101 protein-coding genes and 3 tRNA genes (1 of these 104 running past the window's edge) are annotated in these 115,343 nt (G+C 49.6%); 20 read left to right on the forward strand and 84 right to left on the reverse strand.

Features of this window, described 5'->3' with window-relative positions; genetic code table 11:
• Positions 1–247: transposase domain-containing protein (locus BLW59_RS03640; RefSeq protein ID WP_139283530.1), on the forward strand; the 247-nt coding region annotated here is incomplete at its 5' end.
• Between the two features lie 56 nt (positions 248–303).
• Here BLW59_RS03640 and BLW59_RS03645 read toward each other — a convergent pair.
• The 5 genes from BLW59_RS03645 to BLW59_RS03665 all read right to left on the reverse strand — a co-directional run bounded on the left by BLW59_RS03645 (position 304) and on the right by BLW59_RS03665 (position 6,422).
• Entirely contained in the window at positions 304–1,005 is a 702-nt protein-coding gene (locus tag BLW59_RS03645; protein ID WP_074696296.1) for a toll/interleukin-1 receptor domain-containing protein, read from the reverse strand.
• 60 nt (positions 1,006–1,065) lie between these two features.
• On the reverse strand, positions 1,066–2,517 hold the full coding sequence (locus BLW59_RS03650) for an SEFIR domain-containing protein (protein ID WP_074696298.1): 1,452 nt from the start codon (positions 2,515–2,517) through the stop codon (positions 1,066–1,068).
• A gap of 183 nt (positions 2,518–2,700) precedes the next feature.
• The gene (locus BLW59_RS03655) at positions 2,701–4,158 is read right to left on the reverse strand and encodes a hypothetical protein (protein ID WP_074696300.1); all 1,458 of its coding nucleotides are present in this window, start codon (positions 4,156–4,158) and stop codon (positions 2,701–2,703) included.
• Positions 4,159–4,170: 12 nt separating this feature from the next.
• Positions 4,171–4,815, reverse strand: coding sequence for a hypothetical protein (locus BLW59_RS03660; protein ID WP_074696302.1), 645 nt, complete (start codon positions 4,813–4,815; stop codon positions 4,171–4,173).
• A 20-nt stretch (positions 4,816–4,835) separates the two neighbouring features.
• Positions 4,836–6,422, reverse strand: coding sequence for a VPA1262 family N-terminal domain-containing protein (locus BLW59_RS03665; RefSeq protein WP_074696304.1), 1,587 nt, complete (start codon positions 6,420–6,422; stop codon positions 4,836–4,838).
• Between the two features lie 188 nt (positions 6,423–6,610).
• On the opposite strand from BLW59_RS03665, the gene BLW59_RS03670 reads away from it, so the two are divergent.
• Entirely contained in the window at positions 6,611–6,850 is a 240-nt protein-coding gene (locus BLW59_RS03670; RefSeq protein ID WP_074696305.1) for a hypothetical protein, read from the forward strand.
• A complete protein-coding gene (locus BLW59_RS18300) occupies positions 6,816–7,061 on the forward strand; it encodes a hypothetical protein (protein WP_074696307.1) in 246 nt (81 codons plus the stop codon). Before BLW59_RS03670 ends, BLW59_RS18300 begins: the two co-directional genes overlap by 35 nt.
• Here BLW59_RS18300 and BLW59_RS03680 read toward each other — a convergent pair.
• The 7 genes from BLW59_RS03680 to BLW59_RS03715 form a co-directional block, all read right to left on the reverse strand.
• Complete coding sequence (locus tag BLW59_RS03680) at positions 7,029–8,405, reverse strand: CatB-related O-acetyltransferase (RefSeq protein WP_074696309.1); 1,377 nt, start codon at positions 8,403–8,405, stop codon at positions 7,029–7,031. The two genes, BLW59_RS18300 and BLW59_RS03680, sit on opposite strands and share 33 nt — an antisense overlap.
• A 17-nt stretch (positions 8,406–8,422) precedes the next feature.
• Positions 8,423–8,974 carry an HAD family hydrolase gene (locus tag BLW59_RS03685; RefSeq protein ID WP_217634603.1) on the reverse strand — a complete coding sequence of 184 codons (552 nt, stop codon included), beginning with the start codon at positions 8,972–8,974 and terminating at the stop codon, positions 8,423–8,425.
• 12 nt (positions 8,975–8,986) lie between these two features.
• The gene (locus BLW59_RS03690) at positions 8,987–9,973 is read right to left on the reverse strand and encodes a hypothetical protein (protein WP_074696311.1); all 987 of its coding nucleotides are present in this window, start codon (positions 9,971–9,973) and stop codon (positions 8,987–8,989) included.
• Positions 9,970–10,830, reverse strand: coding sequence for a phosphotransferase (locus tag BLW59_RS03695; protein ID WP_217634604.1), 861 nt, complete (start codon positions 10,828–10,830; stop codon positions 9,970–9,972). The genes BLW59_RS03690 and BLW59_RS03695 overlap by 4 nt, the downstream gene beginning before the upstream one ends.
• A gap of 86 nt (positions 10,831–10,916) precedes the next feature.
• Positions 10,917–11,654 carry an NTP transferase domain-containing protein gene (locus tag BLW59_RS03700; RefSeq protein ID WP_074696313.1) on the reverse strand — a complete coding sequence of 246 codons (738 nt, stop codon included), beginning with the start codon at positions 11,652–11,654 and terminating at the stop codon, positions 10,917–10,919.
• 57 nt (positions 11,655–11,711) lie between these two features.
• On the reverse strand, positions 11,712–14,303 hold the full coding sequence (locus BLW59_RS03705) for a hypothetical protein (protein WP_074696315.1): 2,592 nt from the start codon (positions 14,301–14,303) through the stop codon (positions 11,712–11,714).
• A gap of 731 nt (positions 14,304–15,034) precedes the next feature.
• Positions 15,035–15,505: a hypothetical protein gene (locus tag BLW59_RS03715; protein WP_074696319.1), complete on the reverse strand. Its 471-nt coding sequence runs from the start codon at positions 15,503–15,505 to the stop codon at positions 15,035–15,037.
• A gap of 209 nt (positions 15,506–15,714) precedes the next feature.
• Here BLW59_RS03715 and BLW59_RS03720 point away from each other — a divergent pair, with 209 nt between their 5' ends.
• Positions 15,715–16,485 (forward strand): Rpn family recombination-promoting nuclease/putative transposase, encoded by a 771-nt coding sequence (locus tag BLW59_RS03720; RefSeq protein WP_074696321.1) that lies wholly within the window; start codon positions 15,715–15,717, stop codon positions 16,483–16,485.
• A gap of 79 nt (positions 16,486–16,564) precedes the next feature.
• Here BLW59_RS03720 and BLW59_RS03725 read toward each other — a convergent pair whose 3' ends face one another.
• The 8 genes from BLW59_RS03725 to BLW59_RS03760 form a co-directional block, all read right to left on the reverse strand.
• Positions 16,565–18,790 (reverse strand): hypothetical protein, encoded by a 2,226-nt coding sequence (locus tag BLW59_RS03725; protein WP_074696323.1) that lies wholly within the window; start codon positions 18,788–18,790, stop codon positions 16,565–16,567.
• A 30-nt stretch (positions 18,791–18,820) separates the two neighbouring features.
• Complete coding sequence (locus BLW59_RS03730) at positions 18,821–21,061, reverse strand: glycosyltransferase family 2 protein (RefSeq protein WP_175463353.1); 2,241 nt, start codon at positions 21,059–21,061, stop codon at positions 18,821–18,823.
• Positions 21,062–21,084: 23 nt separating this feature from the next.
• Entirely contained in the window at positions 21,085–22,410 is a 1,326-nt protein-coding gene (locus tag BLW59_RS03735; RefSeq protein WP_074696327.1) for a glycosyltransferase family 2 protein, read from the reverse strand.
• 12 nt (positions 22,411–22,422) lie between these two features.
• A complete protein-coding gene (locus BLW59_RS03740) occupies positions 22,423–23,751 on the reverse strand; it encodes a glycosyltransferase (protein WP_139283534.1) in 1,329 nt (442 codons plus the stop codon).
• An 18-nt stretch (positions 23,752–23,769) separates the two neighbouring features.
• On the reverse strand, positions 23,770–25,143 hold the full coding sequence (locus BLW59_RS03745; RefSeq protein WP_074696332.1) for a glycosyltransferase: 1,374 nt from the start codon (positions 25,141–25,143) through the stop codon (positions 23,770–23,772).
• Between the two features lie 5 nt (positions 25,144–25,148).
• On the reverse strand, positions 25,149–26,459 hold the full coding sequence (locus BLW59_RS03750) for a UDP-glucose dehydrogenase family protein (RefSeq protein WP_074696334.1): 1,311 nt from the start codon (positions 26,457–26,459) through the stop codon (positions 25,149–25,151).
• A gap of 118 nt (positions 26,460–26,577) precedes the next feature.
• Positions 26,578–27,969 carry a glycosyltransferase family 2 protein gene (locus tag BLW59_RS03755; RefSeq protein ID WP_074696335.1) on the reverse strand — a complete coding sequence of 464 codons (1,392 nt, stop codon included), beginning with the start codon at positions 27,967–27,969 and terminating at the stop codon, positions 26,578–26,580.
• A gap of 12 nt (positions 27,970–27,981) precedes the next feature.
• The gene (locus tag BLW59_RS03760; protein WP_074696336.1) at positions 27,982–29,235 is read right to left on the reverse strand and encodes a DUF4422 domain-containing protein; all 1,254 of its coding nucleotides are present in this window, start codon (positions 29,233–29,235) and stop codon (positions 27,982–27,984) included.
• Between the two features lie 166 nt (positions 29,236–29,401).
• On the opposite strand from BLW59_RS03760, the gene BLW59_RS03765 reads away from it, so the two are divergent.
• Complete coding sequence (locus BLW59_RS03765; RefSeq protein WP_074696338.1) at positions 29,402–29,764, forward strand: helix-turn-helix domain-containing protein; 363 nt, start codon at positions 29,402–29,404, stop codon at positions 29,762–29,764.
• 49 nt (positions 29,765–29,813) lie between these two features.
• Here the strand turns inward: BLW59_RS03765 and BLW59_RS03770 are convergent, their stop codons facing one another.
• From BLW59_RS03770 to BLW59_RS03780, 3 genes are read right to left on the reverse strand one after another with little or no spacing between them, the layout of a single operon-like run.
• Entirely contained in the window at positions 29,814–31,142 is a 1,329-nt protein-coding gene (locus BLW59_RS03770; protein WP_029541014.1) for a hemolysin family protein, read from the reverse strand.
• A gap of 14 nt (positions 31,143–31,156) precedes the next feature.
• Positions 31,157–32,407, reverse strand: a complete 1,251-nt coding sequence (locus BLW59_RS03775) for a DEAD/DEAH box helicase (protein ID WP_074696340.1) — start codon at positions 32,405–32,407, stop codon at positions 31,157–31,159.
• Positions 32,408–32,426: 19 nt separating this feature from the next.
• The gene (locus tag BLW59_RS03780; protein ID WP_074696342.1) at positions 32,427–34,877 is read right to left on the reverse strand and encodes a DNA topoisomerase 3; all 2,451 of its coding nucleotides are present in this window, start codon (positions 34,875–34,877) and stop codon (positions 32,427–32,429) included.
• A 178-nt stretch (positions 34,878–35,055) separates the two neighbouring features.
• Between BLW59_RS03780 and BLW59_RS03785 the strand changes: the two genes are divergently transcribed.
• Complete coding sequence (locus BLW59_RS03785) at positions 35,056–36,312, forward strand: diaminopimelate decarboxylase family protein (protein ID WP_074696344.1); 1,257 nt, start codon at positions 35,056–35,058, stop codon at positions 36,310–36,312.
• A 93-nt stretch (positions 36,313–36,405) separates the two neighbouring features.
• Here BLW59_RS03785 and BLW59_RS03790 read toward each other — a convergent pair whose 3' ends face one another.
• From BLW59_RS03790 to BLW59_RS03810, 5 genes are all read right to left on the reverse strand, one after another.
• Positions 36,406–38,115 carry a methyl-accepting chemotaxis protein gene (locus tag BLW59_RS03790; protein WP_074696346.1) on the reverse strand — a complete coding sequence of 570 codons (1,710 nt, stop codon included), beginning with the start codon at positions 38,113–38,115 and terminating at the stop codon, positions 36,406–36,408.
• Positions 38,116–38,129: 14 nt separating this feature from the next.
• Positions 38,130–39,059 carry a sugar ABC transporter substrate-binding protein gene (locus tag BLW59_RS03795; RefSeq protein ID WP_074696348.1) on the reverse strand — a complete coding sequence of 310 codons (930 nt, stop codon included), beginning with the start codon at positions 39,057–39,059 and terminating at the stop codon, positions 38,130–38,132.
• Between the two features lie 137 nt (positions 39,060–39,196).
• Positions 39,197–40,606 carry an ATP-binding protein gene (locus BLW59_RS03800; protein ID WP_074696350.1) on the reverse strand — a complete coding sequence of 470 codons (1,410 nt, stop codon included), beginning with the start codon at positions 40,604–40,606 and terminating at the stop codon, positions 39,197–39,199.
• Between the two features lie 46 nt (positions 40,607–40,652).
• Complete coding sequence (locus tag BLW59_RS03805) at positions 40,653–41,345, reverse strand: response regulator transcription factor (RefSeq protein ID WP_074696352.1); 693 nt, start codon at positions 41,343–41,345, stop codon at positions 40,653–40,655.
• Positions 41,346–41,494: 149 nt separating this feature from the next.
• Positions 41,495–42,397, reverse strand: coding sequence for a LysR family transcriptional regulator (locus BLW59_RS03810; protein WP_074696354.1), 903 nt, complete (start codon positions 42,395–42,397; stop codon positions 41,495–41,497).
• A gap of 307 nt (positions 42,398–42,704) precedes the next feature.
• On the opposite strand from BLW59_RS03810, the gene dhaL reads away from it, so the two are divergent.
• The 5 genes from dhaL (at position 42,705) to BLW59_RS03835 (ending at position 45,372) form a co-directional block, all read left to right on the forward strand.
• The gene (gene dhaL / locus BLW59_RS03815) at positions 42,705–43,328 is read left to right on the forward strand and encodes a dihydroxyacetone kinase subunit DhaL (RefSeq protein WP_074696356.1); all 624 of its coding nucleotides are present in this window, start codon (positions 42,705–42,707) and stop codon (positions 43,326–43,328) included.
• 299 nt (positions 43,329–43,627) lie between these two features.
• Positions 43,628–45,088 carry a glutamate--tRNA ligase gene (gene gltX / locus BLW59_RS03820; protein WP_029541031.1) on the forward strand — a complete coding sequence of 487 codons (1,461 nt, stop codon included), beginning with the start codon at positions 43,628–43,630 and terminating at the stop codon, positions 45,086–45,088.
• 53 nt (positions 45,089–45,141) lie between these two features.
• A tRNA-Glu gene (locus tag BLW59_RS03825) sits at positions 45,142–45,216 on the forward strand.
• Between the two features lie 3 nt (positions 45,217–45,219).
• Positions 45,220–45,294 (forward strand) — tRNA-Glu (locus tag BLW59_RS03830).
• A 3-nt stretch (positions 45,295–45,297) separates the two neighbouring features.
• Positions 45,298–45,372 (forward strand) — tRNA-Glu (locus tag BLW59_RS03835).
• A gap of 123 nt (positions 45,373–45,495) precedes the next feature.
• Here BLW59_RS03835 and BLW59_RS03840 read toward each other — a convergent pair.
• The 15 genes from BLW59_RS03840 to BLW59_RS03910 form a co-directional block, all read right to left on the reverse strand.
• Positions 45,496–45,705 carry a hypothetical protein gene (locus tag BLW59_RS03840; protein WP_029541050.1) on the reverse strand — a complete coding sequence of 70 codons (210 nt, stop codon included), beginning with the start codon at positions 45,703–45,705 and terminating at the stop codon, positions 45,496–45,498.
• A gap of 297 nt (positions 45,706–46,002) precedes the next feature.
• Positions 46,003–46,851: a histidinol-phosphatase gene (locus tag BLW59_RS03845; protein ID WP_074696358.1), complete on the reverse strand. Its 849-nt coding sequence runs from the start codon at positions 46,849–46,851 to the stop codon at positions 46,003–46,005.
• A 192-nt stretch (positions 46,852–47,043) separates the two neighbouring features.
• Entirely contained in the window at positions 47,044–48,564 is a 1,521-nt protein-coding gene (locus BLW59_RS03850) for an RNA-binding domain-containing protein (protein WP_074696360.1), read from the reverse strand.
• 145 nt (positions 48,565–48,709) lie between these two features.
• Positions 48,710–49,528, reverse strand: coding sequence for an HAD family hydrolase (locus BLW59_RS03855; protein ID WP_074696362.1), 819 nt, complete (start codon positions 49,526–49,528; stop codon positions 48,710–48,712).
• A gap of 21 nt (positions 49,529–49,549) precedes the next feature.
• Positions 49,550–50,833, reverse strand: a complete 1,284-nt coding sequence (locus BLW59_RS03860) for an SGNH/GDSL hydrolase family protein (protein WP_074696364.1) — start codon at positions 50,831–50,833, stop codon at positions 49,550–49,552.
• A 115-nt stretch (positions 50,834–50,948) separates the two neighbouring features.
• Positions 50,949–52,616 carry a formate--tetrahydrofolate ligase gene (locus BLW59_RS03865; protein ID WP_074696366.1) on the reverse strand — a complete coding sequence of 556 codons (1,668 nt, stop codon included), beginning with the start codon at positions 52,614–52,616 and terminating at the stop codon, positions 50,949–50,951.
• 25 nt (positions 52,617–52,641) lie between these two features.
• Positions 52,642–53,520: a bifunctional methylenetetrahydrofolate dehydrogenase/methenyltetrahydrofolate cyclohydrolase FolD gene (folD, locus tag BLW59_RS03870; RefSeq protein ID WP_074696368.1), complete on the reverse strand. Its 879-nt coding sequence runs from the start codon at positions 53,518–53,520 to the stop codon at positions 52,642–52,644.
• Between the two features lie 68 nt (positions 53,521–53,588).
• Positions 53,589–54,437 carry a 4-hydroxybenzoate octaprenyltransferase gene (locus BLW59_RS03875; RefSeq protein WP_318258304.1) on the reverse strand — a complete coding sequence of 283 codons (849 nt, stop codon included), beginning with the start codon at positions 54,435–54,437 and terminating at the stop codon, positions 53,589–53,591.
• Positions 54,434–55,894: a menaquinone biosynthesis decarboxylase gene (locus BLW59_RS03880; RefSeq protein ID WP_074696372.1), complete on the reverse strand. Its 1,461-nt coding sequence runs from the start codon at positions 55,892–55,894 to the stop codon at positions 54,434–54,436. Before BLW59_RS03880 ends, BLW59_RS03875 begins: the two co-directional genes overlap by 4 nt.
• Before the next feature lie 33 nt (positions 55,895–55,927).
• On the reverse strand, positions 55,928–56,677 hold the full coding sequence (tatC, locus tag BLW59_RS03885; RefSeq protein WP_318253501.1) for a twin-arginine translocase subunit TatC: 750 nt from the start codon (positions 56,675–56,677) through the stop codon (positions 55,928–55,930).
• Positions 56,678–56,721: 44 nt separating this feature from the next.
• Positions 56,722–56,934: a twin-arginine translocase TatA/TatE family subunit gene (gene tatA / locus BLW59_RS03890; protein WP_029541070.1), complete on the reverse strand. Its 213-nt coding sequence runs from the start codon at positions 56,932–56,934 to the stop codon at positions 56,722–56,724.
• 213 nt (positions 56,935–57,147) lie between these two features.
• On the reverse strand, positions 57,148–57,360 hold the full coding sequence (locus BLW59_RS03895) for a hypothetical protein (protein WP_074696374.1): 213 nt from the start codon (positions 57,358–57,360) through the stop codon (positions 57,148–57,150).
• Entirely contained in the window at positions 57,350–57,787 is a 438-nt protein-coding gene (locus tag BLW59_RS03900; RefSeq protein ID WP_074696376.1) for a hypothetical protein, read from the reverse strand. The genes BLW59_RS03895 and BLW59_RS03900 overlap by 11 nt, the downstream gene beginning before the upstream one ends.
• A 68-nt stretch (positions 57,788–57,855) precedes the next feature.
• The gene (locus tag BLW59_RS03905; RefSeq protein WP_074696378.1) at positions 57,856–58,044 is read right to left on the reverse strand and encodes a ferredoxin; all 189 of its coding nucleotides are present in this window, start codon (positions 58,042–58,044) and stop codon (positions 57,856–57,858) included.
• Positions 58,041–58,946, reverse strand: coding sequence for a radical SAM protein (locus BLW59_RS03910; protein WP_139283537.1), 906 nt, complete (start codon positions 58,944–58,946; stop codon positions 58,041–58,043). Before BLW59_RS03910 ends, BLW59_RS03905 begins: the two co-directional genes overlap by 4 nt.
• Positions 58,947–59,341: 395 nt before the next feature.
• Here BLW59_RS03910 and BLW59_RS03915 point away from each other — a divergent pair, with 395 nt between their 5' ends.
• The 3 genes from BLW59_RS03915 to BLW59_RS03925 all read left to right on the forward strand — a co-directional run bounded on the left by BLW59_RS03915 (position 59,342) and on the right by BLW59_RS03925 (position 61,891).
• Complete coding sequence (locus BLW59_RS03915) at positions 59,342–59,926, forward strand: chromate transporter (RefSeq protein ID WP_029541078.1); 585 nt, start codon at positions 59,342–59,344, stop codon at positions 59,924–59,926.
• Between the two features lie 11 nt (positions 59,927–59,937).
• Positions 59,938–60,510 (forward strand): chromate transporter, encoded by a 573-nt coding sequence (locus BLW59_RS03920; protein ID WP_074696380.1) that lies wholly within the window; start codon positions 59,938–59,940, stop codon positions 60,508–60,510.
• A 124-nt stretch (positions 60,511–60,634) separates the two neighbouring features.
• Positions 60,635–61,891 (forward strand): ATP-binding protein, encoded by a 1,257-nt coding sequence (locus BLW59_RS03925; RefSeq protein WP_074696383.1) that lies wholly within the window; start codon positions 60,635–60,637, stop codon positions 61,889–61,891.
• 47 nt (positions 61,892–61,938) lie between these two features.
• On the opposite strand, the gene BLW59_RS03930 is transcribed toward BLW59_RS03925, so the two are convergent.
• The 11 genes from BLW59_RS03930 to BLW59_RS03980 form a co-directional block, all read right to left on the reverse strand.
• On the reverse strand, positions 61,939–62,289 hold the full coding sequence (locus BLW59_RS03930; RefSeq protein ID WP_074696385.1) for a helix-turn-helix domain-containing protein: 351 nt from the start codon (positions 62,287–62,289) through the stop codon (positions 61,939–61,941).
• A gap of 139 nt (positions 62,290–62,428) precedes the next feature.
• Entirely contained in the window at positions 62,429–64,675 is a 2,247-nt protein-coding gene (locus BLW59_RS03935) for a Mur ligase family protein (protein ID WP_139283538.1), read from the reverse strand.
• The gene (locus BLW59_RS03940) at positions 64,672–65,604 is read right to left on the reverse strand and encodes a D-alanine--D-alanine ligase family protein (protein ID WP_074696389.1); all 933 of its coding nucleotides are present in this window, start codon (positions 65,602–65,604) and stop codon (positions 64,672–64,674) included. The genes BLW59_RS03935 and BLW59_RS03940 overlap by 4 nt, the downstream gene beginning before the upstream one ends.
• Positions 65,605–65,617: 13 nt before the next feature.
• The gene (locus BLW59_RS03945; protein ID WP_139283539.1) at positions 65,618–67,444 is read right to left on the reverse strand and encodes a Mur ligase family protein; all 1,827 of its coding nucleotides are present in this window, start codon (positions 67,442–67,444) and stop codon (positions 65,618–65,620) included.
• Between the two features lie 57 nt (positions 67,445–67,501).
• Entirely contained in the window at positions 67,502–67,855 is a 354-nt protein-coding gene (locus tag BLW59_RS03950; protein WP_074696393.1) for a hypothetical protein, read from the reverse strand.
• Positions 67,856–68,181: 326 nt separating this feature from the next.
• Positions 68,182–68,808 carry a serine acetyltransferase gene (locus BLW59_RS03955; protein ID WP_074696395.1) on the reverse strand — a complete coding sequence of 209 codons (627 nt, stop codon included), beginning with the start codon at positions 68,806–68,808 and terminating at the stop codon, positions 68,182–68,184.
• A 21-nt stretch (positions 68,809–68,829) separates the two neighbouring features.
• Positions 68,830–71,997, reverse strand: coding sequence for a CapA family protein (locus tag BLW59_RS03960; protein WP_074696397.1), 3,168 nt, complete (start codon positions 71,995–71,997; stop codon positions 68,830–68,832).
• A 53-nt stretch (positions 71,998–72,050) separates the two neighbouring features.
• Positions 72,051–72,890: a C45 family autoproteolytic acyltransferase/hydolase gene (locus tag BLW59_RS03965; RefSeq protein WP_074696399.1), complete on the reverse strand. Its 840-nt coding sequence runs from the start codon at positions 72,888–72,890 to the stop codon at positions 72,051–72,053.
• Positions 72,887–76,816, reverse strand: a complete 3,930-nt coding sequence (locus tag BLW59_RS03970; protein WP_074696401.1) for a sugar-transfer associated ATP-grasp domain-containing protein — start codon at positions 76,814–76,816, stop codon at positions 72,887–72,889. Before BLW59_RS03970 ends, BLW59_RS03965 begins: the two co-directional genes overlap by 4 nt.
• 14 nt (positions 76,817–76,830) lie before the next feature.
• The gene (locus BLW59_RS03975; RefSeq protein ID WP_074696403.1) at positions 76,831–78,720 is read right to left on the reverse strand and encodes an AMP-binding protein; all 1,890 of its coding nucleotides are present in this window, start codon (positions 78,718–78,720) and stop codon (positions 76,831–76,833) included.
• On the reverse strand, positions 78,707–80,059 hold the full coding sequence (locus BLW59_RS03980; RefSeq protein ID WP_175463354.1) for a WcbI family polysaccharide biosynthesis putative acetyltransferase: 1,353 nt from the start codon (positions 80,057–80,059) through the stop codon (positions 78,707–78,709). Before BLW59_RS03980 ends, BLW59_RS03975 begins: the two co-directional genes overlap by 14 nt.
• A gap of 676 nt (positions 80,060–80,735) precedes the next feature.
• Between BLW59_RS03980 and BLW59_RS03985 the strand changes: the two genes are divergently transcribed.
• Positions 80,736–81,026 carry a hypothetical protein gene (locus tag BLW59_RS03985; protein ID WP_074696408.1) on the forward strand — a complete coding sequence of 97 codons (291 nt, stop codon included), beginning with the start codon at positions 80,736–80,738 and terminating at the stop codon, positions 81,024–81,026.
• Positions 81,027–81,089: 63 nt separating this feature from the next.
• Here the strand turns inward: BLW59_RS03985 and BLW59_RS03990 are convergent, their stop codons facing one another.
• From BLW59_RS03990 to BLW59_RS17680, 7 genes are all read right to left on the reverse strand, one after another.
• Positions 81,090–82,607, reverse strand: coding sequence for a Na+/H+ antiporter NhaC family protein (locus BLW59_RS03990; RefSeq protein WP_074696410.1), 1,518 nt, complete (start codon positions 82,605–82,607; stop codon positions 81,090–81,092).
• 119 nt (positions 82,608–82,726) lie between these two features.
• Entirely contained in the window at positions 82,727–83,596 is an 870-nt protein-coding gene (gene rsmA, locus BLW59_RS03995) for a 16S rRNA (adenine(1518)-N(6)/adenine(1519)-N(6))-dimethyltransferase RsmA (RefSeq protein WP_029541089.1), read from the reverse strand.
• 9 nt (positions 83,597–83,605) lie between these two features.
• On the reverse strand, positions 83,606–84,145 hold the full coding sequence (gene rnmV, locus BLW59_RS04000) for a ribonuclease M5 (protein ID WP_029541090.1): 540 nt from the start codon (positions 84,143–84,145) through the stop codon (positions 83,606–83,608).
• A gap of 16 nt (positions 84,146–84,161) precedes the next feature.
• The gene (locus tag BLW59_RS04005) at positions 84,162–84,833 is read right to left on the reverse strand and encodes a dTMP kinase (protein WP_074696412.1); all 672 of its coding nucleotides are present in this window, start codon (positions 84,831–84,833) and stop codon (positions 84,162–84,164) included.
• Entirely contained in the window at positions 84,830–86,311 is a 1,482-nt protein-coding gene (locus BLW59_RS04010; protein ID WP_081348371.1) for an aminotransferase class I/II-fold pyridoxal phosphate-dependent enzyme, read from the reverse strand. The genes BLW59_RS04005 and BLW59_RS04010 overlap by 4 nt, the downstream gene beginning before the upstream one ends.
• Entirely contained in the window at positions 86,311–87,570 is a 1,260-nt protein-coding gene (locus BLW59_RS04015; RefSeq protein WP_074696414.1) for a sensor histidine kinase, read from the reverse strand. The genes BLW59_RS04010 and BLW59_RS04015 overlap by 1 nt, the downstream gene beginning before the upstream one ends.
• A gap of 9 nt (positions 87,571–87,579) precedes the next feature.
• Positions 87,580–87,717, reverse strand: a complete 138-nt coding sequence (locus BLW59_RS17680) for a hypothetical protein (protein ID WP_175463355.1) — start codon at positions 87,715–87,717, stop codon at positions 87,580–87,582.
• Between the two features lie 236 nt (positions 87,718–87,953).
• Here BLW59_RS17680 and BLW59_RS04020 point away from each other — a divergent pair, with 236 nt between their 5' ends.
• Positions 87,954–88,394, forward strand: coding sequence for a nitrous oxide-stimulated promoter family protein (locus tag BLW59_RS04020; protein WP_029541100.1), 441 nt, complete (start codon positions 87,954–87,956; stop codon positions 88,392–88,394).
• A 131-nt stretch (positions 88,395–88,525) separates the two neighbouring features.
• Entirely contained in the window at positions 88,526–89,065 is a 540-nt protein-coding gene (locus BLW59_RS04025) for a flavodoxin family protein (protein ID WP_074696416.1), read from the forward strand.
• 144 nt (positions 89,066–89,209) lie between these two features.
• On the opposite strand, the gene BLW59_RS04030 is transcribed toward BLW59_RS04025, so the two are convergent.
• From BLW59_RS04030 to BLW59_RS04060, 6 genes are all read right to left on the reverse strand, one after another.
• On the reverse strand, positions 89,210–89,899 hold the full coding sequence (locus BLW59_RS04030) for a Crp/Fnr family transcriptional regulator (protein ID WP_074696418.1): 690 nt from the start codon (positions 89,897–89,899) through the stop codon (positions 89,210–89,212).
• Between the two features lie 42 nt (positions 89,900–89,941).
• The gene (locus tag BLW59_RS04035) at positions 89,942–90,244 is read right to left on the reverse strand and encodes a hypothetical protein (RefSeq protein WP_139283540.1); all 303 of its coding nucleotides are present in this window, start codon (positions 90,242–90,244) and stop codon (positions 89,942–89,944) included.
• 220 nt (positions 90,245–90,464) lie between these two features.
• Positions 90,465–91,367 carry a hypothetical protein gene (locus BLW59_RS04040; protein WP_074696422.1) on the reverse strand — a complete coding sequence of 301 codons (903 nt, stop codon included), beginning with the start codon at positions 91,365–91,367 and terminating at the stop codon, positions 90,465–90,467.
• A complete protein-coding gene (locus BLW59_RS04045; RefSeq protein ID WP_074696424.1) occupies positions 91,364–92,680 on the reverse strand; it encodes an MBL fold metallo-hydrolase in 1,317 nt (438 codons plus the stop codon). The genes BLW59_RS04040 and BLW59_RS04045 overlap by 4 nt, the downstream gene beginning before the upstream one ends.
• A gap of 57 nt (positions 92,681–92,737) precedes the next feature.
• Positions 92,738–93,897 (reverse strand): IS3 family transposase gene (locus tag BLW59_RS04050; RefSeq protein ID WP_318258309.1). Its coding sequence is split into 2 segments (ribosomal slippage): positions 92,738–93,642 and positions 93,642–93,897, totalling 1,161 coding nucleotides; the frame shifts between segments, so codons are not numbered across the junction.
• A gap of 30 nt (positions 93,898–93,927) precedes the next feature.
• Entirely contained in the window at positions 93,928–94,320 is a 393-nt protein-coding gene (locus BLW59_RS04060) for a hypothetical protein (protein ID WP_074696426.1), read from the reverse strand.
• A gap of 209 nt (positions 94,321–94,529) precedes the next feature.
• On the opposite strand from BLW59_RS04060, the gene BLW59_RS04065 reads away from it, so the two are divergent.
• Positions 94,530–95,480: an ADP-ribosylglycohydrolase family protein gene (locus tag BLW59_RS04065; RefSeq protein WP_074696428.1), complete on the forward strand. Its 951-nt coding sequence runs from the start codon at positions 94,530–94,532 to the stop codon at positions 95,478–95,480.
• A 67-nt stretch (positions 95,481–95,547) separates the two neighbouring features.
• On the opposite strand, the gene BLW59_RS04070 is transcribed toward BLW59_RS04065, so the two are convergent.
• The 3 genes from BLW59_RS04070 to BLW59_RS04080 are packed head-to-tail and all read right to left on the reverse strand — an operon-like array spanning position 95,548 to position 99,352.
• Positions 95,548–96,726, reverse strand: coding sequence for an FtsW/RodA/SpoVE family cell cycle protein (locus BLW59_RS04070; protein WP_074696430.1), 1,179 nt, complete (start codon positions 96,724–96,726; stop codon positions 95,548–95,550).
• Positions 96,727–96,762: 36 nt separating this feature from the next.
• The gene (gene trmB, locus BLW59_RS04075) at positions 96,763–97,413 is read right to left on the reverse strand and encodes a tRNA (guanosine(46)-N7)-methyltransferase TrmB (protein ID WP_074696432.1); all 651 of its coding nucleotides are present in this window, start codon (positions 97,411–97,413) and stop codon (positions 96,763–96,765) included.
• A gap of 13 nt (positions 97,414–97,426) precedes the next feature.
• Positions 97,427–99,352 (reverse strand): sigma 54-interacting transcriptional regulator, encoded by a 1,926-nt coding sequence (locus tag BLW59_RS04080; protein WP_029541120.1) that lies wholly within the window; start codon positions 99,350–99,352, stop codon positions 97,427–97,429.
• A 378-nt stretch (positions 99,353–99,730) separates the two neighbouring features.
• On the opposite strand from BLW59_RS04080, the gene BLW59_RS04085 reads away from it, so the two are divergent.
• Positions 99,731–100,252, forward strand: coding sequence for a hypothetical protein (locus BLW59_RS04085; protein WP_074696434.1), 522 nt, complete (start codon positions 99,731–99,733; stop codon positions 100,250–100,252).
• Here the strand turns inward: BLW59_RS04085 and alr are convergent.
• The 7 genes from alr to rpmE form a co-directional block, all read right to left on the reverse strand.
• Entirely contained in the window at positions 100,249–101,364 is a 1,116-nt protein-coding gene (alr, locus tag BLW59_RS04090; RefSeq protein WP_074696436.1) for an alanine racemase, read from the reverse strand. The genes BLW59_RS04085 and alr overlap by 4 nt on opposite strands.
• Before the next feature lie 116 nt (positions 101,365–101,480).
• A complete protein-coding gene (locus BLW59_RS04095) occupies positions 101,481–101,984 on the reverse strand; it encodes a Gx transporter family protein (protein WP_074696438.1) in 504 nt (167 codons plus the stop codon).
• 189 nt (positions 101,985–102,173) lie between these two features.
• Positions 102,174–103,229 (reverse strand): L-threonylcarbamoyladenylate synthase, encoded by a 1,056-nt coding sequence (locus BLW59_RS04100; RefSeq protein WP_074696440.1) that lies wholly within the window; start codon positions 103,227–103,229, stop codon positions 102,174–102,176.
• 129 nt (positions 103,230–103,358) lie between these two features.
• Positions 103,359–104,225, reverse strand: a complete 867-nt coding sequence (gene prmC, locus BLW59_RS04105) for a peptide chain release factor N(5)-glutamine methyltransferase (RefSeq protein WP_074696442.1) — start codon at positions 104,223–104,225, stop codon at positions 103,359–103,361.
• Position 104,226: 1 nt separating this feature from the next.
• Positions 104,227–105,294 carry a peptide chain release factor 1 gene (gene prfA, locus BLW59_RS04110; protein ID WP_074696576.1) on the reverse strand — a complete coding sequence of 356 codons (1,068 nt, stop codon included), beginning with the start codon at positions 105,292–105,294 and terminating at the stop codon, positions 104,227–104,229.
• A 17-nt stretch (positions 105,295–105,311) separates the two neighbouring features.
• Positions 105,312–106,268 carry a DUF1385 domain-containing protein gene (locus tag BLW59_RS04115; protein ID WP_074696444.1) on the reverse strand — a complete coding sequence of 319 codons (957 nt, stop codon included), beginning with the start codon at positions 106,266–106,268 and terminating at the stop codon, positions 105,312–105,314.
• A gap of 266 nt (positions 106,269–106,534) precedes the next feature.
• On the reverse strand, positions 106,535–106,735 hold the full coding sequence (rpmE, locus tag BLW59_RS04120; RefSeq protein ID WP_074696446.1) for a 50S ribosomal protein L31: 201 nt from the start codon (positions 106,733–106,735) through the stop codon (positions 106,535–106,537).
• Between the two features lie 263 nt (positions 106,736–106,998).
• Here rpmE and clpX point away from each other — a divergent pair, with 263 nt between their 5' ends.
• On the forward strand, positions 106,999–108,291 hold the full coding sequence (gene clpX / locus BLW59_RS04125; protein WP_074696448.1) for an ATP-dependent Clp protease ATP-binding subunit ClpX: 1,293 nt from the start codon (positions 106,999–107,001) through the stop codon (positions 108,289–108,291).
• 51 nt (positions 108,292–108,342) lie between these two features.
• Here the strand turns inward: clpX and BLW59_RS04130 are convergent, their stop codons facing one another.
• The 7 genes from BLW59_RS04130 to BLW59_RS04160 all read right to left on the reverse strand — a co-directional run.
• Positions 108,343–109,308 carry a chemotaxis protein gene (locus tag BLW59_RS04130; RefSeq protein WP_074696450.1) on the reverse strand — a complete coding sequence of 322 codons (966 nt, stop codon included), beginning with the start codon at positions 109,306–109,308 and terminating at the stop codon, positions 108,343–108,345.
• 175 nt (positions 109,309–109,483) lie between these two features.
• Positions 109,484–111,451, reverse strand: a complete 1,968-nt coding sequence (locus BLW59_RS04135) for a TRAP transporter permease (RefSeq protein ID WP_081348373.1) — start codon at positions 111,449–111,451, stop codon at positions 109,484–109,486.
• 33 nt (positions 111,452–111,484) lie between these two features.
• Positions 111,485–111,991, reverse strand: a complete 507-nt coding sequence (locus BLW59_RS04140) for a DUF1850 domain-containing protein (RefSeq protein ID WP_318258311.1) — start codon at positions 111,989–111,991, stop codon at positions 111,485–111,487.
• A 13-nt stretch (positions 111,992–112,004) separates the two neighbouring features.
• The gene (locus BLW59_RS04145; RefSeq protein WP_029541133.1) at positions 112,005–112,976 is read right to left on the reverse strand and encodes a TAXI family TRAP transporter solute-binding subunit; all 972 of its coding nucleotides are present in this window, start codon (positions 112,974–112,976) and stop codon (positions 112,005–112,007) included.
• Positions 112,977–113,240: 264 nt separating this feature from the next.
• Positions 113,241–113,885, reverse strand: a complete 645-nt coding sequence (locus tag BLW59_RS04150) for a CBS domain-containing protein (protein WP_074696452.1) — start codon at positions 113,883–113,885, stop codon at positions 113,241–113,243.
• Positions 113,886–113,960: 75 nt separating this feature from the next.
• Entirely contained in the window at positions 113,961–114,692 is a 732-nt protein-coding gene (locus BLW59_RS04155; RefSeq protein WP_074696454.1) for an ABC transporter ATP-binding protein, read from the reverse strand.
• A gap of 185 nt (positions 114,693–114,877) precedes the next feature.
• Positions 114,878–115,343, reverse strand: partial view of an ABC transporter ATP-binding protein gene (locus BLW59_RS04160; protein WP_074696456.1) — the 3' portion only. 323 nt of this gene lie beyond the right edge of the window; the window shows 466 of its 789 coding nt (coding positions 324–789); the start codon falls outside the window, past its right edge — the gene reads right to left on this strand; it ends in the stop codon at positions 114,878–114,880.

The raw sequence follows: 115,343 nt of genomic DNA on the forward strand, positions 1-115,343 counted from the left end.
CGAACGTGCCATAAGAAGCTTCACCATAGGACGTAAAAATTGGCTGTTTTCGGCCTCGCCGAAAGGCGCCGCAGCCAGTGCTGCCGTCTACAGCGTGGTTGAAACCTGCAAAGCCAATGACATAGATCCTTTTAAATATCTGGTCTATTTGTTTGAACGGATGCCCAACATGAATTTCAAAATCCATCCTGACGAGTTGGATGAGTTGCTTCCTTGGAATGAAGAAGTTCAGAAAAACTGTAAGTAAAAAAGCATGGCCATGAACGGTCATGCTTTTTTCATTTACGTGCTACACCAGATGGTTTACCGCTTACTTTCCATACTAGAGTTTGTATTAACACCTTTTCTTTCTCCCCAATTCTGCAACGCATCATCACATCTACCTTTATGAATTGGAACAACACGGAGTATATTGCCATATGGTTTTTGAAGTTTGACTAACAGTCCATCATCTTCTATCAATTCACCACAAACTGCACATTTATACGCCTTTGGTTCTTTGGGGTCTGTGACAAAAGCTGGCGGTTTACCAAGAGGCGGCTTATAGCCTTTAACTCCATAAATTGTTTTTAACAGTTCCGTCATTCCAAATGGAGTTGTCATATCTACATACAACCGAGACTTTAAGTATACTGGTAGACATGCATTTCCATTCTCATCTTTTACAAGCACCACAGGGATGAACTTACTTTGATTTGACTTCCCATATAACTCTGGCGTTATAATCATCGTTTCATCGCCAACACCGCCAGTTCGACTATCCGCTTTCCTTTTATATCCCTCATCACACAAAATTAAAACTTTATCTATAGATTCATCGCTTACTATCCTTTCCATGAAAACGTATTTATCGTCTCCAGGACTCATATCGTAGTCATCAATAATGGTATCTACGCCATTTTTTCTCAATGCACTAACCAAATTCAAAACATACTGCTTATATTCCTCAGATGTCCATGAATATGAAATAAAGACCCTTGGTGTATGGATATCATTATTAGACATTTAAACGCCCTCTCTTCTTAGAAAAACTCAGTTCATCATAATAAGCAATTGCACTATTGATTAAGGATATATCGCTACATCTTCAATCTTTATCCATGAAAGAATTGAAGGAGCACCTACCCAGGTATCTTCATAACGATACTTCCTATCACGGATACATCTATATAAACAAACCTTCAAATCATCCAGTGTTTCAACTCCAAATAATGGCATTATTTTTCTGCAGAATCTCCTAGAAGTCAATTTTTTCCATATAGAATCATACCGATCTGCGTAAACATATAGTGTAGGAAACCAAACTCCCCATTCAGATTTTATAACATCAGTCCCAAAACATTCATAAACCTGATACAAAAGTAAATCAGCATTTGCCAATGACTTTGAAGAATATATAGGCATATACTCTCTAGCAGAAACCATATAATGCCCTGTAAGTGTAAACTTATTCGCCAATTCACCTGATAAACCAGGTTTTATTCGCTCTTCTAACATTTTAGAATAAAATCGTAGTTTGACATAACTACACGGCTCAGTTTCACTTCCTAACGGTGACCTCCTTAGAAAGTATGTATGAACAAGAAGTTCATGAATATCGCGATACATATCAAAATGGAGCATATATGCCACTGTGCATATAAACAATTCCCATACATGTACTCTAAATAAATCAAAATCATCACTGCTACATGAACTTGCCCCTGGTTTAAAAGTATTAATGTCATAAAGAGCATTAAACAATCTCTCAAATTCTTCCGCCATTATGCTGCCAAAGTCATCTAACTTAGAAAAAGAATTCAAATGGTTAAGAAAAACATTTCTATACTCTTTTGTTTCGAAAAACAACTTTAGATATTCTTCTTCATTAATATGTTCTTTATAGAAAGGTTTTAATGCTTCAATATACGTATCCAAGAATTCACGTATTGTTACTTGTCTTATCTTATCTAATTCCGCTAAATCAATCTTTCTCCCAATATTTTTTATGTCATACAATGTATCAGAAGTATCCTCCGTCAACCATTTAGGCCTCTCTCCTATTTCAGGTTTTCTATGAATTGGTACTTCATATATATTGCGTAGCAATGCTTCATATTCCGCTTCATATTTGTCGCCAGATAAATCACGATAAAATAATGATTTAAGATATTTAGGTAAACACGCTTGTCCGTTTGCATTCCGTTCCATCACAACTGGAATAAATTTTTGCTGATCAGCGTTGTCATAAATTTCGGATGAAATAATCGTAGTTTCATTTCCTACTCCGCCCTTACGATTGTCAGCTTTCTCCGCATAAATCCTGTCTGATAATATTAGCACTCTATCAATAGACTCATCTGAAACGCATTGTTCCATATAAGCGTATTTATCCTGTCCCTCCTTTAAATCCCAAACATCAAGTTTCACATCCACACCATCATGACGCATCCTTTTGGCCAAAGAAATTACGGATTCTTGATATTCTTTCGATGTCCAAGAATATGATATAAAAACTTTTGGTGTTCGATCAAGCATTATATCATCTCCAATAAGAACCTTAAGTAAGCTTCAAGATGCTATCCCTCATACTTCTCTACCTTCAAGAACCCAGGGAGGGCATCATAGAGTTTAGGTACATGATTATCAAGCACTACCTGCACCTTCTTCCCAGTTCTCTTCTGCACAATTTACATAACCATACTGGATCTTCCGGTAAAATTATAAACTTAATAATTGTCTGCTCAATTCCCAATATCTATGCCAACCTATTTTTATCCTTTTTTCAAAGAACTCATTTTCATGCTCCCTGAACTTCAGTTCTTCCTCGATAATCTGCAAAATTTCGTCCGTAAATTCTCTATTAAAAAACGCCTTAACAAAAGTTGCATCCGCGTTAGCAATCATTTGCTCTGTAATTGTCAACATATCATCCGGCAAGTAAAGTTCCCTGAAACATTTCACCAGCATATCCTTAGCCTCATCATATTTTGAGGGCGGAATAAGCATTTTCGCACGAGCCCAATACTGCGCCCAGAAATTCGTTTCGTGCTCCGTGGTATCATTGTACGAACAAAGTGCCAGAATCCCTTCCTCACAAACCAATTTGTATAGTGGATATGCCTCATTGCGTTTATCGTCATTATTTAGCCACTCTGCCGCCATAGCACCGACGGTCAGCAGGAAATAACGCTGCTGACGCCTATGAAGATTCATAGAAATATCACTACGCCATCCATCCATGCGTACATCATAGCCACTAAGCAATTCCTTAAACTTTTTAGCAGGATTCAATTCCATATGCAGAAGATAGGCCGTAAACCAAAGCAGCATAAGATTGTCATTTTCTCTGGATTGCCCAAAGAAGATATAGGTATCTTCCTTTACCAGCCAGGAGTGCAGGCAATCCCATAGGTACGAATACTCCTCTCGCAAATCAAAACCCTTGTTGCATTCCCATTCTATAAGTAGTTTCAAGCGACCAAAGATTCCCGCTCTCCCCTCTGTCCACTCTTGCCTGTGCAATATCTCTCTGGCTTTTTCTGTTGTAGCGAACTTATCAACTACTTGCTTCGCTATTTGATTGCGACTCAGGAAAGCGCAGGGATACTTATCCTCATCCATAATCCATTCATTGCTTAGGATAGTCAAAGATACAATAAGGTAACTCTCCGCATCCAGTTGTGTCAGTCCCTGCAGTATGGTTCTTATACCTTCGTCTCGAATGTGTGCAAGCTGCTCTTCTGACTCACCATATGCAGCTGCCAATTGGCTCTCGATATCGCTAATATAGATACTGCAAGCACAAAGAATCACGAAAGTATTGGGTTTCTCCTGTCCAGCTGCATACTGCAAGAAGGCACCCAGTTGTTTCTGACGAGACAGTAATTCGACCATTTTATACTGCATACCCGGATAAGGAAGCTCCATTATCCAGGCGAACAGTATCTTTTTATTCTCCTTCAACTTGCCTAAAGCCGCATCGCGAACTTTTCTATCCAAATCTGATTCACAATAAAATGACCGCAAACGATGCATTTGCTCCCATATATTCCCGCTGCAATCAGAAAGTTCATGCTTCAGAGCCTCTGTGCGATTCTTCCTGTCTGATTCTTCTTCCCTATGCCAATCCCAACTGTGCAAACCGTCAAAGGCATCTTTCAACTTCGGTAATTCCATATATGAGCCTCCCTACTCAAGAGTGTAATTCAGCACATATTTGTCGTTTTTGTTCCATAATTCCAGAAATGCACTACGTAATATTCCCTTATTGATTTCGCTGGTAACTTTCATCACAGCTGTACTGGCTATTGACCATTTGCCTGAGCCAGTAAAATTATAGCTCAGAAGACCTTCTACGGAATGATACTGCAAAGAACACCCCACCAGGTAAACCTGGTCGTCCACAAATAGGTATCTATCATGAGGAGAATCTGTTCTATTCGTCCAGTAAAGCATATTTTTATTTAAAAATTTCAATGTTATGTCCAGATTTTTCCTAACTAGCAAAACTTTTAAGCCATCGGCGAATCCCTGCAGCTGTCTGCTGCATATATCGGTTTCATTTCTTTTATAGTCTGAGGTGAGAATCCGTATTGACACATCCTCATCAATACTGTCAAAGAGGCTTATGTCCGTATCCTTGAGATACGGATCCCAAATCCAGATTTCACGTTCCGCCGATGATAAAAGATAACGATATATGGTCGGTCCAGATTGATGCTTTTTCATCACATCATAGAACCAAAATGCTTCTCCCTTCAGGCAGTAATGGTCTTCAGCAACTGACGATATTGTTTCGGGTACGGCTACAGCTACCCCGGGCTTTGCTGTCATCCCCATCATCTCCCCATCTATTACAGGTCTATAATCTGAGTTGCCAACCAATCCTCAAAAGGTAGCGCAAGCCCGGAATCTTGCCGGAGCCATTCCTTGGCTGTCCTGATCATGCTAGAAGCCACTGGCAACCTATAAAGCACTGTCGGCGAAGCACCAAATTTATGCAGCGAACTTCCCAGAATGTACACCTGTCGGTCTATGACGATAAATCGGGCCTGCATGGCAAGATTAGACTGCAAAGCAACAAAGCATTTAACTGCAATCTGCTTGTTCTGGAAAGTACGCAAGACCTTCTTCAGTTCTATGTATCTTGCTACCACTTCCTGACCTGACTCATCCTCCGTGAGAGGCGGCACTTCTTCTAACAGAAAAGCTGCCGATGTCACTACACACAGAGATATATTCCGATTGTTCATGTAGGGGCCAAAAGCCTGACACTCCCACGCTCCGAAGCATGGGTCGCAAATGATGCAGCGCTCCCTAGCCGTCTGTAAAAGTTCCCTGACAATTTTAATAGCTTTCTTTTGACTTTCTTCATGTCCAATCTTGTCACCGGGAAAGAAAATGAATTCCCTGCTACGCTCCAGGCTTTCGAGCCTTCGCGCCTCTGCAAAAGATTGCAGACGACGCTCATATTCGTCATCATGCTGGTGTCCAACAGAGAAGTTAACGTATTCTGTTTCCGGGACATGGCCTTGACGGCCATTCTGCTCGATAACTCTGGTGCGTCTATGTATCCCCATGGAAAAATTGATTCTTTTCAAAAAAGAGAACACCATCTGCTCAATGAGCTCGCCACTATCATCAAAAATCCTGCAAAGCAGCCGCTCTGGCTCCGTCGGCAAATCTATAACTACTCTGGACGATTCAATGGGCTGTCGCGATATGTATACATCTCCCATATTACGCCTGTCCGTAAGTTCCACTTGACATTTATTTTGCGATTGCATACCTTCACGATAACGCAACTTCAACAACAAAGTCTTGCTTCCACGCCCAAGGCGAGCCTCTACATGTCTGAGGATGTTATCCGGGCAACATAAAAATATTCCCCCAAGATATTCTCTATAATGCAGCAAATCTATCCCCAAGCAGGTAACTATATGATGACACAATCCTGTCATACAGGGATCCGTGACTAGTTCCAGCATCCTACGGCTTCGATTGCGCTTCGCAAACAGCCTGATAGTCACTGATAATCTCGGCATAACTGAAACTACATCCGGCTTCTCATCAGAAACGGCATTGATCAGCAAGCCATCCTGTCCCACCGACTCTTCCTGCATTCTCTCGTCCTGATAAAGATAATCATAGAATATTTGGTTTTCCACAGAATGCGCCTTTTCACTACGGTAGTATTGTGCAGCCTTCAGTGTATCTTTGATAAAAAAACGATGTATGGTGGCTGTGAGTTGCTTCCCAGATGAATCTGTCATAGTAAATTTTTTCTTTTCCTGAGGAATTGTATTTGAGGGAATCTGCCCTACTGGACACAATTCCAATAAGGAGTACATGGTGTACTCTTTTCTGTCTCCAGGAACATTCAGAGATATTACAGTCAGCTCTGCGCGATCATATCTACGGCAACGCTCTTCCAGTTCCATGTAACAGACCTCCCTCTTTAGACTCATGTAAATTAGAAAACTCAAAGCCATTTATTTGCCAGACTCGAGCCATGGCACAATATTCAATGTGCCCCACAATTTGTAGCAAAACCTGTTGCGAATGAGTATCACCCATCTCATTTTGATGTTTCACATGTACAATAGTACTTGGAAAGAAGGTGAACATAATGCTCAGATTGCCTAAAGACGGCTCACACGCTGCTTATAAGCAGCTCCTCTCCCAACGCATTCACAACAGCCGCCTCAAGCGCTTCGACAAGAAGAAACTCAAGCTGGCAGTCAAACTCCTAGCTCTTGATCTTTCATTAGTTGACGAAATCATGCGCCCCTTTCTACTCAGAGGAAGGTCGTCCTGCATGGCTCCCTTCCTCGATGCTGCGTTCCTACTTGCTTTCCATCTGCCTTAAGTCTACTTCCCTCGTTGACTGGGCCGAGCGTCTGCGGTCCGATGAGTCTCTGGCCATACTTTCGGGCTTTTCACCCGACCATACACCGTCCTTCGCCTCTTTTTATGACTTCTTCCACCGCTTATGGCCAGGTTGCAACAATTTCTTGCCTCACCTGCGCTATCGCAGGAAAAACCGCCTAAAGGTAAAGGTTTTCCAGTGCTATAGTTAATTTATTACCAATATTACATAGTTCATCCAATGCCAAATTTACTGCACTGCGTATGTCACTTACATCCTTACACTGAAACAGTTTTGTTTTCAATCTTATAAGTGTTCTACTGCTTTTATCTTTCTCATAACCCACATTTTCAGCAAGTTCTCTAGCCTTAGTTGATTCTTTAGCAGCTAACTCGATTGAAATATAAATTCCATTTTCCTTTAAACTCATAAATGTGGCAAATGTAGATGTGTTTTTCCTATCCGCACTTGGCCATGTTTCACCTGACCCCTCTAATGGAACAGTCAATCCATGACTAACAACATTCTTATCATAAGGTTTATAATGGAACCACGTATCATCACCTTTCATCGCAAAAAAAACAATCCTTTTATCCGCTTCCAACCTTAAGAATATCTGCAATATCATTTGCTTCCAAGAATCATTGATAAGCATCTCATTAAGACTGTGTTCATTTTGTTTTACACCTCCCTTTAGATAAAGTGCTTCCATTAAAATAATCCAATTCTTTTTGTCAGCTACATCTGTCGCATTTACTATCAGATTTCCGTCCTTCATAAAAAGCTGCATTTTATTGCGAAAATCCACTCTGTTAGGATGCGTCAACGATTCGATAACATAATCCAATTTAACAGTTTCAAGTTTTGGCAATTTATCTTTATGTTCATTAAAATGCTTGATGAAATCATATACGTAAATATCCGATGGCACATCAAGGTAGTTCACATCATATTCATACCATCTTGATTCCAATAAACACCTAATTGTATGTGAATCAAATCTGTACTTTATCAGCTTGGCAGGCACCCCTCCCACCACTGCATAGGGAGGAACATCATGGGTAACAAGAGAATTTGCTCCAACCACGCATCCTGTATGCAGTGTTACCCCTTTCTTCAAAGTCACATTAGCTCCGATCCAAACATCATTCTCAATTATTACCTCATTATTCCACGGGGGGGGGGCAGACGTCTTATGGAGGCGGAAGTCACCTTTAAAGATAGGACTCCATGTATCATATGTAATAGAGGATGTGGTAAACCGCTCTATTGGATGCCTCGTTCCCAATATTCTCATCCCACCTGCTATACTGCAATAATTCCCAACCGAAAAAAACGTATCAAGCGGCGAGAATGAATATGTATATGAACCAAACACTTTTGGGAAATGCACACCACCGAGAAGCCCGCAGTTATGTCCTATTCGGCACTCATTTGTATAGAAAAATTCTCTATTAATACGTCCTTCAATACCTGCAGGAATCCTATCCGTCATAAATATTTTCTTTTCATGAAGTTTGTCCAGTATTTCTCTGGACATTATAAACTTTTGCATCAAGCTCCTACCTCCTATCAATTATTATCCACCACAAAAACCTGAGCCCCAGTTTTCCTTGCAGCTTCAATCCCCTCTGTAGAATCCTCGAAAATCATAGTTTCATCAGAATCAGCATCAAACATTTTCATAGCATATAGAAAGCCCTCTGGATCCGGCTTCTTCCCCTTGACATCTTCTTGCGTAATTATAATATCAAACTGATTATCAATATTAAAATACGACAGTAATGTTTCCACATTTTTTCTAGAAGCCGAAGTTACAAGAGCAGTTTTATACTGTTCTCTGATGGCTTCAAGAATACGCAGCAAATGTTTATTGGGAATAACTTCCCCAAAGAACTCCTGATAGCACTCCTTCTTCAATGCATGTATCTTCTGCAGGATTTCCTTATCTTCACCCACCAGCTGTGGCAGGAAATCCATATAGTATTTCCCGTTACAAAAATCGAAGTAATATTCCCTGCTCACATCAAAGCCAAACTCATTCAAAGCCTGCTTATAAGCCATATAGTTTGCCTGTCGTGTGTCAAATAGTGTCCCGTCCATATCAAAGATAGCCAGTTTCACCTAAAATCACCCTCAAAGTTTGTAATTCGATTCCCTCACCATAGTATCCGTAGAAATAATCCTTTTTATCTTGGACATGGAACAGCCGTAAACTACCTGAATGCAGTTGATTCCCCGTTTCAGGAACATATTCTTCATTCTCTTCTTCACACTCTCATCATTAGATGTAAAGCCTATGAAGGTAGCTCCTTTGGCGCTGAGTTTCGTCAAATCTTCTATTACATCCAAATGACTCTGGCAGTCAAGTTCCACGCCAAATATTGCATCAAGATCAAGGAAATAGTTGGCATATCTTGCCTGGATATCAAGCCAGCACTTTTCGGAAGACCAGTCCTCAAATTCTGTCACCGGCAGGTAATGGAAGACCTTGCCGTATACGCCTATCAAATATGAAATTATATGGCTTACGTAAAGGGAACGCAAGGGATGCACGGAATTGTTCAGCTTCTCATAAGCCTCACAGTAATCTTTGGCATCCTTGAAACCATACAGCCCCGCACCAATGATTTCGGACTTGACCTTCTTCTCGATAATATCCAACACCTTGGCCTGCTCGTTGACCTTGATGAAGCTCTTGCGTCTGATGTCATGTATATCCTCTGGCCAAGAGGATATATTTATGCCGGCTATGAAGTTCTTACCGTACATATCCTCTGAAATATCGATGTAGTTTGTCGAGTCCTTCAAAACCAGACTCCCCATCACATTTTCCTTGGCAATGGTCTGATAGACGGTTTCAGCCGGGCCGCTGGTTTCCTCGTCCAGAATAGTAACCTTTACTTTGTCATAATCCTGCAGTTCCTTGCAGATTTTCTCCCTGATGCCATAGGCCGCTTCCTCCTTTTGGTTTAGGGCGATGATTATGCTATCAAAGCGGCCCAGATCCATATTATAGAAGCATTGATGAACCACCAGTCTCCCCAATGGATGCCGCTTCACGCCCAATGGTTCCCCACCTATAATCCGGTTTATGGCACAGGGTACAATCAAAGTGTTCATGAAGCCACCTCCAAATTCTCTCCCTTAATGAAATCCATGACTTCTCTGGTCTTCTTATTCAGGAAGTTGTAGGTAAGCTCATCTTTTGTATATGGATAGATGCGGATAAGCTTTAACAACAGGGTGTAGTACACCTCTATGTAATCAGCCCCCATCAGCTCCTGCAGTTTGTTGAAAAGAAGATCCCGCATGATAATCAAGCGGATAACAGTGTTATTGTCTATCTTTTCATCCCTATAATGCCAGAGTACCTCCACATCCTGCAGAATAGTGCTGAGGTCAAAGACCCAACTGTCAAAGAAGGAATCCAAAAAGTCTATCAGGTAAAGCTCGTTGTTGCGTACAATGATGTTCTCAAGAGTCATATCGCCATGACAAGCAGATGATAGTATCTTGCTCCAGTCATGAGAAGCAAGAATCTCTATGGCCTCATTGATAATACCATTGTCCAGTTTTGATAGCTTACGCTTCAAATTCTTTATCTTATTCTGAAAAGCTTTTGGAGCAGCTGCGCCACTCTGGCAATCCTTCTCCGTCCTGGCTGAAGATATAAGTATATCTACTATGCCTTTAATCTCGCTCACTTCTACTTCCTTGATATACTCAGCCAGCGTAATGCCATGGACATATTCCATATCGAAGTAATACAGACCGTTACTGATGTATCCGTCTCTCAGGACTTGCGGTACCTTGATCAGCCCATCATGAAAACTTTCCTGCTTCTTCTTCTGTACAATCAGTCGTTCATTATAATCAATACTACTTGATATCTTGCGTACAAAAGTCTCGCCGGATTCATCTTCGCACAGTAAAATTTGGCAACCTGAGTGTCCGCCTAAATTTGTATTAGTAATCAAACTCTATACCCTTCCTATAATGTCAAGCCCTAAATCATTGATTTTAGGCCATTCCTCAAATAAATTCACGTCGAAACCAGAGCTTTCTACTTCAGATATTTGAAATATGATGATTCCTTTGCTGCTTCATACTCAGCCGGAGTTCCGTAATCAACATGGAAATCCAGCACATAATTCTTTACCTTCTTTTGCTGTTTGCAAATGATGTTGTACATGCCACTCATAAAGAATTCCTTGTAGGGGCAGTTCTGCTTATAAGCTTCAGCGGTTTCTAAAAAAATTTCCTTGTTCCTAAAAAGATATGCTCCGCAGATGGCGTGCGGGCTTACTACTTCTTTCTCTACAGTACCTATCACATTGCCTCGACTGTCCTCTCTGATATAACTGAAACGGGGGTCACTAGAAGTGAATGTCAGCAAGGCACCATCTTCCACTAATGCCGCATGCTTCATATCCCGATACAGCTTTTCGCACATAAACATGTGATCGCAATCATTAAATATAATCGGCGAGGAGTCATCAATCTCGGCAACCCCCTCCAGACAGGTGAACATAGGACCTGGCAAGATCCTAGGTAGCACCCGAAATTTTGCCTTTGGATAGTATTCTCGAATTTTTCCCGTGATATTGAACTTATCTACATGATCATGCAATACGACGAAGGTAATATCCGCATAATCCAAAAACTTTGTCAAAGACTGAGTTGCCCAAAAAAAGAAAGGGCGGCCATGAAGCATTATAAGTGGCTTAGGGATTTTATAGCCACACTCTTCAAAGCGGGAACCAGCCCCCCCCATAGGCATGATTAAATGTATTCCTTCCATATTAAATTTTCCTCCATAATATCTTATTTTTGACAGATTCAACAGTCAAAAACATATTCAGCATTTCAAACTTTTCATAAGTCTATCACCAACCGAACACATTTCATCTAGTGCCTTATCAATTGCTTGTGATAAGTCCTTATTATCTCTAAACTGAAATGATTTGGTTGTTAATCGAATAAGAGAATCATCATTGCGCTTATTCTCAAAGCCTACAGCTTCAGCCAACTTCCTAGATCTAGCGGTATCTTTAGCAGAAAACTCAATAGAAATATAAACGCTTTTACCCAGAAGCATCACAAAAGCAGCAAAAGACGAATCATTTTTTCTATCAGCTCCCGGCCATGTTTTACCATCCAACTGAGTCGGAACCTGAAAATGTTTCCTTTGTTCACTTTGTAAATATGGCACATAATAAATCCATATTTCATTTCCATTTTTCATAGAAAAAAAATCCAACCTACTGTCTTTTTCTAATCTCAGAAAAATATAATATAGCATTTTTCTTTCAATGTCGCCATTGCACATTTCAGTAAGAATATGCTTGTTTTGTTGCACTAATCTTTTGCTATAAAGCACCTCAATAAACATAACAAACCATCTCTTATCTGAAACATCATCTTTTGAAACAGACAATTTACCTGTAATAAAAAATAGATTTAATCGAAGTAAAAAGGATGCTTTGGAATAATTCCTTGAAAGTTTTTCTATAACCTTCTTTAAATCCAACTTCGTATCCAATATTCCATTTGCGTCAAATGCTTTCATCTGATTTTCTAACAAATATTGAAGTATTGCTTCACTAGATGCGCCTCCCCCCTTAACCATTTCTGTATAAGAAAGAACTCCACATAAATCATCTTTTCCAATCAACGTCTCAAGTTTATGAGGAATTACTAAATCCCCTTCTTGGAATACAGCAGGGTATGATTTTTCCAACTTTAACAACACATTATTTTGATGCTGCTTTTTTAAAGAATCTATAACATTAGAAGAAAGTGGCATTTTTAGAGGTGCCATTCTAACTAACACCTTGATTATTTCTAGTTCGTTAGCTTCAATGAATCCATGTACACTATTAAGCCTATCGTTCAAAACATTTAAAAATGTCACCTCATCTCTTATAATCATCCTATTCTCTGGCAACAATCTATGAAAGAGTCTATCTATAAGCGAATTCAACCTTACCTCAAATCCGTCAAAATTTATTTCAAATTTATCATATTCACGATAAATCTTAAGTAAATAATATGTTGTAATTATTGTATATTCATCAACATTACCCTGAAACACATTTGTTGTTACATATCTAAGTGCATTATTAATAATATCAGCATTAGCTACGCATGATTGTTTAACGACCATTTCCACATATTCAGCGATAGCACACCTATTAGAGTCAAATACTGATGCTATTAACATATCAAGGTATAATTCTTCACCTATTGAATTCTTAGTAAATTTACTGAATATATTTTGATAAAAGCTATTGTAACAATCATCTATACAATCTGCAATTCTATTTATAGTCTTTGTATCATCATACTTTCTAAGCAAAATATTCGCAGCTTGACTTTTATCAAGATCACCCATAAAACACTTTGTAGCAAATGGGTATTCACCTATAAGTTCTGGTTTTTTTAATTCTTCAATGGTGAATCGTTTCAGCTCCTCATATTCCTCATAAGTATACCCATGCACGCAAGGCGAGTTTATTGCTATTTTTCTCATTTCATCTTTAAACAAAGCAGATATTCTTGATTGAACCAAATCTCCTGTAACTATTTTTTCTATCAATATATCACTAAGATAATCTCCCTTTATAAAATTTCTAAGAGAATACGGCCCATTGTAGGTTTTCACCCCCCATCCCACTAAGGTGATATGTGTATACATATATACACATATCATTGCATAAAGTCTTAAAATCAATCTAGGTAAAACCAATTCCTTTTCCTGCTTATCAGCGCAGTATTTTTGCAGAACATTATAAAATTCAATAGATATAATATTCCACGAATCACATAACAGCGGAAAAAAATGATACGCATACCCATTCAGTAAAGCATTTTCATTAAAAACATGGTACTTTCTAGTTTTAAAATTGGAAATTGGATTACAAATTTTCTTTAAATCATTTCTCCACCCACCGAAAAACCTATCATTGCAAAACATCAAATGTCTAGTATCATATACTTCAAGAACCATTTTCTTTTCATACATAATAGGGAATGCTCCGAAGCGTTTTATCTCCGTTCTTTCTTCTATACTCTTTATCCCCTCAGCAAGGAAATCAAAAAACGGTCGCACTCCCTGGTTCAAATCAGTACGAAATTTTATAACGAAGCAATCCGACGGAATCACACTACAACTATTAAACAACGTTGACCGCTGATATTCATAACTTAATGGATTGAAGTTCCTCTCTAATTTCGCATCAGGCATAGGGGCTTCTACAACTATAATATGTAACAGCTTTAATTGTTCACGTAATCCCACATATTTATTAATTTCATCATCCCATGTGGAATATACAATTTCCTCAACAATTCCCTTAGCGCGTAAATCACATAACTTTATCAACATAACCTTAAAATACAATTCGCTTCTAATTTGGCCAGTAATAATTGCCCAAATTTTCCTTTTCATCTCAATTCCCACTTTCAAACTTAACGAACACAAATCAACTAAACATACCACCATCTAAAGACGCTGGGTTTTAAGGACTGAAGTCCTTAGCGACTGAAAGTCGCCAATTTCGGCTAAAGCCGAGTAAAACGTTCCGAGTAAAACTCGGCTGAAGCACCACTAAAAGTGCTTCACTCTGTTACTTGGAAAAAAAGTGGTACCGTCTAAAGGCGGTGGATTTTACCGCGGAATATATATTAATGTTTTTCTTTCTTTAGAATATGATAGCCAACGAGCAATACCATAAGCGCTGCTACCAATATAATCACAAAAGCAAAAAACAAATACCCAAGTATTTCCATATCTTCCTCTTCAACACCTTTACTATTTTCACCAAATTATATAGCATAGCAATATATATTACGCAAAGGGAACATACGTCCAACTTATTAACCTTCTTAATTTCATTGCCAAATTCAAAAGTTCTCAGACTTAAGCCCTTCTCCATCCCCACCTTACAAATGAAATACACAGAACATGACTTGCCTAGAATCTCTCTACAATCCTAGCCTGCAATTCCAAATCCAATCGTTTACAAGAACTCACGTATTTTAAACACTATTTCGAGGATATTTAAGTTAAATTTTACACCTATCAAAAACTCCTTAATCCATTAATTATTTAAATACATGGATTAGATAAACTAAATATAAAACCACCATTCAAGTCAACTAAAATACAGGAACTAGCCTTTATTCATTAGGTTTACCAACCATCAGTAGCTGGAATAGTTCTGTGCCCTTATACCCATGCAATGCCCAAGAGATCTCAACCCTAAGAGTCTCCCCATCGACCACCTTGCGAGTGTAAACATACGGCCTGTCATGCCACTGGGGCTTCAATTCCCAAAAAACAACTTCCTCATTCACTGCCAGCCTGGTGTAGTCTACCCACAGCGGCAAACGTTCCCCACCAGATGCCCGCCGGTCTATCCCCTGCAGTCTCACGAGCAGATTACCTGCTCCTTTACACTCCAGTTCCAATATCAGGTGCCGGTCTGAAGTCTCCATCACATATCCTGTTCCACCATGCGAAAACCATCCCGCCTGCCAGATATTGCAGTCCTCTCCTTCCACCACAGTCACCTTCACATCATTGCCCTCGCCCTGGTTCTTAATATCTATGCGGGCTAGGTCTAGCCATTTCAATACATCAGGCTCCACTGTCATCACTCCTTCAAATTTTCGTATTGACATCAATTTACAGTTTGTTAAAATAATAGTAAGAAAATTATCATATTATCCTTGCAGGAAGGAGTCTCCAGTTAAAAATCTCAAAGAAAGCACCTGCAGCCTCTCCAACGTATACTGTTAATGAGATCAACGCCAGCTATCTCAAGCCTTGGGAGGATCTGACCATTGCTGATGACAATATGTTCAAACTGGTCATGAGCTACAAGCACATATGCAAGCACCTGCTGGAACTGATACTGAAGGTCAAAATTCGCAAGCTCGTAGATCCTGAGACTGAGAAAGCCATGAAAACTGGCTATGAGAGCAAAGGCATACGACTAGATGTCTATGTGGAGGATGATAATAACACCGTCTACGACATCGAGATGCAAGTACGCCGCTACCCGGAAGCCTGGCTCGGACGGCGTACACGTTACTACCAATCGGTTATAGACTTTGGTGCTATGCAGGTAGGTGCAGAGTACCACCAACTGAAAAAATCCATCATTATCTTCATCTGCCCATTCAAGATTTTTGATGGCGAGCGGCATATCTACACCTTCAAGAACATATGTCAGCAGAATAAGAAAATACAGCTGGATGACGGCTCTCAGAAGATTTTCCTTAGCACTAAGGGCAAACTCAGAGACGTAAACTTGAAAATCTTGAACTTCCTGAAGTTTGTTGACGGCCTGCCAGTCAAAGATAAGTGGGTGGATGAACTTCAAGGACTTATTACTGAATTGAAAACTGATGAAAGAGAGAAGGCGAGCTATATGACTTATCAGATGAAGATTGCCGAGGAACGCGATGAAGCTAAAAATGAAGAGAGAGCTTCCACTGCCCTAGATATGCTACGGGAAAACGAACCTATAGAAAAAATCATCAAATACTCTCACCTGTCAAAAGAACGTATAGAGCAGTTGTCCATGCAATTGAGCAATGGCACTCCCCATGCCCCAGTCCTTTAACTCCCAGCCCCCACCCAACGGGATGCTTTTGTCAAGCAACATTGCAAAACTCTTTGCTCCCACCCTGATGGGAGCTTTTTCATTTTTCGCTACTTCTGCCCTGATGGGGCCTCCACTCTGTTTTCAAGGATATCTCTTCCCCGGCCTTGACCTGCAGCTTGTATTCAAAGGGCTGGTCGTGCCAAACAGGGTATTTTTCGGAGATTATTTCCTTGCCATTAATGAAAAGATTATTGAAGTCCAGCCAATAAGGAACCCTTTTATCTTTGTCCCCAGGCTCACGCACATCTACGCCACGCAGCCAAATATGCAACTCTCCTGATTTCGCAACTTTCATAGTAAGGGACAACTCTCCATTTGAGGAATGAAGCATTAATCCCCCCCCGGAGGACTTTTGTAACCACTGAGGCTTACTCCATTTGGCCATATCGTCACTACATGATATAATATCAATATCTTCCGGTTTTCCTGGGAATAGTTTCATATCAACTCTGGCAGCAATATTATTCCTGAAGCGGCTAAGAGGTTTGAACCTGTCATTTACCTGATAATCGCAGGACTTCAGGCTTGCTGTCAAAGCTGGCTCTCCCTTAAATCCATTTACCCTGCTGGCTATGACATACTTAATAGTCTCAGCCAGTCCCAGTACCGCACTGCAGTGACGCAGAGAGAAAAATTTTTCCCAGTGATAATGCAAATCAGCTTGTTCATAGAACTGTTCATCGAAGCATGAAGTAAACAAACCTCTCACCTCAGAGGAATCAAAGGTCTTTTTGAAAAGCTCATTGACTTCCTCAGGAAGATGTTCTCGGTTATTCTCCCGCATGCCATGAAGACTCACTACACGCTCATTTTTTTCCGCTAAAACAAATGCCTTAAAAGGATGAATTTTTTTGTTCCTAGGAAATTTTTCATTGAGCTTTATTGCAGCCTCTGCAGTTTCTGCCGTGATGGAGTACAGATGCCCTTCAAATGGGAACTCCATCAGATGGGGACAATAACGTGCATAAATAAGGGCCATTAGCAGATTATCACTATCACAGTCTTTACTGTGAAGTTTCAGTTTCCAGAGGATAGGATCTAGCAACGGCATCAGAGTAATGTTACCAGCAAAACGATTTACCACGGCCATCTTGCCAAAATGGCTTCTGGTCCAGCCATCACGATAGAGGCGCTGAGGGTATCCAGTTGACTTGTCTGGTTTGCCGTATTTTTCCTCTATCAGACGGTAGCCATCCTCTATAACCTTCCGAATTGACTGTTCTGCTTCTTTTTCAAGCTTAGTTGCAAATCTTCCCTCATCTGGAGAAACAGATTTAATGAATGCCTCAGCATCCATTGTATATCTTTCTCTTATAGCCTCTCCGGCGCTCCCCATAACCGTATAGAACTTATCCGCAGAAATATGATTCTTGATATAAGGTTCTTTGTGAAAACCCAATTTGGTATAGGCTTCAATATTAATACAGTCTATCTGGCTGTAGTTCAACCACTTTGTCTGAGGATATGGCCTGTTCAAAGAAAAACCATAATGTTCAGCAATAGACGAAGCAATCCGATAATCTTCTGCATGAGTATGCAGTTTATCAAGAGCAGAGTTCACCCGTAGAGCATTCAAATCAGAACCAGAGCAAAGCATCAGCAAGAAAGTTAAACGGCTATCATAACCACCAGAAAGATCTACGCGAAGATAATCCGTACGCTTGGATAGTTCCTTCAGAAGATCAGTCCAAAAGTCAAACCATTCATCAAGGAGTTCAATGCCTTCTGGCGTGTCAAGAGAGTATGACATCTCATTATACTCAAGCATTTCCACAGACAGGCTTCGATTATCCTTATCAATTGAGAGACGCGCCCACCTGTCTATGATAGAAATTTCCTTCACAGGTGTCTGCGTAGGTGACTGGCTGGCCAACCTATCTATCAGAAGGTGATGCCCATAATCTTTATTGACAGTGAGAGGGTACTTTCTGCTCACATGCTGCAGAAGCCGCAGGAACGAACTGCTAAGTGCAAAGTAATCCCCCTGCCTGAACAGGTATATCCCATAACACCCGCAGAAATCCTGACGAATACTGATATGTCTCTCATTTGCCTCCACATACACATAACAGCCTCTGCCATCCAGTCCTTCGACGGCTTCTTCTGTAAGATTATCTTCCTCATAGATGCCGGTTCTCTGAACGGAGTAGCCGTAGAACCTTGTTTGCACCTCATCCAGATGCTCTGAATCTATAAGGAAAAATTCTTTCTCCACATCAAAAAAATTCTTTTCTTTCTGCCCTGCCGTATCATGCGTTTCCATGCTCCGCTCCTTTTAGTCAATCAAAAGTAGTTACTCCTCTGCCACTAACTCCGGGCAGGCCCGACCGTAATCTATATCACAACAAATATTATTATCCCCAAGAATCTCCATCAATTCTTCCCCAGGCTCAGTAGGTTGCTTTAACTTAATCCTAACCTCAAAAGACAAATCTTTAAGCAATCCCAACACTTCCTTCTGTGGCTTGGTTGCAGATTCTGTATAAATGCTTATATGCTCAATCCTACTGTCATTCTTCAACGACATCAGAATTTCATATATATTCTTCAAAGCAAAAACATCTTTACCCTCAAGTCTGAAATCCATGCAAACAGCACAATCCTGCATGATATTTTCCACATCATCCTGTGTGCTTTCCTGAGTAAGATTCATGCTTAAGAAAGGAGCTACACTACCTTCACTCATTTGAGCCTGCTTGAGTATATCTCTCATCGTCTTTGTTTTGTCTTCCGTCAATTTCTTCCTTCTCTGTTCCAGATTCTTCTGCATTACATCCAACTGACGTTTCTGTTCCCGCCATAAGACAGATATCATATCTTGCTCCAGCAAATCGTCAAAGGTTTTCCCCATGCTGGAACCATTCCAAACAATCTTCTCAAAGGGTACACCAACAGAGAGAAGTCTCCAATATGAATTCTTTGCTTGTTTCTGATCATTGAATGCAATTACTGCATAATCATATTCCGTTTCTTCCAGTGTGAGCTCTGGCAAAACCTCCATATACTTGGACAGGTAATCATAGCGCTGCGAGTCTTCATCTATCCAGCTCACAATATCAGCATAGCCAGTTTGCCGGAGTTGCCGGAAATACACCTGACCCATTTTACCTGCCCCATACAGAACAATACGGCTTCCCTTTTTTACCATATCAAAGGGAAAAGTAAAATTCTTGGTCACCTTCTCCTCCCAGATTTTGCTATGCAAGCTCATTTCTGTGCCACGAATAAAGGCTGCATCTGGCCAAGATTTCACCTTTATAAATCCTTCCTGATATAAATTTTCCCGAATTTCTTTCTTGTAGAGAGGCTTTACCGTAATGAGTACTAAAGCATCCTTTTGCTCTGCAACATCTGCCATGGTAAAGATAGGCATACCTTTATATGGTTTATCAGCAGCGCTTTTCTTGCTTACAATGAACCCTTTTACCTTATGTGCCAGCCCCTCTCTTTCCAAAATGTCATAGCATAATTTCCCAAGTTCTCCAGCCCCATACAAGTAAATAGTAGATTCATGTTCCAGTCCTTTTATAACATCTTCTGACAAGCCATAGACCCGATCATACCAATGCTGGGGGTTGTGCAGAATTTCGTAAATGTCATATACCTGACGTTCACTGTGCTGGGCAATGACCTTATAATCCACCATACCTTTCTCAGCTAGGCCACGGAAGACTTTCTGCAATCTCTCATAAAAGACCGGTTTATTCTCATAATGGATACGTTCCAGAGTCCAAAGATAGTTTTCCAAGAGCTTCTGCGTATACTGGCCCTTAAACAGTTCAAAGAGATCAGGATATTTTTCCAAGACAGACAAGATATATTCATACTCATCGCAGATGACATAAATCTTGCTGGTATCATAGACCGACGAATTGGGATTATCCCTGCGGTTCATATAATATGGCTTGTCTACAAAATAAGCACGATGGGCATGCATAAAGGTCTGGAACCAGAAGCCATTATCCTGGAAAGATGCTCCCGGAGTTTCATTATGGCGGATATTGTTATCCACAATAAACGAACGCTTGTAGATACCGCTCCAAGTGTTGAGAACAAAATTGAAGCACTCAGGCTCCTGGGCTATATCTATGATACGGTTGTAATACCACTTGCTATCAGAAAGCTTGAACAAGGTCTTGTCCAACGTCCCATCGGCATTTTCCTTGAACCTGTAAAAATCAGCCTTTACAAAGTCCACATTATTCTTCTTTGCAATCTTATACAGATCCTCAAACATATTGCCGGGCACAAAGTCATCAGTTTCCACGATGCCCACATATTCGCCGGTGGCAGCCTCCATAGCCAGATTCATCTGATGGCCGTAGCTTTTCTTGGAGGAATTGATCAGCATGATGCGATCATCCTTGGCCATAAATTCCTTGATAGTCTCAAGAGTACCGTCCGTAGAACCAGCATCCACACAGATAATCTCAATATCCTTAAGAGTCTGATTGATAACGCTTTCTATGCATTCCTTTATATACATGCCCACATTTAACGAGGGAAGCATAACACTGACCTTTATATCCTTCACAAAACTCATCCTTTCCTAGATCCTTAAAAAATGCATTCCATAATCGGTACGTTGTGGAACATATAGTCCCCCATGTCAATGATTTTAGTCTCGCTACGCTCATTGGCATTCAGGCGCTCCCTGACATTTTTGCCATACATCTCATTGGTGATGATCACATACTCGAAATCATCCTCCTGCTCCCGGCAGGGCAGGACAGTGAGATTATCTACCTGCTTGCCCTTGAGGCTGGGACTTTCGTCGATGATGCCATGTATGGTATAGCCGTGATACTTCGCAGCATCATAGAACTTCCTGCCCCAGTCACCGAACCCCCAGATATAGGTCTTGCCCTTGAGAGATTTCAACTGAGAGAACATCTCCTCATCAAACAGAGTATCGGAAGTGAATCTCAGCTTGATCCAACGCTCATAATCGTACTTGTAGAAGAAATCCTCTTCCCGCATGTCCTTCATACCCAGCTTCTCCCAGCCTTCGCTGTCCATAAACCTGCGGAAATCCAGCCGGGGCTTGAAAGCGGTGCCACCTGCTCTCAGGGCATAGGTGATGCCGGAGAGGGCCCGCCAGTAAAAGCTTCCCTTGTAAAGCTCAAAGAGCCCTTCTTCCTCCAGCCTGTCTTTCACCTTTTTCAATGCCTGATAAGCGCAGAGAGGATTTTTTCCCCGCTGGGCAGAGATCTGGTGAGCATGATGAGTGCGATATGTAACCAGCGGCTCCATGATGAAGAAAATCTTCTCTGCCAGGGCTGCCACACAACTGCCGAAATATACATCATTGGAATTGGGAATCTCCTGGAACTTCAAGTTCTTTTCCTGCAGGAAAGATTTTCGGCACAGTTTGTTCCAAGGGACGATATCCAGTGCCTCCAATAGTCTGTTGCCCAGATCTTTGCCAGAGAAAATCTTGCCTTCCACCTTTTGGCGCACAGCCAGGGACTTCTCCATAGGGTCGATGCAGTTCTTGGCCTGATTGAATTCGTTGTAGTTCACATAGACCACATCTGCTTCATTATCCCTGGCTGCCTTGTACGCCTTGCTCAGCAGCTGGCCAGAGAAATAATCGTCTGCATCCAGGAAGATAACCCACTCGCCTCTGGATACAGCCAGTCCCTCATTCCGCGATGTGCCCGCACCGACATTTTCCCTATGCTCGATAATGCGGATTCTCTTATCCCTGGCGGCATATCTCTGAAGAATTTTCCCAGAAGTATCCGTGGAAGCGTCATCTACGCAAATCAGCTCAAACTCCTTGAAGTCCTGCCCCAAGATGCTCTCAATGCTCTTGGGCAGATACGGCTCCACATTGTATACGGGCATGACGATGGAAATAACGGGATTCTCTACACTCATTTCTCTGCTCCTTTACACCCCAGACGTAAACGCCGGTGCTATATCTACATACTCATGATTTTCAAAACCTTTATAATCCAGCAGGTCGGCAATATCCCTCTGTCCCCACTCCGTCAAAGTCAGCAGGATTGCCGATTTCTCCTCCAGCTCCTCCAGCACCAGGACAGGCTTGCCCAGCCATTCATCCTTGCTGCGGCGAGAAGCCTCAGAAACCACGAAGCCGGAAAAATCACTGCCTGCTTTCAGCAAGAAGGTCCCCATCACACGGGAGATAGGCCCCAGTCCGAAGAGATAAACTTTCCTGTCCTCATTTGTCAGTCCCTTTACCTGCGCAAGCAGTTTTGCGTAGGGCTTCCAGCACAGTTCCCTGCACTCTTCCTGAGAGCCGGTCAGTGCACTCAGCTTTTCCTTGAGTTGCCTGCAATATGGCGTGGTGGGAGCAAAACTTGACAGTGTCTCACGCAGTTCCTGATAGTATTCATCAATTTCCACATCTTTGGAGCCGTGCTCAGACATCAGTTCCCTGATATTCACATAATCCCGCTGCAGCACCCTCATTTCCAGCATTTCCCGACAGAAGGGGCTGATATCTTCCTGCTTCAGCAAACGGCGATATATCTTCAGATCGTCATTGTTGCGTTTGACCACCTTGGCATTTTCCGTCAAACTGTTCTCGTTCATAAAATAGTGGTAGCGGCACACATCACTGTAAAAAATCTTCCTGGAGCGCAGGAAAAGCTTCCAGTTGAGATCAAGGTCTTCACTGGTAGCTACAGTCACATCCAGATGGTCATCCTGGAAAAGCGTCCTGCGATATACTCTGCCCCAAAGGAACCAGAAATAATCTTCCTTGGACAGCATCATATCCAGAGCTTCCTTGCCAGTCATGAATTTTTCCGTATGAACCAGCCTGCCTCCTCTGGGAGGGAAGTAATCCTCCTCATGGCCATCGGGGAAATTCTTGGTGGTGCCGGAAATGCAGATATCCAGATTTTCATCTGCCTCCATGTAGGAGATAAAATCTGTGAACAAATCCCCGTCAATCCAGTCATCACTGTCCACAAAGGCTATGTACTTTCCCTGTGCCCTGTCTATGCCGTGGTTCCTGGCAGCCGATGGCCCCTGATTCTCCTGATGAATGACCTTTATCTGGGGGTATCTCTCAGCATATTCATCGCAGATAGCAGGAGAACTGTCCTGGGAGCCGTCATCCACCAGAATAAGCTCATAGCTTTCTACATCTATTTTCAGTATGGAATCCAGGCACCTCTCCAGATAATCCTCGCAGTTGTATACGGGGACGATGATGCTCAGCATTACTTCTCGATTGTTCTGTTCCACTATGTATCTCCTCTCAGATTACTGCCACCGGCCTCCCTGCCAGCGGGGATAAAAGGCATTGCGGTAGAAATCTTCCCGCTCATAGGACATGCCGTCCCATTTGATCTTTTCCTGCTCTACGCCCAAGTCCAACAGGCGTTTCCTGATTTCCCCGGCTATATGCTCAAAGCGCACCGCTATCAGCACATAGTCAAAATCCAGCTCTTTCAGTGCCTCAGCTGGCAGGATTTCCACTCCCTGCCCTGTCTTTGGCTTGCCATCCACCAACGCCACAATGTCCACAAAGCCCTGATATCTTCCCTGATGATAGAAGGCCTGGCCCACTTCACCGGCGCCGTACAGAACAATGCGGTCATGGGGGCGAAACAGATGATAGGGGAAGATATAACCGCTCTGTCCCCCCTTGCGGTCTGACAGTAGCCTGCTTACTTCCCTGACAATCAGCGGATGCGCTTCCCCGGCCATCACCAGCATGAAGTCTCTGTACCACCACCGGGCGGCCAAGGGTATGCCTTCCAGCAGGTCTAAGTCCAGACCGGACACATATCCATACAACTCATGCCGTATCTTTTCTTCATACTCCGTTCCCCTGGCCCTCTGATAGAAGCTGAAAAAATCTTCCATGGACACATCCATAACCATGGAGCTTATTTCCTGCGGCGCATCCTTGAACAGCTCCCAAATCAGTTCGAAGGAACGGAAATGGCAGTCATAATGGCGCAGCCGTGTCTCGCCTATCAGGGAGGAAGCCTGGCCTATGCGGTAGTTCAGCAACCTTGCATGAGTTATCACTACCCGCTGTGCCTGTCTGATGGCCTGAAAGAAGAAATAGCGGTCATTGGCGCAGAGCAGGTCATCAAAGCTGATCTCATGCTCCAGCAGGAACTCCCGCCTGTACAGCTTGTTCCAGGGCATGGGGTAATGATGAATGAGGTGTCCTGCCCCGGCAGCAAAATTCCCCTGCCACAGTTCCTCAGTCTCCAAATATGGCTTCGGGATTTTCTCAGCTTTTTCAGCGTCGAAGGTGTAATAATAGCCTATGCAGATATCTGCCGCCTGACTCCGGGCCAGCGCCAGCCAGCCTTTGTAGGCCTCCGGTTCCAGCCAGTCATCTGCATCAAGGAAGTGTATATATTCCCCTCTGGCACGGGCCAGCCCATTGTTTCTGGCTATGCCGGCATGGAGATTTTCCTGCCTGAGAAGTTGCACCCTCTTGTCCTTCTGACCGTATTCCTGCAAAATTTCCCAGGATTCATCCACAGAGCCATCATCCACGCAGATGATTTCCATGCTTTCCACAGGCTGGCTGCAAACGGAATCCAGGCATTGCCTGAGATGCGCAGCCGCATTGCAGACGGGAATAATCACAGAAAGCCTTATTGCTTCAGCCAATACCCTCAGCCCTTCTTTACTGTTCTGCGACCAATGGAATCGTAGGTTACCCCAACTACCTCAGCCTGCTCCGGCTCATAACAATTTCTGCCATCCAGGATAATGGGGTTTTCCATCAGTTCCGCATATTTCTCCAGCGGGAGTTCCTTTATCTTCGGCCAATCAGTGAGTATCAAGCAAAGCTGCGCTCCCTGCAGGGTTTCCTCGGGGTTCTTGCAGTATTTCACCTGGGTAGGATACTGCTCCTTGAACCGCTCCATGCCAATGGGGTCGTATACCTTCACAATGGCCCCTTCCTCCAGCAGCATGGGAATGTTGGTCAGCGACGGCGCCTCCCGCAGATCATCCGTCCCAGGCTTGAAGGTCAGACCCAGTACCGCTACGGTTACACCTTCCAGATCTTCATAATACTTATGGGCTTTGCGGATAAGTTTTAATTTCTGATGGTCGTTGACCTCAATGGCCGCCTTGACAGTCTTGAGCTCCTGCTCATGATAGTCAGACAGCCAATGCAAAGCCTTGGTATCCTTGGGGAAGCAGGAGCCGCCGTAGCCGATGCCTGCACGCAGGAACTTACTGCCTATGCGCTTGTCGTAGCCCATGCCTTTGGCTACGTCCTCGATATCTGCCCCGATTTCCTCGCAGAGGTTGGCGATTTCGTTGATGTAGCTAATCTTCAAGGCCAGGAAGTCGTTGGAGGCGTACTTGATCATCTCCGCGCTGCGGCGGTTGGTGATGATTTTTGGGGCGGCGAAGTCCTTGTAGAGTTCCGTCAGCTTCTCCTTGGCATAATCATCCTCCACGCCCATGACAATCCTTGAAGCGTGCAAGGTATCATGCACCGCCGTACCCTGGGACAGGAACTCCGGGTTGGAGGCCACATGGAGGGGGGCTGCCCCCTCAGGTCGGTGCTCCTTGATGAGCTTTTCGATTCGCTCATTGGTGCCGATGGGAACGGTGGATTTCACTACCACTACGCACTCCCGCTCTGCAGTCTCTGCTATCTGCATGGCTACGGCATAGACGTAGTTGAGGTTGGCGGAGCCATCCCGCTTCTCCGGGGTGCCCACGCCGATGAAGATGATTTCTGCATCCTTGTAGGCGCTGGCATAGTCCGTGGTATAGGTCAGGCGCTCCTTGTTCTTTTCCATCAGGGCGTCCAGGTCTTTTTCGTAGATCAGGGCCTTGCCGTAGCGGTTCAGACTATCTATTTTCTGCTTGTCTACATCTACGCAGGTTACCTGGTGGCCGTGCTCGGCCAGGCAGACAGCGGTGACGAAACCGACATAGCCAGTGCCAGCGATTGCTATTTTCATGGTGTATTGCTCCTTTTGGTCGAGGTGTTGATAGTTGGAATATACGGCTTCGAAGTCCCCCTTCCACCACCTTCGGTGGTCCCCCTTCCCCGCAAACGGGGCAGGTAAGGTCTGCTTGTTACTTTTTCTCTCTTAGGAGGGGGAAGTAATAGTTGTTGTAGTAGTCGTCTTTTTGGTATGCGTTGCCTTGCCAGCGAATCTTTGGGGCTAGGATGCCAATTTTTATTAGGGATTCACTGATTTCTTTGGCAGCTTTTTCGTTGATTACAGCGATTAGTATTGCATCGAAGTCCATATTTTTCAGGTCTTCAATAGGGCGCACGGGAAAGTCCGGGGTATTCAGTTCCTTGGCTCTTTTGTCCACTATGCCTACGGGCTTGAGGTAGTTTTGCCGTTGCAGTTGTCGATAGAAAGACTGACCTGATTCTCCGGCGCCGTAAATGACAGTTCTCTCTCCCTCTTGGAAAAGATGATAAGGGAAGATGTATGACTGGCCCTCATTGGTTCCTCCCGCTCCTGCTTTCAGCAGATGATAGTGGTGGAAATACCAGTAGGCGAAATAGCCTTGCTCGCCGTACATATCCTTAAATACTTGGCGTATTTCTGCCTCACTACCCTCCAGCAGGCCCTGGCTGTGGTAGCCTTGCTGGATGAAGGAGGAATCTGTATCAATGATGGCAAACTCCCGCACTTTATCCTGTACTTCCGGTTTGTCACTGAACCACGGGATGTCACCCATATAGGTATCCAGCGCCTCTATCTTCGCTGCAATATTTTTGGCCTGCATTGCAATAAATCTGGCATCCCGCTTTTTTCTGGTCGTGGATGTCGCAGGACGGCGATAAATGTAGAATACATCCGGAATGCAAACATATCTCTTAGCGTAAAAAACACACCGAAAGAGGAAAATTGCATCTTCCCCAGGCCAAATACCAGTCTCAAACCTTATGCGATATTCTTCCAAGAAGTCTTTGCGGAACATTTTGTTCCAAATGGTGCCATATAATTTGCGCCCGGCCCATTGCCTGACGCGATATTCCTTGTCTACTGAAAGCAAGGTTTCTTTTTCCAAAATAGGCATATCATCGAAGATGATGGTACGGAAATCGTCTGTTGTAGCAACGTGCTCCTGATCTCCCTGGGGTATCAAACAGCCTGGAGAATGAACTACCTCCGCGCCGTACTTTTCGGCTGCCTTATGCATGATTTCCAATGTCTCCGGCATATAGAGATCATCACTGTCCAAAAAGGCAATGTATTTGCCTTTAGCGTGCTCAAGGCCCGTGTTTCTGGCGCCACCTGCTGTCTTGTTGCCTTCATGGCGATACAGGCTGATTTTCTCATTTTCACCATAAAGCCTGTTTACCAGTTCCCAGCTGCCATCCGTTGAACAGTCATCTACCACTATGATTTCGAAATCCTGAAAAGTCTGAGCTAGTACGCTATCAATAGCCTCCTGCAGATACTTCCTTGCATTGTACAGGGGCACAATTACGGATATTTCCGGCATATGATATCTCCCTCAAACTTCTTTCAGCAATCGATAATCTATAAATCCTGTCCGCCATCTCCCACGGTGATAGGCGAAGTACACGGTAGTCAGCAGTTCCCCCACATAGCCAAGGTACCTGTCCGGGCGGGTAGTTCCTGTCTCTTTGTAATGCTCCTGCATCCCCTGCAGCACCTTGAACATAAAGTTGCCATAGTCAAGATAAATATCTCTCTTTGCGATGACCATGTTGTTGGGATAATGAATCTGCCCCTCCAGGAAATCCTTGGAAAACTTAGCCAGCTCAGAATCTTCTTGCTCTATCAATCTCAGCATGAGCTGAAAATCCTGCTCATCCATGGTGGTGACAGGCAGGGTGGCGAAGTATTTGTGGACATTGGGGACGGTCAGCCGTGGGATGGTGAGAAGCACATCCACTGTGCCCTCAACCAGTGCCTGCCTGATTTCCTCTGTCAGCACGAAATGGCGGCGGTAGTGGCAGAGACCCAGGTAATTGGCTTGGGGAGCTTTCTTCCAGAGCCAGTGGGCCACAGTCAGCTCGGAATACAAGCTGTTGTAAGGGGAAAGGTTGTCGGCTTCTTCATCGTCATACTCCATTTCCGCTGTGCGGGAGCCATCGTAGGCTGCTGCCCCGCCCATGACGGGGTGGATGTAGTCCGGCAGGTTTTCCAGACTGACCTTGGCATCTTTCTGGGAGGTGGCCATGGCGAGATACACCTCATCCGTCAGCCTTGCGGCTGACCCCTTCCCCTCAAGGGGAAGGCTTTCAGTGCCCCCTTGCATCACTGTTTTTCGCAGATTCCTAACATCTTCCTCAGACAGGGGCACCTGGGTCATGGGGTAGAAGGTGAACTTTTGCTCCGGGTGCTGATGTGGGAAGATTTCCAGCATGGAGTATTCATAGGGATTCCGACCTACCGTCAGCTCCTGGCAGGCGGTGCTGATTTCTTTGAGTCCCTGCTCCCCCAGCAGCTCCGTCATGCGGTGCAGGCCGATGATTTCCTTGGGCTTCCTGCCCAGCTCTTTCAGCAAGGCTAGGACTTCCTGATGGTACTTTTCCTGCAGAGCCAGATGCACATCCGCTTCGGGGTAGGTTTTTAAGGCTTCTCTTATCTCCAGGCAGGGGCGGCCGCAGTATTCTTCTCCCTGGCCATCCAGCTTGGTGACGGCGAAGGCGGCGATGTCTGCTCCTTGGCCCTGACCTTCCAGATACCGGCAGTATTCTTCGGCAATGAGTCCTCGTCCGTAAAGTATCAGCTGGCCCACTCATCCACGCTCCCTGCAAATTTTTTCAAACACGAGTTTTCCCTCTACGATTATATAACGTAATGCGTTATCATTCAACAAAATCCACCTTCTTTTCTCAAATATCGTTAGTTTGAGCCGCTGCCAGGTCCTTTTAAGATATAATTCCTCTTGGAGGTGATACATTATGTCCATAGGCGACAAGATTCGTCAGAGGCGAAAGGAACTGGGCCTGACTCAGACGGAACTAGGAAAGCGCGTGCATAAATCTTCACAGGTCATTTCCAACTGGGAACGGGGCTACACTACCGGCATCGCCGCTGATGATCTGCGGCAGCTGGCTATCGCCTTGGACACTGATGTGCATTTTTTCGTCCCGGCTTCCCCTGAGCACCTCCCCTGGGGTTTCATGACCGCAGAAAGCTCCAGCGGCTATTTGCAGGAATCCCCCACTGACAGCCGCTTGGAGACCCTGATAGAAGCCTATCCTCACCTGGACGAGAAATCAAAAGACATCATTGAAGCTATCATAAAGCTTTCCAATAACTGAAAAAATGCCTCCGGCCAAAATCGCCGGAGGCATTTCCTTTTTCAAGCTATCAGACTATCTCTTCATGTTCTTCCGTAAGTTCCTTGTCAAGGCGTATGAGCACCCGGGTAATACGTGCTCCTTCAACTTCCTCCACATAGAACACATTGCCCTCCCAGGCAGCCATCATGCCCACCTTCGGGTCGCCGCCTATGGTGTCGTTGAGCCAGCCGCCTATGCTGTCCACATCCTCGTCCTCTATCCCGATTTCCAGGATGTCTTCCATTTCCTCCAGCAGCATCTTGGCATCTACGGAGTAGACACCATAGCCTCTTGACTCTGCCACTGGGCGTTCTTCGTCGAACTCGTCCTGGATATCTCCCACGATTTCCTCTACGATATCCTCGATGGTCACCATGCCAGAAGTGCCGCCGAACTCGTCCACTACGATAGCCAGCTGGCTACGGCCTTTCTGCATGGTTTTGAGCAGCACGCTGACATCCATGCTCTCGGGCACCACCAGGGCACGGCGGGCCATTTTCCTGAGGTTCACCTTCTGGCCCTTATGCAAGTATTTCAAGAGGTCCTTGATATGCAGGAAGCCGATGATATGGTCCTTGTCCTCCCGGCAGATGGGATAGCGGGTCATCTGCTCGGTGAAGACCGTCTCCAGATTTTCCTCCAGACTGTCCTCCAGATAAAGGCAGATCATGTCCGTGCGGGGAGTCATGATCTCACGCACATTGCGCTCGGTGAAATCGAACACATTGTCCACGAAGTCGGCTTCCGTATCATCCACCAGCCCCTGCTTGTGGCTCTCCTCCATGAGCAGGCGGATTTCTTCTTCTGTGTGGGCCAGCTCGCCGTTGCCCTCCACCTCTATGCCAAAGCGGGCCGCCACCCAGTTGGCCACATGGTTCAGGAACCAGACAAAGGGATAGAAGAGCTTCTGGAAGATCAGCATGGGCAGGGCCACCCCCAGCATGATGCTCTCCACCCTTTGGATGGCAAAGGTCTTGGGGGTCAGCTCGCCTAAAATGATATGCATGGAAGTGATGATGGCAAAGCCCAGAGCCAGGGCAATGGTGTGCCCAGCTGACAGGTCAAGGCCCATCATCTCCGTCACAGGCAGGATGAGCTTGGCCACCGCAGGCTCGCCCACCCAGCCCAGTCCCAGTGAGGCCAGGGTGATGCCCAACTGGGTCACGGACAGGGAAGTATCCAGATGGTCAGTGAGTTCCTTGGCATAGCGGGCCCGCCTGTTGCCCTCCTGTATCAGCATTTCCAGCCGGGAAGGGCGGATCTTCACGCAGGCAAACTCCGAAGCCACGAAAAAACCGTTCATGAAAACCAGGAACGCCACCAAGAACAGGTCAAATAATATAGGCACTATGTCCACTAAGAATTCCTCCATCAGCTATGTTTACGGGCAGAAGGCTTCTTCCCCTCTGCTGCCTTGCCCTGCTTCCTGCCTCTGGCAGGAGCACGGTGGCCTGCAGCCCGTCCCTTTTGGGGTGCCCCCTTGGGCAGGGCCTTGCCTCCCGGCTCCAGGGGCTTCAAGGCAATCTTGAGCTGCTTCTCCAGGAGTTCCAGCTTATAGGCTTCCTTGATATCTGCCAGAGTGATGACCGTGCCATGAACGCCTGCCCGGGCAGTGCGCCCAGCCCTGTGCAGATAGGCCTGGGCATTTTCCGGCACATCCAGGTTCACCACATAATCAATGCCGGGAATGTCCAATCCCCGGGCCGCCACATCCGTGGCCAGCAAGAGCCGCACCTTGCCCTTGCTGAAGGCGGAAACCGCGTGCTGCCGCTCCTGCTTGCCCCCTGCGCTGATCAGGGATTCCACGGAAAGCCCCTCATAGCGCAGATGGGAAAGGGTCTTTTCCACATCGAATCTCTTGTTGATGAAGACCAGCCCCCGGGTGATATTCAGGCGGCGGGTGAGCTTCCGCAGGACTTCAATCTTCTCCCGGAAAGGAGTGATGCGGTAATAGTCATCCCGCAGGCCGCTTTTGACCGCTGTGTCCTCTACCACTATATGCTCGGGATTCCCCAGGAAAGAAGCCCGCTCCAAGGCCTTGCGGGAAGTAGTGGCTGAGAAAAGCAGGATCTGCATTTCCTCCCGGGGCGGCATGAGCCGCAACACATCGGCGGTGTTCTGCAGGTTCTGGTCATCCAGCATCCTGTCAAACTCGTCCAACACCAGCACCTTGGCCTTGTTCAGCTGCAATTTCTTCCGGCGGGCCAGTTCCAGCAGCCGCCCTGCCGAGCCAATGATCAGCTGGGGCTTCTCCTTCAGCTTGTCAATCTGGCGGGCAATATTGGCCCCGCCAATAAGGCCCTGCACCCTGATCCCCAATTCCGCCTGCTGGCTGAGGTCCCGGGCAGTATTGGTTATCTGCATGGCAAGCTCATAGGTAGGGGCAAGGATCACCGCCTGAACTTCCCTGGCTTCCGCATCCAACTGCATAAGAGTGGGCAGGAGATACGCCAAAGTCTTGCCTGTCCCCGTGGGGGCCTCCCCCAAAAGGCTCTGTCCCTCCAGGGCCTTGGGCAAGATTTCCATCTGAATAGCCGTAGGCTTGGTTATATCCTGTTTTGCAAGGGCTTCGCAAAGGGGTTCGTCTACGCCCAACTGTGCAAAATCCTTTACCTCATTCATTTCGTCTCTCTCCTATATATCAATTAATCAAGGGCGCTCCCTTGTCATCGTCGAAAGTAGCTGTACACCTGGGGTAATTAGAACATCCCCAGAAGGGCCCGTTCTTCCCCCTGTGCAGGTGCAGATGACCCTCACGGCAGCGGGGGCAAAGGTACTTGTCCTTGTCCGCCCCCTTATCCAGGGTCCCCGCCTTCTTGCTCTGCTCCATAGGGCTGGCGGAATAGCGCGGTTTGTCCTGAAAGCCGCCCCAACTGTTCCTGGCAGGCGGCGCACCGTAGAGCTCCCCTCCTGCCAGCAGGGCATCAATCTCTGCCATATCCGCAGCCGAGGGAGCACCGCCCCCGCGGCTGGAGTAACTGCCATAGCCGGCAGGATTCACGGGAGCGGCAGCTCCCCTTGCCTGGCCGGCGGCAGCACTGCCCACGAAGGAGCGCCCTGCTGCCCGGCTTTTGGCATCCTCCATATCCGGCTGGCCCTCCTTGTCATTGCAGGTCAGACGGCACTTGGGATAGTTGGAGCAGCCCCAGAAAAGGCCGTTCTTGCCCTTGCGCTGCTGCAGGACACCCTGGCCGCAACGGGGGCAGACATTATCCCCCGTGACCTCCATCTTCACATGGCCCGCCTTGGCGCAGAGCTGCTTCGTGAACTCAATCTGTCCCGCCAGGAACTCGGAAAGGGTTCCCTCCCCCTCTGCCATGGAATGGAGCCTGTCCTCCCAGATAGCCGTGGAATCAGGATAGGTCATCTCATCAGGCAGGGCATCTACCAGGATATAGGCGGCAGGAGTGGGCACCAGATATTTCTTCTTGCCCGTGGGCTTCATGAACTTCCTTTTGATGAGGTCGTCTATGATAGTAGCGCGGGTAGCCTCGGTGCCGATACCGTACACGTCCTTCAACTGCTTCTTGGCTTCCTGGTTCTTCACATACTTGTGAATTTCCTTCATGCCCGCCAAAAGGGTGGAGGGAGTGAAGCGCAAGGGAGGCTTGGTGGTGCTGGTCTTCATTTCCCCCTTCTGCCAGGTAACGCCGTCCTTTTTCTTCATGGCCGGCAGTGTCTTGGCGCTTTCGTCCTCTTCCTTCTCCTGCTCATCTTCGTCCCTGGCCTTGCCCCGCACCTGAGCCTGATACATGACCTTCCAGCCCAAATCCCGCTCCGTGCGGCCGCTGGCAGTGAATAGCTCCTCATGATAGGTGACCTCCACCTTGGTCTGGTCGTACTGGTGGACGGGGTAGAACTGGGCCATATACCCCCGGGCTATGAGATGATAGAGATTCCTTTCCTCCTCCGTCATCTGCAGGACATTGGCCTTTACCGTGGTGGGAATGATGGCGTGGTGGGCAGAAATCTTCTTGTCATTCCAGGCCCGGCTCTCTATCTTCAGATTAGCCCCGGGCACCCAGCTGGCCAGCTGCTCATCCCCTGCCACCGCCAGATTGCCCAGGATAGTTGCCGCATCCTTCCTCTGGTTGGTGGGCAGATACTCACAGTCAGAACGGGGATAGGTGGTAAGCTTCTTCTCATAGAGCTTCTGGGCCGTATCCAGCACCAACTGGGGCGCATAGCCGTAGCGCTTGCCCGCCAGCACCTGCAGCGTAGAGAGGGAAAAGGGCAGGGGCTGCGGCTCCTGCTTCTTGGTTTTCTGGTAGTTGCTGATGACGCCCTCCAGAGGCTTCTCACCGAACTCCTTGAGCTTCGCCTCTGCCACGACCTTGTCCACCAACCGGTTCTCGCTATCCAGTCCCGCCTGGGTATCCTCCGGCTTCCACTGGGCAGTGAAGCTGCCATTCTCATGCTGGAAAATGCCCCGGATAGTATAATAGTCCACCGGCTTGAAATTCTCTATCTCCCGCTCACGGCGCACCACCAAAGAGAGGGTCGGGGTCTTCACCCGGCCGATGGGCAGCACCAGCTTGTCATGACCTGCCCTGCGGGCCGCCAGGGTATAGGCCCGGGAAAGGTTCATACCAATGAGCCAGTCAGCTCTGGCACGAGCCAGCGCCGATTGCTTCAGATTGAAGAAATCCTTGTTGTCCCTGAGGTCTGCGTTAGCTTCTTTGATGCTCTTTTCGTCCAGGGCGTTCAGCAGGATTCTCCGCACAGGCTTCTTGTTCCCCAGATAATCAAGCACCTCGTCCACCAATAGCTGCCCCTCACGGTCAGGGTCGCCGCCGTGGACAATCTCGTCCGCCTTTTCGATTAGGCCCTTCACAATGGCAAACTGCTTCTCGCAGTCCTTGGCCACATAGAGCTGCCACTTCCCGGGGATAATGGGCAGGTCTTCGGCCCGCCAGCGCTTGTAGCGCTCATCGTATTCCTCCGGCTCCGCCTGCCTGAGGATATGGCCAAAGAGCCAGGTAACTACCCCGCCTTTGGTCACCAGATACCCGTCTCTCCGCTCCACGGGCCCCGGCAGGCATTTGGCGATTTCCCGGCCCATGCTGGGCTTCTCGGCAATATATAGACGCAAAATACTTCCTCCCTATACAATCTTGAACTTTATTCTACCATATTTCCCGCAAACTCTCGACCAGAATATCAAGGAAAGTTATGCCTATTATGCAATATTATATATAGTATTTGACATCAGTATAACAATGGCGTTATAATCAATTTACAAGATTACAAATCACAAGGAGGAGCTGTCCATGGCAGAGAAGAAATTTCCCCTTTCCCAGGAAAGACTTGAAGAGGTTATCAAGGATCATCCCACTCCCTTCCATCTCTATGATGAAAAGGGCATCCGGGAAAATATCCGCCGCCTGAAGAAGGCCTTTGCCTGGGCGCCGGAATTCCGTGAGCACTTCGCCGTGAAGGCCACCCCCAATCCCCGCATCGTGCAGATTCTGGCTGAGGAAGGTGCCGGCACCGACTGCAGCAGCCTGCCGGAGCTCCTGATTTCCAAGGCCGCCGGAGTCACGGGAGAGAAGATCATGCTCACCTCCAATGACACCCCTGCCGACGAGTTCCAGAAGGCCATCGAGCTGGGAGCCATCATCAACCTGGACGACCTTTCCCATCTGGACTATCTGGAAAAGAACGCAGGCCTGCCCTCCTGCCTTTCCTTCCGCTTCAATCCCGGCAACCTCATTGAAGGCAACGACATCATCGGCCGCCCCACGGAAGCCAAGTACGGCCTGCCCCATGACCAGCTGCTGGAGGGCTACAAGCGGGCCAAGGAAAAGGGCGTGAAGCGCTTCGGCCTCCACACCATGGTCATTTCCAACGAGCTCAGGAGCGAGGGCCTCATCTACACCGCCGAGCTCATGTTCAAGCTGGCGGTGGAAATCAAGGAAAAGCTGGGCATTGCCCTGGAATTCGTCAATCTGGGGGGCGGCATCGGCATCCCCTACCGCCCCGAGGAAGAACCTGTCAACCTGGAAGAGGTGGGGCAGGGCATCAAGGCCCTCTACGAGAAGTACATGATCCCGAGCGGCCTGGGCCACGCCGCCATTGCCATGGAAAGCGGCCGCGCCATGACCGGTCCCTCCGGCTGGCTGGTATCCACAGTGCTCCATGAGAAGAAGACCTACAAGGACTACATCGGCCTGGACTCCTGCATGTCCAACCTTATGCGCCCCGCACTTTATGGAGCTTACCACCATATCACAGTGGTAGGCAAGGAGAAGGCCCACCCGGACCACCTCTACGACATCACCGGCTCTCTCTGCGAGAACAATGACAAATTCGCCATCGACCGCCGCCTGCCGGAAATCGCCATTGGTGACCGCATCATCATCCACGACACTGGCGCCCACGGCCACGCCATGGGTTTCAACTACAACGGCAAGCTCTGGAGCGCCGAACTCTTGCTGAAGGAAGATGGCTCCATAGAGCTTATCCGCCGTGCCCAGACCATAGATGACTACTTCGCTACTTTGCGCTATCCCGGCTCTCTCCTCTGAAGGAAGCCTGGCATATCTTAATAAATTTCCCCATGAACAAGCAGGGGGCAGACCTCGCGTCTGCCCCCTGCTTTTTAGCTTTATCTTCTTAAATCAAAGCTTGAATCTTGCCACCTGCTTCAGGAGTTTCTGCGTGCCCTCCAGAGAAGCGGTGACCCTTTCCATGATGGTATTGGCATTGCCTGCCATATCCGTGACTTTCTCCGCTATGCGGGTATTGCCCATGGCCCCTTCATGGGCGGCCTTGGCAATCTCGTCCATGGCATTGCCCATGGTCTCGATATCTGCATTGAGCCTGTCGGCAGATTCTGCACTCTGGCGGGTGAAGTCATTGAGGTAGGCCGCATCCTGCTTGTAGCGCTCAGCGGTCTTGCCCATGGCATCATAGTCCACATGGACCGTGCCGTCAATGAAGTTCAGTATGTCGAAAGCCCCCTTGGAGAGATTCTCCACCGCCAGAGTCACCTGGCTGGTGAGGCCCTTGATGGTATCTGCCGTACGGGTGGACTGCTCGGCCAGCTTCCTGACCTCATCTGCCACCACGGCAAAGCCCCTGCCTGCCTCGCCGGCCCGGGCCGACTCTATGGCGGCGTTCAGGGCCAAGAGATTCGTCTGCTCGGCAATCTCGCTGATGTCCCCTGTGAGCTGCTCAATCTTGCCCACCACCTTGGAGGATTCGATGGCGTCCTCCAGTGAGTTCTTGCTGTCAGCGTAGAGCTTTTCTGCCGCCGCAATGGACTTGGCTGTGCTTTCCTGGAGCTTGCCCGCCCGCTTGTCTATCTCCTCCGTGTACTTCTGGCTCTTCCTGGCCTCGGCGGAGTTTGCTTCAATAGCGGCTTTCAGCTGGTCGCTGAGGGTCTGCATATTCACGGTAGAAGCAGCAGTTTCCTCCATGCCGGCAGCCATTTCCTCGGTGACAGCAGACATATCCTGGGCGCTGTCATTGAGGCTGGCTATGAGCTGCTCAATCTCTGCCACCATTTCCGCATTGCTCTCAGACTCCTGCTTCACATCCTTCAGCACGGTGCGCAGGGCGGCCTGCATCCTGGACACTGCCTGCACCACCTGGCCTATCTCATCCTGGCGGCGGGTGAGGGTCTCGGGAATCTCCTGAGTGAGGTCACCATCTGCCACATTGTTCAGCTCTCCCACCGTGCGCTTCAAGGGACTGACGATATCCTTGGCAATGTAGAGGGCAATGCCCGTGCCCAAAGCCAGCCCCAGCACGATGATGACCAGGAAGATCTTGATGGAGCGGTCATAGGCCTCATTATTGGCGGCAAAGAGCAGCTTGCCCTGGAACACATTGTCCGGGGTCAGCACGCTCATATGTCCCGAAATGCTGCCCACGCTGCCCAGGGCTTCAAAAGTCTTGATGCGGTCTTCCGGTGAATTGGAAAGGCTCTCTGTGCTCTTGACTTTACCCTTCACCTCTGCCAGAGCTTTTTCCAGCTGGCCGATGGCCTGCTGAGCTCTCTCGCTGTCGTCTATCTCCTTGACCTTGGCAATATCCCCCTCTATGGCGGCCAGAGCACCTTCCATATCCCCCACCAGGATCTTCTTTTCCTCCGGGGAATAATTCTTCAGGAGCAGATAAGCAACATCGGCATCCAGGGTCCGAAGCTGATTATTGGCATCATTGAGATACTGGGTAGTCATGAGGTTGGAACTGTAAAGGTCATCCACCGCCTGCTTGGACTGACTGTTGTAGTAGATGCCCACCCCTGCTATGATGACGATGATGAAGAGCATCACTGTAGTCAGGAGCAGGATCTTTATTCTGACTGATAAATTCTCAAGCATGATTGCAGCCCCCCTTATTTAGCAAACTGGGAGACATTCTCCCTGGTGATGGCCGTAAAGGGCACCAGCACGTTTTCAGGCTTCTGCCCCTGCATAGCTTGCTGTACCAGAGTGAAGACCCCCTTGGCCTGTCCTGCTGCATCCTGCTTCACAGTCTGTGCCATCTCCCCGGCCTTGATAGCTTTCAAGGCATCATCCGAGGCATCCACCCCGGAAACCAGGCACCCCTGGAGGCGGCCTGCTCCCTTCAGGGCAGCGATGGCTCCCATGGCCATGCCGTCATTGCCGCAGATGACTGCGTCAATCTGGGGGAACATATCAAGCCACAGGGACATGTCCTTCATGGCTACGGCGGTGCTCCACTGGGCATCGGCAAAGGCTAGCAGCTTCACATCGGAACGCTGATCCAGGCAGTATTTCTTGAAGCCTTCCCAGCGGCCCTCGGCGGCTGCATTGCCGCTGGCCCCTTTCAGATACACCACTTTGGCTCCCTGGGGCAATGCTTTCGCCATGAACTCCCCCTGCATCCTGCCTGCTTCCAGGTCATCAGAGTAGGACTTCAGGTATTCGCCCCCATCGGGGAAGCGATTCACGCAGACAATGGGAATGCCCATTTCATTGGCCTTCTGCACCGTAGGCACGATAGAGGCGCTGTCAGCCGGCAAGAGAACTATGGCTGAAGGCTTCTGCTCCAGAGCCTCATTCAGCTGATCGATCTGGAAATTGCCGTCATTCTTGCCATCAAGATACTCCACCTGCCAGCCGGTGCTGCCTGCCTGGGCCTTGAATTCATCCCGGAGGGTATCCGTGAAACCGTCCCCATCTTTGTAGTTGGCATAGATTACCGTACCGCTGCCGCCCCCGGAGGAACCGCCGCAGCCTGCCAGGGCCATAGCAGCTATCACAGCTCCTGCCACAGCCCCCAATGCTTTTTTCTTTACCATGGATATACCCCCTGTCAAAGCTAAATGCCTGTCATCTCCATAATTTTTTCATCTTTAGGATAATTCGCCACTCAACCTCCATAATCCTATCGGGACACAAAAAAAGCAGGAAAGGACTGCCCCTTCCTGCCTTGTTCCTATATTTCTGCCTTTTTTCCTTCGCTGTCTTCAGCCAGAGGCACCAGCAGATGCATCCTGGTTCCCCGGCCCAGGGCACTGTCCATGGAGATGACAATGCCGTGCTGCTCCGCGATCCACTTGGCAATGGAGAGCCCCAGCCCCGTGCCGCCTGCTCCCGTGCCCTTGGTGCGGGAGCTGTCCACCCGGTAGAAGCGCTCGAAGATTTTTTGCTGGTCCTCCTTGGCGATGCCGATGCCATCGTCCGCCAGGATAATCTCCAGCGTCCTGCCATCCGGCAATCTCCTGCAGGAAGCCGTTATATGGCCGCCGGCAGGCGTATACTTGATACTGTTTTCCAGGAAGATGCGCAGCAGCTGCCGCAGGGTGACCTTGTCTCCGTACACCAGCCCCTCGCAGCATTCCAGCAGCTCCACGCTATGGGTCTTAGTCACCAGCTTCATCTTGCTCATGACCTCTTCCAGCAGCTGCCCCATATCCAGGATTTCCTTATGGAGCACCTGACGCTTCTGGTCAGCCCGGGCCAGGAACAGCAATTTTTCAATAAGCTCCTGCATATTTTCTGCCTCAGACCTAATGGAGGCAATGCCCTCATCCAGCACCTTGGCATCCTCCCGGCCCCAGCGGGAAAGGAGGTCAGAATACCCCAGGATAACCGTCACAGGTGTCCTCAGCTCATGGGAGGCATCGGACACAAAGCGCTTCTGCTGCTCGAACCCCCGCTCCAGCCTTTCCAGCATGTGGTTGAAAGTCTCCGCCAGCACTGCCAGCTCATCCCTGGTCTGGGGCACCTCCAGCCTCCGTCCCAGCTGGGAAACCTCAATCTCCCGGGCAGAGTCCGTGATGTTCCTGATGGGGCTCAATATCCTCTTGCTGACAAAGTAGCCCACCACCAGAGCCAGGATACAGCCCACCAGCGTGGTGATGAAAAGGAACTTCTGCAAAGTGGCAAGGAAATTCCTCTCCGCCGTGATGGTGCGGAAAAAGTGCAGCTGGTAAATCTGCCCCTGATAATCCACCGTAGCCTTGGCATGGTAGATGGAGAAATTCTTCAGCTCCGACACCCGCATGTTCTGGTCAGCCCAAAAGGGCGGATCGCCGATTTCATTGGCCTCGATTATCTCTATGGACGGATAGTGGTCATCGTTCTGGTAGATCATCTGTCCCGCAATGTCGGTGATGCGGAGCACCACCCCGGGCATGACCGGGCTCTTCCGCCAGAAGGCCGGATTCTGCATCCTGCCGCTTTGGAAATCCTCCAGCATGTGCTGCATGCTCATCTCGATTTCCACCTCAGCCTGATGGTAGAAGGAGAAAAACACCCCCAGCCCCGTCACCACGCTGGAGAGGATCAGCACCACCATGAGGATGGCAGCATAGAGGAAGGTTATCTTGGTAGATATCCTCATGCGCAGGGCCGCCCTGATTATGACCCGGCCCCGGCGAAATTGCCGCCTAATCCCTGATAACATAACCTACTCCCCGGACGGTGTAGATGTATTTCTTGCCAAAACGGTCATCAATCTTCGCCCTGAGATAGCGGATATAGACATCCACCACATTGGTGTCGCCGGAATAGTCATAGCCCCAGACCTGCTCCAGTATCTGGTCGCGGGTAAGCACCGTGCGCTTGTTCCGCATGAGGAATTCCAGGAGGTCATACTCCCTGCGGGTGAGCTGCACAGGAACATCTCCCACCTCCACCTCATAGGTGTTGGGATAGAGCACCAGCTCGCCCACCTTATAGCTCTCTCTCTGGTTCTGGATGGGATTCCCCTGTGATTTCCTCAAGACATTCCTCACCCGGGCAAAGAGCTCCTGAATGGCAAAGGGCTTGGTCATGTAGTCATCAGCCCCGATGTCAAGGCCGTTTACCTTATCCTCCACATCGTCCCTGGCCGTGAGCATGATGATGGGCACCTGGGAGAACTCCCGCACCCGCTGGCAGATGGTCATGCCATCCATCCCCGGCAGCATGAGGTCCAGGAGAATCAGGTCGTAATTCTCCGTCTTGATAAGCTCAAAGGCCTTTGCCCCGTTTTCCTCGGTGGTGACCTTGAAGCCCTCATGCTCCATCTCAATCTGCAGGAACCTGGCAATGCGCAGCTCATCCTCCACAATGAGAATATGTACGTTATTGTTGTTCATGGAATCCTTACCTCCGCAATCAAAACCCTGGCCAGCATAGTCAAAAAGGGTATGGCCAAGCCTATACCCTTACTATATACCGTAACGAAATTCTTGAAAAGATATTTGATGAAAATCTAACCTAAATTTAATCCAATTTTAATTTAAATTTAATACTGGCTGGACCCAGTCCGCTCCCCCAGATACATCTCCCGGAAGAGGCGGATAAGATGCGCGCTGGAAGTGGAAAGAGTGCGGTTCTTGAGCCAGGCAATCACTGTATGGGTGCTCATCTCAGGCTCCACCAGCTTTTTGTAGATGAGATTGCCATCCGTCAGAAGCGTCTTGGAAGACACGGGCAGGAGCGCCATGCCCATGCCCATTTTCGTCAGGAGCAGGTCCTGCACTATGCTGTCGCTGACGCAGACGATGTTGGGCGTAAAGCCCTGCTTCTTGCAGTTGGCCGTAAAGACAGACTGCCAGCGCAGGGGCACCAGCAGGGGCACATCCTTCAATTCTGACAGCTGCACTTCATGTGCCTTTTCCCCAATCTCCTGCTCCCGGTTCATGATGACCACCAGAGGCTCATTGGGCAGCACGATGGATTCATAGACCTTGGCGTCCACCTGGGTGCGGGTAATGCCGATCTCGATGACCCGGTTGTCCAAAAGTTCCAGGATGCGGGCTCCCTCTGCCTCCCAGATCTGATATGTAACCTGGGGATAACGGCGGTGGAACTCAGCCAGGAGCTCCGGCACCAGCATGGCCCCGGAAGTGGTGATAGTGCCCAGTCGCACTGCCCCTGCCACCCCGGATCCCATCTCCGTGATTTCCCGCACGGCTCCGTCCACAATGCCCAGGATATGCTCCACCCGGGCATACATGACCTTGCCTGCATCCGTCAGGCGTATGCGGCGGCTGCCCCGCTCAAAGAGCTGCACTCCCAAAGAGGTCTCCAGCCGCTTCATCTGCCTGGAAAGTGCAGGCTGGGCAATATCCAGCCGCTGGGCAGCGTGACTGATATTTCCTTCCTCTACAATGGCATAGAAGGCCCGCATGTCCTTTATTTCCATAATAATATAGCACCCTTTCCAATAAAGACTAGTATAAGGATAGGTTATATTTTCTATAACGCAAGTCTATTATTATGGCTATTATACTTTTTCCAGCAAAAAAGTGCAATAGAAACAGGCACTTTTGCATAGTAAGTAGTGATGCTCTTCACTACAAAAATATGACAAATGCAACTTTGTGTCTCTGCTCTTATATTTCTGTCAATTCACACTTGTACTCTAGCTTATATGTGGTATAATGAATTAACATATAACCTTAGTCAAAAGGTGTGCAAGAGTATAGTATATAGAAGGAGAAAGATTTTTCATGACCAGAATCAAAGACGCCCTGGATGCTGTAGCAGCTGCCATCATTGCCCAGAAGGATTACCTCTGCAGTTTGGACGCCAAGACAGGTGACGGCGATCATGGCCTCAACATGGCCCGCGGCTTCTCTGCCGTGCAGGACGCCGTAGACGAAATGGCAGACACCACCAAGCCCGGTCCGGTGCTGGAGACCATTGGCCAGACCCTGATCGAGAACGTGGGCGGTGCCGCCGGCCCCCTCTATGGCACCGGCTTCCTGAAGGCTGCCAAAGCCTGTGATGATGATACTGCCATGAACATCAAGAGCTTTGAGAAGCTCCTGGGTGCTGCCATCAAGGGCATCCAGACCCGCGGCCGCGCCGAGAAGGGCGACAAGACCATGCTGGACGTGCTGATTCCCATCCATCAGTGCTTCCTGCCGGAAAACGCCGAAGGCAAGAGCCTCTTTGCCGTACTGGAAGAAGCCAGCCACGCTGCCAAGGCCGGTGTGGACTACACTAAGACCATCGCCGCCAAGAAGGGCCGCGCAAGTCTCGTAGGCGAGCGCAGCATTGGCTACGAGGATCCCGGTGCTGTCAGCTCCATGCTCATGTACCGCGCCCTCTACGCTTTCCTGAAAAAGTAATTTCCAAGGAATCCCCTTCCTCCCCCAAAATGCCTTGGGGGAGGATTTTAATGTCCTTTTCTTTTACATTATCATGTAGTATACTTTAGGAACCACTGATAAATTCAGCAGCCCATCTTGACGCATCTTGCTTGTCCTCACTGCGTTAACAAATCCTCGACATAGCGTTGCTATGCCTGCGGTTTGTCGCCTTGTGAAGAACAAGCAATCTACGCCAATCTGGACAACTTCATTTTATCAGCGGTTCCTTTATTAAGTTAAACGAAAATGAACGTGTCTTATTTATAGGAGGAAGAAAATTGACTGAGAAACAAGTCCGCACCCGTTTCGCTCCCAGCCCCACGGGTTATATGCACATCGGCAACCTGCGCACCGCCCTCTACGGCTACCTGTTCGCCAAGAGCCAGAAGGGCACCTTCATCCTGCGCATCGAGGACACGGACCGTGCCCGTTACGTGGCTGACGCCGTGGACTTCATCGTCCGCACCCTGGACGCTGCCCGCATCGTGCCGGACGAAGGCCCGGACATCGGCGGCGACTTTGGTCCCTATGTCCAGAGCGAGCGCATGGAGATCTACAAGGAATACGCTGAGAAGCTGGTAGAGCTGGGCCATGCCTACTACTGCTTCTGCAACCCGGACGAGAACCACTCCACCGGCGAGTTCGGCGGCTATGACCGCACCTGCCGCGACCTTTCCCAGGAGGAAATCAAGGCTCATCTGGACAATGGCGATCCCTACGTCATCCGCCAGAAGATGCCTCTCACCGGCGAAACCACCTACTTTGACGTGCTCCACGGCAACATCACCATCCCCAACAGCGAGCTGGAGGATCAGGTGCTCCTGAAGCGTGACGGCATGCCCACCTACAACTTCGCCAACGTCATCGACGACCACCTCATGGGCGTCACCCATATCATCCGCGGGGCAGAGTTCATCACATCCACCCCGAAGCATGTGCTGCTCTATCAGGGCTACGGCTGGGAACTGCCCACCTTCATCCACCTGGCTCCCGTCATGGGCAAGAACGAGGACGGCAGCGTTTCCAAGCTCTCCAAGCGCCACGGCGCCACCAGCTTTGACGATCTGGTGAAGATGGGCTATCTGCCTGAGGCCATCACCAACTATGTGGCACTTCTCGGCTGGAACCCCAAGACCACCAATCAGGAAATCTTCTCCATGGAAGAGCTCATCTCTGCCTTCTCCCTGGAAGGCCTGTCCAAGTCCCCTGCTGTCTTTGACTATGACAAGCTGGGCTGGCTCAACGGCGAGTACCTCAAGGCCATGAGCGACGAGGAATTTGCTGAGCGCGCCAAGGGCTTTGTAGAAAATGTGCCCGACTACCTTGAGAAGAACTGGAACAAACTCTGCTCCCTGCTGCGCACCCGCGTGGCCCGCTTCGGCGAGATTGGCGAGCAGATTGCCTTCCTCATCGAGCAGCCTGCCTTTGATGCTTCTCTTTACGTGAACAAGCGCAACAAGGTCACGGTGGAAAAGGCTCAGGAACTGCTGCCTGATATGATCGCCCTGCTGGAGACCATCGACGAGGACGGCTGGAACAACGACAATCTCTATGCCAGGCTGGAAGCCTACATCGCCGAAAAGGAACTGAAGAAGGGCCTGGCCATGTGGGTGCTGCGCATTGCCGTAGCAGGCCAGAGCGTCACCCCTGGTGGTGCTACGGAGCTGTTAGAAATGCTGGGCAGAAAAATTTCTTTGGAAAGATTGAAAAAAAGTCTTGCAAACCTCTCCACTTTGTAATATAATTATTTCTGTTCCTAAGGGCAGCGTCCTTAAGACTTAAATTGAATAGTGGCGCCTTCGTCAAGTGGTTAAGACACCGCCCTCTCACGGCGGGTTCATGGGTTCGAATCCCATAGGAGTCACCAACCGGCGCCTTCGTCAAGTGGTTAAGACACCGCCCTCTCACGGCGGGTTCATGGGTTCGAATCCCATAGGAGTCACCAACCGGCGCCTTCGTCAAGTGGTTAAGACACCGCCCTCTCACGGCGGGTTCATGGGTTCGAATCCCATAGGCGTCACCAGTGAATTACAGCCCGAAGCAATGCTTCGGGCTTTTTTGCATCCTCTCTTTCCCAAATAAAAACAGCGCAGGCCTCTTTTTCCGGCCTGCGCTATTTCTTCTGGCAATGTTCGTCGTTATTCATTTATGCTACGCTTTCTGCGACCTGCTCGCATGCTCTATCCAGCCACTGTCCCACAGCAGCGCGTTCATCCACACATTTATCATGACCTGCGTCACTTGCATAGGCCACGAAGCTTTGACAGCCCATCAGCTTTGCTGCCTTGGTGAATTGTTTCACCCTTGCAGGAATAAATACATCTTCCATCCACTGAGAATAAATCTGTATCTTCATGATAATTCCTCCTTGTCCCTTGTGCGATTACGCACCAGCGTTATTCAGTGCCATCCACGACACCGTACGCCGGCCACCTGGACCACTTTCCTTCGACCAGGTCTTCTCACAAGTATTATCGTCCATTTCCTCTCAAAACTTAAGCATCCCTACAAACATTGCCATAAAAAATATAAGTCCAAATCTTGGGTGGGCTTCCCCTTTCCCCAACATCTGGGCTTATTATACACTCTTTGACTGCAATTAGTCAAGAATTTAATTAATTTTCATTATTATTTCACAAATCTAATAAACTTCTCATAAAAGCTCAGTCAGCTGCTTTTTCCGCTGGGAAAAGTTCCACGCCTTGGCAAAACCAAAGGAGCGGGCGTATCTGACAGCCTCCTCATGGTAAGCACCGCAGTCCTTGGGCTGGTGGGCATCAGATGTGATAATCAGGGGCAGGTCATACTTCGCTGCTGCTTTCATGAAATCAGGATAGGGAGAGATTTCCTCAATGGGATAGCGGTAGTAGGTGCCTGTATTCACATCAATCCCCATGCCTGCCTTATGCAGCGCCCTGGCTACCCTCTCCAGATAGGGTGTCACATCGAAATCAGGCAGGATCTTGAACAGACGGATGTTGAAGGGGTGTCCCAGCACATCATAGAGGCCGGAGTCTGCCAGCTTCTCTGCTTCTTCCGTATACCACTCGTAGATTTCCCTCAGGTCATGGTTCTCCCACTCTGCCTTGATTTCTGCCGAATCATAGGCCCACCCCCGCAGGAAGTGGACAGAGCCTATCAGGTAGTCAAAGTCATAGTCCTTCAGTATATCTGCCACCTTGCCCTGGTCCTGGAAGTTGCAGACCTCCATGCCAATCTTCACCTGATGATCCTTCTGCAGCTCGTGCATGAAGGCAAAGTATTCGTCTATGGTGTACTTGAACTTATTGCTCTTCAGCCACTGCTGCTGGAAGGAACCCACAAAGGAATCGTCCAGTATCAAATCCTCGTAGTAAAGCTCCTTGAACTCCGGGAAGGTGTGGGAGTGCTCGGAAATGCCGATTTCCTCCAATCCCCTCTCTTCAGCCGCCTGAAAGAACCCCTCCACCCAATCTTTGTCGTAGGACCCCTTCTCAAAGTGCATGTGATAGTCTGTCTTCATCGTCTTTCCCCTTTCCCGGCAGGAAATAATCTCCAGCCATAGTTCTCACCTTTATAACGCAATTGTTCACATTTTGCCGCAGGCAAAATCTTCCAATCAGCGTTTCAACGAGACGGGAGATATCACCCCGCCGCCTGTTAGTAATTTGCCGTCCCCACTTATGGAGCGGGGACATCTTGTACTCGTTATGAATTATACAAGGCAAAGTTTTTGATTCCTGCTTCTGGGCTTATCAGGATATAAATATGCCAATTTCCCCGCCTTCATAAGATTTTCCACCACAATGCGCAGTGTATCTGTGGTCTTTTTGTATCCCAATGCAGCTGCCACTTCATTGGTGGAAAGAGCTCCTGATTCTGACAAGGCTTTGAGCACCAGCTTCTCAATATCCCCCCGACTCCTCCTGCCAGAGGCTGCAGGCGCATTATCTACTTCAGGATGATTATTGTTCCTCAAAAAGAACGGATGAACAGGAAGTATCGTCACGAAGTAGCTCCTCTCCTCATCGGTCTCAAACGAGGGTAGCCCGGAGCCATTCTTGCGCATGGCTGCCAAAATGGTAGGAACTCCCGTGTTCCTGCCCTCCACTATGTCCAGTTCCTTCAGATAGTCGCCTATCCTCCTGTTGCGATATCTTCTGGACACCAGCACTCTTCTTTCCAGGCTCTCGTCAGAAATAGACCTGTCCGGACCCGGCAGGCTGGTTATCTCCATCTTTTCAGGGGTGACCATGACAGTGATAGGTTCATGTATCTGATAGGACTTATGATAGACCGCATTGCTCAGAGCTTCCTCTACAGCAGCATACGGCCAATTATAGGCACGGACAGCCAGCTCGCTGTCGGGAACCTTGGTCACGTACTCCTTGATGATGTAGTTCCGCATATAAGCCAAGGCATCGCGGAGCTGCTTGTCCAGCGGCCCCCTGAATACTTTCTCTGTCATCCCCCTGCCGGTGGGGTCAGGCTTGTCTACTACTTCTATCCGGGCACAGGAAAAAAAACGTTCGGGATTATCGTTGAAAAACATCAGTCCCACATTCACAGGCTTCCTGTATTCCGACGGTCCCCGAACAATCTGCATATCCGTCCCCACCTCTTCAACCGGACGCTCCATGACAGACTGATACAGGCTGCTGCCTACAGTATGCAGATAATCGGTCAGCAGAGCTGGCTTTAGGTCTGCCACATCCGCTTGATAGTTGATGCGGTCATCGAACGGAATATCACGGGCCGCCGAAATAAGTTCCCGTTCCTCATTGTGATTTGCCTTTATCGTTCGTGCACCTTTTCTGATGTAATATGCTTTGTTGCTTTTCCTGCCCCCCTTGTCTGTGTATATCTTTTCAGGGCATCGATAAGGTCTGTCCTCACCACCAGGCGCCCACAAAACTACGATATGCTTGCCATCTATAACGCAGGGTTCTATGACAGGAATATAGCGTGGCTCAATGAAGTTGCACTTATTCAAAAGATCCATCTGTATTTCATCAATATCTTCCGCTGGCAAGCCCGTCAACGGAAGCACCGGCCTGCCATTTTCCTCCCCTACACCTATCAGGATATAGCCGCCCCCCATATTGTCAAAATCATTGGCATAAGCAGTCAGCGTATGGATAATCGGCTCAGGATTCCAGTCAGACTTATACTCTATGCGTGTACGCTCTACTTTTCTTTGATGAAGCAAGTCCTCGATGTTTATTGGCAGTGCCATAGATATCTTCCCCTCCCCTGGCAAAACAGAAGCCCTCTAACTTCCCCTTATTTTAACATAGGGGTAAGTTAGAGGGCAAGTTGAATAAAATAACACTGCTCCGCAAAGGCATTTGCTTCTGCGGAGCAGTGTTATTTATCCTATATCAACTCTTCTTCTCGCCGCAGAGACCGCTCTTCAAAAGCTCGCGGATCTGCACCATGACGCCGTGCTCGGCGTTGCTCTTGGCCTCAAAGCGGGCCAGTTCCTTCACCTTGGGGTGGGCATTGGCCATAGCATAGCTGTAGTACACAGAGCTCATCATCTCCGCGTCATTCATGTAGTCGCCAAAGGCAGCGCACTCCTTGGGGGTGATCTTCAACTTCTTCTGCACCTGCTGGATGGCGATGCCCTTGTTGATGCCGAAGCCGATGATATCCACCCAGTAGGCGCTGGCCAGCACCACCTGCAGGCGGCCATTGAATTTCTTCAGATAGGGATAGAGGGTCTTGTCCGCATTGGCCGTGGGGTCGAAGAAGGACACCTTGATGATATCGTCATCCAGATCATCAAAGCCATCCACTGCCAGGGCATGGGTGAAGTACTTGTGCATTTCTGCCTGGAATTCCTCCGTGTACTGCTCATGCAGGGCATAGGCGCTTTTCTTGCCGCAAACCACTCCATAGCCGGGAGTATTGGCCAGGCCATCCTTGATGACCTTCAGGGCAAGCTTCCTGGGCATGGGGCTGGAGAAAAGCTCCTTGCCCCCCTGCTTCACCAGGGTGCCGTTTTCCGCCACAAAGAGAAAATCATCTTTGTAGTCCGAGAAACTGTCCAGCAGGGAGTAATACTGACGCCCGGAGGCAGGGGCAAAGAGCACCCCGTAAGACTTCATTTCCTCTATGACCTGGGGAAATTCCTCCGGCAGGTTGCCCTGCTCGTCCAAAAGCGTCCCGTCCATATCCGAAAAGATGATTTTTATCATTGTGCCACTCCTAACCTCATGTCAATAGGATTTCTTGGTAAGACCCTGAGTAAGCCAGCCAAAATGCTGCTGCAGGTATGCCCCCACCCTTTCGCCGATGTACTTCTTGCCGAAGTAATCCGGGTGCAGGCCGTCGCTGGTATAATCCCCCCGCAAATTGCCCGCACCATCCGTAAGAGCGCTGGATACGTCCACGCTGTAGGGCTGCTGGAGGATCCAGTCATTCACATAGCGCTGATGTGCCTGCCAGTCCGGGGGCGGCACTTCGATGCCCGCTATGCGGTGCACCATGTAATCTGCATTGATGGGCGTAGCCGTCAGGAACACGGGGATAATGCCATAGGCATGGCACTTCTCGCTGATGGCAGAGAGGTTCTGCACAGTCTCCCAGCCCAAGGTTCCTGCCCGGAAATCATTTACGCCCCCCATGATTACCAGAAGCCTGGGCTTCCAGGGCAGGACATCGTCCTCAAAACGCTCCAGCATGGCCGCCGTGGTGTTGCCGCTGACCCCCAGGTTCTTCACAGGCACCTGGCAATAGGTTTCCCAGTCATACATCAGATACCCGGGAGGCACAGACACGGCCCCGCCCCCGTGGGTGATGCTGTCGCCCAGTGCCGCAATGGGCGTTGGCTCCCCGCCGATGGAAAAGGAGGCCGGCTCCGACCAGCTGCTCTTTTCTCCGGAAGGGTAAACAGAGCGCACCCGCCAGTAATACTGGCCGGGATAGGTGTAGCCGTAGTATTCATACACATCATATTCCCCGGCATCCAAGGTGCGTATGTGCACATCCCCGCCGGAGGACCTGCGGTAGACCTCCACCTCATGATGCTTGGCCCCAGCCTGGGGAATCCAGGAATAGACGGGGTACATGGGGGCATAGTCCATCTTCTCAAACTCCGTGGTGGGCTTGGGAGCAGAGGGATTCACTTCAGCCCCCTCCACAGGCTTTGGCTCAGTGAAGCTGCCCATGTAGTTGCCATGGAAATCAAGGGCGCAGACCTTCCAGTAGCAGTCCTTGATCTTGTCTTTGAAACGGCTGACCTCCACATCTACTCCGTTGGTGTAGATGTCACGCTGGCGCAGCAGCACATTCTCTTTGACGTTCTCCGGGCCCTTCAGCAGGACGAATTCGTACTGCACAGCCCCGGGCATGGTTTCCCACTCAAAGCGCAGCTCACTGATGTGCTGCGACTCGATGCCGGCGGCACTTTCCGCCGACGCGGCCTGAGGGCTGAAAACTCCTGCAAAGAGGCACATGAGCCCCGCCAGTATCTTTTTATGACAAGAACCAATATCTCGCATTTTGCCAATCTCCTACAATAAGGCAGGCGGCAAGGTTATGCCGCCCGTATTTTTCCCGGGTGCGCCCCGGGAAATCCCTTATTCTATTTTAAGAGCCACTGCCTGTCTTTGTCAATCAGAACAGCCCGGTAATGCGCCCTTCGGCGTCAATATCCATCTTCTCTGCCGCAGGATGGGCAGGCAGTCCCGGCATGGTGAGGATGCTGCCGGTAAGGGCCACGATAAAGCCTGCTCCGGCAGAAACTCTGAGTTCCCTTACGGTGATGGCAAAGCCCTCAGGACGCCCCAATTTAGCCGGGTCATCGGAAAGGGAATACTGGGTCTTGGCCACGCAGACAGGCATCTTGTCAAAGCCCAGGGCCTCGATTTCCTCCAGCTGCTTCTTGGCAGATGGCGCGAAAACCACCTTGTCTGCCCCGTAAATCTTCCTGGCAATGGCGGTGAGCTTTTCGGGAATGGACTGCTCCACCTCATAGGTAAGGTGGAAGTCAGCAGGCTGCTCCATGGCAGCAAGAACCTTCTCTGCCAGCGCCTGGCCGCCCTCGCCGCCCTTGGCCCAGACTTCGGAAATGGCCACCTGGGCACCGTGCTTGTTGCACTCAGCCTCCACGAACTTCAGTTCCTCTGCCGTATCCGTGGGGAATGCGTTCACAGCCACCACGGCGGGCAGGCCGAAGCCCTTGATGCTCTCTATGTGCTTGGAAAGGTTGGCCAGGCCCTTCTCCAGAGCCGCCATATCCACCTTGCCCAGCTGGTCTTTGGCCAGGCCGCCGTGCATCTTGAGGGCGCGGACGGTAGCCACAATCACCACCGCATCGGGATGCACTCCCATGAAGCGGCACTTGATATCCAGGAACTTCTCAGCTCCCAGGTCAGCGCCGAAGCCTGCCTCCGTCACCACGATATCGGAAAGCTTCAGGGCGTGCTTGGTGGCCATGACACTGTTGCAGCCGTGGGCAATATTGGCGAAGGGACCGCCGTGGATAAAGGCAGGGGTACCCTCCAGGGTCTGCACCAGATTGGGCTTGATGGCATCCTTGAACAGCAGGGTGAGGGCCCCGGTGACCCCCAGCTCATCAGCCCTGACTGCCCTGCCGCTGCGGGTATAAGCCACCACAATCTCTCCCAGGCGCTTCTTCATGTCCTGCAGGTCGGAAGCCAGGCAGAGAATGGCCATCATCTCGGAAGCCACGGTGATGTCGAAGCCCGTCTCCCGGGGCACCCCGTGGGGCTTGCCCCCCATGCCCACCACCACATGGCGGAGAGCCCGGTCATTGAGGTCCAGCACCCGCTTCCAGACAATGCGGCGCACATCAAGGTCCAGGGCATTGCCCTGCTGAAGATGGTTGTCTATGACAGCTGCCAGCAGGTTATGAGCGGTGGTGATGGCGTGGAAATCCCCGGTGAAGTGCAGGTTGATATCCTCCATGGGTACTACCTGGGCATAGCCGCCCCCGGCAGCGCCACCCTTGAGGCCGAAGCAGGGACCCAGGGAAGGCTCACGCAGAGCCACGCTCACTTTCCTGCCCATGCGGTGCAGGGCATCGGCCAGGCCCACGCTGGTGGTGGTCTTGCCCTCTCCGGCAGGAGTGGGGTTGATGGCCGTCACCAGCACCAGCTTGCCGTTCTTCCTGTCCTTCACGTTGTTCCAGACCTCGGCAGTGAGCTTGGCCTTGTACTTGCCGTAAAGTTCCAGGTCATCCTCAGTAAGGCCCAGGCTGGCGGCAATTTCCTTGATAGGCTGCATTTTAGCTTCCTGTGCAATCTCCACATCGCTTTTCATGGCTTTTCCTCCTACATCCAAACTATCAGGCAAGCTGCATTTCCGCAGCCTGCACCACATTCTCCATCAGCATAGCCACCGTCAGGAGGCCCACTCCGCCGGGTACGGGGGTTATGGCTCCTGCCACTTCGAGCGCGGCCTCGAAGTCCACATCACCCACAAGTTTCCCCTTGGCTCCCGGCTCGGCAGGAGGCAGGCGGTTGATGCCCACATCAATGACCGTAGCCCCTTCCTTCACCATATCGGCGGTGATGAACTTGGGACATCCTACGGCTGCCACCAGGATATCCGCCTCCCGGGTCACCGCAGGCAGATTCTCCGTGCGGGAATGGCAGATGGTGACGGTGGCGTTCCTGGCCAGCAGCAGGTGCAGCATGGGCTTGCCCACGATATTGCTGCGGCCCACCACTACGGCTTTCTTCCCTTCAATTTCAATGCCCGCCAGTTCCAGCATCTTCAGGCAGCCATGAGGGGTGCAGGGCAAGAGAGCCTCCTCCCCCTTCACCATGCGTCCTACATTGACAGGGTGGAAGCCGTCCACGTCCTTCACAGGGTCAATGCTGTCCAGGATTTCCTCCTCAGAGGAGCGCAGGGCCTTGGGCAGGGGGAGCTGCACCAGGATGCCGTGGATTTTCGCGTCCTTGTTCAGGCTGTCAATCCTGGCTAAGATTTCTTCCTTGGAGCTGTCCTCGGCCATTTCAATGACCTCGGAATAGATGCCCAGTTCCTCACAGGCCTTGTGCTTGTTCCGCACATAGACCTCGGAAGCCGGGTCATGGCCCACGATGATGACAGCCAGCCCCGGCTGCACGCCGTATTTTTCCTTCAGGGCTGCCGCCCTTTTCCTGGCGTCCTCCTTGAACTGTCCGGCAAAAACTTTTCCTTCAAGAATCCTTGCTGACAAATAAACCCCTCCATCATACATTCAATATAACCAGAAAAACGCCGGCAGTAATACTGCCGACGTTCAACTCAAAGATAATAGCTCACCCAGGCGCAGAGGCAGATTGCCACGGAGACAACGCCATTGCGCAGGAAATAAGCCTGGGTCACCCGGGAAAAATCCGTAGGGGACACAATGCTGTGCTGATAGTACAAAGTGCCAGCGGCAATGCCCACCCCCACAAAGTAAAGGGAATGCAGGGAGAGCATGATGCCCACGGCAAAGAAACAAGCAACACAAATCAAGTGGAGCACCTTGGAAATCCTGAAGGCCCCCACACCGCCATAGGAAACCGCCAGGGAATGAAGCCCCTGGCTCTTGTCGAATTCCTCATCCTGTGCCCCGTACATGGCATCAAAGGCCCCAATCCACAGGGCCACTGCCGTGCACAGCACAATCATGGGCGCATCAATAGTGCCCCGGACAGCCACCCAGCCCCCGGCGGGAGCCATGGCAATAGCCAGGCCCAGGAAGAGATGCACCCAGCCTGTGACGCGCTTCATATAAGGATAAACCAGACAGGGAATAGCCGCCACCGGCAAAAGGTAGAGGCAGATAGGCGGCAGCTGGGCCACGGATAAGACCATGAGCAAGAGGCAGATGACAATGAAGACCTTCGCCTCCCCCTTGGTGATCTCCCCCCGCACCATGGCACGATAAGAAAGCCGGGGCTGCTGGCTGTCGTATTTCAGGTCAGCCAGATTGTCCATAGCCATAGCCGCAGCCCGCCCCGTAGTGATAGCCAGAGCCACCCAGAGAAGCACCATAGGCTCCGGGTGCCCGTCAGCGGCCAAAACCGCAGCCATCAGGCCAAAGGGCAGGTCGAAGATGGTATGGTGCAGGGCCACGTTATTGATATGGGCCTTCAAACTAATCAATCCAGTCCTAGCTCCTTCCATTTTGCATCTACACGTGCCTTGATATCGTCAGGGGTGGCCACTTCCTCAGGCCACTCTCTAGCATGGCCCTCCTCGGGCCAGGTCTTGGTGGCATCAATGCCCAGCTTGGCGCCCCACTTGGCCATGGGTGAGGAATGATCCAGCACATCCAGGGGGCCGTGGACGATTTCCAGGTCATGGTCGGCGTCGATGTTGTTGAACACCCGCCAGGCCACCTGGGCATAGTCCTGCACATCCACATGATCATCCACCACGATGATCATCTTCACGTTCATCATCTGGCCCATGCCCCAGAGGGCGTGCATGACCTTCCGGGCGTGCATGGGGAACTGCTTCTTGATGGAAACGATGCAGCAGTCGTGGAAAACGCCCTCAATGGGCATATTGATATCCTTCACCTCAGGCAGCATCTGCTGCAGGAGAGGCAGGAAGATACGCTCCGTAGCCTTGGCCAGATACGCATCCTCCATGGGAGGACGCCCCACCACCGTGGCAAAGTAAATGGGATTCTCCCTGTGGGTGATAGCAGTGATATGGAACACGGGGTACTCGTCTGCCAGAGAGTAATAGCCCGTATGGTCGCCAAAGGGTCCCTCAATGCGGCTCTCATGGGGCAGCACATAGCCCTCCAGAATGATTTCCGCCGTAGCTGGCACCTCGATGTCCACGGTCTTGCACTTCACCATTTCCACAGACTTGTGCCTGAGGAATCCGGCAAAGACCATTTCGTCAATATCCCTGGGCAGGGGAGCCGTAGCTGCATAAGTCAGCACAGGGTCCGTGCCGATGGCCACCGCGCACTCGATTTTCTCGCCTCCGGCAGCCTCCATGTCACGGTAGTTCTCCGCCCCGTTCTTGTGGATATGCCAGTGCATGCCCGTGGTGCGGCTGTCGTACTTCTGCAGGCGGTACATGCCCACATTGCGCTTGCCTGTCTTGGGATTCTTGGTAAAGACCAGCGGCAGGGTCACGAAGGGACCGCCGTCCTCCGGCCAGCACTTGAGAATGGGGATTTCATCCAGATTGGGATTTTCCGTCTCCACCACTTCCTGACAGGGGGCGGACTTCACATACTTGGGGAAATTCACCGCCCGCTTGATCATGGGGATCATGGTGACCACGCTCATCTTGTTCTGCAGGGACACATAGGGCAGCTTCAACATTTCCCTAAGCTCATCTGCAATGTCGTCCAGCTTCTCCACGCCCATGGCCAGAGACATGCGCTCATAGCTGCCAAAGGCATTGATGAGCACAGGCATCTTGGAGCCTTTCACGTTCTCAAAGAGGATAGCCACATTTTTCTCAGCCGGACCTTTGGAAATGCGATCCACAATCTCCGTGATTTCCAACTCCGGGTCAACTTCCGTCTTGACGCGCTTCAAGAGGCCCCGGCTTTCCAGCACCTCCATGAACTCGCGCAAATCCTTATATGCCAATGAGATTCCTCCTTAAAAAAGCCCGTTTGTTCCTTACTTATGCAAAACATAACGGACAATGACATACCCCACTCCGTAAAGCAGGAACATGGGCAGGGCAATCATCGACTGGGTGAAGATGTCCGGCGTGGGGGTGATGATGGCGCCTATCACGAAGGACAGGAATATCACGATGCGGAAATGCCGCCCCAAAAAGGCCGAACTCACTAGCCCCATCTTGCCTAAGATAGTGATAATGAGCGGCAGCTCGAACACAAAGCCGAAGGGCAGCACGAAGGTCAGCACGAAATCAAAGTAATTCCCCACGGAGAACATGGCCTCCAAATCCGCGCCCCCGAAGCCCATGAAGAACTTCACCGCCGTAGGCAGCACCAGGAAAAAGGAAAAGGCCAGGCCGATGAAAAACAGCACCACCGAAGCGGGCACGATAAGCCCCAGCACCATGCGCTCCCGCACCGTGAGAGCAGGCAAAAAGAACCGCCACACATGGAAGAACACCACCGGCAGCGCCAGCAGGAAGCCCACAAACACCGATACCTTGAGGTAGGTGAAGAAGGCCTCCGAGGGCTGCATGAAGTAGAGCTTGCCCACGGGCAGAGTGAGGTAGTGCATGATGGTCTCGATGAAATAATAGCCTACGCAGCTGCCCAGAGCCACGGCAATGAGGCTCTTGATGAGGCGGCTCCGCAGCTCCGTCAGATGGGCCGTCAGGCTCATGCTGCCGTCATCGTCTGCCTCCGTCACCTCGGAGATGATCTCACCGCCCGCCTGGGCCGCCGGCAAGGCCTGCTCTGCCTGTTTGTTATTTTCTAACTCTGCCAACGCCATCAGCCCTTATCATTCTTTTCGGAGAGTTCCTTGGGCTGCTCCGTCACATTCACCATCTTGTCCTCAGACTTCTCCGGCTCCGTAGTGGCAGACTTGAACTCCCGTATGCTCTTGCCCAAAGCCTTGCCCACATCAGGCAGCTTGCCAGGACCAAAAAGCACCAGGCCGATGATCAAAATGATAATAAGTTCCGGTACACCTAAACCGAACATTATGATTCCTCCCATTTCTTATTATAAACAACTATTATACATTATAACGCAACTGTTCAGATTTTGTCGACAGACAAAATCTTGATAGCCCCTCAAGCCAATAGCACCGGCCCAATTTCCTACCGAGGCAAAAGAAAAACCGCCGCGAATAACGCGACGATCCGATTCACACACGAAAAAGGTCTCCAGGCGCTAAAATACCGCCCCCGAAAATCACTTTTCCTGGGCAGATTCTATAGCATCCATGCCAGCCATAACTTCCTCCATAGAAAGCTCTTTTCTTTCGTATTTCTCCTTTGTATAATCTCCAGTTCCCTTACTCAGACGCTGAAGAAATCGTACTGTGCCTACAGGTCCCAGGGCTTTCTGCAGAGCGAGCATCCCCACCATCTCCACTTCTGCAGGATTTTCGATATTAACCTTCATTTTGAACGACCTCCCTTAGGCATTCCACAGGACTCATCGCATTAAGCCCCAATCTCTTGCATATTTTCAGCAGCTTATCGTCAACTGTCAGGAAAACAGCTTGTGCCTTTTCAGCCAAGGCTGCATGAATGCTATCCATCGGGTGCATTCCTTCCTGTTGCAGATATTTTGACCTTTCTATCACAGAATCATCCCGTTTCACGGATTCTGTGACAATCCTGTACATTATAGACACCTTTTCCCTGCGAACTTCATCTGAGATTGCTGCTATTTCCATCATCAGAGCAGCACTGCCTACTATTGCCCAATCATTCAAATAGGCGCGGGCAACAATGGCCAATATTACATCTGCTTCCTCCTGTACCCTCTTCTGTGATAAATCATCAAAGGGTCTGTTGTAGCAACAAGTATCAAAATATATCCGCATCCCATTCACTCCCTTTATTCAATTATACTACCAGCCCAAACCGTGTAGCAAGCTTTCGCTTTTTCGCATTATTTTCCTATCCTGATCGCCCCCACCGGGCAGTCCTCTGCTGCCTGCAGGGCATCGTCTATGGCATAATCAGGCAGTTCCCGATAACCCTCTGCCACCCCCTGCTCTCCCATGCGGAAGCCTTCGGGGCAGGCTTGGGCGCAGAGGCCGCAGGCTACGCAAAGATTTTCGTCCACATATCCTCTCATGGCTGCCTCCTTACGCCCCTGCCGTCGAACTCCGGCACGTATTCCTCGCTGGCAGCGCGGCGTTCCTGGGTGTAGCAGCGGGTAATGCCCAACTTCAACGCGTGCTCCACCACAGAATCGTACTCAAAGGTGGTAAGGCGGCGGCTCAGGTTCTTATGCTCTCCTGCCCGATACATGGGGGTATACTGGCTCATGAGACTTAGCTGCACCTCATCCCCAAACTCCTGCCAGAGCCAGTCCAGAATCTCCATGCTCTCATGGCGGTGTCCTGGCAGCACCATGTGACGGACAATAACGCCGCTCTCAAGACTGCCGTCCTCACGGAACTGCAGGGGCCCCACCTGATGGAACATGGCCCTGATGGCAGCTTTGGCAGTCTCAGGATAATCCTTTGCCTCAGAGTAAGCCCTGGCGCTTTCCCCGCTGAAATATTTCAAGTCCGGCAGGTAGATATCCACCATGCCCTTCAAGGCTTCGATGGTTCCGACTTTTTCATAAGCGCTGGAATTGTAGACCACAGGCAGTCTGAATCCTTTGGCCCTGGCAAGGCCAAGGGCGCTGATGATCTGTGGCACATAGTGGGTGGGTGTCACCAAATCCAGCGTGGCCGCCCCCCGCTCCTGCTGCTCCAGGAAAATCTCAGCCAGACGCACCTCAGTCACTTCCTCCCCCTTGCCCCCGTGGCTGATTTCATGGTTCTGGCAGAAACAGCAGCGCAGGTTGCAATAGGAGAAGAACACCGTCCCCGCCCCCTTTTCACCCGTGAGGCAGGGTTCCTCCCAAGGATGCAGGGAGACAAGGGCCACCCTAGCCTTATCTCCTGCCCCACAGAAGCCGGTCCCCTTATATCTATCCACGCCGCAATCCCTAGGGCATAGGCGACAATTATTCAGGTCTATCATTTCACCTACTCCTTGCTATATTATACTTGTGAGCAGTGTATTTTTATATTTAGGAGAACTACTCTTCTAGTATGTCTTACCTCCACCGCTTGCGGGGGAGGGGGACCGGCGAAGCCGGTGGAAGGGGGAATCGAAGCCGTTACGTTACCTTCGCCCCTTCCACCGCCTAACGGCGGTCCCCCTTCCCCGTTTCACGGGGCAGGTAAGGCCTACGATTTACGGAGCAATCCTAATAGTTATACTCTCAATCAATATTTTTTATATAGTTACTTACCAAAAGGCTAACACCTGCCATAACGGTTGGCAAGGGTATTGTATGAAATTTGTCTAAAAAGTCTTTTAAGATATGAGCATAGTGTTATAATTATAAAGCATTATTCATAAGGAGGAATTTCATGTCCGAAGAAGAACTTGCCCAAGTGCGAAAATCCACGCCCCATTTTTTCTGGGAGCTTTTCAAATCCACCTTTCTCATCAGCGCCTTTACCGTGGGGGGCGGCTTTGTAATCATCCCCCTGCTAAGGGCCAAATATGTTGACGAATACGGCTGGCTGGACGACAAGGAAACCCTGAACCTGGTTTCCATTGCCCAGTCCATGCCGGGGGTGGTGGCCTGCAACTCCGCCATCATGCTGGGCTATCGCATGGCGGGACTTGCTGGCACCCTCACCGCCCTTTTCGCCACCATCTTGCCGCCGCTGATCACCATTTCCATCATTTCCTGCTTCTATGAACTTTTCGCCAACAACGAATACGTGCGCTACGCCCTGAAGGGCATGCAGTGCGGTGCCACGGCCATCATCGTGAACGTGGCTTATGACCTCCTGAAGAAGCAGCTGAAAAAGAAACTGGCTCTGCCACTGGCCATCATCGCAGGCACTTTTATCGCCAATTACTGCTTCGATATCAACATCATGCTGCTGGTAGTGCTGGACGGCCTTATTGGCCTCGCCTTTATGCGCAGCGCCAGATATAACTGAGGAGGCTTACTATGATTTATCTTTTGCTTTACTGGGAATTCGTGAAAGTAGGCCTCTTCTGCGTAGGCGGCGGCTATGCCTCCATGCCTCTCATCCAGGCCGCCGTGGTGGACGGCAACCACTGGCTGACCCTCAGCGAGTTCGTGGATATCTTCACCATCTCCCAAATGACCCCCGGCCCCATCGGCATCAACGCCGCCACCTTCGCCGGCATGAAAGTGGCAGGCACAGCCGGTGCCATCCTGGCCACCTTTGGCTTCGTCACTCCCTCCCTGATTCTTTGCATCATCGTGGCCAAGCTCTTTTTCAAGTACGGTGACATCGGCATCATCCGCGGCATCCTGAACGGCCTGCGCCCCGCCGTCATCGCCCTCATCTGCTCAGCCGGCCTGGGCTTCGTCATCCTCTCCCTCTGGAACGAAGAAACCCTGCCCGCCAGTCCCCTCGAAAACCTCGACCCCATCGGCATCATCATGCTCATAGCCACCTTCATCGCCGTACGCCTGAAGGTCAGCGTCATCAAACTGTTGGCAGGCTCAGGCGTCTGCGGCCTCCTGCTGGGCATGATGGGAAAATTCTTCTAAGACCTCATTTTCAAAAGGGCAGTCCGATTAAATCGACATTCCACTGTTGATTTAATCGGATTTTTTTGCTATACTTCGATTAAACAAACAATCCACTGCTGATTTGATCGAAAGGTAACAAAATATGTATATAAATCGTACTATTGAAGAAGCCATCAAGAAGATGGGCGAATCATTTCCCTGCATTGTCATATACGGTGCCAGACAAGTAGGCAAGTCCACCACCATCAATCACATCTTTGGCGAAAACTACGCCAAAGTTACCTTAGACGATGCAGAGGATCGCAACCTTGCCCTAAACAATCCCAAGCTGTTCCTCGAAACCTACGGCTGGCCCCTAGTCATTGATGAAATACAAAAAGCTCCTCTGCTGCTCGATGAGATAAAGAAGCGCATAGACGAACAGCGGCTAGCCTGGCTGAACAGCAACCAGACTCGACAGCTCATGTATATTCTCAGTGGCTCCAACCGCTTCGAACTCCAGCAAGGGGTATCTGATTCACTGGCCGGACGCTGCGGGATCCTGGAAATGACCTCCTTTTCCCAAGCAGAAAAGCAAAACTCCATCGGCAGCCTTTTTCAGCCGGAAATCCCCCTACTGCTCAAGCGTGAGAAACAACTGAAAATCCCCTATCGCTCCCGCAAGGAAATCTTTGCGGACATCTTCCAAGGCGGTATGCCGGACATCTGCACCCAAGTATCCGAGCGAGAACTATACTTCAAGTCCTATGTCAATACCTACATCGAGAAAGACATCCGCAAAATAATCGCCGCCGACAATGAACTTACCTTCCGCAACTTCATTTCCCTCCTGGCCCTGCGCACCGCCCAAGAATTCCATCCCGGAGAGCTAGCCAATGCCGTGGGCATCGACACCCGCACCTGCAAAAGATGGCTTTCCATACTTGAAACCTCCGGCATTATCTTTCTCTTGCAACCCTATATGGCCAAAATGTCCAAGCGCATCATCAAGGCTCCAAAGGTCTATTTCATGGATACGGGCCTCTGCGCCTATCTCTGTAAATGGCCCAATGCCGAAATGCTGGAAAGCTGCGCCATGAGTGGTGCTTTCTTCGAAACCTATGTGGTAAGCGAAATCCTGAAAAACGCCCATGCCCACGGCCTTGACCCCAAGGCTTATCTTTTCTACTACAGGGATATAGACCAAAAAGAGGTAGACCTTATCTATGTCCAGCAAGACAGTATCTATCCCATAGAAATAAAAAAAGGCCTGAATCCCAACAGCCCCACCAAGAATTTCTCTGTCCTAAAAAAATACAACCAGCCCATAAAAACCGGGCTGGTTATAGATACTTGCGAAAAGATGCGCCCTATCAACGAGGAAGCCTGGACGTATCCTGTATATATGCTGGGGATGTAATCTAATCTGTGAGGAAAAATTTAATACACCGTATTATTGTGCGGTTGCTATCCATCATGCTTTTGAAATAGCTGAGCCAGCACCAGCAGATTATTTTTGTGCTCTGAGCTGACGCTTCTAAAAAGCTGCAGCATAGTCTGCTCATCCTGGAGCAGCTCATTCTGAGTTTTGGGCCGTTCATCCCCCAGCAACCAAGACAGGCTGACATTTTCTGTGCAGGCAATGCGGACAAGGCCGTCTGCATCCAGCTGCCCAGATCCCCGAAGCCAGCCCATAAGAGCATTTCTTGTGACCCCCAGGCGCCCGGCATACTCAGCCTGCGTCAGTTTGCGATTCTCGTCTTTGGCCCGTTTCCACAATTCATTGATCCGTTCATGGAACTTATTCTTCCAAACCATAGCAGTCTTACTCCCCAGTCGCCTGTTGCAGCAACAGACAGGATTTGCCCCCTTTCATGGTAAATCAACAGGTATCTGTGTGCGTTTCTTCATTTATTGAGAAGGTTTGAAGAAAGTGGTTTCCATATTGCAACTCTCATTACATCAGAATATAATTCATCAAATTAGCTGTATCAGTAAATCTAGTCACTCCATTCTCCGAATGCATAACAACTGATAAGATTTTTCGATTATTACGCTCAACAAGAGTGCACAGATTCCCGCCTGCTTTAGGAGTTATTCCTGTTTTTATACCTTTGCAACCCTCATAATAATGCAGCATCTCATTCGTATTTTTTATACGAATCTTCCGTGGCGGGTATAAGTATGTCAGTACAGATTCCTTCATTCCTGCCAAAGCACGAAACTGTTCATTTCTCCAGCAATATGCTGCCAATTTTGCCATATCCCGTGCCGTAGAATAATGATGGATATTGTCTATGCCATGAGGATTAGCAAAATGTGAATTCTCGCTAAGTCCAATCTGTCTTGCCTTCTCATTCATGAGAATAGAAAAATTTTGTATAGAGCCACTCACATGCCTTGCCACAGCCTCTGCCATTTCATTATTTGACCGCAGCATCATTCCTTTCAGAAGTTCTCCTAACTTCATATAGCATCCGCTCTCCTTGACAAGCGCTGCGTAATTTTTATCGCTAAAAATCAAGTCATCTGCTCTACGCCTGCAGATCTCTTCCATGTCGCATCGTTCCAGTGCAATTATGCATGTCAGCATTTTTGTCAGTGATGCAGGATACAATTTCATATCTGCATTCTTCTCATAACAAGTCTGATGATTGGTTAAATCAATAGCAATTACTGCACTTGCTGTCATCTGTTCCAAAAGATTTTCCTGATGCGAAGCTGTTACTTGCATGGCGCTGCGCATAGTTTCATCTGCATATTGCCTCTGAATATGATTTACAATTTTATGAAACTGCGTAGAATGTGATGATTTGATAAATACTACATCATCTTCCTTTAAATATTGTTTTAAATTCGTCATAAGATCTTTGAGCGATGGAAACCAAACGCAATTACATAATTCTTTTACCTCATCATATAAATAGCGCATATATGTTCCGCTCAAAATCACACGGTTCACCCGACAGGAAATAATATCTTTGGCCAAATTTTTGTGAATAGGAACAGCACGCTCGCCCAACTCCGCAATATCGCCAAGAATTGCGACCCGTGAATCCTCTTGTTTGCCAATCTGTGCTAAATACTTCAGCCCATCTCGCATGGATGCCTCATTTGCATTAAAAGTTCCGTTTATAACCGTGATGTGCTTCCCATAATAAGTCATATTTTGAATCTTATTTCGCCCATTGACGCTCTCATAAGATTCCAATTCTGGCAAAACATCCTGCATAGGAATTTTTAGGGCTTCAGATACCCCGATTGCTGCAAGTGCGTCTAAAATCTGGTAGGGAGAAACATGACATTTCAAAATATATTCTTTCCCAAAAACCGAAATCTTTTCCCCATCTGCCAATCTGCCAATTTTTATCATTGACTCAGGATGCAGACCAAAGGTAATCAATTGAAGCTTTGCCTTCTCCACTTCCCCAAGAATCAACTCGAAATAAGGACAATCTCTATTGACAACAGCATATCCTCCCGGCTCCATTCCATGAAAGATACTACTCTTGATTCTAGCAATGTTTTCCAGGTCTTTTGTATCATTCAAATGTGCCTCGACTATGCTGGTAATCACAGCCACATGTGGCTTTAAATCAGCTGCTGAGGCAAATTGCTGAAGAAAAGCATGGCTTTCCTCAACAACGGCAAACTCCGTATCCATGCATAAATTTGCCAGTAACATTCCAATGCCAAAGGAATGGTTGTATGTCCTAAACGTAGACGGCACATAATGATCTTTTGATAAAATTTTCTTTATCATTGCAACCGTAGTTGTCTTTCCACAGCTGCCAGTTACCGCAATCAATTTCCCCCGAAATCTTCTTCTGGCGGCAAAGCCAAGCTCAATCATTGCAGTAGCCGGATTCTTCACCAGCAACTGTGGAAATCCTGTCGGCAAATCCTCAATTGGCCGTCCCACAACAGCACCAGCAAAAAAAGGTGCCTGTCGTCGCAACAACCTAGAAGAAATGGCGATATCTAATATCGGACCAGGCAAATCATCAATTCCCCATCCATTATACGATACCGATCTTACATACCAAGATGGGGGGGGGGGGACTATCCATTCTCCCCCCGTAATTTCCGCCAATTGTTGCGCATTCCAACATTGCCCAACAATTGATTGGTAAAGGCTGGGGTACTTTTCCACCGGGAAATCTGTCCTATAGCGCATAGTAATCACACGTCCTTCATTTTTCACAAAGTATTTGCCATTTCAAGCAACTTTTCGCATAAATCCTCAAATTTCATTCCCACGGCTCTTGCAGCATCCGGAACCAAGGAATTCTCCGTCATTCCGGGAACAGAATTGACTTCAATGGCATAGGGTATATCCTTCTCATCCAGCATGACATCGACACGCGCAATGCCACGGCATCCACACGCACGGAAAGCCCTCTGAGCCAACTCTTGAATTTCTTTTGTTTTTTGGTCGGATATTTTTGCAGGAACAATATGTGTGGAAGCACCCTTCGTATACTTGCTGGCATAGTCATAGCGCCCGGACAGCGTAGTAATTTCAATCACAGGAAATGCCTCTACCTCTTCCGTACCCCAAACGGCTACCGTCAACTCCCTTCCTCGGATAAATTTCTCCACAAGGATTTCATTGCTATAAGAGAAAGCTTCTTCCATAGCGGAAGCCAACTCTTCTTCACGCTCTACAATATGCACGCCGATACTTGAGCCTTGAGAAGGCGCTTTGATAACAACAGGAAACGAGAATTTTTCCCGAATCCTTGCCAAAACAGCATCACTCATATCATTCCGATAACAGACAAGAAAATCCGGCGTTGAAATTCCCTCTGCCAAAAAAATGCGTTTAGTTGCAATCTTATCCATAGTAATAGCAGAAGCCAATACTCCAGAACCTGTATAGGGAATGCCAAGCATATCCAAGGTTCCCTGCAAGCTGCCATCCTCTCCGTATTTTCCATGCACAGCATTGAATACGACTTTGCATCCACTTTTTTGAATGCTCTCTGCAAAAGTTTCCGGAACAAGTTCCATTCCCTCTGCATCATAGCCTTTCGCTAAAAGTGCCTTTAAGATTGCATTCCCTGTCTTACGAGAAACCTCTGCCTCTGTAGAAGTTCCCCCCATCACAACAATAATTTTTCCAAAATCCATCATTTTCCTCCAATTAAATTTCATGAACCTTAAAATTTCTTTCCGTCGCCCACTTTTCCGCATAGGAGCCATGCGGACAACAAATAACAATATCTGCATTTTCATCAAATGCCGTATCATTTATAGTTTTCAAGGACTCTGGCAAGATTACCTTTTTTAGATTTTTGCAGTTTTTGAATGCATTACTCTCAATCGTAGAGCACCCACGCGACAAGTCCACTTCTTCTAAGGATTCACAACCATAAAAAGCTTCTTGTCCAATGTATTTTAAAGATTTAGGAAAACCAATTCTTTTTAGCATCTTACATCCAAATAACGATTTTGCAGAAATACATCTTAATTGATTCGGAAGAACAATACGCTCTACCGCCTTCCCTTGGAATACACCTCTTCCCAAGATCCGTACATATAATCCGTCAACAAATTCTGGAACAGTTATTGTTTTGTTTGAACTATTGACTTTAATTAGTACGCATCCATAGTTTTCAATGCGCTTATAATTTCCCATTTCGTCACAAATAATTTTACCATCTGAATCATAGGCATAATAATCCGTACCATATAAATCATCTACCGTCCGATGCAATGCCATCACATGGCTTCCTTTAAAAAGAATCAATCCTGTTTCAAGGAATTTTTCTTCAAGCCACTTTCTAAGTTCATTTCTATCTTCAGTATGCCTGCAACAGATTCCATTTTTGCTTGCTTCTTCCATCGAGAACCTCATGTTTGGTCCATAAAATATAACTTCATCCACCGATTTTGTTTTAGAAACCAGTTCACCAATTTCTCGATGTATTTTTTCAGAAGCTACACCTAATTCTGCAACATCTCCAATTACAGCAATCTTTTTCTTTCCATCTAAAGCTTCTATATTATCCACAGTACTTAAAGCTGCATTTATAGATTCCTTGGATGCATTATAGCAATCTAAATACACTTTTGTCCCATTCAGTTGCACAAGATTTTGACGAAATCTACTTGTCTTATATGATGACAAGTTCCTCGCTATGTTTTCCCTAGAAACTCCAGACAATAATCCTACAGCAAAAGCTGACATTGCATTATACACATTATGAATTCCAGGAACATTCAAGAGGATCTTTGTTCTGACATTACCTCTGCCATTTTCAACGATATCAAATTCTATCGTTCCGTTTTTTTCAACAATATTTTCAGCAATAAAATCCGCTGTTTTGTCATATATTGCACATTTTATAATTCGATGTTGATAGTTTGCCTTTTTTAAAAGCTCATTATCCCAATTGATTACACCAATACCATTATCAGAAGCATTTCTGTCCAATGCCAATTTTTCATATAAAAGCAGTTCAATATTTCCGCGGAAATTACCTATATGCCCACTCCCAACATTAGTTAATACAAAAATATCGGGATGCAGAACCCTGGAACTTTTCTCTAATTGTCCTGAAAACGATCCTGAGCATTCCTGAATATAAATTTCAATATCTTTTTTTAGTTCAAACACAAATTGGCAAATTCTTATTTCGGTATTTTGACTTCCCGTTGCCCTATAAACTTTTAAATCAGGTTCCAATACACCACCAATCATTTCCGTCGTAGTTGTTTTTCCTACGCTACCAGAAATACAAATTGTTTTTGCTTTAAAATTTGTTTTCCAAATCTCAGCAAGATCCAATATATAACTGAATAGGTACGGGCGTAAGACAAATGGTGTATTACCAACATTTAACAGTTTCTTATGTATTGGAAGTCCAATAATACACTTTAAATTTTTCTTCTGAATGGTTTCTATCCATTTGGTATAAACACAACAAAACACATCATTATCTTTTGTTTTATATGGTATAAATTTCAATCTTTCATTTATGATTTCATCGTTTTCAGAGAAAGATTCATCATTAATCTCTAAGTATTAAAATAAATCTCTCATCGAAATTTTATTTTGCCGAAAATTATTTATACTTTCTTTTTGCTTGCTTGTAAAAAATGATTCCAAGAAAGTTTCTTTATCCATGAGAGCGAGCATATTTTCTTTCATTTTTACACATGAATTTGAATTCAAACTTTCACGTGCTGCATTCAATTTATACTCACGATATAATTTCTTCTTTATGACTTCTTGAAATTCAATCTCATTTTCTTTTGCCAGACTTATTAATCTGCAATATGAGTCGTATGAATTCCACCCAGTTAGTTGCATCATATATCTAATTAATGATTTTTCAGGACGTACTTGCCTGGAAATTTCATTCAAATTATTCTTCATCTTCCAACACCTCAATTCTTGTATAGCTCAGATATTCCATATTGCCTCATCTAATCCCGTCCATTTTATGGCATCGGTAAACTCATCAGGATATTTTACATAAAGATGAGTACCGTCTCCATATTTGCTTTGCTAGTATAGTTTCCGAGATACCTCCGAAGGGTCCCATCACGCCGATGAAACAATTTGCCTGACTTATAGTGACCTTGGTATATTCAATCAAACATATACGTAAAATCATACACGCCCCCACGATAACCGCGTTTTACCTGATTCTCCAACAGAATCAAATCTCCCGCAAATAGAGTACGAAATGCCTGCTTGTATCATCTTTCGTCTGCTCCATTTAACACCATCCCCCCCAGGGAGACATCTGTTATTTGTGCACGTTTTTTAAGGTACTGAGATGGTGTGAGGAACGTGTTATCCTGTATGTGGTGCTTCTGAATCACTATAGGTTTTCCCTGTGCGACCGTGCAATTATCTTCCACATCTCTCGTCACACAACATCCAGCCCCTATCCGCATATTGTTTCCTATCTTTACATCCCCTATAATCGTGGCACCTGCTCCAATATAGACATTATCGCCAATTACGGGAAATCCTGATGATTTGCTGTCCGCCAGGGTGTTTGAACCAATTGTAACGTTTTGGAAAATAGTGCATCCTTTTCCGATTTTTGCGCGTGACGATATTGCGATTCCCCGAAACCCATGCGGAGAACGAAAACGCTGACACCCATACGTCACCGGAATGTATGATGCATAGATGTGATTGATATATCGGCATTTTGTCAATGCCTTTTTCTTTTCCAGAGATGTTGTCGCTCTCAGTGCTTTCTTGCGAGAGTTCCAAAAAATATTCACGTAATAGGTATCGCTATAGCGAGTGCGTATATTATTTAGTTCATCAATATTCTCGCATGCATCAATTTCGTCAAATATGTTTTCCATATCGCACCTTCAGATTCTATACTATTCTTGGCACTTCCATTCGCGTAAAGAAAAATGGGATTTTCTTTTAACATCTTTCACGAACGAAAAGCCATATCCATCCCAAATATTATTTAATTTTTTATTGGAATAAAGGCATTCCAAGCGTAAGGTGTGTTTGTTTGTATCTCTCGTCAGCTGTTTTGCATAATCTGCAATTAACCGTCCAATGCCGCTATAGCCAATTTTAGTTACCACCCTGCTCAAATAATATGAATCTGTTTCCTTATCTCTCCAAGATTCACTGTCCGAATTCACACAAAAGCCTCCGATGATTTCTTCGCCGTTTTTCAGAACGTAGTATTCTCTATTCTGAATTAGCTTGAGAAACGAATCCCTCGGATGGTTTTTAATGTAATTCTTCCATTGTGAATACCCTTCATCTTGAAGCCACTTGATACGTGCTCTATACAATAAAAGAATTTCATCGATATACTTCTCATCCGCTCTTGTAACACACACATTGCCCAACATCTCATTCTTGGTATAAATACATATTTTCGAGCCTATAGTAGATGTAATATATGAGTAGAATTCATGTTTCCTTATTTTATTTAAACTTGTATTATAAGCATCCGAAACTGCGACAGGTGCCCAATTAGACTTTCCAATATTTCTATAGGTATGGCAAGGTATATAATGATTATTCATTAGCCTTACTTTCCCAAACGCATCTCTACGCAGGCAAATTCGCACAAGAACAGACTCTCTATTCCCTTGCACTTGATTCATTACAGCCTGAAAATTCCCTACCGAATAGAAACATGGAACTTTTCTTCCATCACTAGTATTCAATAAGTCATACACTTGAACTAGATGAGGATTTGATCCTATGATATAATCTGCACCAGCCTCAGCTATTTCATGTGCTTCTTTTTCTTGCATACGAGTTATTTTCCTGAAATTTTTCTTTCCCCAATGCATATATGCAATAACATATTCTGCACCTTTCCTTCGACATTCTTCTATATCTTTTTGTGCTTTCTGTTTTGAAAATATATTCAAATGTATAGATTTCTCGCGTTCATTCCAATCAATATCTTTTCCATTGAATCCTGTATCCATCGACATATATGCGAGAAAACCCACCCTGATTCCATTGACATCAGCAATGAAGAATCTTTCCTCATACTCGTTTCTAAAAGCACCAGTTTGAATAAGTTCGTACCTGTCCACCTGTTCAATTGTTTCCTGAAGTGCTCGTATTCCTCCATCACAATTGTGGTTATTAGACATGATAACAGCATCAAAGCCCCCGTATTGGACTGCTTCAAGATACCTAGAAGTTGCATTGCAATTGTTGAAGTTGTCTATGTATGTTTCATCCGTCATATACGGCCATCCAGAAGCAAGCAATGTTTCCAGATTTCCAACCGCCAAATCAGAATCCTTGGTAATTTCTCTAACATACTCAAAGCTGTCACAGAAATCCCAGCCATGCTCCTCTGTATACTGTGTGTTCATTTGTGTTTTTCCACACATCAAATCCCCAACCATCATTATGACTGCGGTATTATTCTTGATTGCAGATGCATTTTCCCAGTAACCAGTTTCGAGATTCTTATGATAGCGAACGGGGAATTCGTGAAGTTTCTCTTCGGCACAACGGTTCACAACCACCTTATGAGAAACACTTCCGCCCGCAGATTCGCTTTCATAGACTATATCGCATGCCCCGGAAGCAATTCCAGTAATCTCTCCGTTTGTGCTCACCTTTGCTATGGATTCATTCGTGCTCGACCATACTCCATCCTGCGGTTCCCCCCAACCATAGACAGCCTTCAACTGCCTGGTGGTTCCATCATAGAGATAGGTAGCCTCTCTATCCAAGCGAAGTTCAGATACATATTCAGCTGCAACTGGAGGGACCTTGACACTAAAGGACAAATCTCCATTATTATTGCGGACAAAACTTCTTACAGTGTAATATACAATCTTTTTATCATGATCAAAATCATTGTCACGATAGGTTCCTATGTTCCTTCTCTCTGCTCTATATATTAGTTCAAATGGCCCCTCTGGAGCATACCCCCTAAATACCTCATAACCATCTGCAACAGAGAGCTTTTTCCAATAGAATTCTATCCCGTCTTTTGATATATCAGATATTTTTAATCCATACGGTTTTTCTGGTTCTTTTGGACTTTCCATGCGTATCGGCTTGGCATTAATAAGTTTTTCCATAACATATCGCATGCCTTTTCTTTCGTGGACAAATGGTAATTGTAAAATCCCTACTCCAGGGTGTGAATTCATCTCAACTATTACTGGCCCATTTTCAGTAATAGCAACATCCCATCCAAAATATCCAGGAACTATCTTCGCTGCTTCTTCAAGCATTTTTTTTGCCTCTGAAAAATATGGTATTTTAAATCCTTTAATTTTAACACCTGTGTCCGGATGTGTTGTATGTCTTCTGTGCTGATAATCAAATGCATCTGTTTCAATTTCTGCTGTATCAAGATTAATATTAGCAACCATTCCACCTTGATGTGTATTATCAAAATATGTATCTCCCTGACACATGCGAACTGCTGCATACATAATGTAAGCTTTGTTCGTTTCAATTCCGCTGAAAGATTCATTTGTATAAAGGGTAACCATCCTTATTGTATTTACACCCTTAACAGACAATTTCTGCATATCTGGATGTTGCTTGATAAATCCTTCAACGACTCCATCTTTCATCAGTGAAATTTCTCGGTATACATTATCAATGCTATTCGTAGTGAGATCATAAACCTTAATACCAGCTCCACCTGAGCGAGATGATGGCTTGTAAACTATTTTTTTCTCATTTTTAAAAGCTTGAATAAATTCTTCAAGCTTCAAATCAGAGGTAGATAAACATATACGTCCTAAATATTTACCGAACTTTTTTATAAAACGACTTTTATTCCAAGCTACACGCACATTATCCTTGTTAGTATTAAATTTACTAACAATTAAATCCGCATCCCTCTTTAGGAAAAATGTACGTTGTTCATCCTCAGTAAACTCCCAAAGTTTAAAGCCTAAGTAATATTCAAAATTCGCCCCTACATTTTCTTTCGCTTGAAGCATTTTCTTTTTTGCATAGTCAAAATCCCAGCCCGTCTTTTCACAGACCTTCTGGACACGGCATCTATTTGCTTCAGACATACGTTCCATATATACTTCCCCCTCTATACAATCTCAGCTTGCATATCAAAAACACCAATCACTTACTCAAACACCTCTTCCCCCGCCACTCTAACAACTTCCTCCCGTCCAGCATCTCCAGGTTCACGGCGCATCTTCACATAGATCTCCGGAATAGAATTTTCCTGGATATGCACTGCCATAACGGCCAGAGTTTGGGAGGTGCGGAGGTCTTTCCCCTTTCTCCATATTTTGGGATCTTCACTGAAGCAAATGAAATCGTCCATATCATAGGGAGCTTCCCTCCCATCCAGAAACATTTTCATCCGCTCATAACGCTTCATACTGCCAGAGAGGCTTTTCAGATTATCCTTCTGCATATCATGTTCCAGAAAATGGTTGGTATGGACAAGGGTACCATTCTTCATCCGACGTATCCGGAAATCATCCATCCCAATCTCCACATAGGCAATCTCACGGGCATCTGCCAGCATCAGAAACTGCGGATAGCGAAAGCACTCCTTCTTCTGCAATGCCTCCTCCACGCTCCCACACCGGGAAAGCATACGGTGAAGCGCGCCAACCCCGACAGAATTCTTCCGGCTTCTCAGCTCCTTGGGAATGGCACTGGCCGTTGCTGAAAAAACGGCCAGCCCTTCCTCATTCACACCACCGCGAAGTCCCCAGCCTTTGGCTGTTTTCGTGAAGATGCCATAATATCTGTACCTGCCGTTTTCCACCAGCGCTGCCTTCTGGGGTGCGGGAATTTCATCCCTGTTTTTGGCGATCAGGGTTCCTCCTCCCGCAACACAATCCCCCTGGGCAGCAAAGAGCGTACATGCCTCGACTTGAATGGCAGACATCGCTATGCCTGCCGCCAGAATGCCGGCGATGATGCGGCGCTTCCAAGTACAGCTTCTCATGATACCTTTTCCCCTTCTGTCGGCAGACAGTCTTCCTGCAAATAACTCTGCATCTTTTCCCTTATGCCCTCTTTCTCCAGCGCATAGGGAGCGCTGACAAGAACGGGAGCCGGATGGGAAGTTACGCTGACAAGGACGGGCTTTTCCTTTGTGATAACAATATCCCAGCCGAGATATCCCCAGGCCTTGGTTCTCCTGATGGCTTTTTGCACCATTTCAACCGCCTCCCGGAACATGGGAATCTGAAATCCCCTGAATTCCATACCAGAAAGAGGGTGGGTAACAAACCGCGTGCATTCCGCATCGGAAGCATCTGTCACAACGGTTCCTGTTTCCTGGTCAATCACGGCAAACAGCTCTCCATCATAGAACTGATGATTCTGCCCCTTACCTGCCCCCGTCCTCAGAACTGCATAGGCAATATCCGCAGGTTCTGCACTTGACGGCGCAGCCTGCTCCTGAGCTATGGTGACAATCCTGATCTTCGCCATGGCTCCCGGTGACAGATTCTCCAGTTCCCCATGCTGTACCAGGCATGCTTCCACAAGTCCAGGCTCCATAGAAAGAAGTTTCTCGTGGAGAGCCAGTGCGCTGTAGCCACTGAACGAAAACTCCACGATTTCCTTCTTTTCCCCGTTGATGGGTCTGTACAATACCCGGCTGCATCCTTCAAAAGTCTCGGCAAACTGCGGGCCGGATACGCTATTGCTGAAGCACCAGGGCCTCCGGATAAACTGTCGGAAAGTACGATAGAACTGCTCAGGCTGCTCCAGTATCTCTAGGAATTCCTGATTCCTGTTGTATTCATTATCCAGCCGACTGGAAAGTGCATTCAGGAAAATCTTATCCCGCAATTTCTGCCGCATTTTCCCCATACTGTATCTTCGATATTCTCGCTCTGTACAATGGGTCTTCTCAACACACGCAAGATAGGTCTTATGCTCTTTCACCGGAATATCCCAGAGGTTCAGCCTGTCGTAAAGCACAAAACTGACGCCGTACTGTTTCCACGCCTTCATCATCTTCGACTGGGCATCGTTGTGCTCCCATCCGGCTCTCTCCATGACAGATGCAACAGCCTCCTGCCTCTGCCGCCAGAGGAGATCCTGCTCCTCAAGATATTTTCCAAGTTCCTCTGCAGGAATCCGGCAAAGATTTCTCGCATCGTAGTCTGTGTAGGAAATGCCGTATTTTCCCCTGGCATCTTCCATTCTCTGGATTGCCGTTTCCTCCGACCAATAAGTCTTTTTCATGACAGAATCGACGGCTTCCCGGTCCGCAAGACGCATCCGTTCTTCCAGCGGAAGTTCCGCCACAGAGGCTTCCTTGGGCACGTTTCTCTGTTTCTTCGCTACCCTGAAATATCTCTTAAAATTCTTGTAGGGCTTCGGATCCGTGTCGTTTTTGATAAAGAAAATTTCCGATTCGTTCAGTATTTCCTGCCAATCACCTTTTTCAATCCGCCCTCCGGCGTACTCATCAATCAAAACCTTCTCGCTGACGAAGATTTTCCCGGGCGACTGCACCTTTACCCCGAAATCCAGGGGCCTGTGATATATCATATAGTCCGCAAAAATGCCCGGCAGATTGACGCCGCATTTGCAGAAAGCATAGCCGGAGGCACCCAGCCGCATATTAAGCTCCACAAAGTAAATCCTGCCGTCTGCCGCCTCAATCAGATCTATGTCGTACAACCCGTCAAAATCCAGGCTTCCCACGAAATCGATGAGTTTTCCCGCCAACGGCTGAAGTTCCGATATATCCAGTATCCTTCCCGTAAGCGCCACGCCCCGGTGCTCCTTTGTGCCGCCTCTCACTGCCACAAAGGCAGCAGGACCTATGGCACCCTGCTTCGTGCTGACCCCCAGGATAGAATACTCATTGACAATGTCCACGTAATCTTCCACCAGCATGGAGATCTCCTTCCGGCGGGAAAGGACCGTCAGCCATCCGGAAAGTTCCTCCTTGCTGTCACAACGGTGCATCCTGGACTTCGCCGCCAGACGGCTGACATCAGGCTTGATGAAGCAGGGATAGGAAATAGTATCGGGAATTTCAAAATGCCCTCTCTCCGCGTGAATCAGGCAGCTCTTCAGGACGGGAAGTCCCGCCTCCTCTGCCAGCTTTTTCTGGACGTGCTTCGACATGAGATAATTGATCCCACCCTGCCTGTCCGACACGTTCGGAAGGATGTAGTATTTCTTCAACCTGCCATAATATTTGTCAGCCACAGCGGCTACGAGATCATCTGCAGGAATCAAAAGCATCCTGTTGACTTTATCAGCATTTTTTATGAGTTCATCGGCCAATGTTTTGTCATCACGCTTCGTGAGGACCACATAATATGCCTTGACATATTTGCTGAACCGCTCTACCTCAATGCCGCGCAATTTCTCCTGTTCACCCGGCAGTGTCTGATAGACATGCATCACTTCGACTTCGTATCCCGCCTCGCCAAGGGAACGCGCAATGCTCAGGTTGGAACAATAGTTCCTGCCTGCCACCAGCACCCTGGGGCGCCCATTATAGCGTTTTCTCTCATTTCCTGACTTCCACTGCGGATCTCCCGAAAATTTCCGGCTCAGACGGTCCAGTCCCGTTTTCATCCATTGCACCACCGGATGCTGCATCGTCTTTTCCCGAAGGAGACGGTCCAGTCCCGTTTTCATCCATTGCACCACCGGATGCTGCATCGTCTTTTCCCGAAGGAATTGTTGGGCTTTCTGTATCTTCCGGCGGCGCAGTTCCTTGCGGAATTCCCGGTACTTCTCCTTATAGGGCGCCGGGTCATCCCCGCTTTCCAGGAGACCGAAATCCGCATCCCGCATCCTGCGCTCCATGGTTTTCTTGGACATGAATCCGTTCAGAAAATCCTCCCAGAGTACCTTCTCATAAACGAAATTGTAGCCAAAGTGCGAAACAACGCCATCCTCTTCCGCATGGGTTCCCGCCACTATCTCGTCCACAACAATAGCAGGAAGATTTGCGCCACCTTTGAAATAAGCATAACTTGGGCCGCCGCTTCTCAGATTCACTTCGTTGAAATAAATCTTGTCTCCCACGATATTGAATTCCATATCGAACATGCCCGTATAATGGAAATTCTGCAGCATGGCGATGATTTTTTCGCAACAGTCCCCCATGAACTCAAAGGGGTACATCATCCCTGACAGGGTGACGCCTTTTTCATACTTTGCAACACAGGTTTTTCGAATGACTGCAGGAATGATAATCTTCTGATCCAGGGCAACGCCGCTGAAGTCGATTTCATCGCTGATGTCCAGATATTCCTGTACAAGGACAGACCGGTCGAAATACCGGTTCCTCAATCTGCGAAGATGTCTCTCCAAGGATGCGCGATTACGGCATACCGCCATTTCTTTCTTGTAGCCTGTCACGCTTTCCAAAGGTTTCACGAAACACGGATAGGTGATGTCCTCTGGAATTTCCAGGGAGCCCCCCCGCAGCGAAATTCTCCATTCACTGGGGGTCAGTATGCCTGCCTCCCTTGCCAGTCTTCCCTGGAAGGACTTGTCCATGGCGTCAACCATGGAGCCTGCTTTGCCGCCAACAATGCCTGGCATCAGGAAGATATCTGCCAGGAGATCCCTGTTCATATCCATGATTGATGCCGTGTAGTCATCCGTGGGGAAAAGCACGGGCTTCAGTGCTTCCTTTCCCTTGTAGGACAGAAGGGCTTCCAGGAGTTCCTCGTCCGTTTCCCCCTCCCCATGAAATTTTGCCGAGATGACTTCCCGGAAATTGCGCACATACCTGCTTTTTCCCACAAAGTCCGCCAGCCCGGTAATTCTGCTGCTAGCCACTGCATCGACGACATATCCTGCCGCTCCCAGACAGCGGATTACACCTACACCTGTGGCGAAACTGCGCGTTAGTACGACAACCAGCCGGTCCTTCCTGTTCATAGCATCCTTTCTCCTTACACCCTTAGTCTGCGCACCAGTTCAGCGCGATCAACCTTCCCATTGCGATTCAGCGGCATATCCTGAACATGGACATAGCGCCCCGGCACCATATAGGAAGGAAGCTCCCTAGCCGCAAATGCGGAAAGTTCCTCCTCTTTTTCCGCATCCCCCTGCCAAAACAGGACAATCCTGGAATTCGCATCATCGTATACACATACTGCAATTTCAACAAACTCCGTCTTCTCAAGGCATGCCTCGATTTCTCCCGGATTTATCCGATATCCGAAGTGCTTGAAATAGAATCCTTCCCTCGCAGCAAATACATAAGATCCGTCCCCGTCCAGCCTCATCATATCTCCCGTGTGATAGACCAGGGAAGAACCATGAGGAAGGAGCTGCAGCCCCGAACAGAGCAGTTCCCCGGCAACGCACAACTCTCCAACACTGCCGCTCTCTTTGATATCCTGTTCTTCCTCATCCAGCAGGAAGACCTCATAGCCGGGAAAGACCTCAGATAAGGGAACCACTTCGGAGAGTACGGGTTCCTTTATAATCTTATACAGACAATTACCCGTCATTTCCGTTGTGCCGTAGAGGTTCACATAGAGCGCATCCGGTTTTTTCTCCAGCCAGTAGTTCATGCATTTTGCCTGCAGTTCCTCGCCCACAAAAAGAACCTTCTTCAGCGTCGGCATCCGGAAGCTCTCAAGAATGTGAAGATCCTTGAACACGCGAAGAAGAGAGGGGGACCATACTGCAGCCGTGATCCCGGCTGCCTCTATAAAGGCAGCATCATCTACGGGCAGAACATTCCCCACGGGCATGATGTACATTTTCGCTCCACAGTAGAGCATGGTGTAAATATCCTTGGTAACTGCGTCAAACATCAGGGAAAGCTTGCTTCCAAGAACGTCGCCATGTGAAAATCCGAACAGAGATACATAGCGGCGAATGAAGGATGCCATCGCGCCATGACTTTTCAGCACGCATTTCTCGTGCTCTGTCGTCCCCGATGTATATACACCAAACAAGGGAGTATCCCCAGTGATTCCTTTTTGAATGCTTTTCAGAAGTTTTTTGTTCGGTGCAGCTGCAAGCATTTCATCAAAAATCTCAACATCTGCGTCAAGATCAAGAATCTCCTCGCTTCCCGCATGAAAATTCCAGAGCACAGCCTCGGGTTCGATGGCGCTCACCATTTCCTCTATCCTCCCGAAAGGAAGCTGTCCGTCCAGGGGAATATAATAGTTGCCGCTCCAGGCAACGCCCAGAAACATGACAATGCTTTTCACATTGCGCTGCCCAATCACGACAAAGGGTCTGCCCGTACAGCCGTATTTGTTCTGAAGATACGTGCCGACTGCCTGAGACTGCTCCAGCAGCACTGAAAAGGACAGGACATTGCCATAGGCATCGATGACGGCATCCTTTTCAGGAACCTGACTGGCGGAATTGGTGAGAAAGTCCAGTATATGCTCTGTCTCTTCCGGATAGCGAAAATCTTCTATCCCCTTTTCTGCGGGACTTTCCGGTTTTATGATTCCCTGAAAGGAACGCCCTACGGAAAGTGAAGCTGTCGTACTCCCGTTTCCGGAGCTCTCCTCATCCCGTGCATCTTCGGCCAATTCCTCAGGATGAATGTTCACAACGATTTTCGACGACTCCTGCCGGTCCTCATCGCTTAGGTACATCTCCACCAGTTTCGCAATGGCTCCCACAGTATTGAAATGCTGTGCATTGATATCCATCGGAGAAATCCGTACACCATACTCTGCTTCCAATTTGACAACAAATGAAACCATTTCTATGGAATTATACATTCCGCTCGTAATCAGGGTGTCATCTTTTTTGACTGCCGGTTTTATTTCCCTTGCAATTCTCAGTATCTCTTCAGCTGTAACCATTTCTTACATTCTCTCCCAACCGGTATCCGCTACCCTCGTTCCGGTAAATCCTGACTCTTTGTGTCTTGTAAACAAGGCTCCGCAAGAGGTTAATTTTTTGCACGGCCCTGTAGTAATCACAGTAGTCCTCAAACCACTCATCAAATGTTCTCATCCTTATTTTCTCGTCGGTGACTTTCTCCATGTAAAGATAGTCTTCTGTTGCAAATTCAAGTCCCAGAGCCTTCGCGACGCAGGGAAGGATGGGTTCCTCGGATGCCACCTGGAAAAAAGCCCCCGTTTGTCTGCAGCGCTCTTCGACCAGATTGATTTCCTCTTCCCAGTCCTTGCCCAAGAAACGGCTGAGTCTCCGCGCATACTCGAAAAAAATGAGATCGTTTGCGTGTATGCAGTCCTTGTACATCAAGGTCTTCTTATAGTTTTTCTTCACGAAATCAGCAATGTGTATATCACCTTTTGCATCCATGATCTCAAGAATGCGGAAGGCCTCCTCCAGGTTCTTTCTGATTTCCTCTTCCGTGAAAAGATCCGGACGCTTCAGCTCCGCAAGAATCTTTTCGTTGCTCATCCCCTTGCGGAGCATGGAATTGACATTCTTGATCTCATAGAGAAAGGGATATCTCTCCTTTTCAAAAAGACGGATGACACTGTTCCGCCGTCTGAAATTCGAGGATTTGTAGGGCGCATACCCCCGAAAGGATACCTGAGGAATAAAAATCTTTTGCGCAGCAGGGGAAACCATCTTGAGGATATCCACATCCATTATCCCGCGATCTACCAGGATTGGCGCGTGAATCAATATGTCGCACAACCTCGACGCCGCCAAAAATCCATCGTATCCTGGGTATTGCCGCATCGTGTCCCTGCCTATATGATAAAAAAGCATGCAGTATTCATCATTTGCCTTCGTCAGTTCAAGAACCTGCTTCAAGCCACCCAGCTCGCAATACCCGCAAAACATCATTATCGGCTTGCCTTTTTCGATAGCATCGAAAACACGGTAATATATGAAATCCTCACAAATGACGTGCCCTCTTTTTAGCAATTCATTACGTGCCACACCATAGGGAGGAAGAACATCCAAATTGTGAATGAACGGCTTGCAGACAATAACGTAATCGTTCTTGCAGATTTCTGTTTCCGAAAACAGAGCAACTTCATAGGTCTGCCGCAGGGCAGGATGGACATCATCCATATCATCTACAAGAATCATGCGAATATCAAGGACACCCTCATATTCGCAGATAAATTGATATGCAAGATCATCCCCACCATAAATGACAACATGTCTCATTCTTGCTCTTCGACGAATGTCTTCTTTTACTTCAATTGGTTCCATATAATTGCACCGCCATTCGGCGTTTTCCTCCCAAAACTCGTTCTTAGCGCCTCTTGTGATTCCGTATGAGCTGTTCATAAATAAATTTTAGATTTGACTTGTCTAAATCTCCATGCCGTTTCCAAAATCCTCTCGTATTTACACATCACACGCAAACAAGCCAAGCGCATCATTACGCTTGGCTTATAGAAAATCTATTTGAAATTAGGGGCAGAAATTAAAAGCGCATTATTCCGAATAGTCTCGTATTCGGAATAATGCCCCCCCTCCCTAGTGGATATATATCTATTCCAGATGTACGCAAAGGCCTGAGCCATCTTTTTTCTATCCTGAAAAAACATATCCCAAGCACTCCTTACAAACACATAGACACTTCTTGCAATTCACTCTGCCCATGATAGCATATCTCAAAGTGATATACAAGATTTAGGGCTGGAAGATTTTGCCTACGGCAAAATATGAACAATAGTGTTATAACTCGGAAGAAAATATCTTCCTCGTTGAAAGGCCAAGAAGAAGCTTTGTCTATCGACAAAGCTGGAACAATTGCCTTATAACTCGGAAGAAGATATCTTCCTCGTTGAAACACCAATCGGAAGATTTTGCCTACGGCAAAATTTGAACAACGGTGTTATAATTAACCTATCAGATAAACTTTGGCAAGGAGGTCATTCCTATGTGCATCAAAAACAATCTTCAGAAAGCCCCCTTGGGCTGGCCTTTGGCTATTGCCTCGTTGGGCACCGTGGCCACCATCTTTGCGGGCAAGAAGCTTCACCTGGCTTTTGGCACCGCCTGGGGTGTGCTGTCCCTGTGGCATGCCTGGCAGCATAGCGGCAAGATGAAAAAAGACGTGGAGAGGGCCCAGGAATATCTCCGCACGGGGCTTGCCTCCGATGGACAGCGGCCTGACGCCTATACCCTGGCCCTGGCCAGATATGCCAATCATCAAGCGTCCTGCCAGTAAGAAAAGAAAAACTGGGCAAGCAACAATTCGCTGTCGTTTGCCCAGTTTTTTATTTATCAAATTTTAAGCTTGCTCCTGCACAGGCTCAACCTTGGCCATAATCACAGCCATGACTGCTGCCAGGCAGATAAAGCCTGCACCCAGGCCGGCCCAGCCGTTGCCGGTGAAGCCGTCCACTACATAGCCAACCAGGCTGCAGGCGCCTACGGTCAGCACATAAGGCAGCTGGGTGCTCACGTGGTCGATGTGATGGCACTGCGCTCCTGCCGAAGCCAGGATGGTGGTGTCGGAAATGGGAGAAGCATGGTCGCCGCCTACGGCACCGGAAAGGATGGCTGCCACGCAGATCACCAGCATGGAAGTATTCTCCACACCCAGGATAGCAATGGCAATGGGAATCAAGATGCCGAAAGTGCCCCAGCTGGTGCCGGTGGCGAAAGCCAGACCGATGGACACCAGGAAGAAGATGGGAGGCAGGAACATGATGATGGAGGCATGGGCGCTGACCACACCGCCTACGAAGCCACCCAAATCGAGATACTTGTCACTGCACACGCCGGAAAGGGTCCAAGCCAGGCACAGGATGAAGATAGCCGGCGTCATGGCCTTGAAACCGCGGCTGAAGCAGTCGCAGAAGGCATTGAAGGTGACAATGTGGCGGGGCAGATAGAGCAGCCCCGTGAAAACAAAGGCCACAAAGGAGCCCAGCACCAGAGACTTGGAAGAATCGCAGTCCGCAAAGGCATCAGCCACGCTCTTGCCTTCACCGGCAAAGAGACCGCCAGTGTAGAGCATGCCAAAGACGCAGGCGCCAATCAGCACGATCAGGGGCAGGAAAAGGTCAATGAGCTGGCCCTTGCCCTCACGGCTGAGAGCTGCGTGCTCCGTATCCTGATACTCCTCAGGCACCTCGAAGTGCTCATTGCTGCGCTCCACGCTGCTGCCCATAGCGCCAAAATCCCTGCCCGTCCAAATGATGAAGGCCATGAAAACCAGGGTCAAAAGAGCGTAGAGATTGAAAGGAATGGTCTGCAGAAACAAGGAGAAGCCGTCAATCTCGCTGCCCTCCGGCAGGGAGGAACCCACGGCTGCCGCCCAGCTGGACACGGGAGCGATGATGCAGATAGGCGCTGCCGTAGCATCAATGACATAAGCCAGCTTGGTGCGGGCTACCTTGAACTTATCCGTCACAGGCCGCATGACCGTACCCACTGTGAGGCAGTTGAAATAATCGTCAATGAAGATGACAAGTCCTAAAAGCGCCGTCACCACCAGGGACTGGCGTGGTCCTTTGATCTGCCTGGCTGCCCACTCGCCATAAGCCCGGGTAGCACCGGAACGGGTGATGGCCGCCACCAGGATGCCCAGGATAACCAGGAACACCAGGATGTTCACGTTGCCCCCCACCTTGTCTCCCAAAATCTGGAACATGGTGAGGATAGCTTCCAGGACGCTGCCCCCGGTAAAAAGCATGGCCCCCGCAAAGATACCAATCAACAGGGACATATAAACTTCCTTAGTCCATAGCGCCAAGATGATGGTAATCAAAGGCGGCAGGACGGCCCAAGCTGTATGTGCCATGAATACGCCTACTTTCTATAGTTTATTTTATGAATCGCATGGGTCTAATTGTATAACATTTTTTGCATAGTAGCAATACCAGCACTACAGGATTTGCAATGTATACAAATTTACAAGCATCAATTCAACTCTGAGAAAGCATCTGCCAGTTTGCCGAACTCCTCCAAAGAGAGAGTCTCACCCCGGCGGGTGGGGTCGATGCCGGCCTTTTCCATGGCATCACGCACCTGCTCCTTGGGGAAGCCGCCACCTTTGAGGGCATTGGCCAGGGTCTTGCGGCGCTGGCCGAAGGAGGCCTTCACCACCCGGAAGAACATCTTCTCATCCTGCACCTGCACGGCAGGAGTCTCCCTTACCTTGCAGGCGATGACCACGCTCATGACCTCCGGGGCGGGAATAAAGGAACGTGGCGGCACATTCAGCACGATTTCCGGCTCCGTGTAATACTGCACAGCCACGGAAAGAGCCCCATAAGCCTTGGTGCCGGGCCTGGCTATCATGCGCTCCGCCACTTCCTTCTGCACCATGGTCACCAGCCGCTCGATAGGCAGGCGGCGCTCCAGCAGGGTCATGATGATGGGTGTAGTGATGTAGTAGGGCAGGTTGGCTGCCACCTTGAAGGTCCCCTCTCCCATGATGGAGGGAATATCAACCTTGAGGATATCCCCCGGCACAATGGTCACATTGGGGTAGGCCTTGAGGGTTTCTGCCAGCACTGCCGGCAGCTTCTTGTCCAGCTCCACCGCCGTGACCTGGGCCCCGGCCTCTGCCAGTCCCTGGGTGAGGGTGCCGATGCCCGGGCCGATTTCCAGCACCCGCTCCCCGGGCTGGATATCTGCCGCATCCACAATGCCCTGTACAATGCCTGCATCAATGAGGAAGTTCTGCCCCAGTTTCTTGCTCATGTGAAGGCCGAAAGCCTTCAGGATATGGGTAGTCACCTCACGGCTGGCAATCTTGGGCTGTACGATTTTTTCTTCTTTATCCATTCTATCTCCTTAATCTCTATCAAGCTCTGCCACGGCGGCCTCGAATTCCTCACGGGTCACCCCGTAGTGATTCAGCCGCTTCAAAAAGGTCTTGGCATTGGCAAAGCCCAAGCCTAAGAGCTCCCCTGCCCTGGCACGGCGTGCAGAAGCCTCAGCCCCACCGGAAAGACCTGCCATGATGAGGTCGCTGCCGCTGAACTCATTGGAAGGCTCAAAGCTCAGGGTATGCACCTTGGCCAGTGCCTTGCGAATTGCCTCCGGCCCTGCCTGCTCAATGCCGATATCGTCGTTGGCGGTGGCATCTTCCACAGGCACAAAGGCATGCTTGGCCTCCGGGAAGCGCTTGGTGAGATACTGGCGTATGCGCTCACCAGCCGAATCCGGGTCGGTAAGGATGATAATGCCCCGCTTCTTGTAGGCCTGTTCGATATTCTTCAGGGCAGCGGGCTTCAGGTTGAAGCCCTCGGTGATGATGCAGTCCGCCTCCACCGCTTTGTTGATGGCAACTACATCCATCTTGCCCTCGACTACTAATACTTCCTTTATCAATGTCTTGCTCCTTAAATCATGCCAGCGTTTCCTGTACGGCTCTATAAACCTCAGCATGTATATTCTCTATGGACAGGGGATTTCCTCCCACGCTGCATTTCACTTTTGCCCAGCCGTATTTTTCTGCCAATTCCAGATATGCTTCATGGCAGCGGTGCAGGTATTCCTTGTCCTTTTCGTGGATATCCGACTGGCCTGTGACCTTCGCCCTTTCAGCTATAAGCCTGTCTGCCGCCTCAGGCTCCATATCCAGGAAGACCACCTTGTCAGGCACAGGCAGACCCAGCTTGTTGAATTCATAATCCCAAAGCCAGGCGAGGAAATTCTCCCGTTCTTCCGTATCTGTCAATTTGACCGCCTGATGCACCATATTAGATGTAGTATAACGGTCTGCCAGAATGATGTCCCCGGCCTCGTAATATTTCTGCCACTTCATGCGGTAGGAAGCATAGCGATCTGCCGCAAAGAAGGTGGACGCGGCATAAGCGTTCACATCCTCCGCATGGCCGCCAAAGTCCCCCCGCAGATACATGCGCACCAGCATGGAACCGTCTGCTTCATAGTCGGGGAACTCCACCTTATGAACCTTCCTGCCTTCAGCCAGCAGCCTTTCATAGAGCTTTTTGGTCTGGGTAGCCTTGCCGGAGCCGTCCCCGGCTTCTATGATAATCAGTTTTCCCTTGCTCATTTTTCCTTGACCACCTTCAACGTCTTCAGCTTCGTATCCTCCGGGCCCACGATTTTCATGCCCAGGGCCTGCTGTGTCCCGATATAATCAAGCATCTCCCGGCTTATCCTCTCCCCGGGCACCAGCAGGGGCACACCCGGCGGATAGAACATGACCTGCTCTGCAATGATCCTGCCTGCGGCTTCCGCAAAGGCAACCTTCTCCTTCTCTGCAAAGAAAGCCTCCCTGGGAGTCAGTTCCGCTTCCTGCCACAAGGGAGCCTTTGGGGGCAGGCAATCCAGCAGGGGCTTCTTCCCCAGTCTCCTGGCGTGCCTGCTCAAGGCTTGCAGGGCTTCCAGCAGCCTTGCCCCCTGCGCTCCCCCATCTGCATAGGAAATTATGAACAGCAGGTTCCAGGCATCGGACAGCTCGCATTGCACCTTTTCCTCAAACCTCAGGTAATGCTCTGCCTCCAGCCCCGAAATGCCCAGCTCCTTCACCTGCACCGTGATTTTCGTCAGGTCCAGGCCGCAGGCACCCGGCGTGCAGAAATCATCTGCCCCCGGCGACCACAGGCCCTCTATCTTATTGATTTCCTCTCTGAGTTTCCTGGACAGGGCCACCGCCCTGCCCACCAGCTCACTGCCCTGCTCTGCCATCTGCAGGCGGGCAATGTCCAGTGAAGCCAAGAGCAGCTGGTTGGGGCTGGTGGACTGGAGCAGGCTCATGCTTTCCCTGAGCCTTTCCCTGTCCATCCTCGTTTCCTTATTCACCAGCAGCATGGAAGTCTGGGTCATGGAGCCCAGGATCTTGTGGGTGCTGAGGGCCGCTGCATCAGCTCCGGCAGCGATGGCTTCACTGGGCAATCCTTCAGAAAAAGGAAGATGAGGCCCGTGGGCCTCATCCACCAGCAGCAGCATATCACGGCTGTGCAAAAAATCCGCTATAGGCTTCAAATCCACCGCAGTGCCGTAGTAAGTAGGATAGACCAGCACCACCGCCCTGGCCTCCGGGTTAGCTTCCACCGCCTCTTGCAGGGCCTCAATTCCAAGGCCCACAGGAATACCCAGCCTTTCATCTATCTCCGGCTGAAGATACACCGGCCTTGCCCCGGAAAGTATCAGCCCCCCGATAATGGAGCGATGGACGTTGCGGGGCACCAGCACCTTGTCGCCGGAGGAAAGTGTTCCCAGCAGCATGGCCTGCACCGCCCCGGTAGTGCCGTTGATGCAGAAATAAGCCTGTCCTGCCCCATAGAGCTCCGCTGCCAGCTTCTGGGCTTCGGCAATGCACATGGAGGGCTCATGGAGGTCATCCAGTTCCTCCATCAGGGAGACTTCCTCCCTCAGGCCTTTTTCTGTAATCAGCTCCTGCAGCAGGGGGTGGGCTCCCAGGCCCTGCTTATGCCCCGGGGTATGGAAGGCCAAAGCCCCATCCTCCCGATATTTCTTCATGGCCTCCGCTATGGGAGCACAGAGTTTTTTCTTTTCCATATCCATCAATGCTTGCGTTCCTTTTGGCCAAGCGCCTTCCGTTCAAGTCTCAAATGCACTCTCGTCCCCTCGCCGGGAGCGGAAAGCACCTTGAGCTGGGCGCCAATAATGCGGGCCCTTTCCTCCATGCCAATCATGCCAAAGTGGCCCAGCGCATCTTCCTTCTTGGTATCCTCTGCATTTTCGCCAGCAGGCTCTTCCGCTGCTCCCGCTGACTCAATCTCAGCCCGGCGGGCCTCAGGGTCGAAGCCTGCCCCCTTGTCCTCCACCAGCACAGACAGCGCCGCTCCCGTATAGAGCAGGCGCACTTTCGCCTCCTGCACACCGGCATGGTGGACGATGTTGTTCAGCGCTTCCTGCACAATACGGAACACCGCAATCTCAGCATGCTTGGGCAAATCATAGACATTCCCGTCTACGGAAAAGTCCGTGGCAATCATGCCCCTGATGGCAAGGCGCGACACCAGTTGCTGCAGAGCAGGCACCAAGCCCAAATCGTCAAGTGCCATGGGACGCATATCAAAGATAATCTGCCGGACGCTGCCCAGGCATTCCTTGATCTGCAGCCGCAATTCCTGCAAGGTGCGCCTTGCTTCCTCTATATCCTTGTCCATAAGCTTTTCTATGATGGAAGTCTGGATCAGCATATTGGCCATATCCTGGGCAGGACCGTCATGGATTTCCCTGGACATGCGGTAGCGTTCTTCTTCCTGGGCCTTGATGACCCTGGCGCCTACGAACTGCTCCTTCTGCACCGCCTCTATTTTCCACATGACACCACTGACCTGGGAAGCGAGATAAGAAAAAACTGAACCTATGGCCAGAGCCAGATGCTCTGCCTGGTCCAGCATGATGCCCAGCTTCCTCAGCCGCAGTTCCAGCTTGTCCCGGCGCTCCCTTAGGTCTGCCTCCTTCTCCCGCTCCACGCCCAGAGCCACCTGGATATCCTTGACCTTCTCATAGGTAGCCTTGATGCTTTCCTCTGAGTACTGGGCAAAGTTGCCGCTCACCCGCACCAGATTCTGCTTCTCGCGTTGCTCTTCTTTGGCCAGGCTGTCCACCCTGTCAATGGTCTCCCTGGCCCTGGTCTTGAGCTCTGCCAGCTGCTGCTTGCTACGCTCCACCTCGTCCCTTGCCGTCTCGTAAATCTCGAAAATCTGCGCCTTATTGGACTCGATGGTATCTATGGTGTTGTTCAGGATAGACTTCAGGGCATCCGTGCTAAGATTCCCTGCTTCATCCAGGAATTCTTTGCTCTTTCCCATAAGTTTACCTTACTTTCCCTCGCCGTTATCCTGATTATGCTTCTTCAGGAACATCTTCAGCACCACAAAGGCCAGCAAAGCCCCGGCCAGCATATAGGCATCCCCGGCGTGGAACACCGCATCCCAACCTCTGTCTTCCACCTTCACTGCGATGGCACCGAGTACCAGGATAACTACTAATATATTGGAAATAACCTTGCTGTGTTTCTTCAGGAATTCTATTTCAATCTCCTCCTATCATTATTCATACCCACCTAGTGTATCTCAAGCAGGGCTTTTCTGCAAGGATAATATAGCCCCCGACTTGCTTTTAAGTCCATTTGCCCTTAAAATAGTAGGGAGAGCTTAAATTTTTGCAATTATACAATCGAAAGGTGATACAAATGAGCATTTTTTCCCGCTTCCTGCCGAAGCGCAAGCCCCCCGAGATAAAGAACAACATCCCGAAGGAAAAGGCCAATATCCGCAAGACCTTCGGCATCTATTGCCACAAGCACCACGACACCTCCGGCGACAAGCTGTGCCCCAAGTGCACGGCCCTGCTGGCCACGGTCATGACCAAGATGAACCGCTGCCCCTACGGCATCACCAAACCCATCTGCGACCGTTGCGACCGTCCCTGCTTCGGCACCAAGCAGACCCACGACTTCCTGACTATCATGAACTCCACCAGCACCAGCATGTTCCTGCGTCATCCCATCATGGCCTTCAAGCACAAGCTGGCCAGCATGGGGGTTGACTACGCCAAGTACCAGCAGCAGAAGAAAGTGGATGACAAGGCCAAGGCCAAAGAGAAGTCCAAGGATAAAAAGGAAAAGAAATAATTGCCACTGTCGGAGAGCTTCAGCCCTCCGGCAGTTTTTCTTTGCCCTGAGAAGTTTTTGTAACATTTATCACAGAATATTTATCCCCGATATGATAGCATGGTAAAGAATACACAGAAAGGGTGTTGCACATGGGCAAATGGGGCGTGTTTTATTCCTCAGTCACAGGGAACACGAAGATGATAGCAGAAAAAATCGCAGAAGCTGCGGTAGAGGCTGACTTGCTGCCGGTGGAGGAAATGCCGGAGGATCTGTCCGGCTATGAGGTAGTGGCTCTGGGGTACTGGCTGCGGCTGGGCGGGGCTGACCCCAAGATGATGAGGTACCTGCCCAAAGTCAAAGACAGCACGGTGATACTCTTTGAGACCCACGGCACCGACCCGGGCAGCGAGCACGCCGTCACCGCCTACGCGCGGGCAGCGTATCTACTGGGCGAAGGCTGTGAAATCCTGGGCACCTTCGGCTGCCAGGGCAAGATAAATCCAGCCCTTATAGAGAAGCGTAAAAACTCCTCCCCCGATGACCCCCACGGCGGCACCGCAGCCATGGAGCGTTGGAAACGGGCGGCAAATCACCCCAACGAAGAAGACTTTGCCGCCGCCGCAGACTTCGTGGCCCAGATGAAACGCAAGCTGGTGCTCCGGCAGAAATACCGGGAGCATAAGCAATAACCAGGTTGTCCAACCTCGTTGAAACACCAATTGGAAGATTTTGCCTACGGCAGAGTTTGAACAATTGTGTTATAAATCCCCCATTACAACTACACACACGAAGAAGTCCGGCAGAGTTCTCCCCCTGCCGGACTTATTCGTATATTACAGATAAGATTCAAAAGCCGCCTTGTCCAGAACCCTTATCTCCCTGCCCCTGACCTCCAGCAGGCCTTCCTGCTGCATGACTCCCAGTTCCCGTGACAGGGACGGCCTGGCCACGGCCAGATACTGGGCCCAGTTCTCCCTGTTCACTTCCAGATTGATCTTTCCTTCCCCGTCCATGCCCCAGAAGAGGTAACGGATAATCTTCTCCCGCAGACTGCCACTGGAGAGTACCTTGAGTTTCGTGTGCATAAAGTAGGCCTTGCGGGCAAGCACCCGCATAAGGTTCCGCTGCACCAGCCTGGCCACCTCAGAAACCTCCTTGCCTGTGAGGGAAAAGGCCTCACTTTCCATCACCAGCAGTTCCGTGTCACGGGCAGCTTCCACATACATATCGTAAGGACGCCCCATGAGCAGATACACCTCCCCGAACACATCCCCCGGCTCATCGATTTCCGACAGGAAGATATGCCGCCCGGTGAAGCTCTCCTTCTGAATATGCACCCTGCCGCTCAAGAGCACATAGAGGCTCTGGGGCGTATCCCCATCATTGAATACGACTTCACCTTTATGGCAGCGCCTTAACTGCACACGGCTGGAAGCCAGGAACTCCCGCACCTCACCTTCTGTCATATTCTCTGCCAACAGGCATTTTTGAAAAATAGCTGCAACCTTGTCCAAATTATCCAAATGCCCACCATCCTGCACTAAACTTCTTTAATTTAACGTGGCTCATAAAATCTCTCGATTACTGCCATTTACAGATTCCAGATCTTGTAAAATCAAATCCGGCAGTTCTTCCATTGACTTGCCAAAAAACCGTGCCTTATCATCCTCACCACCCGCAAGATAAAAAGCCAGATACTCGAACAAGCCCAGGAACTCTCCAAAATCTTCCGGCTCAGTGTCCTGGGCCGCCTGAAAAAGTTCCTGATAAGCGGCAGATTTACTCAGACCAGGAAAGTCAGCCGCCTGCCCCTTGCGCAGCAACTCGTACAACTCATAAACTTGCTTGTCGAATTGTTCCAAGCTCACGGTTTCTCCCCCATGCTGATATTGATCAATAACTTAAGTTGATCCATTTTTCATTTCTCCCTAAAGCCCACTTATCTTTGTTTCACAACCTCCCTATAAAAGGCTCCCGAAAGCAACATCACCTGCCATTCTATTCATCCATTCCCTCTCACATATTTTGTGATAATCCCAAGTCACAATTATTAAGCGCAAAAACACTTATAGTCTCACCTTAGCACATTCATGATTTATCATCCATAAACCATAACCGTTCTTTTTGTAACAACAATTTAAGAATCGCTTCTGTGTCTTTCCAAAGATTACATCTATCATCATCTTTAAAGCCATTTGTGAATTCTTTGCATTTTATTAAATCCTCCAACACAACAATTTGGTCTATGCAGTCCAAGGCAAGTCCCATATCGTTTTTTTCTTTGATAATTTTCCCTTGCGTGCTACTATCTAAGACCAAATAAATGATTTTAATTTTACATCCCTTAAAATTACCAAATGTTTTTTCCATCACATTTTTAGCAGCATTCACTTGTTTCTTCCATAATTCAGTGTTCTGATCTCTCACTTCCCCAAAACAAGATATATCCTCCTTATCGTTCAGTAAATCATTCATAAACTTCAACGTATATAGATATTTCTTTGTTTTTAAGTCATTTGGTTTTTCTTTAAGTGCATAATTAACCACCAAATCATAAAAGCGATAATAGAGGGATTCACCACCAGCTTTACATGTACACACCATATTCAACAACTGTTCTCCAGCTACACTTTCATCCGTAGTCTTCAACTCTACAAGATATATAGTGTTATCATCTTTAAGAAGATAATCTACGTTGGCATATTGACGAGTGCCCAACTCTTTGCTCGTAATCTCCCCCTGTTTTATCCGCTCTATAATTGGCCCAGTTAATTTCAGTTGGCCTTCCCTAGATATAGGAAATTCTTTAGCAATTAGTTTAGGCTTATTTTTTCTCTCTTTTTCATTTTGATTTAACTTATACTCAACAACTTCTTCAACAAACTCAGAAATCATCATATCTACAATTATTTCAGCCTTAGCTTTTTGTGTTCTGTAATCATTAACCGTCCAATCTTTCACCATTTCAAAAAAATTATCATGCTTTTTCATATACAGTCCGTCCTCCCCTTAACTTCAACAATCCACCCATCCTTCGGCAAGATCACCATATCCTTATACCTATCTTCTATCTTCAGTTCCTTAAATCCTGCCGGATTCTCCGTATGCAAGGGCACGATATACTTCCGTGGCGCAATATCCTCGATGAACTTCGCCAAGGTCTTTTTATCCGCGTGTCCCGTGGAATGGGCGTAGTTGACCTGCCCGCCAAAGCGCTTGACAAATGTTGCCAGGCCCTCATTATAGGCAGCGTGGTCAGGGTTCAGATAGCCCCGCCACATGGAATAGAGCAGGCAAGGATTGAATTCGCTCATATAACTGCCATATCTTTCATAAAGCGTATAAGCATCTTCTATCTTTTTGTTGAGCAGAGAGCCAAGAAGCACGACACATTCCTTGGGGCACTGTTCCTTGAGTTCACCAATGGTATGCACAAAAGGCAGCCGATATTCCTTCTTGTATCTTCCCGCTATTTTCCTGAAGGTCTTGAGCATATCAACCATATAATCGTTGGCATAAATAGACAGCTGATTAGCCCTGGCGGCCTGGCAGATGGAACTCAGGCTGTCAAAATTTGTAGAAGAACAAACGACAAAGATCTGACGGTGGTCTTGCATATACGCACTGACTTCTTCCTGTAATTTCCTTTCCGTCAAAAGATGTTCTTCCTTGACAGAACGGGTCATCATGGTGCCTTCGCAGATAAGCACATCTACCTGGTAAATCTTTTCACGAATCAGCCGGGGAACAATCTCCACGCTTCTGCCTGTATATCCCGTACTCCTAAAATCACCACTGTGAAGTATGGTATGTCCTGCTCCCTCAAAGAGAAACATATTGGCGTGATAGGCTGAGTGGTCAACGAAAAAGGGCGTTATGCTCATATCTTTCAAAGCAATCGTCTGCCCTGACTTCAAATCATGGATACGTCCATCACTATTGGCCAACAAATCCTGCATGGCGGTGTTGCCCGTATTCCTGTGCAGCACACGCAGTATTTCCAGCATGGTTTCATCCATGTAAATGGGAATCTCCTTGGGAATTTTATCAATCAGTCCCGTATGGTCGCCGTGGTAGTGGGTGAAGAACACGGCATCAATAGGGTGATAGCGACGATGAAATATTTTTTTGATAAGTTCATCATCGCTTATCGCAGCCTGGCTCCCCGGCAGCGAACTGCCGAAGTCCACCAAGATATTCGTTTCCCCCATATTAATTTCGGTGACACTGCCGCCGATTTGTCCCGTACCTCGGTGAATGGTAATGGCCTTCCCCCATGCGCTTAGACACCTAAAATGAAAGATTCCTAACGCATCCTCAAAATTGCTTTATTTTCCGCAGTTTTGGCCATCTTCGCCAATTTAGGCAGCAATTTTTTCAACGGGCATTCGCTCCATGTAGTATTCTTCCGGAGTCTGGTAATCGTTGCTGGAATGTATTCGCTGGCGGTTGTAGAAAATCCAAATATACTCAAATACAGCCGCCTTAGCTTCAGCGCGAGTGCGGAAATGCTTCTCGTTCAGCCATTCCTGTTTTAATGTACCCCAGAAGCTTTCCATGGGAGCGTTATCCCAACAGTTGCCTTTCCGGCTCATGCTCATCGTAAAACCATTCTGCTTTGCCATTTGGCAATAGTCTTTGGAACAATACTGACTTCCACGGTCAGAATGGAGGATGCAGCCGTTTACATCGCTGGTATGATTTATGGCATCCTGTAAAGCTGACATAACTAGCTGTTTGGTCATACGGCCATCCATGGCCACTCCTACCATTTTACGGCCGCATAAATCCATCACCCCAGCTAGATAAAGCCAGCCTTCGTCTGTAGGGATATAGGTTATATCACTGACCATCTTTTTCCCAGGATGTTCTGCAGAAAAATTGCGGTTCAGAACATTTTCGGCAACAGGCATATCATGGCCTGAATATGTTGTAGCCTTATACTTCCGACGGGCCTTGCCATGTATGCCGTTTTCCTTCATGATACGTTCTACACGCTTGTGGTTGACCTTAATCCCCTTTTTACGTAGCTTTCTGAAAATGCGCACGGAACCATAGGTCTTATTGGATTTTTCGTGAATTTGCTTAATGATACGTAAAAGCTCATCATTGCTTTTGTCACGGAGGCTTGGCTTGCGGGAAAGCCAAGCGTAAAAACCGCTTCTGGATACATTAGCCCATCGCACCATCTTTGCAATCGGATATTTGCCGCGGTTAGCTTCGATGTAGTAATATCGGATCACTTCAGGTTCTTGGCAAAGAAGGCGCTCGCTTTTTTTAGGAATTCATTCTCCTGTTCAAGGTCTTTAATACGCCGCTGTAGCCTTCTTAGCTCGGCATCCTCATCACGGAGCTTGCCACTGCCGACAAAGGGCTGCTCCGGATGTTTTATGTATCTTGCCTTCCAAGTGTATAGGGAACTTACGTTGACTCCTATCTCTCGGGCTACCTGGCTGGCCGGAACACCGCTCAAGACTCTTTTTACGGCTTCTTCCTTAAATTCATTACTGTATCTGTTCAATCGTATCACCTCATGAATGTATTGTACCATTCATTTCGGGTGTCCAGCAAAGCGGGTATGGGGCATAATATGCACACGCTTTTTATACCATTCGTTGCGCTCTTCCATTCCGCGAAAGCCCAAAAATTCACGGAATTTCCAAGGAGGTGGAGGATTGTCGCGCTCTTTGTTGCACTCATCGCCTAGTTCCAAAATACATCGCAGCGTGGCAAAAAGCGAATCATTATCTCCCCATGTCTCTGCCCATGCTTTTACCTCGCGCAGTACCTCCTCCTCATCTTCCCCGCACCGTCTGGCTGCCCAACGAGCCAAATCGGCAAGTAATGTGTCATCATCCACATCCAAAGACACATTCCGTGCAGCATCCACCATGTCATCATTCAATTCCCTAATCTTCTTAGTGATAAGTTCAGCAGCTTTCATCTCATCTACCTCTTCCCACAAATTCCCCCATCATTTACCATATTATTTTATATTTCATAATATTTCATCTTGTTTTTGCAAATTCTTTCATATCATAAAGCCATTCGATATTCTGTTCCTTCATTTTAGCATAAAGGATATATGCTTCGCTACAAGTTTGAGGTCTTGCTGCCGTCTATGGTATACTTTTTCCAAGGAGGAGGATTTACATGACAGACTTCAATGCCATCCGAGCCATGATAACAGGCGGTGCCATAGGTGATGCCTTGGGAGTCCCCGTGGAATTCCAATCGCGGGAAGAACTTTCCCAGGATCCTGTCCTGAGAATGCGCGGCTACGGCACCCACTATCAGCCGCCAGGCACCTGGTCGGACGATACCAGCATGACCCTCTGCCTGCTGGGAAGCCTGAGCAGGCGCAAAGCCATCGACTACTTGGACATCATGGAAAACTTCACCCGCTGGCTGCATCAGGCAGAATTTACCGCCACAGGCGTTGTCTTCGATGTGGGCATAGCTACCCAGGAGGCCATAGCACGCTACGAACAGGGCACGCCTCCCCTTGAGTGCGGCGGCAGGGGCGAACAGGACAACGGCAACGGCTCACTGATGCGCATTGCACCTCTGGCCCTTTATCTGCACCGGCAGCAGTTGACCTCAGTCAGTGACATACTAGACGCTGCCCATAAGCTCTCCTGCCTCACCCACGCTCATCCCCGTAGCCAGATGGCCTGCGGCATCTATACTCTCATTGCCCTGAACCTGCTGGAAGGACGCTCTCTTGCCTCTGCCATCAGCGAAGGGCTTGCCTCCGCCCGTGCATTTTATGAAAAGTCTGCTGCCTTCAGCTCAGAACTCTCCACCTATGGACGCCTTTGGGAATTGGACGCTTTTGCCGCCCTCCCCGAAGCCGCCATCCAAAGCAGCGGCTATGTAGTACATACCCTGGAAGCGGTCATTTGGTGCCTGCTCAACAGCAAGGACTACGCCAGCTGCGTGCTGAAAGCTGTCAACCTTGGCAATGACACGGACACGATAGCTGCCATTGCAGGAGGTCTTGCCGGGCTGGCCTACGGCAGGGATTCCATCCCTGCTGAATGGAAAAGCACACTTGCCAAATGTGATTATATCGATAACTTATGCCTTGATTTCCTCCGTTAAAAATTACATCACTTGCACGTACAGCAAAATGGGGACTGCCTAATCTGGCAGTCCCCACATTTTTGCCTTACTTCACTAAATGAAGCTCAGGCTTGCTCTCTATTTTCTTTCGTTCCCTGGGCGGAGATTCCGACTGTTCTTCCTTATTATCTTTGCTGTGGTCACAGACATTCAGCAGTATCCCCATGGCACACATGGTGACTATCAGGGAGGAACCGCCATAGCTGATGAAAGGCAGGGGCACGCCTACCACGGGCAGGAGGCCGCCTACCATGGCCACGTTGGCAATGCCCTGTCCCATGATCAGCAACATGATGCCCAGGGCCAGCATCTGGCCAAATTCATCATTGGCTTTATTGGCAATGCGTATGCAATACAAGAGCAATACTGCCAACAAGAAGAAAATCAGCATAGCCCCCAGGAAACCATGCTCCTGGCAGAAGATGGCGAAGGCAAAGTCCGTGTGAGCTTCCGGCAGGTAGTCGTACTTGCTGACCCCGGAGCCCAGCCCCATACCCCAGAAACCTCCGGAGCCGATGGTGGACAGGGATTGCACTGTCTGGTAGCCCTTGCCCTGGGCATCTGCCCAAGGGTCGAACATGACCTTGATGCGCTCCAGCCGGTAGGGCTGCAGGAAAATCAGGCCAATGGCCCCCGCCACGCCAATGCCCCCCAGGGGCACGAGCTGGCTCATGGGCACCCCTGCCACTATCAGCATGAGGAAAGGTACGCCAATTATGATGAGGGCCGTGCCCATATCAGGCTCCAGCTCCGTCAGCGCAGCCATCAGGAGGATTATCCCCGCCTGCAGATTCAGCACACTTGGCGCCTTGCCTGCTTTCAATCTGGAGGACAGATAAGCCGCCATCAGCAGGAGGGAAATCAGCTTGGCAAACTCCGCAGGCTGGAAGCCCACGCCTCCGGCATAGAGCCAGCGGCGTGCACCGTTGACCTCGGTGCCCACAATGAGCACCGCCACCAAAGCTATCATTATAAAGGCCACCATGCCCGGCATTAGGTAGCGCCAGCGCATATAGTTGCACTTGCGGCAGAAGACAAAGGCTGCCAACCCCACCACCAGCATGATCAGGTGTTTGGTCAAAAAGTAATATGGATTTTCATAATCTATGGTGGCCATGACAAAACTGGAGCTGAACACATTCAGCGTTCCCAGCACCAGCAGCAAGACCATGATAACAATCACAGGCTCTGCGTCATTGGTCCACAGAGTCTTGCGGATACGCATTGCTAAAGCCTCCTCAATCAAGGCGCCCTGTAGGCGTCAAGGGAAAATAACCTCACAGCGGTTTATTTTCTCCCCAAAGCCGCTGAACTTGCGCTCGTACTCCGTCATGATATTGTCCGGACGGTTCTCCGCATGAAGGTCAAAAGACACATCCCGCACTGTGAGCTTTGCTTCCTCGAACTGCTCCAGAGAGAAGTCAAAGAGAGGCCTGTTGTCGGTCTTGAAGTGAATCTCTCCCCCCTGTTTGAGGAGCCCACGATACTTCTCCAGGAAGCCCACATGAGTGAGGCGGCGCTTGGCATGGCGCTTCTTGGGCCAGGGGTCGCAAAAATTGATGTAGAAGCGGTCAACCTCCCCGGGGGCGAAGATATCCTGTATCTTGTTGATATCAAAGACCAGCAGGCGGACGTTTTTAAGCTCCAAGGCCGCAATCTTCTTGGCGGCGGAATAGAGCACATCCTGCTGCATCTCGATGCCGATGTAATTGATGTCAGGATTCTTTTCAGCCAGCTGGCTGATGAAGTCACCCTTGCCCGTACCCAGCTCCACGTGAAGGGGGGCCTGGCGACCGAAGATTTCTGCCCACTGGCCTTTCTTCTCTTCTCCGATTTCCAGATCCTTGCTGAACACAAAGCTGTCGAAATTATGTATGGCCTCGTCTACCCAAGGCTTTCTTCTTAAACGCACTTTCTCGCTCCTCTTATCTCTTGGTTTCCAAACCGTATTTCTTCAAGTAACGGTAGAGGGTCACGCGGCTTACGTCCAAAAGGTTCGCAAGCCGGCTCACATTACCGCCGGCGGCTTTCCATGCCTTGACGAAGACCTCTTTATCCTCTTTCCACTTGTTGTCCGGCTTCACATCTCCCATGAGGGAAATATCCTGCTCCCGGATAGTGTCACCGGGAGTGTTGAAGAAAGCATACTCCAGCACGCTCTGAAGCTGCTTGATATTGCCGGGCCACTCATACTGGCAGAGCTTGGCCTCTGTCTCCGGCAGGATTTTCTTCACAGGCAGCTGATGCTGCTCCGCCAACTCTGCAATGATGTGCACAGCCAGCTTGGGGATATCCTCACGACGGTTCCTGAGGGCCGGCACGCGGATGACGCTCTTGGACACGATCTCGTAGAGCTTCTCATCGAAAAGCCCACGCTCGGACAGGCGCTTGAGGTCACTGTCGCAGGCGGCAATGATGCGCACGTCGATATTGCGCACCACCGTATCTCCCACCCGGGCGGCCTTGCCGCTGGACAGAGCCTCTGCCAGCTTGCGGGCTATGTTCTTGGGCATCTTCTCGATTTCATCCAGGAACAGGGTGCCGCCGGAAGCCAGCTCCAAACGGCCCTGATGGCTCACCTCGCTGCCCCGGCTCACGCCGAAGAGTTCCTGCTCCAGAAGCTCTGGCGTGGTATCCCCGCAGCGCAGGGTGATGAGCGGCCCGGCAGCCCTGTTGCTGGACTGGTGGATGCCGTGGGCCATGCGCTGCTTGCCCGTGCCGGATTCGCCCTGGATCAGCACGTGGTTCTTGTTGCGGGCCACCCGCTCGGCTTTGGAGCGCACAGCAGCAAAGGTGGTGCCCTCGCCTACCATGGAATTGATGCTGTACTTGGCAGTGTAGCCTGCTGCGTGGGCCACCAGCACCCGCAGGTCTTCGATGGGCATGGAAATGACCACCACGCTCTGGACCATCTGGTCCTCATCCCTCTCCAGGGGCACTACCGTGGTAATGTCCTCGTAGGTCTTGGAGGGCGTAATCCAGGTCACTTCCTTGTTGTAGGAAGGCACCCCCCGGAAGCCCTTGGAAACTGGGGTGTGCTGGTAGTTCAGGATCACGTCGTTGAGGTTGGAGGTGTGCAGGCTGCCATGCAGGCTCTCATGCTTGGCACCAATGCCCTTGAGGCGCTTGTTGCCCAGCTCATTGGCATAAGCCACCTCGCCGCCGGGCAGCACATGGTACACAGCAAAGGGAGCTGCATCCAGAATAGCTTCTTCCGCCGTAATGCGCAGCTCGGCTTCAAGATGCTGCTCAAGGGCAGTACGCATAGTGAAAAGCAGGGAAATAACTGCATCCTGGGGCATGGGCACCGGCTCCATGGACACCAGGGTCACGATGTAGCGGAACTCGCCGTTGACGAAGACAGGTGCAGAGCAGGCATCACCCAGCTGGCATTCCTTCACCCACATCTCCGGGCCGAACATCCAGAAGGGAGCCTTCATCTCGTAAGCCACGCTGATAGAGGAAGTACCCACCTCAGCCTCGCCTACCCGCACGCCCTCGATTTCTCCCGGGGTCATCTGATAGAAGGGCAGGGAATAACTCTTCAACACCACGCAGTCCGCATCTACCAGCAGGAGGCTCAGATTGTACTCCTGGAAGAACTCCTTGATGCCCTCGCTGAGATGTCCCAGATAACTGATGGCTGTGCTGTGGCTCTGCTGCAGCTCATGGAATTTCTCCGGGTCCAGGCGGTGGGAAATATCCAGCTTGTCCTGCTTCACGCCCCGTTCCTGACTACGCTGCCAGGAAGCCGCCACCCAGGGATGCACATTGGGGTCCAGTACCCCGTTTTCCGTGTAATTCTGATAATAAGCCTCGAGCTTGGATCTACTGCGATGCTCTCTGATCATTTTCTTCCTCCTAAATTCTTCGAGCCTATCCCACCAAGGCCTTACTCCTGTGTTGGAAATTTCCCTTCCTTAACACATTCTTCAAACACAGGAACTTTATTGTAAACCTATTTTACCAATACAAGCCCTCTACTGCAACGGCTTTTAGGAAAAAGTTTACAAAAACTTTACATACGATGGAGTAAATTCACAAATTTGTCTTATATTACCAGCAATAACACGTTATGCTGCCTATATTCGTTAGGGGTTTACAGTAATGACGTAGAAATTCTGTCAATAATCTCCTGCAAATTTGAGCAATTCTCTTATTTAGGTTATAATATTGTAAGTAATTATCAAGCACTTATACAGACTAATCTTACTTGAGGAGCAGAACACATGCGCAATCTTTGCAAGAACTTCATCTTCATCCTTGGCATCATCTGCATCATGGCCGGCATCTTTGGCCTCTCCTATACCTACCACATCGACCATCGCACGGCAGAAAGCCTGTCTGCCTACTGCCGCATCGACTTCCAGAGTTCCTTCACAGAAACAGGCAAACTGGAAGGGGCGGTGCTATCCATCTGGGATTTCCGCTATGACGGAGCAAAACTCCTGCCCCAGGCAGTGCTCTACACCGATGGAGACGCCTGGGAAATGAATGCTGCTGTGAAGCAGATTTCCCCCCAGGAGCGGGAGGAGGCCCAGGACCCGGAAACTTCCGCCGTCAACGCCGAGCATCCCTACCAGTACGAAAACAAGCTCTTTGTGGAAATGCCCCGCTCCAGCTTGCCAGCCATCAAAAAAGCGGAAACTGTCCGTTTCCGCTTCTACTATGACAACGGGCAGACCATCGACCTGCCCCTCAACGAGCCTGACCTGGAGTACTGGAAGGCCCAGCTTATTGAAAAAAGTTAATACCGCACATATACGCGAGGTACCCTGGGCGAAACAAGGCAGGTTACCTCGTAATTTATTGTGTCCAGAACCCGGGCAGCATCGTCCACCGTCAGCTCCGGCGCACCGAAAAGCACGGCCACGTCCCCTTCTTTGACATCGGGGATATCCGTCACGTCCACCATCACCTGGTCCATGCAGACCCGCCCTGCTACGGGAGCAAGCTTTCCATTGATAAGGACCTTGGCACCGCCCTTGCCGTAGGCGCGGATATAGCCATCCGCATAACCCAGGGGCAGAGTGGCAACGAGACTTTCCCTTTTAGCTTCCCAGGTCCTGCCATATCCGATAGTCTCTCCCGGGTGCATCTTCTTCAGGAAGACAATCTGGGCACAGAGCTTCATCACAGGTTTCAGTTCCACAGGGTGGGTGACTTCCTCAGAGGGCCACATGCCATACTGGATAACCCCGGCCCGCACCATATCCAGATGTGCCTCGGGCATTTCCAGAATGGCGGCAGACTCAGCAATGTGGCGGATTTTCAGTTCCACGCCCACGGCCTTCACCGCCTCGCAGGCCGCCAGGAAACGCCTCAGCTGCTCTTGAGCAAAAGTCTTGTCCTCACAATCCGCTGTGGCAAAGTGGGAGAACATGCCCTCAATCTCCAGATTGGGCAGTTCACTCACAGCCGCGGCCAAAGCAGCCATTTCCTCCGGACGGGCACCGATGCGCCCCATGCCCGTCTCCACCTTCAAATGGACCTTGGCCGTCTTGCCCTGCTTCACCGCCGCATCCGAAAGCGCCCGGGCCAAAGGCAGTTCGCAGACTGCCTGGGTAATGTCATACTCCACCACCAGTTCCGCTTCCTCTGGCAAAATAAGACCCAATAGCAAGATTGGCGTTGTAATGCCCGCCTCACGCAGCTCAATGCCCTCGGAAATAGTAGCCACCGCCAGGTACTCCGCCCCCTCAGAGAGAGCTGCCTTGGCAGCCTCCAAGGCCCCATGCCCATAGGCATCAGCCTTCACCACAGCGCAGAGCCTGGCATCTCCCTTGATGCAGGACTTGATGGCCCTGTAATTATGTTCCAACGCATTCAGATTTATTTCTGCCCAAGTGGCACGATTACGCATGACAAACGCTCCTTTATCCCACGTTCCAAAATAATAACCAAGTTAAAGCATACCGCAAAAAGGGCAGATTTTCCAGTGGAATATCTGCCCTTTCTCTCGGAAAAAATAACAGTTCTTTACTTCGCCTCCGGCAGAAATGCCAGTCGGGGCACGATTCCAGAGGCTAACAAGCCTATCACCGCTCCTGTCACCATGCCGCAAATGCCCAAAATGGGAAAATAATAGAGCACTCCTGTGCTCTCCACCGCCCAGGCGGCTATGGCCAGCTGTCCCAGATTGTGCAGGAAGCCGCCTGCCATACTCACGCCGATGACGGAAAACCTGCCTGTGAGCTTCAGGGCCAGCATGCCGCCGAAGCTCACGAGGCCTCCTGCCAGGCTGTAAGCCATGACCGTAGGGCCTCCTCCCAGCAGGGAGCCTATGGCTATGCGCAATATCAATATCAACATTGCATCCCGCCAGGGCAAGGTGTAAAGGGCAATGACCGTGATAATATTGGCCAGGCCCAGCTTGGCACCGGGAGCCAGGAAGGGCATAGGAATCATGCCTTCGAAGAGAAAGAGGGTTAAGGAGAGGGAGAGGAGAAGGGAAATGTATACTAAGCGAAAAGTTCCTTGCATATCCTTGCCTCCCTTGTTTGCCCCCCCCGCCTGCCCCGCTTGCGGGGAAGGTGGCAGCCGAAGGCTGACGGAAGGGGGACTAGGAGGTGATAAGCGGCTTCGAAGCCCCCTTCCACCGGCTTCGCCGGTCCCCCTCCCCCGCAAGCGGTGGAGGTATGATCTGCTATTCAGTAACCCTTTCTAAAAAACTTACACTCTGATGCTAGTAAAGCCGCTGGCCTTCCGAAGCCTGTTCATTATTGCTAACCCCAAGCCTTCGGAAGTCGTTCCTTCCGCCAATAAACTCTCCGCCTCGGTATCATCAAAGTACCGCAGACCTTCATAAAGGCTGGCAGCAATGGCGGGGAGGTCTCCCTGTGCGCCGTAACAATAGCCTAAATCATCGGGCAGGAGGCTGCCCAGTTCTTCCAGCACTTCCTCACTGGCCAGTACGCCTACTATCTCTCCTTGTTTTCTGCGGGCAAGAAGTTCCTTTTCCATCGCACCTGCTACTTTTTCTGGCGCACCTTCAACTAACGTCAGAGGTGCCTTGGGAGCGTAGTGCTTGTACTTCATGCCCGGGGCCTTGGGGATGGCATCCTTGCCCACCAAAGCAGGGTCAATCATGACCCTGCCTGCCACTTCCTCCAGCATTTCCTCCGTGATAGCGCCGGGACGCAGGATAACGGCAATATCACCCGTGCAGTCCACAATGGTTGACTCCACCCCGAACTCGCAAGGGCCGCCGTCCAGTATCAGGGGCACCCGCCCCTCCAAATCATTCAGCACTGCCTCAGCAGTGGTGGGGCTGGGACGGCCGGAAAGATTGGCCGAAGGCGCCGCCACCGGCACCCCTGCCGCCTTGATCATGGCCCGGGCCACATCATTTTCCGGCATGCGGATGCCCACTGTATCCAGCCCCCCGGTAATCTCATCAGGCACAATATCCTTGCGCTTCAAGATAAGGGTAATAGGGCCAGGGCAAAAAGCCGCCAGCAGCTTCTCCGCCAAAGGCGTGATCTCAGCCGCAATCTCCCCAATCATGGCACGATTGGCCACATGAAGGATCAAAGGATTATCCGAAGGCCGTCCCTTAGCCAGATAAATCCCCTTGCAAGCCTCCCCATCAAAACCATTGGCCCCCAGCCCATAAACTGTTTCCGTTGGAAACGCAACAAGTCCACCAGAGCGCAGAATCTCTCCCGCCCTCTTCAAGACTTTACTCTGCACCCTAACATCATCAATCCGAATAACTTCAGTCTGCACAATCAAGACTCCTCAAACTTCAGCCCATGGATGGGCGTCCCGCGGCCGTTGGCTTTCATGGATGAAAGGCAAGGCCGCGTTTTCTTTTGGTTCGTTTTCTTTGCGCCAAAGAAAATGAACAGCCGAAACTTAAATATAAGCAATAACTACACGTTCTATGCCAGCCAAATCTTTAAGAATCTCCGTCCTTTTAATAAGCGGATTCTCCTCGGCCAGTTTCGCAACAACGGCCGCCTGCCCGATGCCAACCTCAAAAGCCATAAATCCGTCTTCCTCAAGAAGGTTCGGAGCCTCTGCGCAAAGCCTCCGATAAAAATTCAGCCCATCCTCGCCACCAGACAGCGCCCCATAAGGCTCCTTGCAGCGAACCTCCGCCTGCAATCCCTCAATATCCTTCTCCGGAATATACGGCGGGTTGGAAAGAATCGCCGTAAACTTCCTATCCTTGACAGGCTCCAGCAAATCCCCGGTAAAGAACTCAATCCTGTCAGCCAGTCCCAGGCTGGCGGCATTTTCTTCCGCCACAGCCCGTGCCTCCGAGGAAATATCCACGGTGACGGCATGGCTTCCCGGCACAAAACTCAGCACCGACAGGCAGATGGCACCGCTGCCGGTGCCAATATCTGCAAAAGAGCAATTCTCCCTGCCCCGCAGTCTTTCCACTGCCGCCTGCACCAGGATTTCCGTATCGGGACGAGGAATAAGGGTGGCTGGGGTCACCTTGAAGTCCAGCCCCATAAACTCCTTCTGCCCCAGCAGATACGCCACCGGCACATGTTCCACCCGCTGCTTGATCAGAGCCTTGTAAGCCGCCAGTTCCTCTGCTTCCAAGGGCTGGTCGAAGTGGACGTAAAGAAAAATCCTCTCCTTCTTCAGCACATGGGAAAGCAGTACCTCGGCATCCAGGCGGGGAGATTCCACGCCCTTCGTGCCGAAGTACTGCTCAGTCCACTTCAGGATGCGCCCTATGGTCCATATATCATTATTATCTCCCATATCACTTCACCTGCTTCAGGCGCTCCGCCTGGTCTGCCGTAATCAGGCCATTCAAAAGCTCGTCCAGGTCCCCGTCCAGGATGGCATCAATGCGATGCAGGGTAAGGCCGATGCGATGGTCTGTCACCCTCCCCTGAGGGAAGTTATAGGTGCGGATGCGCTCGCTGCGGTCGCCGGAGCCCACCTGGCTCTTGCGGTCAGCTGCCACCGCATCTGCCTGCTCCTGACGGGCTGCATCAAGTATGCGGGCCCTCAAAACCTTCATGGCCTTTTCCTTGTTCTTCAGCTGGGACTTCTCATCCTGGCACTGCACCACGATGCCCGTGGGCAAATGGGTGATGCGGATGGCCGTTTCGGTCCTGTTGACATACTGGCCGCCGGCCCCGGAAGCGCAGTAGGTATCGATGCGCAGGTCGTTCTGGTCGATATCCACTTCCACCTCTTCGGCCTCCGGCAGCACTGCCACCGTCACCGCAGAGGTATGGATGCGTCCCCCGGATTCAGTCACAGGCACCCGCTGCACACGGTGGGTGCCGCTCTCATATTTCAGCTTGCTATAGGCACCCTGACCAGTAACCATAAAGGAGATTTCCTTGAAGCCGCCGATTTCCGTGGCATTGCTGTCCAGGATTTCCGTACGCCAGCCCTGCTTCTCTGCATAACGGCCATACATGCGGAAGAGGTCGCCGGCAAAGAGAGCTGCCTCCTCTCCTCCTACGCCGCCCCGGATTTCCACAATGACGTTCTTGTCATCATTGGGGTCCTTGGGCAAGAGAAGAATGGGCAGTTCCTGCTCCAGTTCCTCTTTCCGCTGGCTGTACTCCGCAATCTCTGCCTCCAGCAAATGCTTCATCTCCGGGTCATTTTCCTCACCCAGCATTTCCTTGTCCTCAGCCAGTCCCTCGCTTACCTTCTTGTACTCACGGTAAGCCTCTACAATGGGGGTCAGCTGGGCGTGCTCCTTGGAGTAACCCTGCCACTTCGCCATGTCCTGCATGGTGTCAGGGTCGCTGATCAGGGATTCCAGTTCCAGATATTTATCTTCTACTGCTTGTAATTTGGCAAGCACTTGATTCACCTCATATATCACTCAGCCAGGGGAGCTGCTGCGGCCACAGAATTCTCCTCTGAACCGTTCTCCTCAGTGACTTGGGCCAGATAATTCCCCGAGCCTTCCACTATTTCTTCTTCTGGCAGCACTGCCTTCAGAGACTCAATGGCCACTTCCACCATCTCGTCCTCTGGAGGACGGGTGGTGAGATACTGGAGCCAAAGCCCCGGCATGATGGCAGTCTGGATGATGGCATTCTTGCTGCGCCCCGCCAGGCGGATAATCTCATAGGAAATCCCCGCCACCACCGGCAGCAGCAGGATGCGGCTGGCAATGCGGCTCACCAGGTCCGGCCACCCCAGGAAAGCAAAGACGAAAATGGACACCAGCATGACTATCAAAAGAAAATTGGTGCCACAGCGGGGATGGAGCCGGGAGAACCCCTGCACATTCTCCACCGTGAGAGGCATTCCCGCCTCATAGCAATGGATGGTCTTGTGCTCTGCCCCATGGTACTGGAACACCCGGCGTATATCCTTCATGCGGGAAATCCCCCAGATATAGAGCAGGAAGATAATCAGCCGCAGGAAGCCTTCCATCAGGTTCAAGAACACCGGGTCCTCAGTGATGAAGTGGAAAAGTTTGGCTGCGCCCGTGGGAATGGCAATAAACAGGATAGACGCCAGCACCAAAGCAAAGATGATGGTGCCCGCCATTTCCTTGTCAGAAAGCTGCTCATCCTCCTCCCCTGCCATCTTGGCAGAGTAAGACAGGGAGCGAATGCCGATGACCAGGGACTCAATGAGAGCCACAGTACCTCTCAGGAAAGGCTTTTTGAGAATGGGGAACCTGTCGGCAATGGAGTTCACGTCTTTCTTCTCCACCTCGATTTTCCCCTCAGGGGTGCGCACAGCCGTAGCCGTCACCCCGGGGCCGCGCATCATGACGCCTTCAATGACCGCCTGGCCGCCTACTGTCAATCTATCACTCATAGAAAATCACCCTTCATAATCAAAACTTGCATAACGGGGCTTATTCTAGCAAATCTATCTGAATACAGGCTGATACCTAATCTAAATACAGCCCAGTAGTGCACTAACTTCATGCTACGCCTTAGGGCTTGCATTCAGTAAGTGCCCCTTGGGTACGTAGAACTTACCATTCATCTGCGTCCTATCGGACTTGATTCACGGAGTTCTACAGTAAAAAAGCAGAGACTTCCATACAGGAAGGCTCTGCTTCTGGATTACTGATCGAATCAGTTCTTCTGATAGCGCTTGTTGAACTTCTCGATACGGCCACCTGCCTGGACGTCACGCTGACGGCCAGTGAAGAAAGGATGGCACTTGGAGCAAACGTCAATGCGCAGATCCTGCTTCGTGGAACCGGTCTTGAAGGTGTTGCCGCAACCGCAGGTCACAGTAGCCTCGAAGAACTCCGGATGAATACCCTGTTTCATATCTATACACCTCACTTTCCCCAGGAACTGGGATGGATACAAGCCCGCTCGTGCCGGCTTGGTTATACCTAGCTGCCCTACGGGAAAGCTAGACAAGAATGTCTTGGAAACAGACGCCCTGCGTCCATTACCCAAATAGTATAGCACAGGACATTTAGCCATGCAAGGGTGAAGAAAAAATCTCCTTGAAAATTTTTCTTATATAGAGGATAATTATTACACTACGACAGAGTCCCACAACTATTGAAAGGATGGTTTTATATATGGCAGAAAAAACTTCCGCCCCCCAGGTACGCTGCAGCATGTGCAAACGGGTGGTGACGGTGCATGACCAGTACGATATGCCCATTTACGACCCCGGTACCGGCTTTGCCATCTGCAAAAGCTGCGTACGCGACATCAATCATTTCCTGGACGAGCACGACATGGCCACCGCTGAGGCAGAGCACCATGATTTCTCTGAGCAGCTCACGGATATCCTGAACAAGAACAAGCCCCATAAGATCAAGGAATATCTGGACGAGTACATCATCAACCAAGACAAGGCCAAAAAGGTGCTGTCCGTGGCTGTCTACAACCACTACAAGCGCATGAAGTACGGCTATCAGGAAGAAGAGACGGAAATCGAGAAGTCCAACGTCATCATGCTGGGCCCCTCCGGCTGTGGCAAGACCGCTCTCCTCTCCCACCTGTCCAAGCTCCTGGACATTCCCTTCGCCGTCACCGATGCCTCCAGCCTCACTGAGGCAGGCTTCGTAGGGGCCGACGTGGAAGTGGCTGTACGCAACCTCTACTATGCAGCTGACAAGGATATCGAGAAAGCTGAGCACGGTATCATCTATCTGGACGAATTCGACAAGATTGCCAGAAAGTCCGGCGCCAACAACTCCATCACCGCCGACCCTGGCCATGAAGGTGTCCAGCAGGCCTTGCTGAAGATGCTGGAAGGCAGCGTGGTGGAATTCACCGCCCGGGGCCAGCGCAAGCATCCGGAAGCCCCCACCATCAAGGTGGATACCAAGAATATCCTCTTCATCGTAGGCGGCGCCTTCGTGGGCATCGACAAGGTCATCAACAAGCGGCTGAAAAAGAGCGAATCCGGCTCCATCGGCTTCGGCGCCGAAGTGAAGGGCGAGGCAGACCAGCCCAAGTTTGACGAGCTTATCCATCAGGTGCGCCCGGAAGACCTCATGGAATACGGCATCATCCCGGAGATCATCGGCCGCCTGCCGGTTATCTGCACCCTGGAGACCCTGGACGAAGACGCCCTGCTGCGCATCCTCACAGAGCCCAAGAACGCACCTGTGAGGCAGTACGAAAAACTGCTGGCCATGGATGGGGTAACCCTCAGATTCGAGGAAGACGCCCTGCGGGCCGTAGCCAAGAAGGCCATCGAGCGCAAGACCGGCGCCCGCTCCCTGAAGGGCATCATCGAAGATACCATGCTAGATGTCATGTTCGACATTCCCCGCTCCGACGAGAAGCGCGAAGTGGTCATCACGGAAAAATGCATCACCGAAGGCGCACAGCCGGAGGTAAAGCCTGTAACTGCATAAAGAAAAATGGAGGCTTGCCCCAAGAGGCAAGTCTCCATTTTTTTTTGCTCGTCACATAGCTGCCGCTTCCTTGTCTCCTTCCCGGAGGGGTTCACCAAAGACAAGGTTATCCAAAAGCCCGATCAGCTGGTTGATCTCTGGCTTGGAAATCTGGCCGGAAGCCCCCAACTCCTCGCCCTTACGCCTCATCTCTTCGCTGATCAGCGAGGAGAAGAGCACCAGCGGAACATCCTTCAAGCGTTCATCATCACGCACCAGCTTAAGCAGGCGATGGCCGTCCATCTTGGGCATCTCAACGTCGGAGACGATGATAGCCACATGATCTTCAATCTTGCCACCCTTCTTGGAAAGAGCCTGCAGATAATCCCAGGCATCCTGGCCATTGCCGAAGTCACGCACAAAGCGATAGCCGGAATCGTGCAGGGTAGTGACCAACAGGTCACGCAACATGGCAGAGTCCTCTGCCACCACCACATGGACGTTGGAACGACGGGTCTTGATATCCTCCGTGGCTTCCTCAAAAGTGGTCAGCTTCTGGTTGATCTCAGGATTGATTTCCGCAATGATGGTCTCAAAGTCAAGGAGCAGCACGATGCGGTCGCTCATCTTGATGATGCCCACTACCCGGGACTGATCGCCCACTTCAGGTGCAGGCTCCATTTCCTTCCAGGAAATGCGGTGGATACGGGACACATTGCCCACCAGGAAACCAATGCTATAGTTGTTGATTTCCGTCACGATGATGTTGCGCGGCTCATCAGTAGTCTGGATGTTCAGGCAGCGGGGCAGGTTGACCAGAGGAATGGCCTTGCCGCGCAACGTGAACAAGCCGTCCACATAGGGATGGGCCTGCGGCATAGATGTAACTGGCACCCTAGTGATGACCTCGCGTACCTTGGCCACATTGATGCCATAGTTGACCTTGCCAATGCTGAACTCGACAATCTCGAATTCATTGGTTCCCGTCTCCAGGAGGATTCCTTTCTTGTCGCCGCTAGTCTCTGCTACTCCTGCCATCAAATTCGCCCCCATATTTATGAATCACATGATAATATCCTACGGTAAGCTCACAGCCAATATCAAGACTGCCTGCTACAGGACCTTAAATGACACTCGAATACTTTTATCAAGAATATTCGCCCTCTGACATTAAAATCCTTCTAGGGAGACAAAAATTTCATCAATTCATGATTCAATCTGCCAGAGCACCATCTGCATCCTTGCTGCGGCGCAGCTGCAGGGTGAGAACAGCGGCAAACATAGCCGCACCGATGAGGTCAGTCACCAGGCCCGGGCTGATCATCAGGAGGCCTCCCACGATCAGCACGATGCGCTCCCAACCACGGCAGGCAGCTGCCAGGAAGCCAATCAGGGCAGAGGACAGGGACACCATGCCGATAAGGGCGGTGACGGTGGTGACAATAAGCCCGCCTGCCGTAGCGTCCATCATCAGCAGCGTGGGCGACAGCACAAACATGTAAGGAATGATAAAGGCTGCAATAGCCAGCTTCGAAGCGTTGACGCCGGTCCACAGAGGATTGCCGCCGCTGATGCCGGAACCTGCATAAGCTGCCAGAGCCACTGGCGGGGTCACGTCAGCGATGATGCCGAAGTAGAACACGAACATGTGGGCTGCCAGTACCGGCACTCCCATCTGCACCAGAGCGGGAGCCGCAATGGTGGAAGTGATGACGTAGTTAGCCGTGGTGGGCACGCCCATGCCCAAAAGGATGGCGGTAATCATAGTGAAGAACATGGTGGGCAGCAAGAGGCCGCCGGAAAGCTCGATAAGGCCGGAAGCCAGCTTCAGACCCACGCCGGTCTTGGTCACCACGCCGATGATGATGCCGGCAGCAGCGCAGGCCACCAGTACACCCAACACATTCTTGGCACCGTTCTCCAGGCCTTCCACCACCTGCATGGGCTTCATACGGGTACTCTTGCGCAGGGCAGAGCAGAGGATAGCCAGCACAATGGCCACCAGAGCTGCGCGCATGGGAGTATAGCCGGAAACCAGCAGATAGACAATTATAATGAGGGGAAGTGCCAAATGGCCCCTGTCACGCAGGATAGTCCAGATCTTGGGCAGCTGATCACGGGGAATGCCCTTCAGGTTAGTGCGCTTGGCCTCGAAATGCACTCCCAGCCATACGCCTACGAAATAGAGGAAAGCAGGGATAATGGCCGCCTTCACGATATCGATGTAAGGAACCCCCACGAACTCAGCCATGAGAAAAGCCGCAGCACCCATGACCGGAGGCATGAGCTGCCCGCCAGTGGAAGCCGCCGCCTCCACCGCCCCGGCAAAGTTCTTGTGGTAGCCCAGCTTCTTCATCATGGGAATAGTGAGAGAACCCGTGCCCACCACGTTGGCCACAGAGCTGCCGGACACGGTGCCCATGAGGCCGGAGGAAAGCACTGCCACCTTGGCAGGACCGCCGCTGGCCCAGCCTGCAATGGAGTTGGCCAGGTCAATGAAGAATTTGCCCAGCCCAGTGGACTCAAGATAAGCGCCAAAAAGGATAAAGAGGAAGATAAAGGTGGAGGACACCCCCAGAGGAATACCGAAGATACCCTCAGTAGTGTAAAAGAGATGCCCCACCAGCTGGGAAACAGTCAGGCCGCGATGAGCCAGTACCCCGGGCATGTAAGGTCCCAGAAAGGCATAAGCCAGAAAAGCCAGTACCACGCAGACCATGGGGATACCAACCACCCGGCGGGCCGCCTCAATAACCAGCAGCAAGCCCAAGAGGCCTATGTATAAGTCCAGACCGGAAGTGAGGCCCGCCCTCAGTACCAGAGACTGGTACTCGATGACGATGTAGGCAGGTGCCGCCGCCCCCAAGATGGCCAGCAAGAGATCAAAAGGATGCAGCTTGTGCCGGGACCAGCTTTTTCTGGTGGGATAAAGCAGATACACCAGCGAAAGGCCAAAGCCCAAATGCACCGCCCTCTGAAGCTGGGCATCCAGCACTCCAAAGGTAGCCGTATAGAGCTGGAAGACGGAGAAAGCAATAGCCAAAGCAGTCACGAACTTCGCCATGAAGCCTGTGTATTCCATCTTGTCAGATTCCATATCGTATTTCTTGAGGATAGCTTCGGCCTTGTCTGCTTCGGTCAGCATCTCAGCCGGCGTCCCCTTTTTCTCTTTGTCTTTCATATCACGCACCACTTTCCTTGTGTAGTTTCATATTCAGAAGAAAATCTTATATAAGGGCAACAACTCAACTTCTATCAACGTACCAGGAGAGTATTCCTTATAAAATTCAAACCGCTTTGCATATCCTGCGCGGCTCACCGTCACAGTAAGCTCCGTGCCCACTCCCGTGCGCAGGGCCAGCTCCGGGAAATGCCTGTCCATCCCTGTGATGACGAAATCATTGCCCTCCTGCCGGAATTCGCCTTCCGACTCCAAAAAGGGCAGCCCCACCCCGAAGGAATGGTAGCGGGTTTCCACCAGCTCAAGCTCTTGGCCCCCAAGGGAAACCCTCAGCCTTTCCTCCACCGGAGTCTTTTGCACAGAATGGATAAAGTCTATGGTCAGCTCCGCTCCACCAGCCTCATACATAGCAAGACGCCGTCCCTCCGCCGACAGCGTCAGGCACGGCGTCAGGAGCACCTGTGCCAGGGCTATGATGGATAGCCCCAGCACCAGGCACGGCCAGAGTCGCAGCTTCAGACCCGTAAGTTCACTAAGCACAAACTTCCACTCATCATTCCTTGAAGAACTTCTCGGCACCGGCATTCATCTTGAGAGGCATGCCGCTCATAGCCTTGTCCTTGGCAATCTGCTTGCCTACAGCATGAGCTGCCTGGAGACGGTCAAGGTTGGTAAAGAGGCTCTTGGCAACATCATAACCCAGCTGCTCGCTGACCTTCTCATTTGCCACCAGCATAGCCATGACGGAAACAGCAGCCACATCTTCATCAAAACCTGCATAGGTGCCGGCAGGGATGACAGTCTTGGTATAGAAGGGATACTTGGCGATCAAAGCGTCAGCCTTGTCAGCAGATACCGGCAGCAGGCGGACCTTGTTCTGGGAAGCGATATCCTGCACGGCTGCAGTGGGATAGCCTGCAGTCAGGAAAGCCACATCGATGTTGCCATCCTTCAGGGCGCTGGCGGCCTCGCTGAAGGAGAGGTACTGCACCTGGATGTCATCATAAGTGACGCCGTAGGCTTCCATGATCTGACGGGCATTGGCCTCAACGCCGGAACCAGCTGCACCAACGGCAACCCTCTTGCCCTTGATCTGGGAGAGGTCTTTGATGCCGCTGGAATCAAGGGTCACAGCCTGGCAGGTCTCAGGATAGAGGATAGCGATGCCCTGAAGGCCCTCCACCTTCTTGTCCTTGAACATTTCTGTGCCGTTGACAGCATAGTAGGTAATATCGTTCTGAACGATAGCCAAATCCACAGAGCCATCCTTCAGCATATTGATATTAGCCACGCTGGCGCCGGTGCTCTGGGCACTTGCATTCATGCCCGGGATAGCCTTGTTGAGGATCTCAGCCATGGCACCGCCCAGGGGGTAATAAGTACCTGCGGTGCCGCCGGTGCCGATGTTCAGAAACTGCTTCTGGACAGCCTTCTCGCCATCACCGCCACAGCCTGTGAAAGCCACCGCAGCCATGACCGCCACCATGCCGGCAGCCAGCATCTTCTTCAATGACGCAAACTTCATCTTGATAACCTCCTTATACATACATCCCATTTATCTTTATCTCAACATGTATAACAGTATATCATAGCTACTATACATGTTCAAGACTAGCTGGAAGGAGAAAAATGTAATACTGTATACAGTCAACTCTTTCCCCGCCTGCATAATTATCCAAAAAAGGCCGCTGAACTGCCCACACTAATGCAAACTGATCCAGCGGCCTTGCTGAAAGGAGAATATCTCCTGCTCTATCCTTTTGTATACCCTTGTATACTATTGTATACTTCAGCCAATCTTGACTGAATGGATGACCTTGTAGCCCTGTGCCACGATTTTTGACTTGATGTCCTCTGCATCGGGAATATTGCCACGGATGACAATCTCGTACTTCCCATCTGGCTGCTTGCAGGTCACCAGGCTGTCTATGGACAGCCCCGCATCCTTGAAGATGCTGGCCAGCTCATAGACCACGCCTACCTTGTCCTCCACCTCTACCGTGAGGCGGGTCTTGCCCTTGGCCAGGCCCATGACGTCGATGAAGGTCTTGAAGATATCTGTCTCCGTGATGACCCCCACTACCACGCCTACGCTGGAGATGACCGGCAGGCCGCCAATCCTGTTCTGCTCCATGAGGAGAGCTGCCTCCTCGATGGTGGCCTCATCGGAGATGGAGATGACCTTGTTGGGCATGATATCCTTCACCTTCAGCTTGGCCAGCAGGGATTTTTCCTCGTATTTGGAAAGGGTCGTAGCCGGACTGGGTGCCACCCTCATGAGGTCGCGGTCGCTGATGAAGCTCACCAGCCGTCCTTCCTCCACCACCGGCAGGCGGCGGAATTTTCCTTTCCGCATGGCGGTCATTGCCGCATCTATAGAATCCTCCGGCGCAATAGTCACCGGATTCTGCGCCATTCGTTTGGACACAAACATCAATATCAACCCCCTCTGCTTGGTCTATTCGCCATAGAAGGACAGAATCCTTCAATGTCTTTTATGTATACTTAATCAACCACCAAGATATGCCTTGCGCACCTCTTCACTGGCTGCCAGTTCCTTGGCATCACCAGAGAGAGTGATGCGCCCAGTCTCCAGCACATAAGCTCTATGGGCGATGGACAGCGCCATATTCGCATTCTGCTCCACCAGCAGCACCGTGGTGCCCGTCTTGTTTATATCCACGATAATGGAGAAAATCTCACGTATCAGGAGGGGTGCCAGTCCCATGGAAGGCTCATCCAGCAGCAGGAGCCGCGGGCGGCTCATGAGCGCCCTGCCCATGGCCAGCATCTGCTGCTCGCCGCCGGAGAGGGTCCCTGCCAGCTGCTCCTTGCGTTCCTCCAGACGGGGGAAGCGCTCAAAGACTGTCTTGAGGTCTGCCTTGATGCCGTCCTTGTCGCTGCGGGTGAAAGCCCCCAAGTCAAGATTCTCCATTACCGTCATATCCGCAAAGATGCGGCGGCCCTCCGGCACCTGGGAAATGCCCCTCTTCACGATTTCATGGGCAGGCACGCCGCCGATGGGCTGGCCCTCAAAGGCAATCGTGCCCTCCTTGGGCTTCAGCAGGCCCGAAATGGTGCGCAGGGTAGTAGACTTGCCTGCCCCGTTGGCCCCAATCAGGGTCACGATCTCCCCCTGGTTCACCTCCAGGCTGATGCCCTTGATGGCATGGATGGCCCCGTAGTACACATGTAGGTTGTCTACTTTTAGCAATGGTTGGTTTGTGTTTGTATTAGTCATATATTGACCCTCCGGCAAGCATCCGGCTTGCCCTCATCTCTACGTAACATCCGGGACAGGCATCCCGCCTGTCCGCTGACATGCCACTGGCATGTCAGCCCTCCGGCAAGCATCCGGCTTGCCCTTATCTCTATGTAACATCCGGGGCAGGCATCCGGCCTGTCCGCTGACATGCCACTGGCATGTCAGCCCTCCCCACCTAAGTAAGCCCTAATAACCTCCGGATTCTTCTGCACTTCTTCCGGGGTGCCGCTGGCAATGACCATGCCATATTCCAATACATAGATGCGCTCGCAGATGCCCATGACCAGATTCATGTCATGCTCGATGAGGAGCACCGTCAAGCCGAACTTTTTGCGAATCCAGCGGATCATTTCCATGAGTTCCTGGGTCTCCTGGGGATTCATGCCTGCTGCCGGCTCATCCAGCAGCAGGAGCTTCGGCCCTGCCGCCAGGGCCCGGGCGATTTCCAATCTCCGCTGGGCGCCATAGGGCAGGTTCTTGGCCAATTCCCCCGCCTTGTCCTTCAGATGGAAAATATCCAGGAGCTTCAGGGCCTCTTCCTCAATGCGGTCTTCTTCCTTATAATAGCGACCCATGCGCAGCACAGCTTCCACCACGCTGTACTTCACATGGTCGTGGAAGGCGATC

It is taken from the genome of Selenomonas sp. KH1T6 (assembly GCF_900108415.1).
GTDB classification, from domain to species: Bacteria; Bacillota; Negativicutes; order Selenomonadales; family Selenomonadaceae; genus Selenomonas_B; species Selenomonas_B ruminantium_A.

Bases quoted from the DNA above. Each gene is read 5' to 3' on its own strand.
- BLW59_RS03645 (WP_074696296.1), bottom strand. From the start codon at position 1,005: ATGTCTAATAATGATATCCATACACCAAGGGTCTTTATTTCATATTCA.
- BLW59_RS03650 (WP_074696298.1), bottom strand. From the start codon at position 2,517: ATGCTTGATCGAACACCAAAAGTTTTTATATCATATTCTTGGACATCG.
- BLW59_RS03655 (WP_074696300.1), bottom strand. From the start codon at position 4,158: ATGGAATTACCGAAGTTGAAAGATGCCTTTGACGGTTTGCACAGTTGG.
- BLW59_RS03660 (WP_074696302.1), bottom strand. From the start codon at position 4,815: ATGACAGCAAAGCCCGGGGTAGCTGTAGCCGTACCCGAAACAATATCG.
- BLW59_RS03665 (WP_074696304.1), bottom strand. From the start codon at position 6,422: ATGGAACTGGAAGAGCGTTGCCGTAGATATGATCGCGCAGAGCTGACT.
- BLW59_RS03670 (WP_074696305.1), top strand. From the start codon at position 6,611: ATGCTCAGATTGCCTAAAGACGGCTCACACGCTGCTTATAAGCAGCTC.
- BLW59_RS18300 (WP_074696307.1), top strand. From the start codon at position 6,816: ATGCTGCGTTCCTACTTGCTTTCCATCTGCCTTAAGTCTACTTCCCTC.
- BLW59_RS03680 (WP_074696309.1), bottom strand. From the start codon at position 8,405: ATGCAAAAGTTTATAATGTCCAGAGAAATACTGGACAAACTTCATGAA.
- BLW59_RS03690 (WP_074696311.1), bottom strand. From the start codon at position 9,973: ATGAACACTTTGATTGTACCCTGTGCCATAAACCGGATTATAGGTGGG.
- BLW59_RS03700 (WP_074696313.1), bottom strand. From the start codon at position 11,654: ATGGAAGGAATACATTTAATCATGCCTATGGGGGGGGCTGGTTCCCGC.
- BLW59_RS03705 (WP_074696315.1), bottom strand. From the start codon at position 14,303: ATGAAAAGGAAAATTTGGGCAATTATTACTGGCCAAATTAGAAGCGAA.
- BLW59_RS03720 (WP_074696321.1), top strand. From the start codon at position 15,715: ATGTTCAAACTGGTCATGAGCTACAAGCACATATGCAAGCACCTGCTG.
- BLW59_RS03725 (WP_074696323.1), bottom strand. From the start codon at position 18,790: ATGGAAACGCATGATACGGCAGGGCAGAAAGAAAAGAATTTTTTTGAT.
- BLW59_RS03735 (WP_074696327.1), bottom strand. From the start codon at position 22,410: ATGAGTGTAGAGAATCCCGTTATTTCCATCGTCATGCCCGTATACAAT.
- BLW59_RS03750 (WP_074696334.1), bottom strand. From the start codon at position 26,459: ATGAAAATAGCAATCGCTGGCACTGGCTATGTCGGTTTCGTCACCGCT.
- BLW59_RS03755 (WP_074696335.1), bottom strand. From the start codon at position 27,969: ATGCCGGAAATATCCGTAATTGTGCCCCTGTACAATGCAAGGAAGTAT.
- BLW59_RS03765 (WP_074696338.1), top strand. From the start codon at position 29,402: ATGTCCATAGGCGACAAGATTCGTCAGAGGCGAAAGGAACTGGGCCTG.
- BLW59_RS03775 (WP_074696340.1), bottom strand. From the start codon at position 32,407: ATGAATGAGGTAAAGGATTTTGCACAGTTGGGCGTAGACGAACCCCTT.
- BLW59_RS03785 (WP_074696344.1), top strand. From the start codon at position 35,056: ATGGCAGAGAAGAAATTTCCCCTTTCCCAGGAAAGACTTGAAGAGGTT.
- BLW59_RS03790 (WP_074696346.1), bottom strand. From the start codon at position 38,115: ATGCTTGAGAATTTATCAGTCAGAATAAAGATCCTGCTCCTGACTACA.
- BLW59_RS03795 (WP_074696348.1), bottom strand. From the start codon at position 39,059: ATGGTAAAGAAAAAAGCATTGGGGGCTGTGGCAGGAGCTGTGATAGCT.
- BLW59_RS03800 (WP_074696350.1), bottom strand. From the start codon at position 40,606: ATGAGGATATCTACCAAGATAACCTTCCTCTATGCTGCCATCCTCATG.
- BLW59_RS03805 (WP_074696352.1), bottom strand. From the start codon at position 41,345: ATGAACAACAATAACGTACATATTCTCATTGTGGAGGATGAGCTGCGC.
- BLW59_RS03810 (WP_074696354.1), bottom strand. From the start codon at position 42,397: ATGGAAATAAAGGACATGCGGGCCTTCTATGCCATTGTAGAGGAAGGA.
- dhaL (WP_074696356.1), top strand. From the start codon at position 42,705: ATGACCAGAATCAAAGACGCCCTGGATGCTGTAGCAGCTGCCATCATT.
- BLW59_RS03840 (WP_029541050.1), bottom strand. From the start codon at position 45,705: ATGAAGATACAGATTTATTCTCAGTGGATGGAAGATGTATTTATTCCT.
- BLW59_RS03845 (WP_074696358.1), bottom strand. From the start codon at position 46,851: ATGAAGACAGACTATCACATGCACTTTGAGAAGGGGTCCTACGACAAA.
- BLW59_RS03850 (WP_074696360.1), bottom strand. From the start codon at position 48,564: ATGGCACTGCCAATAAACATCGAGGACTTGCTTCATCAAAGAAAAGTA.
- BLW59_RS03855 (WP_074696362.1), bottom strand. From the start codon at position 49,528: ATGATAAAAATCATCTTTTCGGATATGGACGGGACGCTTTTGGACGAG.
- BLW59_RS03860 (WP_074696364.1), bottom strand. From the start codon at position 50,833: ATGCGAGATATTGGTTCTTGTCATAAAAAGATACTGGCGGGGCTCATG.
- BLW59_RS03865 (WP_074696366.1), bottom strand. From the start codon at position 52,616: ATGAAAAGCGATGTGGAGATTGCACAGGAAGCTAAAATGCAGCCTATC.
- tatA (WP_029541070.1), bottom strand. From the start codon at position 56,934: ATGTTCGGTTTAGGTGTACCGGAACTTATTATCATTTTGATCATCGGC.
- BLW59_RS03895 (WP_074696374.1), bottom strand. From the start codon at position 57,360: ATGAAGGTTAATATCGAAAATCCTGCAGAAGTGGAGATGGTGGGGATG.
- BLW59_RS03900 (WP_074696376.1), bottom strand. From the start codon at position 57,787: ATGCGGATATATTTTGATACTTGTTGCTACAACAGACCCTTTGATGAT.
- BLW59_RS03905 (WP_074696378.1), bottom strand. From the start codon at position 58,044: ATGAGAGGATATGTGGACGAAAATCTTTGCGTAGCCTGCGGCCTCTGC.
- BLW59_RS03910 (WP_139283537.1), bottom strand. From the start codon at position 58,946: ATGATAGACCTGAATAATTGTCGCCTATGCCCTAGGGATTGCGGCGTG.
- BLW59_RS03915 (WP_029541078.1), top strand. From the start codon at position 59,342: ATGTCCGAAGAAGAACTTGCCCAAGTGCGAAAATCCACGCCCCATTTT.
- BLW59_RS03920 (WP_074696380.1), top strand. From the start codon at position 59,938: ATGATTTATCTTTTGCTTTACTGGGAATTCGTGAAAGTAGGCCTCTTC.
- BLW59_RS03925 (WP_074696383.1), top strand. From the start codon at position 60,635: ATGTATATAAATCGTACTATTGAAGAAGCCATCAAGAAGATGGGCGAA.
- BLW59_RS03930 (WP_074696385.1), bottom strand. From the start codon at position 62,289: ATGGTTTGGAAGAATAAGTTCCATGAACGGATCAATGAATTGTGGAAA.
- BLW59_RS03940 (WP_074696389.1), bottom strand. From the start codon at position 65,604: ATGGATTTTGGAAAAATTATTGTTGTGATGGGGGGAACTTCTACAGAG.
- BLW59_RS03950 (WP_074696393.1), bottom strand. From the start codon at position 67,855: ATGAAGAATAATTTGAATGAAATTTCCAGGCAAGTACGTCCTGAAAAA.
- BLW59_RS03955 (WP_074696395.1), bottom strand. From the start codon at position 68,808: ATGGAAAACATATTTGACGAAATTGATGCATGCGAGAATATTGATGAA.
- BLW59_RS03960 (WP_074696397.1), bottom strand. From the start codon at position 71,997: ATGGAACGTATGTCTGAAGCAAATAGATGCCGTGTCCAGAAGGTCTGT.
- BLW59_RS03965 (WP_074696399.1), bottom strand. From the start codon at position 72,890: ATGAGAAGCTGTACTTGGAAGCGCCGCATCATCGCCGGCATTCTGGCG.
- BLW59_RS03970 (WP_074696401.1), bottom strand. From the start codon at position 76,816: ATGAACAGGAAGGACCGGCTGGTTGTCGTACTAACGCGCAGTTTCGCC.
- BLW59_RS03975 (WP_074696403.1), bottom strand. From the start codon at position 78,720: ATGGTTACAGCTGAAGAGATACTGAGAATTGCAAGGGAAATAAAACCG.
- BLW59_RS03980 (WP_175463354.1), bottom strand. From the start codon at position 80,059: ATGGAACCAATTGAAGTAAAAGAAGACATTCGTCGAAGAGCAAGAATG.
- BLW59_RS03985 (WP_074696408.1), top strand. From the start codon at position 80,736: ATGTGCATCAAAAACAATCTTCAGAAAGCCCCCTTGGGCTGGCCTTTG.
- BLW59_RS03990 (WP_074696410.1), bottom strand. From the start codon at position 82,607: ATGGCACATACAGCTTGGGCCGTCCTGCCGCCTTTGATTACCATCATC.
- rsmA (WP_029541089.1), bottom strand. From the start codon at position 83,596: ATGGATAAAGAAGAAAAAATCGTACAGCCCAAGATTGCCAGCCGTGAG.
- BLW59_RS04005 (WP_074696412.1), bottom strand. From the start codon at position 84,833: ATGAGCAAGGGAAAACTGATTATCATAGAAGCCGGGGACGGCTCCGGC.
- BLW59_RS04010 (WP_081348371.1), bottom strand. From the start codon at position 86,311: ATGGATATGGAAAAGAAAAAACTCTGTGCTCCCATAGCGGAGGCCATG.
- BLW59_RS04015 (WP_074696414.1), bottom strand. From the start codon at position 87,570: ATGGGAAAGAGCAAAGAATTCCTGGATGAAGCAGGGAATCTTAGCACG.
- BLW59_RS04020 (WP_029541100.1), top strand. From the start codon at position 87,954: ATGAGCATTTTTTCCCGCTTCCTGCCGAAGCGCAAGCCCCCCGAGATA.
- BLW59_RS04025 (WP_074696416.1), top strand. From the start codon at position 88,526: ATGGGCAAATGGGGCGTGTTTTATTCCTCAGTCACAGGGAACACGAAG.
- BLW59_RS04040 (WP_074696422.1), bottom strand. From the start codon at position 91,367: ATGAAAAAGCATGATAATTTTTTTGAAATGGTGAAAGATTGGACGGTT.
- BLW59_RS04060 (WP_074696426.1), bottom strand. From the start codon at position 94,320: ATGAAAGCTGCTGAACTTATCACTAAGAAGATTAGGGAATTGAATGAT.
- BLW59_RS04065 (WP_074696428.1), top strand. From the start codon at position 94,530: ATGACAGACTTCAATGCCATCCGAGCCATGATAACAGGCGGTGCCATA.
- BLW59_RS04070 (WP_074696430.1), bottom strand. From the start codon at position 96,726: ATGCGTATCCGCAAGACTCTGTGGACCAATGACGCAGAGCCTGTGATT.
- BLW59_RS04080 (WP_029541120.1), bottom strand. From the start codon at position 99,352: ATGATCAGAGAGCATCGCAGTAGATCCAAGCTCGAGGCTTATTATCAG.
- BLW59_RS04085 (WP_074696434.1), top strand. From the start codon at position 99,731: ATGCGCAATCTTTGCAAGAACTTCATCTTCATCCTTGGCATCATCTGC.
- alr (WP_074696436.1), bottom strand. From the start codon at position 101,364: ATGCGTAATCGTGCCACTTGGGCAGAAATAAATCTGAATGCGTTGGAA.
- BLW59_RS04095 (WP_074696438.1), bottom strand. From the start codon at position 101,984: ATGCAAGGAACTTTTCGCTTAGTATACATTTCCCTTCTCCTCTCCCTC.
- prmC (WP_074696442.1), bottom strand. From the start codon at position 104,225: ATGGGAGATAATAATGATATATGGACCATAGGGCGCATCCTGAAGTGG.
- BLW59_RS04115 (WP_074696444.1), bottom strand. From the start codon at position 106,268: ATGAGTGATAGATTGACAGTAGGCGGCCAGGCGGTCATTGAAGGCGTC.
- rpmE (WP_074696446.1), bottom strand. From the start codon at position 106,735: ATGAAACAGGGTATTCATCCGGAGTTCTTCGAGGCTACTGTGACCTGC.
- clpX (WP_074696448.1), top strand. From the start codon at position 106,999: ATGGCAGAAAAAACTTCCGCCCCCCAGGTACGCTGCAGCATGTGCAAA.
- BLW59_RS04130 (WP_074696450.1), bottom strand. From the start codon at position 109,308: ATGGCAGGAGTAGCAGAGACTAGCGGCGACAAGAAAGGAATCCTCCTG.
- BLW59_RS04135 (WP_081348373.1), bottom strand. From the start codon at position 111,451: ATGAAAGACAAAGAGAAAAAGGGGACGCCGGCTGAGATGCTGACCGAA.
- BLW59_RS04145 (WP_029541133.1), bottom strand. From the start codon at position 112,976: ATGAAGTTTGCGTCATTGAAGAAGATGCTGGCTGCCGGCATGGTGGCG.
- BLW59_RS04150 (WP_074696452.1), bottom strand. From the start codon at position 113,885: ATGTTTGTGTCCAAACGAATGGCGCAGAATCCGGTGACTATTGCGCCG.
- BLW59_RS04155 (WP_074696454.1), bottom strand. From the start codon at position 114,692: ATGACTAATACAAACACAAACCAACCATTGCTAAAAGTAGACAACCTA.